The sequence below is a fragment of the Mesorhizobium sp. P3_A10 genome, from assembly GCF_056403175.1.
Map to the genome: position 1 here is coordinate 162,592 of NZ_JBFUFZ010000004.1, position 110,814 is coordinate 273,405.

Consider the following 110,814-nt stretch of genomic DNA (forward strand, 5'->3'; position numbering starts at 1 on the left):
CGGTCGTGGTCGGCATTGGCGAAGAGTCCATCGGGCAGCCGATCGATGGCATGGGCAAGGCGCTGGCCGAAAAACTCGGCACCGAGCGGGTCGCTTTCCCCGGCGACCATATGGGCTTTGCGCCCTATCCCGACCGGTTTGCCGAGACCTTGCACCGGGCACTCAGCGGCGCGTGAGGTTCTTCCCGGTCGCAATTTGAGAGAGCGAGAGCGTCCGGGCGCCGTTCCTTCTCAGGCAACCGCAGCGGCCGCCGCCCTACCAGCGCTGCGGCCCGAAAAAATACAGCCGCCAAGGAACGTGCCTTCCAACGCGGCATAGCCATGCACGCCGCCGCCGCCGAAGCCGGCGACTTCGCCGACGGCATAGAGCCCCTCGACCGGTTGGCCGTCGGCGCCCAGCACGCGGCTGTCGAGATCGGTCTGCAGGCCACCCAGCGTCTTGCGGGTGAGGATGTTGAGCCTGACCGCTACCAGCGGGCCATTCGCGGGGTCGAGCATCTTGTGCGGCTTGGCCGTGCGGATCAGCCGGTCGCCGAGATAGGCACGCGCGCCGCGCAGCGCGGTGATTTGCATGTCCTTGGAGAACGGGTTGTCGAGCTGGCGGTCGCGGGCGCGAATCTCACGCTCGACCTGTGCGAGATCGAGCAGCGGTTCACCGCCGGCCAGCGCATTCATGCGCGAGACCAGCGCCGGCAGCTCGGCCTCGACGATGAAGTCTTCGCCCTTCTCCATGAACGCCTTCACCGGGCCGGGAATGCCCGACGTGGCGCGGCCGATCACCTGGCGCCAGCTCTTGCCCGTCAAATCGGGGTTCTGTTCGGAGCCCGACAGCGCGAACTCCTTCTGGATGATTTTTTTGGTCAGGATGAACCAGGAATAGTCAAAGCCAGTAGCCATGATGTGGCTCAGCGTGCCCAGCGTGTCGAAGCCGGGATAGAGCGGCACCGGCAGGCGCTTGCCGCGCGCATCGAGCCATAATGACGACGGGCCGGGCAGGATGCGGATCGCATGGTCGGTCCAGATCGGCGCCCAGTTTTTTATCCCCTCGACATAGTGCCACATGCGGTCGCGGTTGATGATCGAACCGCCCGCCGCCTCTGATATCGCCAGCATGCGGCCGTCGACATGGTCGGGAACGCCGGTGATCATGCGCTTCGGCGGCGTTCCCAGCCGCTGCGGCCAGTTCTTGCGCACCAGCTCGTGATTGGCGCCGATGCCGCCGGAGGCGACGATGACCGCTTGCGCCTTCAGTTCAAAATCGCCGGTGACCTCGCGCGAACTTTTTTGGCCGCGCTCGATAGAGCTGGGTTGCAAGATGTCGCCGCGCACGCCGGTGACGACGGCGCCCGTCCGGATCAGTTCGTTGACCCGGTGGCGGAACCTGAAGCTTATCAACCCCTGCTTTTCCGCCTCGCGCACCCGCAGAACAAACGGTTCGAGCACACCGGGACCGGTGCCCCACGTCACGTGAAAGCGCGGCACCGAATTGCCGTGTCCCACGGCATTGCCGCCGCCGCGCTCGGCCCAGCCTACCACCGGAAAGAACTTCAGGCCGCGCTGCACCAGCCACGAGCGCTTTTCGCCGGCGGCAAAGCCGACATAGGCCTCGGCCCAGCGGCGTGGCCAAAAATCCTCTGGCCGGTCAAAAGCAGCGGTGCCCAGCCAGTCCTCGAGCGCCAGATCATACGAATCGCGAATGCGCATGCGCCGCTGTTCGGGCGAATCGACGAGGAAAATGCCGCCGAACGACCAGAAGGCCTGGCCGCCGAGCGACTGTTCCGACTCCTGGTCGACGATGATGATTTTCTTGCCGGCCCCGGTCAGCTCGGCAGCGGCAACCAGCCCGGCGAGGCCGGCGCCGACAATGATCACATCCGCGTCGTCAGCCATCGTTTGCTCCCCCGGGCTTTGATAAAGTCGTCAGACCGCTTCCCAGCCGTCCTTACCGCCGGCGCGGAAGATGGCGTCGATGACCTTCTGGTTCAGCACCGATTCTTCCAGCGTGAAGACGCGCTCCTTGCCGCCCTGTGCCGCCCGCGCAAAAGTCTCGACCTCCAGCCGGTATTGCTGGGTGCCAGGGAAGCGGAACACTTGCGCCTCGGTGTGGTTCTGGTTGTGCAGCTCGACCCGGTGATGGTCGTAGAGCCCGGCATTGAAGGGCGAGAACACCTCGATGAAACCCTTCTCGCCGTGGAACACCATCACCTGCCGCGCCGCCATCTGCGTCGACAGATAGAAGGACAGTTCGAAGTCGCCGAAATCGGCGCGGATCGAGGAATAGATGTCGGTGCCGAATTTTTTGTCGCGCTCGATCGTCGCCTGCACACGGCTAGGCTCCTTGCCGGTGGAAAAGCGTGTCGACACCGTCGGGTAGACGCCGATGTCGGGCAGCGCGCCGCCGCCGAGGTCGAGCTGGTTGCGCATGTTGTTGGGGTCGACATTGTAGTACGAGAACGCGCCCTGCACATGGCGCAGCCGGCCAATGGCGCCGCTGGCGATGAGGTCGCGCACCTTGATCCATTGCGGATGGTAGATGACCATGAAGGCTTCGCAGACCAGCACTTTCTTGGCGTCGCGCAGCTTGATCAGCGGTAAAATATCCTTGGCGTCGAGCGCCAGAGGCTTCTCGACCAGCACATGTTTTCCCGCTTCGATGGCCTTGGCCGTCCATTCGACATGCTGCGAGGTCGGCAGCGGGATGTAGACGCCGTCGACGTCCTTGGAAGCAAGCAATTCCTCATAGGAACCGAAGGCATGGCGGGCGCCGAAACGGTCGCCCAGCGCTTTGGCCTTCGACAGGTCGCGGCTGGCGATCGCCGACAGCACGCCGTTCTCCGCATCGACGATTGCGGGCAGAAGCTGCTCGCGCCCGATCTTGGCCGTCGACAAAACACCCCATCGGAACATCACGCTTCTCCATCTCGATTACAGGCGACGAGGTTTGCCCGAAATCGACGGAAAAGCCAATTGGCGACCGGCGCTAGTTTCCTCGCCCCACGAAGTGGGGAGAGGTGGCCCGGCGAAGCCGGGACGGAGAGGGGCCTTCGTAGAGTGCCAGGGCTTGCCAATAAGGCGGCCGTCGCATGTACACGTGGCTCCCGAAAGGCTCTGCCGTCGCGACCGTTGTCCCCCGCTCCGTCCCAGCTTCGCCGCGCCACCTTGCCGGGGCGAGCCACGGGTCTCGCCCGTCCTTCGGACCCCCCGCTCCGCGGGGGCGAGGAACCCAAGCGAGGCTCAGCCCTTCTTCCCCGTCAGCGTCATGTCGAAATCGACGACATTCGAATAGATCGGCGTACCGACATCCATGCCGTAGCGCGAGCGCAGCACCTTGCCGGTGACATGGAATTTGATCGTGCCGGCCTTGAGGCCGCCGAGTTCGGCGGTGAACTTTTCCGCAAACGTCTTGCCGCGCGCCGTCAGCCGGCCGGTGACCAGGGCTGACGTGTCGCTGGTGCGTGTGACGCTGGTCGAGCGGAACTGGATTTCCGGATTATTAGCGGCGTCGAACACGGCGTCGGAGCGCAGGAAGGCGTCGATGCGGCCCTGGCCGGTGCCGACGCTTTCGGGAAAGATGGTGAAATTGACCTGCGAGCGTCCGACATCGCTGTTGTCGATGCGGATCGAGCCTCTGAAGCGGCCGAAGGCGCCGTTGAGCCCGCCGCCACCGACCTTGCCGATGGTGAAGCGGATGCTGGAACTGGTCGGGTTGATCGTGTAGCTGCCGGCGGCGTTTCCGAGGTCCACCGCGGCGAAGACAGGCATGGCAAGGCAAGCGGCAACAGCCGCGAATCCGAGGATGCGCGCATACATGGGACTATTCCTTTTTTGGAGGCAACGCTTTCGCGTCCTCACCCAACAAACGAATGAGCCGTCCGCTCTATTCCGGATCTGACGAAGGTGTGATCATGCGCGTCAGCACCGCATCCTTCAGCCAGAAATGATGGCGCAGCGCAGCTCCGAGATGCAGGACGACAAGTCCGATACCGGCATAGGCGAGATACCAGTGCACTGCCGTCCAGAACCTTTCGCTGGCATCCGATTCTGCCAGCGGCAGGTTCGGCATCACGAACAGGTTGAACGGCATGCTGGGGATCTCCAGCATCGACACCGAGACAAGCGCCCAGCCGGACAAGGGCAAGGCAAGCTGAAACGCGTAAAGAGCAAAATGCGCGAGCGGCGCTGTCCGGCGCTCCAGGGCGCCGACCGAGCGCGGCAGCACCGGCGTGGCATTGCTTAGACGCCAGGCGATGCGCAGGATGACCAGGCCGAGCAGCACAAAGCCGAAGGATTTGTGCAGCTGGATCAGCTCGAAGGCGGTGCGCTGGCTGGTCAGCCGCACCATGACGAAGCCAAGCCCGAACTGGCCGATGAAGATTATTGCGATCAGCCAGTGAACGAGGATCATCGCCCAGCCATAGCGGGTGGTGCTGTTGGTGATGGACTGCATGGGGGAAGAACGAATGGCAGGGCGAGTTTCTTCCACCCTCCCCCTTGTGGGGAGGGTCGGCGCGAAGCGACGGGGTGGGGGTAGCACCCTACGAGGACCCCCACCCCGATCCGCCGCGCGGATCGACCCTCCCCACAAGGGGGAGGGTGAGCTACCCACCCACCTTGAAGAAATCGACAAAGGCGCGCAGCGCCGGCCGCATCTGGCGGTGACTGGGATAGTAGACGAAGAAACCGTCGAAAGTCGGGCACCAGTCCTCCAGCACGCGGATCAGCCTGCCGTCGGCGAGCGGCGCCCGCACATAATCCTCGAACACGAAGGCCAGCCCAGCACCGTCGACCGCCGCCTGCGCGATCAGATGATCCTCGTCGAGGATCAGCGGGCCGTGCGCGGCAAACTCGATCTCCTCGCCGTCCTTCTCGAATTCCCAGCGGTAGAGAATGCCGCTGGAAAAGCGGAAGCGGATGCAGCGGTGATCGGCGAGATCATGCGGATGCGATGGCCTGGGCATGGTCGCGAAATAGGACGGCGCGCCGACCACGGCGCCGCGCAGATTAGGCCCGATGCGCACGGCGATCATGTCGCGTTGCAGGCTCTCGCCAAGCCGCACGCCGGCATCGAAACCGCCTTCGACCACATCGGTGAAGCGATCCTCGATGACGATCTCCAGGACTATGTCGGGATAGGCGGATGCAAAGGCGCCGAACCGTGGGGTCAGCGTCAGGTGGGCTGCGGTACGCGGCACGGTCAGCCGCAGATTGCCGGCTGGCCGGTCGCGCGCCTCGATCGCTGTTTCCAGTGCCAGATCGATCTCCGACAGCGCCGGCCGCAGCCGCTCCAGCAACTGCGCGCCCGCCTCGGTCGGCGCGACGCTGCGTGTGCTGCGGGCCAGCAGCCGCACGCCAAGCTGTGCCTCCAGGCTGGACACCGCATGGCTGACCGCCGAGGGCGCGATGGCCAGTTCCCTGGCTGCGCCGCGGAAGCTGCCGCACTGGGCGACTGTCGCCAATACAGCCAATTGGGAGAGATGAGTTCGATTCATTGATCTATTTTCTAGAACAGGCCGTGCAAATGGGAACCGATTATCGAACATAAGGCAAGGCACTATCTCTGCTGCATCACAACGAGGAGATGCGTGATGCAAACCCGCAAGCTAGGAACTGAGTTGAACGTCTACCCCGTCGGCCTCGGCTGCATGGGCATGAGCTTTGTCTATGGCGGCCAGCCGGAAGCCGACGCCATCGCCACCTTGCACCGCGCCGTCGAGATCGGCGTCAACTTCTTCGACACGGCCGAAGTCTATGGCCCCTACGAAAACGAGATTCTGCTCGGCAAGGCGCTGAAGCCGGTGCGCGACAAGGTGACGATCGCCACCAAGTTCGGCTTCAAGATTTTGGAGGAGGGCACCGGCATCGAACGCATGGCCGGCGTCGACAGCCGTCCCGAGCACGTCAAGGCGGTGGCCGAGGCCTCGCTGAAGCGGTTGAACACCGATGTGATCGACCTCTACTACCAGCATCGCGTCGACCCCAACGTGCCGATCGAGGACACGGTCGGCGCCATGGCCGAGCTGGTGCGAGAGGGCAAGGTGCGGGCACTTGGCCTGTCGGAGGCCAGTGCCGCGACCATCCGCCGGGCGCATGCCGTGCATCCGATATCGGCCGTGCAGAGCGAATACTCGCTGTGGAGCCGCGATCCCGAAGACGAGGTGTTCGCCGTCTGCCGCGAACTCGGCATAGGCTTTGTCCCCTACAGTCCGCTCGGCCGCGGTCTTTTGACCGGCACCATCGCCAAGCCCGAGGCCTTGAGTGACGACGACTGGCGCCGCGGCCTGCCGCGCTTCCAGGCCGACGCCATGGCCGCCAACGCCGCTGTCATCGCTACGCTGGAAAAGCTGGCGGCGCAAAAGGGCGTGACCTCCGCGCAGCTGGCGCTGGCCTGGGTGTTGCACCAGGGCGATTTCATCGTGCCGATCCCGGGTGCGCGAAAGGTACGCCATCTCGAGCAGAACACGGCAGCCGCCGGGATCGAGCTGAGCGCGACTGAGGTCGCTGCGATCGGCGATGCGCTGTCGCCTGACAAGGTCACCGGCAAGCGCTACACCGAGGAGTTGCTGGCGCTGGTCAATGGGTGAGCGATGATCAACAGAGGAAGGGGCGCTTCGGCGCCCCTTTTTTGTATCTCATGCTGGGAAGAAGGAGACGAAACGTTGGCGCGAGACACCCCCCTCTGTCCTGCCGGACATCTCCCCCTCAAGGGGGGAGATTGGATGTCGCCTCGGCTTTCGCTAATCGCCAACGTTGAAAGAGAGGTAGGACGGCGAAGCTGTTAATCTCCCCCCTTGAGGGGGAGATGCCCGGCAGGGTAGAGGGGGGCGCTGTCCCGCCGACATTTCCTACCAAGGCACCACCGTAGTCTCGGGCCAAGTCTCTCTCGCCCGAGCCCCCTTCGCCTCATGCGTCTGCTGGTTGTCCATCACCCGGTTCGGCGTGATGCGAAACGAAAAGATATCGTCGAGACCGAACGGCGCCACCAGCTCAAGCTGCCCATCCGCGCCGTAGCGAACGCCAACTGCGTGGGTCCTCGAGGCGAAAAAGCCGAGCGAGTGGCTGGAGCTCGTATAACGGGGGCAGGGTCGTCCGAATTTTTGCGGATACCACAAATGCACCCGCGCCTGGTTACGCACCTCGACCGGCAGCCGCAGGCCGGCAAAGACCGCAGCGGCGCGGGCAATCACACCGTCCTCGGCTTCGTAGGACAGGTCACTTTCATCGAAATAGAACAGGTCGACATCCTTGATGCCGTAACCCGACGGCTTTTCCGTCAGCTGGTTCCAGATGCTGTTGTAGAGCGCGCCGGAAACGATCAGCCAGTCGGTCAAGGCAAGGCTTCTTGCCCGAGCCAGCGCCTCACCGATCAGCGCGTCTCTCGACACGATGTCGAGAAACGCCGCACGTTGGGTTTCGAAAGGCAGGCCGGAATAGCGCAGATGGTCCATCGCCCTTTGGAGGGCGATTCGCCATCTGCTCGCAAGTCTTTAGCCGCGCAGCGCGCCACCCGTCTGCTTGCCGACATTCTCGACGATGCGCTTGGCCAGCGCCTCGAAATCCTCGTCGGTAAGCGTCTTTTCGACCGGCTGGATCGACACTTCGATGGCGATCGATTTTTTGCCTTCGCCCAGTGACGCACCTTCGAAGATGTCGAACACTGAAACCGCAGTGATCAGCTTCTTGTCGGCGGCGAGCGCAGCGCGCACCAGCGTGCCGGCCTCGACCGCTTTGTCGACGACGAAAGCAAAGTCGCGCTTGACCGCCTGGAAGGCGGACAGCTCCAGCTTCGGCTTTGTCTTCGTCGGCTTGGCCTTCGGCTCGGGCACGGCATCGACGAACACTTCGAAGCCGCAGAGCGGTCCGGAAACATCGAGCCCTTCCAGCGTCTTCGGATGGAATTCACCAAACGTGCCGAGCACGGTCTTCGGCCCGAGCTTGATCGTGCCGGAGCGGCCGGGGTGATACCAGGCTGGCCCGCCGACCTCGATCTGCAGCCGCTCGACCGGCGCGCCGCAGGCTTCGAGCGCTGCGATCGCGTCGGCCTTGGCGTCGAACACGCCGACATTCTGGGAATTGCCGGCCCAATTGCGGCCGGAGCCGTCGAGCTTGGCGGTGCCGCGCCGCACGCCGGCGGCCACCCGCCGCTGCTGGTCGGCGCCGTCGCCCTCATAGGTGCCCGACACTTCGAACAGCGCCACATCGCCGATGCCCTTGTCGGCATTGCGCTGCGCGGCAGCCATCAGCCCCGGCAGCAGCGATGGCCGCATGTCGGACATGTCGGCGGCGATCGGGTTGGCGAGCTTCAGCGCCGCCTGCCCGCCGCCGAACAGTTCGGCATGCTTGGCCGGAATGAACGACCAGGTGACGGCTTCCATCATGCCGCGCACGGCAAGCGCGCGCTTGGCCGTGCGGGTGCGAACCTGCAGCGTGGTCAGAATCTTGGAATTGACCGCGTCATGCGCACCGAGCGGCTGCGGCACGATGTTGTCGACGCCGTGGATGCGCATCACCTCTTCGACCAGGTCGGCCTTCCCATCGACATCCGGCCGCCAGGATGGCACGGCGACTTTCACGACATCGCCCGATCCCTTGGGCTTGAAGCCAAGGCGCGACAGGATGTCGAGGCTCTCATCCCTAGGCACCTCGATGCCGGTCAGCCGCTTCACTTCCGACAGCGGGAAGGAGACGATCTTGGGTTTGTGGCCGGCATAGCCCGCGACTTCGATCTCCGTCGGCGTGCCGCCGCAGAAATCAAGCACCAGCCTGGTCGCCAGTTCGACGCCCGGAACCATGAATTCAGGGTCGACGCCACGCTCGAACCGATAGCGCGCATCGGTGATGATCCCGAGCGAGCGTCCGGTACGCGCCGTGGTGATCGGGTCCCAAAGGGCGGATTCGATCAGCACGTCGGTGGTGTTCTCGTCACAGCCGGAATGTTCGCCGCCCATGATGCCGGCAATCGATTCGACGCCATTGTCATCGGCTATGACGCACATTTCCGGCGTCAGCGTGTATTCGCGACCGTCGAGCGCCTGCACCTTCTCACCGTCCCGCGCACGGCGCACGACGAGATTGCCGGCGACCTTTTTCGCGTCGAACACATGCAGCGGACGGCCACGATCGAAGGTGACGTAGTTGGTGATGTCGACCAGCGCGCTGATTGGCCTCAAGCCAATCGCGATCAGCCGCTGCTGCAGCCATTTCGGCGACGGGCCGTTCTTGACGCCTTTGACCAGATTGAGCGCGAAGCCGGGGCAGAGCTCCGGCGCCTCGATCGTCACCTTGACCGGGCACATGCCGCTGCCGACATGGGGCATGATGGCGCCACCGACGAGGCGGCCAAGCCCGCTCGCCGCCAGGTCGCGAGCGATGCCGTAGACGCTGGTCGCGTCCGGCCGGTTCGGGGTCAGGTTGATCTCGATCAGCGGATCATCAAGATGCGCATAGGCGGCAAAGCTGGTACCGACCGGCGCATCCTCGGGCAGGTCGATGATGCCGTTATGCTCGTCGGACAGTTCCAGCTCGCGCTCGGAGCACATCATGCCATGGCTTTCGACACCACGGATCTTGCCGACCGTCAGCGTCACGTCGATGCCGGGCACGTAGGTACCGGGCGCGGCAAAGGCGCCGATCAGTCCGGCGCGGGCGTTCGGCGCCCCGCAGACCACCTGCACAGGCGCCTTGCCGTCGCCGGTGTCGACGGTCAGAACGCGCAGCCGGTCGGCGTCGGGATGCTGCACCGCCGTCAGCACCTTGGCGATGACGAAGGGTTTCAGGCTCGCTTTGTCGTCGACATGTTCGACTTCGAGGCCGATCGAGGTCAACCGCTCGACGATCTCGTTGAGCGTGGCGTCGGTCTCGAGATGATCCTTGAGCCAGGAGAGGGTGAATTTCATGGTTCTGTTCCGTGTGGTCTGGGCACGCTTGTTTTCAAATGGCGCGGCAAGTCGTCCGGCATGTGCAGGAAGGGCAGCTGTTCGCTGACATGGGCATGGTGCGTCGGCGGGAAATCGGCCGGCATGTCCATGGCGCCGAGGGTGAAATAAATATGGTCTTCCAGCCGCTCGTCGACATAGGCGATCGGCGAGCCGCAAATGCCGCAGAACGAGCGCGTTACCGGCCCGTTCTCGAACATCTTCAGCGCCTTGCCGGTGAAGGCGACCTGCTCGGTCAGGAAGCCGACAAAGGCCGACACCGGCGCGCCGCTGGCCCGCCGGCAATCGCCGCAATGGCAATAGCTGACATGGTGCGGTTCGGCCAAAACCTCGAACTGCACGGCGCCGCAACGACAGCCGCCGGTATGGGGCGCTGTCATGCGGAGAGGCCTCCGAACAGCGTCGGCATGTCGAGCGGACGGAAACCATAATGCGACAGCCAGCGCACATCGGCGTCGAAGAAGGCGCGCAGATCCGGCATACCGTATTTCAGCATGGCGATGCGGTCGATGCCCATGCCCCAGGCAAAGCCCTGATACTCGTCGGGATCGAGGCCGCCGGCGCGCAGCACGTTGGGATGCACCATGCCGCAGCCGAGGATTTCCATCCAGTCGGAGCCTTCGCCGAAGCGCACTTCGCCCGGCCGCGAACGGTCGCACTGGATGTCGACCTCGAGGCTTGGCTCGGTGAACGGGAAGAAGGACGGCCGGAAGCGCATCTTCACCTGCGGCACCTCGAAGAACGCCTTGCAGAATTCTTCCAGCACCCACTTCATGTTGGCGACGTTCGCCGTCTTGTCGATCACCAGCCCCTCGACCTGATGGAACATCGGCGAGTGGGTGGCGTCCGAATCCTGCCGGTAGGTTTTGCCGGGGATGACGATGCGGATCGGCGGCTTCTGCGTCTCCATGGTGCGGATCTGCACCGGCGAGGTGTGGGTGCGCAAAAGCTTGCGCTCGCCCTTCTCGTCCGGCTGGAAGAAGAAGGTGTCGTGCATCTCGCGCGCCGGATGTCCCTCGGGGAAATTCAGCGCGGTGAAATTGTAATAGTCGGTCTCGACATCCGGCCCTTCGGCAATGGCAAAACCGAGATCGCCGAAGATCGCCGCGATCTCGTCGATGACCTGGCTGATCGGGTGGATGCGGCCGCGCTCGGCCGGCGATTGCCGCACCGGCAGCGTCACGTCGACCTTTTCCGCGGCCAGGCGGGCGGTGATCGCCACGTCCTTCAATTCGGCTCGGCGCAAGGTGAGCGCGTCGGTGACGCGGTTCTTGAGGCCGTTGATCGCCGGCCCCTTCAACTGGCGCTCTTCGGCGCTCATCGCACCGAGCGTCTTCAGCATCTCGGAGACGGAGCCCTTCTTGCCAAGGGCCGAAACCCGCACGGCTTCGATAGCGGCCTCGTCCGCGGCCGACGCTATGTCGGCAAGCAGCGAAGCTTCCAGGGCTTCAAGATTTCCAGCGGTGGCGTTCACGGCGAAGCTCTCTCGATCGGGCGACCGACACCATTTTGGTTCGTCGTCACCATTTTGGTTACATCAGGCATAAGAAAAACCCGCGCCAGCCGTGCCAGCGCGGGTTCCCCAAATCAGAATTTCGAATGCTTGGGAAGCGCTGGTCTTAAGCGACAGCGCTTTCAAAAGCGTTCGGCGTGGTGTTCTTCAGATATTCGAGCGCGACCTTGGCCTTGGCAACCAGGGCTGCGAAAGCCTGTGGCTCGTGGATGGCCATGTCCGACAGGATCTTGCGATCGATCTCGATGCCCGACTTGTTGAGGCCGTCGATGAAGCGGCCATAGGTCAGGCCATGCTCGTGCGTCGCGGCGTTAATGCGCTGAATCCACAGCGCGCGGAACGAGCGCTTGCGGTTCTTGCGGTCGCGATACGCGTACTGCAGCGACTTTTCCACCGCCTGCTTGGCGATGCGGATGGTGTTCTTGCGGCGGCCGTAGAAGCCTTTCGCGGCTTTCAGGACCTTCTTGTGCTTGGCGTGCGAGGTGACGCCTCTCTTTACGCGTGCCATGTCATGATCTCCTTAAAAGCAATTCCAGGTGCCTGGCGGCTTTCCGTTCGGAATTGCGTAAAACAAATGCGTGTCCGGACCGAATGCCTCAGAGGCCGTTCGGCAGAAAATTCTTGATGACCTTCTTGCCATCCGGTTCAGCCAGAACCATCGTGCCGCGGGCATTTCGAATGAACTTGTTGGAACGCTTGATCATGCCGTGACGCTTGCCGGCCGCAGCCGACAGGACTTTACCCGTACCTGTGATCTTGAACCGCTTCTTGGCGGCCGACTTGGTCTTCATCTTGGGCATTTTGCTACTCCGTTTATGTGCGCACGATCGCGCTTTTTGTTCGCTTCAGGCGACCAAAGCCCGAAAAGCAAATGAAACCGCCACGGCATGCCCTGCCGGGCGGTTTTCTTGGAACGGCGGTCCTATACGTCAAAGCAGGCTGGTGCGCAACACCTCAAGGGATGCGACGCTCTGTCCGGGGCTATAAGTCGCGCCGGTTGCCCAGGGTCTGGTGAGATTCAGGTCAGGCCGGCATCACCTGAATATCGACAGGCCCTAAGGGATTCGGAACAGCACCGGCAGAATCCCCGACTGCTGGGCGCCGTCGATGGTTTCGAAGACCGGCAGCGCCACCAGGAACACCAGGCCGTCGAGCAGCGTGGTCAGCAGCAGGCGCGGCTTGAAGCTGCCGGTATCGCCTTCCTCGTAAAGCGACAGCTTCGGGAAGAAGCGCGGCACTTTCGCCAGATAGGCCTTGTATGGCGCGCCAAGTGCCTCCTTGAGGACTTTCTCCTCGTGCCGGATGACGATGTGAAAGGCGCCGGCGCAGAGTAGCCCGAAGCCGATCGTGCCGGTGATCGAGCCGATCTGCGCGCCGACGCCGGCGGCAGCGATGCTCGAGAAGACATAGAGCGGGTTGCGGGTGATCGAATAGGGTCCACCGGTCACCACCTCGGAGGATTTGCGCCCACCGATATAGAGCGTCGACCACAAGCGTCCGACGACGCCGAGGAAGATCAAAAGCACGCCGAACATCTCGATGGTTTCGTGCACCGGTGTATCCGGGGGAAACGTCGACTGCCCGAACAGCAGCGCCGCGAACAGCACGACGACGAGCACGGCCAGCACCATCCTGCGCGTGTGCTGATAGTCGCCCGTCTCGTATTTGACCTCATTGACCATGTCGGAATCCGATCGTCGAAAAGCTTTGCCGGCGATCGCAGCATCTGGACAAGAAACAGGCGTCCCGCCGATCGCCGGGACGCCGTGGAATATCATCAAGGCGGATTTAGAGCGCCATCACCACGCTGAACTTATCGTGATCTAGCGGGGAGCCAGCACCATCATCATCTGGCGGCCTTCGAGCTTCGGTTCCGCTTCGACCTTGGCGATGGTCGCCACCTCCTCGCGGACCTTGTTCAGAAGCTGCATGCCGAGTTCCATATGCGCCATCTCGCGGCCACGGAAGCGCAGGGTCAGCTTGACCTTGTCGCCTTCCTCGAAGAAGCGCCGAACGGCCTTCATCTTGGTCTCGTAGTCGTGGCTGTCGATATTCGGGCGCATCTTGATCTCTTTGATCTCGATGACCTTCTGGTTCTTGCGCGCCTCGGCCGCCTTCTTCTGGTTGGCGTATTTCAGCTTGCCGAGATCGAGGATTTTTACGACGGGCGGCACCGCATTGGGCGATATCTCGACCAGATCGAGCCCGGCCTCTTCGGCGAGCAGCAATGCGTCGTTGATGGAGACATCGCCTCGGTTCTGGCCTTCGGCGTCGATGAGCTGGACCCGGGGAACCCGGATATCACGGTTGGAGCGCGGGCCATCCTTGGTGGGCGCCGCTGCTTTGAAAGGTCTGCGAATGGTCGTGGTCTCCTTGAGCCGTTTCGTTCAGGGTTCTTCAGTGCAAATCGGTGAACGCGCCAATGTGGTGAGCGCGCGGGCGGAGTCAATAGCACAGCGCTGACAGGAAATCACCCTGCGTCCGCCACCTTCGGCTGCGCCAAGCGAAGAAACGCGCCAAGCACTTTTCGTTGAGCCCCCGGCTGTGCCAAAAGACCGGCGTGCCACGAGACCGGCGCGAAGGAACAAGCCATGATAGTCAGTCCCCCGGTTTTTCTGGACGTTGAGGGAACAGCCATCGCCGTTAGGCAGATGGCAGGTGCCGAGCCCGGCATCGTTTGGCTCGGCGGCTACAAATCCGACATGTTGGGCACCAAGGCGCAGACGCTGTCGGACTGGGCAGACCGGGAAGGCCGCGCCTTCCTGCGCCATGATTATTCCGGCCATGGCGAATCGGGTGGTGCCTTCGCCGACGGCACCATCTCGAAATGGCTGGCGCAAAGCCTCGCGGTCTTGCGCCATTTCACGCAAGGCAAGCAGATCCTGGTTGGCTCCTCTATGGGTGCCTGGATCGCGCTGCGCATGGTGCAGGAATTGCGCAAGGCAGGCGAGGAGCGCATTGCCGGCCTGGTGCTGCTGGCGCCGGCGCCGGATTTCACCGCCGAACTGGTCGAGCCGTCTCTGACCGAGGCGCAGAAGCACGACCTTGCGGAAAGGGGCTTCTTCGAGGAGCCGTCGGACTATTCCGCCGAGCCTTACATCTACACACATGCGCTGATCCAAGATGGCCGCAACAACCTGACAATGACAGGGCCGATCGACACCCACTGTCCCGTCCACATCCTGCAGGGTCTGGCCGACGCGGATGTACCGGCGAGCCATGCGCTGAAGCTGGTCGGCCTGCTGCCGGCCGACGACGTGACGCTATCGCTCATCCCCGAGGGCGACCACCGCCTGTCCAGACCACAGGATCTCGACATGCTGGTTCGTGCCGTGGGCGCCATGGTCCAGCAGGCAGGGTAGAAAATGCGCATTTCCATTCCCGTATCCGCCTTCGTCGCGGCGATTGTCGGTTTCGGCGGCACGCTGGCCATTGTCATTGCCGCAGCCAAGGCGGTCGGCGCGACGCAGACAGAGACGGCGAGCTGGGTGACCACCATCTGCCTGGCGATGGCCATCGAGAGCCTGTGGCTGTCATGGCGCACGAAAATGCCTGTTATCACCGCCTGGTCGACGCCGGGCCTGGCGCTGATTGCGGCATCGAGCGGCTTTTCGATGGGTGAGGCCGTCGCCGCCTTTATCGTCACCGGCATCCTTTTGATCGCCACCGGCCTGTTTCGGCCGCTGACGCAGCTGATTTCAAGGATACCGCCCTCCGTTGCCTCAGGCATGCTGGCCGGCATTGTCGTCACCTTCGCGCTGAATGCGGTCAAGACCGTTCCCGTCGATCCATGGCTGATCCTGCCGCTGATCGCGGCCTTCTTCGTCATCCGCCTGTTCAATCCGGCGCTGTCGGTGCTGGCAGTGCTGATCGGCGGCGGTTTTGCCGCTTTCCTCACCGGCCGCGTTGGCGGCTTGCCGACGCCGGAACTGTCGACATTGACGCTGATTATGCCGCACTTCACCTTGCCTGCGATCATCGGCCTGGCGCTGCCGCTCTACCTCGTCACCATGGCCTCGCAGAACCTGTCCGGTCTCGCTGTGCTGCGCGCCGCCGGCTATCATCCCGAACCCGGCCCGCTGATCGGCGTCACCGGCCTGTTCTCGCTGCTATCGGCGCCGTTTGGCGGCTCGACCACCAATCTGGCGGCGATCTCGGCGGCGATCTGCACCGGGCCGGACGTCGATCCGGACCCGGCCGAGCGCTGGAAGACCGGCCCGTTCTATGCGCTTGCCTACCTCGTCTTCGCGATGTTCGGCGCTTCGCTGGTGGCGATCTTCGCCGTGCTGCCGCAGAGCCTGATCGTGCTCGTCGCCGGCCTGGCGCTGATGGCGTCGCTCGCCAACGCGCTGTCGATCGCGCTGAAGGAAGAGGGCGAGCGCATGGCTGCCACCGTCACCTTTGTCGTCACCGCGTCGGGGTTGACGCTGTTCGGCGTCGGCGCCGCCTTCTGGGGCCTGATCGCCGGACTGGTCGTGCTTTTCCTGGAAATGCTCAAAAAGCGATAATCATTTCAGGACCTTGTCCGGTTTTAGCGGACATTGTCTTGAATCGCCGTTTTTCCCATCCCATTTCGAATCCACGCAGCCCGATCTTGGCTGTCTCCAACTGAAGGATTGGGAGAAAATGAACACATCTGCATTGATCCGTCCGGCGTGGACGCCGGCGACCATCGCGTTGATGGTGGTTGGTTTTATGGTGTTCTGGCCGCTCGGCTTCGCCATGCTCGCCTACATCATCTGGGGCGACCGGCTCGACGGCTTCAAGCGCGACGTCAACCGCGCCACCGACGGCATCTTCGCCGGCTGCCGCCGCGGTTCCGACAAGGCCGCCCGCTGGGGCCATGGTTCGGCTCGCACCGGCAACGTCGCTTTCGACGACTGGCGCGAAAAGGAACTCGAGCGTCTCAATGAAGAGCGCAACAAGCTCGACGAGATGCTGACCCAGTTCGACGAGTACGCCCGCGAATTGCGCCGCGCCAAGGACCAGGACGAGTTCGACCGCTTCATGGCCAACCGCAACAAGGCGACGGCTCCGACGACGACGACCGAGCCGAGCAAGCCGGCCAAGCGCGGCAAGGGTTCGAACCTTCTCGACGACTGAGCCCCAGCGACAGGGCTCGGCATGCAAAAACGGCGTCGCGCAAGCGGCGCCGTTTCTTTTTTGTTCTGGTCGTTTTCCTCGAATCGCGTATCGTTCCGCCATGTCCTTCGGCTTCTTCCGCAACCTGACGAAACCCACGCCTTCCCCTGTTGAAGAGCGTGAGCATGTTGTTGCCGGCCGCTCATTGCCGCTCAAGATCGTCGAGAGCGACCGGGCGCGGCGGCTGACGCTGCGCATCGATTCCGGTGGCCGTGGGCTGCGCATCACCGTGCCGCCGGGCCTGCGCCGCGGCGAGGTGGAAAAGTTCCTGCATCGCCATCAGGATTGGCTGGAGCAGCGTCTGGCCAAGGTGCCCAACCGGCCGCAGGTGCGGCCCGGCATCAAGATACCGCTGCGCGGCGTGCCGCATCGCATCGTCCATGAACCCGCCAAACGCGGCAACGTCTCCCTGTCGCGCGACGAGCGTGGCCCGCTCCTCATCGTGCATGGCGACCGGATACATCTGCCGCGCCGCATCGCCGATTTCTTGAAGCGCGAGGCCAAGAAGGAAATCGAAAAGCTGGTGATCAAACACACCGAGGCGCTCGGCAAGCGCGCCAAGGCGATCCGTTACAAGGACACGTCCAGCCGCTGGGGGTCATGCACGTCCGAAGGCAATCTGTCCTTTTCCTGGCGCATCATGATGGCGCCGCAGCCGGTCATAAACTACCTCGTGGCGCATGAGGTGGCGCATCTCAAGGAGATGAACCACGGCCCGAAATTCTGGAAATTGTGTGAAAAACTCTGCCCCGACACCGACCGTTGCAAGGACTGGCTGAAGCGCAATGGCGGCGCGCTGCAGGCGATCGTGTTCGAGTAGAGCCGGTCGGCTCAGTTGTGGCTGGGCCCTATCAGTCATCATTCGCCGCGTTGAGATCCTCAGGCCGCAGCCCTTCATCGCCATGGCGCGGCCACGGTAAAAAGTTCTTCTCGAACGCGTCGCCGCCGAAATAGTCGAGCGCCCGGTGCGCCTCGGCGCCGTTGAAGGCCGCCTTGTCCATCAGATGCGCGATCACCTCGCGGGCCTGCGCAATCTTTTGTTTGAGTTCCGCAGCGGTTTCGTCTGCCATGGCCATATGCTCCCGCCTGTTGTCTGAACGAAGGTAGCGCTTTCCGCCCCGGCGGCAAACAGGATGCTTTTTCTCGACTCTTTTGCCGTTTCGTGCCAATCCCCGCGCCATGGCGCTCGACATCAAGATATGCGGGTTGAAGACCGACGGGGCACTGGCTGCGGCATTGGCCGGCGGCGCCAGCCATGTCGGCTTTATTTTCTTTGACAAGAGCCCGCGCTATGTCGAGCCTGTTGAAGCCGGCCGCTTGCGCCAGGCGGCGCAGGGCAAGGCCATAGCGGTCGCCGTCACCGTCGACGCCAGCGATGCGTTTCTGGATGAGATCGTCGACAAGATGCATCCCGACATGCTTCAGCTACACGGCTCGGAAACGCCTGCGCGGGTGGCCGAGGTCAAAGCGCGCTATGGCTTGCCGGTGATGAAGGCGCTGTCGGTCAGCGAGGCTGCCGATCTGGAGCGGATAAAACCCTTCATCGGCATTGCCGACCGCTTCCTGTTCGATGCCAAGCCGCCGAAAGGTTCGCAACTGCCGGGCGGCAACGGCGTCGCCTTTGACTGGCATATTCTGGCCGGCCTTGACGCAAGCGTCGATTACATGCTTTCCGGTGGGCTCAACGCCGCCAACATCGGCGACGCCCTTCGGCTTGCCAATCCGCCCGGAATAGACATTTCCTCAGGCGTGGAAAGCGCGCCGGGCGTCAAGGATCCGGCGCTGATCGAACAGTTTTTCCGGGCCGTCAGGGCAGCACGCGACAACCGCGCCGCCTGAACAATTTTTTCGAACCAGGAGATCGGCGATGGACCAGCCGGCGACACCCAATTCCTTCCGCACCGGACCCGACGAACAGGGCATGTTCGGCATCTTTGGCGGCCGTTTCGTCGCCGAGACGCTGATGCCGCTGATCCTCGACCTGGAACGGCATTGGAACGAGGTCAAGAACGATCCGGAGTTCAAGGCCGAGCTGCAGAACCTGTCGACCCACTATGCCGGGCGGCCGTCAAAACTGTATTTCGCCGAAGGCCTGACCAAACATCTCGGCGGCGCCAAGGTCTATTTCAAGCGCGAGGATCTGAACCACACCGGCTCGCACAAGATCAACAACTGTCTCGGCCAGATCCTGCTGGCCAAGCGCATGGGCAAGAAGCGCATCATCGCCGAGACCGGCGCCGGCCAGCATGGCGTGGCATCGGCCACGGTTGCGGCGCGCTTCGGCTTTCCCTGCGTCGTCTATATGGGCGCCACTGACGTCGCCCGCCAAAGCCCCAACGTCTTCCGCATGAAGTTGCTGGGCGCCGAAGTGCGCCCGGTGACTGCCGGCCACGGCACGTTGAAGGACGCCATGAACGAGGCGCTGCGTGACTGGGTGACCAATGTCGAGGATACCTATTACCTGATCGGCACCGCCGCTGGCCCGCATCCCTATCCGGAACTGGTGCGCGACTTCCAGTCGGTCATTGGTTCGGAAGCCCGCGCGCAGATCATCGAGCAGGAAGGCCGGCTGCCGGACACCATCATCGCCTGTGTCGGCGGCGGCTCGAACGCCATCGGCATGTTCCATCCCTTCCTTGACGACAAGGAGGTCCGCATCATCGGCATCGAAGCCGGCGGCCGCGGCCTTGACGGCATCGAGCATTGCGCCTCGATGAGTGCCGGCGCGCCCGGCGTGCTGCACGGCAATCGCACCTATCTCTTGCAGAATGCCGACGGCCAGATCATGGACGGCCATTCGATCTCGGCAGGGCTCGACTATCCCGGCGTCGGTCCGGAGCACTCTTGGCTGCGCGACTCGGGCCGTGTCGAGTATGTGCCGATTCTCGATGACGAGGCGCTGGAGGCGTTCAAGCTGACGACGCGGGTCGAAGGCATCATACCGGCGCTGGAATCCGCGCACGCCATCGCCCATGCGGTGAAAATCGTGCCTGCCATGGACAAGGACCAGATCGTCATCGTCAACCTGTCCGGCCGCGGCGACAAGGACGTGCACACGGTGGCCTCGATGCTGGGCATGGAGATCTGATCATGACCACCCGCATCGACCGCCGCATGGCAAAACTGAAGATCGAAGGCCGCCCGGCGCTCGTCACCTATTTCATGGGCGGCGACCCGGACTACGACACTTCGCTGTCGATCATGAAGGCGTTGCCCGGCGCCGGCAGCGACATCATCGAGCTCGGCATGCCGTTTTCCGATCCGATGGCCGATGGCCCGGCGATCCAGGCGGCCGGTTTGCGCGCGCTGAAAGGCGGCCAGACGCTGGTCAAGACGCTGAAGATGGCGGCGGACTTCCGCGCCGGTGACAATGAAACGCCGATCGTGCTGATGGGCTACTACAACCCGATCTACATCTACGGTGTCGACCGCTTCCTCAGGGACGCGATTGCCAGCGGCATCGACGGGCTCATCGTCGTCGACCTGCCGCCGGAGATGGATGAGGAACTCTGCATTCCGGCACTGAAGGCCGGCATCAACTTCATCCGGCTGGCGACGCCGACCACCGACGACAAGCGCCTGCCCAAGGTGCTGCAGAACACGTCGGGCTTCGTCTACTACGTCTCGATGACCGGCATCACCGGCTCGGCACTGGCCGACACCGGCAAGGTGGCTTCCGCCGTCAAGCGCATCAAGGGCCACACCGACCTGCCGGTCTGCGTCGGCTTCGGCGTCAAGACCGCCGAGCAGGCGCGCGTCATCGGCGCCAATGCCGACGGCGTCGTCGTCGGCACCGCGATCGTCAACGCGGTGGCCAACGTGCTGGGGCCGAAGGGCGAAAAGACCGCCGATCCGGCCGAAGCCGTCGCCACTTTGGTCAGCGGCCTTGCGCAAGGCGTGCGCTCGGCCCGCCTTGCTGCCGCCGAATAATCTTCCTACGTCTTCGTCAGGACAGGAGCCGAAGCGATGAACTGGATCACCAACTACGTTCGCCCGAAGATCAATTCGATGCTCGGCCGGCGCACCGACATGCCCGAAAATCTCTGGATCAAGGATCCGGAGACAGGCGAGATGGTGTTCCACAAGGATCTGGAACAGAACCAGTTCGTCATCCCGTCTTCCGGCCATCACATGAAGATCTCGGCCAAGGAGCGGCTGAAATTCTTCCTCGACGACGGCAAATACGAGCAGCTTGAGAACCCCAAGGTCATGCAGGACCCGCTCAAGTTCCGCGACGAAAAGCGCTACACCGACCGGCTGAAGGACGCCAAGGCCAAGACCGGCCTGGAAGACGCCATCGTCAACGCGGTTGGGTCAGTCGAAGGCCTGCCGGTGGTGGTGACGGTGCAGGACTTTGCCTTCATGGGCGGTTCGCTCGGCATGGCCGCCGGTGACGCCATCGTGCATGGCTTCGAGGTCGCCTTGCAGCGCAAGCGGCCGCTGATCCTGTTCGCGGCCTCCGGCGGCGCCCGCATGCAGGAAGGCATCCTGTCGCTGATGCAATTGCCGCGCACCACCGTCGGCGTCGACCGGCTGAAGGAAGCCGGTCTGCCCTACATCGTCGTGCTGACCAACCCGACCACCGGCGGCGTCACCGCCTCCTACGCCATGCTGGGCGACGTCCACATTGCCGAACCCGGCGCGTTGATCGGCTTTGCCGGCCCGCGCGTCATCGAGCAGACCATCCGCGAAAAGCTTCCCGACGGCTTCCAGCGCTCCGAATATCTGATGGAGCACGGCATGGTCGACATGGTGGTGTCGCGGCTTGAGCTGCGCGGGACAATTTCCAGGCTCTTGAAAATGCTGCTCAAGCTGCCGGAAGAACAAAAGCCGCTGGAGCCGGAAATCCTGCCGCCGGCGCTGATCCCGCCGGAAGCCCGGCCACAGGCCTGACGCGACATCGTTAGCCGCGAACCGCGATTGCGCGCGCTTTGCGACGCGCTTAGCTTCTTGATTGCGCATGATCCTTTCCGAAAATCGATTCCGATTTTCGGGGTCATGCGCTAGGATTCGTCCATGACCACGCTTGCCGCCGACCGCGAAATCGAAAGCCTGATGGCGCTTCACCCGAAGGGCTTCGACCTTTCGCTTGGCCGCATATCGCGGCTGCTGGAGCGGCTGGGCAATCCGCAGGACCAATTGCCGCCGGTCATCCATATCGCCGGCACCAACGGCAAGGGCTCCTGCGCCGCCTTTTCGCGCGCGCTGCTCGAAGCCTCGGGCTACCGCGTCCATGTCCACACCTCGCCACATCTGGTGAACTGGCATGAGCGCTACCGGCTGGCCGCCGATGGCGGCGGCAAGCTGGTTGACGACAAGGTCTTCGCCGATGCCATCGCCCGCGTCGCCAAGGCCAATGGCGGCGAAAAAATCACCGTTTTCGAGATTTTGACCGCGGTCACGTTCCTGCTGTTTTCCGAACATCCGGCCGATGTGGCGATCATCGAGGTCGGCCTCGGTGGCCGACTTGACGCCACCAATGTCATCAGCGAGCCGGCCGTCTCGGTGATCATGCCGGTCTCGCTCGACCATCAGGCCTATCTCGGCGATCGGGTTGAGCTGATCGCGGTCGAAAAGGCCGGCATCATCAAGCGCGGCTGTCCGGTGGTCATCGGCGCCCAGGAAAGCGAGCCGGCGCTGCAGGCCATCATCGAAACCGCCGAGCGGCTTGACTGTCCGTCCTTTGTCTATGGCCAGGACTTCCTCGCCTATGAGGAAAACGGCCGCATGGTCTATCAGGACGAAGACGGTCTGATGGACCTGCCGCCGCCGCGCCTGCCGGGGCGCCACCAGTTCGCCAATGCGGCGGCGGCGATCGCCGCGGTCAAGGCGGCGGGTTTCGAGATCAGCCACCGCGCCGCCGAAAAGGCGATGACGAGCGTTGTCTGGCCGGGCCGGATGCAGAAATTGTCGCAGGGCAGGCTGGTGGATCTGGCGCCCAAAGGCGCCGACATCTGGCTCGACGGCGGCCACAATCCAGGCGCCGGCATCGTCGTTGCCGAAGCGCTGGCCGAGCAGGAGGAAAAGCACCCGCGGCCGCTGTTCCTGATCGCCGGCATGATCAACACCAAGGACCAGAGCGGCTATTTCAGTGCCTTCAAGGGGCTGGTCCGGCATGTCTACACCGTGCCGGTGAGCATGAGTGAAGCCGGCGTGGCGAATGACGAACTGGCGATCCGCGCCACGGAGGCCGGGCTGACAGCCGAACCGGTGAGTTCCGTCGCCAGCGCGCTGATGCTGCTGCGCGACACCTGGGACGGACCGCCGCCGCGCGTCCTGATCGGCGGATCGCTTTATTTCGTCGGCGCGGTGCTGGCCGAAAACGGCACGCCGCCGACATGATCAAGGTCAAGCAGCTCGCCCATGCCTGCATCTTCGCGCATGATCTGGAAGCGACGCGAAGCTTCTACCGGGACGTGCTGGGCATGGACATAAAATTCAATTTCCTGCGCGACGGCACGGTTTTCGGCTTCTACCTCGATTGCGGCGGACGCAGCCATGTCGAGGTGTTCCAGAAGGACGGCACGAGCTTCAGCGAGCTCAACCAGATCAACCATTTCTGCCTTGAGGTGGAAGATATCGACGCGGCGATCGCCCATATCAGCTCGAAGGGCATCGACGTGACAGCCAAGAAGCATGCCTGCGACGACACCTTCCAGGCCTGGATCCGCGATCCCAACGGGGTGAAGATCGAGCTGTTCGAATATACCGTAAAAAGCGCGCAATTCACCGGCGGCGACCGCATCGCCGACTGGTAGTCGCACCCGATGCGGCCTTGGTGGATTATTTCAGCTCGATCTCGATGAAGGCGTACTCGCCCTCATTGGCGCTGATGACGTCGTGCTCGACGCCCTCCTTGCGGAAGTACGGCGCACCCTTCTTCATCTCGGCGAAGGATTCGCCGTCCTTGGTCAGCAGCTTCACCTTGCCGTCCATCAGCGGCACGACGACATAGTCGTGGCCATGTCGGTGCCAGCCGGTGTTGTCGCCCGGGGCGAAGCGATATTCGGTGACGATGACACGCTCATTGTCGATGAAGACGGTGGCCTTGGCAGATCCGGTCATGTCGCTTCTCCTGTTTTGTCAAAACAGAAGACATGGCGTGCGCCGACGCGAGGGCCAGAGCGGCTCAGCGATGACGCCAACAAAAAGCCCGGCACGATGGCCGGGCTTTTGCCGGGAATGTCGGTCCGCTCAGGCGAGGTTTCCATTGATCCAGTGCGACAGTGCGGTCTTCGGCGCCGCGCCGACCTTCATGTCGGCCATTTCGCCGCCCTTGAAGATCATCAGCGTCGGGATCGAGCGCACGCCGAACTGCGCGGCAAGCTCGGGATTCTCGTCGATGTTGAGCTTGGCGATCTTCACCTTGGCGCCCAGCTCGGTGGCGATGTCCTCGAGCGCCGGCGCGATCATCTTGCACGGGCCGCACCATTCCGCCCAGAAATCGACGACGACCGGTACGTTGGCGTCGAGCACGTCGGTCTGGAAGTTGCTCTTGTCGACCTTGACGGTGGCCATATGGAAAATTCCTTTCGAAAGTTTTTGTCCCACCAAATGTGGTGGTGATCGAGCCCTTCTTCAAGCAGGTGTTGTGTCACGCTCCCGTGAGTCGGGCAAGGGCGGCATCCATGGCCGCCGCCGGCAGCTCGATCAGCCGCGGCGCTTCGGTAAACAGCAGAGCGGCCTGGACCTCGCGGCCGGGATAAAGCGGCTGCAGCAGCGCGCGATAGAGCGCAAGCTGCAGGACATAGGCCGGCGGAACATCGGCAAGGTTGGCGGGCGCCGGCCGGTTGGTCTTGTAGTCGACGATCGACACGCGGTCGGGCGTCACCGCCAGCCGGTCGATCTTGCCGGAGATCGAGCGTTTCTTGCCCTTCACCTCCAGGCTGCCCATGATCGCCACCTCGGCCCGCGAGGACGGCCCAAACAGCTGATCGAAGCGGCTGTTGGCGAGGATTGCCGCCACCGAGGCCAGCGCCTTGTCGCGCTCGGCAGCAGGCCATTCCGCGCCCGCGCGGATCAGATAGCGCTCCGCAGCCGCCCGGCGTTCGCCTTCGGCAAGGCCGGGCAGCATCTGCAGCAGCTTGTGCAGCGCCAGCCCGCGCATCACCGCAAAGCCGGGCTCCGCCTCGCTGTCCAGCACCGGCGAGCGTGTATCGACCACCGCTTCCTTGGCCTCGTCGATCAGCGCCGAAGCGCCGGACGGTGACAGCGGCCGCGGCAAGTCCTCATAAGGCGGCAGTGGCCGGAACAAGGTCGCCGGCAGTGGCCTGAAGATCTCCTTTTGCCGGGCGTCCTCGCCGGAAACCAGCGCGACGGGCGACAGCTTGGTTATGCGAAAGCGATGCACGGGCTCGTCTATGGCGGGGTGCCGGCGCTCAGTACTTTCAGGCGCGCCGATCAGCGCGCGGCTGACGATCGAATGCCAGGTGCCGGTACTGGGCGCGCGCTTGCCATGATAGCCGCAGACGATCAGCCGGTCCTCGGCCCGCGTCATGCCGACATAAAGCAGCCGGCGGTACTCATCGTCGGCCAACTCCCGCGCCCGCGCCGCGGCGGCGCGCGAAAAACCGTTGGCGACGTCGCTGGCGGCGCGCCACAGATAACCCTTGCCATTCCAGTTGTTGCCCGAGCCGTCGAACGGCATCAGCCGCGGCAGATGCTGGTCGCTGAACGGCGCCGATCCGCCATCGACCAGGAACACCACCGGCGCTTCCAGGCCCTTGGCCGCGTGCACGGTCATGACGCGCACCTCGTCGCGGGTCTGGTCCATCTCGCGCTTGATCTCGGGGCCGGTGTTTTCCAGCGTCGACAGGAAGGCTTCCAGCCCTGGCAGGCCGGTCCGCTCCTCGGCCAGGCAGAAGCTGAGGAATTCGTCCAATATGTCGCCGGCTTCCGGCCCCAGCCGCGCGATCATCTTCTTGCGCACGCGATCGCGCGCCAGCACGCCGGCATAGAATTCGAACACCGGCTTGAACGCCGCTTCATTAGCCCAGCCGTCGAGGCGGCTGACGACATTAGCCAGCGCAGTATTTTCGCCGGCGTGCTGCCTGAGCGAGGCGATCAGCGACAATCCTAGAGGCCGCTCCGCTGCGAGCGCGAACAGCGTCTCCTCCGACACGTCGAAGATCGGGCTGCGCAGCACGGCGGCCAGCGACAGATCGTCCTGCGGCTGGATCAGGAAATGGCCGAGCGCGATCAGGTCCTTCACCGCGATATGTCCGGGCAGGCTCAGCCGGTCGGCGCCGGCGACAGGGATATCGCGGCGCTTCAGCGCCCGCGTCAGCGCATGGACGAAGCGGTCGCGCTTGCGCACCAGCACCAGCACATCGCCGGGCCGCAGTTTCTGGCCGCGGCCTTCGATGATCTCGCGGCTGCCGATCCAGCCGGCAATGGTCGCGGCGACGTTTTCGGCAACCCGCACCGCTGGTGCATGGGCATGGTCGATTGCTTGCGTCCAATCGTCGGGCTCGTCGACGGCATCGGTGCCGATCGATGGCCACACTTCGACATAGCCCGGCGCATCGGTACGGATCGCCTTGTGGTCGAGCGGATCGGGATCATGGCTGATGCCGCGCCGCACGCCCGGCTCGGCAAAGACGCGGTCGACGGCGGCGAGCACGTCGTCGGTGGAGCGAAACGACCAGGTCAGCTTGAGATCGGCGAACGCGGCTTCGGCATCGCGCACGCGATCGGCAAACAAAAGCCGGCTGTCGGCAAAGGAGTCCGGTGCTGCTCCTTGGAAGGAATAGATCGACTGTTTTTCGTCGCCGACGGCAAACACCGTGCGATGGGTCGTGTCGCGCGCGCCCTGCCCGGCAAAGAACTCCTCCGTCAGCCGCTTCACCACTTCCCACTGGTCGGGACTGGTGTCTTGCGCCTCGTCGAGCAGGATGTGGTCGATGCCCTGGTCGAGCTTGTATTGCACCCAGGGGCCGGCATCGGGCCGCGCCAGGAGATTGACCGTACGGGTGATGAGATCGTTGAAATCGAGAAAGCCGCGGCCGCGCTTCAGCGTCTCGTAGCGGGCGATCAGCCAGTCGGCGATGGTCAGCGCAGCACGCGTGCCTTCCAGCATTCGAAACAGCGCCAGCCGGTCGGAGATCTCGAGAATAGCACTGACCGCCGAGAGGTAGCGTTCCGGCAGATCGGGCAGCCGGTCGAGCAACGCCTTCTTGAACGCCTTTGCCGGATCGTAGGGGTCGCCATCCGCCTTCAGCAAGGCCTTGGCCAGCAGTTGCAGCCGGCGGATGGGATCGGCCTCGGCGAAGGCAGAACGGGCATAGGGCAGGATGTTGTTCAACACGATGCGGGCGTCGGCGTCCTCGGCGGCGCGGGCGAAGCCGGCGAAATAATCCGGCAAAAAGCCCGGCAGCAGCCAGACGGACGCCGCTATGGTCTCAGCGGTCTGGCCGGCGCTGAACTGGAATTCGTCGAACAGCGCCTGGAAGCGGTCGCGGCCGGCAGCATCGATGAAGGCGCGCAGGCCGTCGCGCTTGCGCACGATCTCGCCCAGCAGCGCGTCGAGCCCAGCCTCGCCGCTGCGTTCCAGCACGGCGGCGAAGGCCTCGGCCAATTCCATGTCGCCGGCGGTGGTGCCCGAAATCATGTCGCGGCGGGCTGTGGCAAACAGCGACGCCTCCATCTGCGGATCGAGCATTTCGAAATGGGCCGGAATGTTGGCTTCCAGCGGGAACTGATGCAGCACCGATTCGCAAAAGGCGTGGATGGTCTGGATCTTCAAGCCGCCCGGCGTCTCCAGTGCCTCGGCGAACAGGCGCCGCGCCCGGCGCATGGTTTCGCGATCCGGCCGACGGCCGTCCAGCGCTTCAATCCTTGCCGCCAAGTCGGGGTCGCCCAGTGCCGTCCATTCCGACAGTGTCGAAAACACCCGGTTCGACATGTTGGCGGCGGCGGCGCGGGTGTAGGTCAGGCACAGGATTTTTGACGGATCGGTGCCGCGCAACAGAAGCCGGATGACGCGCTGGGCCAGCACATGGGTCTTGCCCGATCCGGCATTGGCCGACACCCAGGCGGAATTTTGCGGATCGGATGCGCGCGCCTGACTGGACGCGGTGTCGCTCGGAATGGGGTAGTTTTTCTTCATGCCTCCCCGCCCTCGTCGTCGGTGTCGCCGCCGGCGGACCATTCGAGCACGCGGGCGAGATGGTCGTAGTCACCGTCGGTCTCGCCCTCGCGAAACGGCAGCGCCCGCGACAGGTAGCCGGCCGCCGGGTCGGCATAGTGGATCAGCAGCTTTTCCAGCCGCGCCCAGGCCTCTTCGGCGAGATCGGTGGCGGTGCGCGGCTTGCGGTTGTATTCGAGGATGGATTCCTCGAACACCTCGCCATTCGGCTTCAGTCTGACGAAGGCCAGCTGCGATGGTTCGCGCGCGCCCAGCCCCTTGAAGGCGCCGCGCCTGAGCAGCGCGCCCTCCAGCGCCAGTTGCGGCGCCAGCAGCGTGTGCGCCTGCGCCTTGGATGGCGAGGAGCCGGTCTTGTAATCCAGAATGTCGGCCATGCCGCCGGCCAACAGGTCGACGCGATCGGCATAACCGGACAGCGTCACCCCGGATTGGCCGACGACGATCTTTTCGGCGCGCTCCTCGGCGTGCCGCCGTGCCACGGCAGCGGCGCGGCCGCGTTCCCACTCGATGATGCTGCTGGCCAGTTTTTCGAAGCGCGGCCACCAGACCGCCTCGACATCGGCGGGAAGTGCTGCCTCGGCAAAGCAGGCCCGGCCGGCGGCGATGAGACCCTCCAATGCCTCCGGCGCGCGCGGGTCGGCGACGCGCGCCGAGAACAGATGCAGGATGGCGTGGAAAAGCGTGCCGCGCTCGGCCGCACCCGGATCGCGGATCACCGGATCGAGCGGCATCAGGGCAAGAATCCGTTTGGCGTAGACGGCGTAGGGGTCGCGGCGCAGCGTCTCGATCTCGGTGACCGAGAAATGCTGCGGCCTGATATCGAGCGGCGGCTTCGGCTGCGGCCGTGGCGCGAAATTTTCCTTCTCACCGGCATCGAGCGTGCGCGCCCAGGCCAGCAATTCATCGCCACGCCGGCGCAGCACCGCCGCGTGGTCCTTGCCGACGAACGTAAGAATACGCTGCAGCCAGCGCGACGGCACCGCCGGCGCGTCGCCGGAACGGGCAGAGCGCGCCAGCACCACCTTTCTTGCCCCCATCGCCATCTGGAAATCATGCGCGGCAAGGCCGATGCGCCTTTCCGGCGGTTCGAGGTCGATGCCGGTCTTCATCAGCCGCGACATGAAGCGATCGCTTTCCGGCTTGCGCGGCCACACGCCTTCATTGAGGCCGCCGATGACCAGCGTGTCGACGCTCTGCAGCCGGGCTTCCAGTGCGCCCCAGATGGCGATGTTGCGGTCTGTGCCTTGCCCCGGCTTGACCGTTTCGGGCGCGATCAATGCATCCATCACGTCGGGCCATTCCTGACCCGCGAAAGTGAACGACGCCGAGGCGGCGACCAGCCCGCGCAAAAGCTCGGCGAGCTTTTCGCCAGCGTCGCTTGCATAGAGTTCGCTCAGATTGCCATCCGCCGCCCGGCCGAGGCTTTCCAGCGCGGCAATGCTGGTTCGGGTCAGTTCGGCCAGATCGGCATCGTCCTGCCCGCGATAGGCGGTGAGTGGCGCCAACGCGTCGGTTAGACGGGTCAGCAGATCGCGCGCGCCTTCGATGCCGCTAACGGTCAGCCGGGAAAACCAGAAGGGCTGGCGCTTGTCGCTGCTGAGCCCGGCAAGACGGGCCTCGAACAATTGCGGTAGCGATACGACATCGGGACGACCGGTACCGCCGCGCAGCGCCACCAGTTCGATGAGCTCGGCCGCATGGCGCACGCTTGCTCGCTCCAGGCCGAGACCAAGCAGCGGGTGCTTGAGCAGCGACAAAAGGCCAACCGGATCGCCGGGCCGGAACGCCGCCTGGAGCGCCAGTCTGAGCAAGCTGGCCGCCGGCGTGTTGGCGAGCGGCGTGCCGCCGGAATCGTCGGCGACAACCCCAAAACGCAACAGCTCGGCCGAGACCCGCCGCGCCAGGGCGCGGTCGCCGGTGACCAAAGCTGCCCGCTGGCCCGGCTGTTCGACGGCGGTCTTCAGCGCCACGGCAATCGCCACCGCCTCGTCGCGCTCGCTGGCCGCTTCCACCAGCGTCACCTCGGCAAAGGCCTCGGCGATATCGGCGGCGTCGAACCGCGCGCGGGTTTCGGCCCAAAGCTCGGTGGTTTCGGCCGGCCGCAGCGCTTCGCCGACAAGAGCCGCGCGGATGGCAAGCGGCGTCTCGGCGGCAACGACCTCATCGATATCGGCCCGCAGCACGACGATCTTGCCGATCAGTTTGGCCAGGCCGTATTGCGGATGGCCAAGCAAGGCCGGCCGCGCGCCCGGTGCTGCAATCGCAGCAAAGGATGCCTCGTCGAGCATGCGGTCGAGGCCCGGCAACACGACGGCGCCATTGGGCAGGCTGGCGACCACGGCCAGCAATTCGGCGGTGGCCGGGATCGACCCGGTCGAGCCGGCGGCGATCACCGGCCCGGCGGGTGGATTGCGCTTCAGCCGTGCCGCTTCGAGCCGGATCAGCGCATTGCGGTGCGCGGCCGGGTTGGAGCGGTGGCGCTCTGCCAGGAAGTTCGGCCAGGCGTCGGTGACGATGCCGAGGAAACTCAGCGTCACCTGCCACCAGCCGGCGAGGTTCCCGGTCACCAGATCGGCCAGCCGGGTCCAGTCCGAATCCTCGGTCTCGATCTCGTCCATCAGCCGGGCAAGGTCGCGCGCCAGCCAGATGGCGTCGGCGGCTGACGCCGGCACCACGATCTCCTCGTCGAACATGGCAGCGACATGCGCCGGCAAATTGCGTTTCCAGGCGCGCACCAGCGGCGCCAGCAGCAAAAGCCGCTCGATTGCCGAGATCGGCGGCGCCAGGTCGATTGCGGCGGACGCTTCGGCCTCGAAAGCCGCCTCGTCCTCGTCAAATTCGCCGAGCGGGCGGATGACCGGCAGGATCGCCGAGCGGCCACCCAGACTGTCGACGAAAGCGCCGCGCAGCGCGCGGGCGGCGCGGCGTGTCGGCACATAGATGGTGACGTCGGCCAGCGCCAGCGGGTCGCCGTCGAAACGGAAACCGGGAACCAGCCTGCCGGCAAGCAGCGCATCGGCCAGCGTCGGCAGAAACGGCGCTCCGGGCGGGATGGAGAAAGCGCGGCGGGAGCCGCTCATTGCGACTCGGTGAGCGCGCCGGCAACCGCTGCTTCCGCCAGCGCAATGGCGTCGGGCGTGCCGACGGTGATCCAGTGGCCGTGCATCGGCATGCCGAACAGGCGCCCGGCGGCGATTGCCGTATCGAAATAGGCATTGAGCGAGTGCGGCCCGGCCGGCGCATTTTTGAACAGGCGCGGATGGACGATGGCAGCCCCGGCATAGATCAGCCCGGCCGGATCGCCCTTTGAACGCCGCAAGCCTCCATCCGGCGCCACCAGGAAATCGGTGCTGCCGCAATGTCCGGTTGCCTGATTGAGATCAGCCAGCATCAGCAGAATATCCATTTTCGTCGCGTCCCATGCAAGGGCGAGGCGATCTAGGTTGAGCGGAGCGTGGTCAATCCAGAAGGTGTCGGCGTTGAGGATGTAGAAGGGCTGCTCACCCAGCTCCGGCAAGGCCTTGACGATACCACCGGCGGAATCGAGCAGCTGTGCACTTTCGTCTGAAATCACGATGTGCGGCGTGCGGCGTGCGGCGACGTGGGCGACGATCTGTTCGGGAAAATAATGAACGTTGACCACGGCCTTGCCGACACCGGCGGCGGCCAGGCTGTCGAGGCCCCAGTCGAGCAGTGTCTTGCCGGCTATCTTGACCAGCGGCTTGGGGATGGTGTCGGTGATCGGCCGCATGCGCTTGCCAAGCCCGGCGGCGAGCACGATCGCGGTCCTGGGCTTTGCCGTCACGATGTCCGTTCCTCCAGCAGGCCATTGGCGACATAGAAGTCGCGCAGCCCGCTCAAGGCCGGGTGCGCCAGCGCCCGCCGCAGATAGTCGCGAATGCGCGGCAGGTGTTTTAGATAATAGGGCTTGCCGTCGCGCTTTTCGAGCCGGACGAAGATGCCGAGGATCTTCGAATTGCGTTGCGCAGCCATGATCGCATAAGCCTCCCGGAAGGATGCTTCGTCGAAGGCGCCTGCCGCATGGCGCGCCGCGATGTAGGCCTTGAGCGTCTGTGCCTCGATGTCAGGCGATACGGTGACGCGGGCATCCATGGCGAGCGACCCCACATCATAGGCTGAAGGGCCGATCAGCGCGTCCTGGACATCGACGATACCGAGGCGGTCGTGGCCGGAACGGTCGCCACGCCAGATGATGTTGGGCGAATGATAGTCTCGCAGCATCAGCGTGTATTCACTGGCCGCCAGCCGGTCGAGCACGGCGTTCCATTCCTTGTGGTAGCCGGCCCGCAAGGCGTCGGTTGGCGGACTGCCCGTGACCATCGGCACATACCAGTCGACCAGCAAATCGGCTTCGATCATCATAGCGTCGCGGTCGAAGGGCGGCACGTCATGAAAGACGCCGGGCGCTGCCTCCATGCGGGCAGGCCATGTCTTGCCGTGCATCATCGCCAGCAATTCGGCCGCCGCCGCGTAGCGTTCGGCCACCGGCTCGCCGTACCCGTCAAGGAAACCCTCCGCGCCGAGATGTTCGATCAGCAGGAAACCCTGATCGAGATCCTGCGCGTGGATCTCCGGGACACTGACGCCACCGGCCAGCAAGGCGCGGTCGATGGCGACAAAGGCGGAAACGGATTGGGCAGTGTGGGCAATCAAGGCATAGGGCTTGCCGTCGCGGACCGGCGGCCCGAGCACCAGCCGCGGCGAGTTCATCAGCACGCGCGGCGCATGGCCGGCAAGCGAGACGATTTCGTAGGAGCGGGCGGAGGCATCGCCGACGAAATGCCGCCTTTGCGCATCACCCCAACCGGCCTGGTCGAGAAAGTCGCGCATGGCCAGCGATCGCTCGGCGCGTTCGAAGGCCGCACCTTGCCCGGATAGCCTGGCAAGACGGCCGTCGCCATCATGGACGAGTTCGATCAGGACAGAAGTCTTCGGCAGATAGGCTTCTGCCCGTTCCGGCCATTCGACCAGGGCAGCACCTTGCAGCAGCGCGTCGTCGAAACCGAGTTCGTCGATTTCGCCGGCTGAGGACAGGCGGTAGAGATCGAAATGATGCACGGGAATGCGCGTGTCGTAGCTCTGTACCAGGGTGAAGGTCGGGCTCGGCACGTCGAGCCCGGCATCGTCGGCCAGGGCCCGGATCAGCGCCCGCGCCAGGGTCGACTTGCCGGCGCCGAGATCGCCTTTGAGGGCCAGCACGTCACCGGCCCGCAGCGCCATGGCGAGATCCTCGCCGAGCCTTGCCGTCGCAGCTTCGTCAGCGAGAAAACGCTCCAGCACCACGCCTGCCATGGTGGGCGCTACTCAGCCGCGGCGCGAATGCCCGACGGGGCGTCGGGAAAGGTGCAGATTACGGTGGTGCCCTTGTCCTTGCCGGTCTCGATGCGGACGCTGCCGCCATGCAGTTCGACAAAGCTCTTGACGATCGACAGGCCGAGTCCGGCACCACGCCGGCGGCCGCCATTGGTCTTTGGCTCGAAGCGGCGGAACACCGAATCGAGCAGGTCCGGCGGCATGCCGGGGCCGTCATCATGGACGGAGAACTCGACGCCTTGCGCCAGCGGGCGACAGGCGAGCGTGATGGTGCTCGCCTCCGGCGCATAGTTGGCGGCATTGCTGAGCAGATTGTAGAGGATCTGGCGGATGCGGATCTCGTCGCCGTGGAAGCTTTTGGGCGCCGCAGCCGCATCGATGCTGAGCTTGATCGAATGCTCCTCCAGCCGGTCGGCGACCAGGTCGGCCGCAGCCGCGATGGTCCGGTCGATGCTCACTTCAGAGATGTCGAGCTGCATGATGCCGGCGTCGACTGTCGCCAGGTCGAGTATGTCGTTGACGATGGTCAGCAGCACCGACGAGGACGACCCGACATGCTCGACATATTCGCGCTGTTTCGGGCTGAGCGGCCCGGTTGTCGGCAGCGACAGAAGCTCGGTGAAGCCGATGATGTTGGTCAGCGGCGAGCGCAACTCGTAGGACACGTGCTGCACGAACTCGTTCTTCAGCTGGTCGGATTTCTCCAGCGCCTCGTTCTTGTCTTTCAGAGCCCGTTCGACATTGACGCTGTCGGTGACGTCGACAAAGGTCATCATCACTTGCCCGTTGGGCAGATGGATGACGGCATAGCGCAGCACATTGCCATTGTTGAGTTCGGTCTGGCCGTGGCGGTCGCGGCGCTCGTCATCGAAACCGGTGATGGCGGCAACAAACCCGCCCCACGGGCTGCCGGCGGCGCGTTGGTCGCATAGATCGCGGATCGCCGAGACATGGACGTTGGGTTTGACGATATCGGCGCCCAGCCCCCACAGCGCGACAAAGGCCGGGTTGGACAGGCGCAGCCGTCCATCCGGACCGAACACCGCCACGCCTTCGGCAAGATTGTCGAGCGTTTCGCCCTGGACCCGCACCGCGGTCTGGTAGCGGCTTTCGAGGTCCATCTTCTCGGTCAGGTTCTCGAACACCCAGGTCACGCCGCCCTTCGGCTGCGGGTTGGCGACCACGCGAATTGTCTTGCCGTCGGGCAGATGCCACCAATGCTCCTGCGATTCGACGGCGCGGTAGGCGCCGAGCAGGCTTTCCTTCCAGCGCCGCCATTCGGGCTGCTCGGCGATCTTGCCTTCGCTGCGCAGCCGGTCGAGCAGCAGGGCGTTGTCGGGGGCGCTGTGCAGGAAGCCGCTGTCGAGGCTCCACAGTTTCTGAAAGGCCTGGTTGAAGAAGCGCAGCTTCTCGTCGGTATCGAAAATCGCAACGGCGGTGTTCAGCTGATCAAGTGTGTCGGCGTGGCTTCTCACCGTGCGCTCATACTCGCCGCGAATGGTTTCGATGGCGCTGGTGTCGCTGGCGATGCCGGCGGAACCATCGGTGCCGGCGAAGTCGGTCACCGCAAACATGCGACGGTCGCCCTCGATCACCGTCGACAGCGTCTGTTCGAACACCGGCCGCGATTTGTGCTGCTCGGTAATCGCATCGCGTGCCTGGCCGCCGAGGAATTCCTTGGCGTCGCGAACGGCGGCCTCGGCATCCTTCGCTTCGACCGCCTCGGCATAGGCGCGGTTGACCCATTTCAGCCGTCCGTCGGCGGCGCGCAGCCATGTCGGCATTTTGAGCGCATCGAGCAGCCCGATCATCGTGTCATAGTCGGCGGCCAGCCGCTGGTTGTCGATCTTCAGCCTGGCCTGGCTCCGCTGCGTTTCCGAAAGCGAGACGAAACGCACGATCACATGGGCAGCACTCTTGCGGCCGTGCACTTCGAGCGGCGCGCCGGCCTGCGATTCGATGACCAGATCGAAGGACTTCGCCTTTTCGCGCAATCCCGCCACCGCATTCTCGAGCGCTGCCGCCGAACGCGGCATCAGCCAACGGCCGAAAGCCAGGAAAGCAGCGCGGTCGTCCGGGGCGCCGCTTTCCAGCGGCAGCGTTCCAATCAGCTCGGGCTTCTTGTTTTCCGACGTCCAGACGATCACGCGCTGGTCGCGCAAATTGAGCATCGCTTCGGAGCGCTGCAGCGCAGCGTTGACGTCGGCGATGCGGGCCCTGAGTTCGACATTCTGCGCCGAAGTGCGCGCCCGTTCGCGGATCAGGAAGATCGCCGAGACAAGTGCTGCGCCCATGACGCCGGCAAACATCGCCAGCTGCATGACCTCGACCGTGCTGACTGACAGTCCGGCTTTCTGGGCAATGCCGGGCTCGGCATGCGCCGCAAAGCCAAGCAGCGGGCCGGCCAGTGCGGAGGTGGCAAGGAATAAGCCGACGCGTGCGCCAAGGCGCCATGGAAGGCTGCCGCCCGTGACGGCGGTACCGGTGACACCCGAATCGTCGCGGCCGCCGGAAACGGCCTGTCCCGCGCGAGGCGGGTTTTCCCCCGGCATGTCTTGGTCCTTTTCGCCGCCTGAATGCAAGACCGCCCAAATGCGTTCGTCGGTCCTCGTCCCCGGACCGCGAATCAGCACCATAGCGCTTGCGCGAATCGGCGTGAAGAATCAATCAGCGCAAAAATAAAGCCGGGCGAAAAGTCAATCGCCCGGCTACAATATCTAGTGGTAATTTCCGCTTTGCTTAATAGCGGTAGTGTTCCGGCTTGAACGGCCCCTGCGGGGTCACGCCGATATAGGCGGCCTGTTCGCCCGACAGTTCGGTCAGGCGGGCGCCCAGCTTGTCGAGATGCAGGCGCGCGACCTTTTCGTCGAGATGCTTGGGCAGCACATAGACCTGGTTCTCGTAATGGCCGGGCTTGCTGTAGAGCTCGATCTGCGCCAGCACCTGGTTGGTGAACGACGCCGACATGACGAAGCTCGGGTGGCCGGTGGCGTTGCCGAGATTGAGCAGGCGTCCCTCAGACAGCAGGATCATCCGCTTGCCATCCGGGAAGGTGATCAGGTCGACCTGCGGCTTGACGTTGGTCCATTTCAGATTGCGCAGCGCAGCCACCTGGATTTCGTTGTCGAAGTGGCCGATGTTGCCGACGATCACCATGTCCTTCATCGAGCGCATGTGGTCGAGGGTGACGACATCCTTGTTGCCGGTGGTGGTGATGATGATGTCGGCCGTGGGCGCAGCATCTTCCAGCGTGACGACTTCAAAACCGTCCATCGCCGCCTGCAGCGCGCAGATCGGATCGACTTCGGTGACCTTGACGCGGGCGCCGGCGCCCTTCAGCGAGGCCGACGAACCCTTGCCGACGTCGCCATAGCCGCAGACGACCGCGACCTTGCCGGCCATCATCGTGTCGGTGCCGCGCCTGATACCGTCGACCAGCGATTCCTTGCAGCCATATTTGTTGTCGAACTTCGACTTGGTCACCGAATCGTTGACGTTGATCGCGGGGAAGGGCAGCAGGCCCTTCTTCTGCAGCTGATAGAGCCGGTTGACGCCGGTCGTCGTCTCTTCGGTAACGCCGCGGATCGCCGCCTTCTGCTTGGTGAAGAAGCCGGGCGAGGCCTTCAGGCGCTTCTTGACCTGGGCGTAGAAGTACTCTTCTTCCTCGCTCTGCGGGTTGGACAGCACGTCTTCACCGGCTTCGGCGCGGGCGCCGATCAGGATGTACATGGTGGCGTCGCCGCCGTCGTCGAGGATCATGTTGGAGGTGCCGCCATCGGTCCACTGGAAGATGCGGTCGGTGTAGTCCCAGTAGTCCTCGAGCGACTCGCCCTTGATGGCGAACACCGGGATGCCGGCCTCGGCGATCGCGGCGGCGGCGTGGTCCTGGGTCGAGAAGATGTTGCAGGAGGCCCAGCGGATGTCGGCACCGAGCACCTTCAGCGTTTCGATCAGCACCGCCGTCTGGATGGTCATGTGCAGCGAACCGGTGATGCGCGCGCCCTTCAGCGGCTTCTTGTCGCCGAATTCCTCGCGGCAGGCCATCAGGCCCGGCATTTCGGTTTCGGCGATCTCGATTTCCTTGCGGCCCCAGTCGGCAAGCGAAATGTCGGCGACCACATAGTCCTTGCTACCCGTCATGGCAGTGCTCCGATGTGAAAAATCTCAGGGATGCGCCCACGCCGGAAGGCGCGTCGAAGGGCGCGGATTGCCGGCCTGACTAGCAGATCACCGGCCGTACGACAATGGGATATAAAGAAATCTTTATTCGTGCATGTCTTTGGAGGTGCCCATCATGACTCCTCGCCGAAGCGCGAAGCGACCAGCTGCTCCAGCGCGTCGATGACTTCCAGGGCCTCAGGCCCGCTGGCAGTGACGCGGATGGAATAGCCTGGGCTTGCCGCCAGCATCATCAGGCCCATGATCGAGGTGCCGCCGACCTTGACGCCGTCTTTCTCGACATGGACCGCGGCGTCGAAGCCGCTGGCGAGCTGGACGAACTTGGCCGAAGCGCGCGCGTGCAGGCCGCGCTGGTTGACGATCGGAAAATCGCGGACGATGTGGTCCTTTTCCGGCGACAGCGCGTTCATTTGCTGCTCAGCAGCTGGCTGGCGACGTTGATGTATTTGCGCCCGGCGGCCTGCGCCTCGTCGAGCGCGGCGCTCATATTGTCGCCCTTGCGAATGCTCGACAGCTTGATCAGCATCGGCAGGTTCATGCCGGCAATGACCTCGGTACGGCCGGATTCCATCACCGAGATGGCGAGGTTGGACGGCGTGCCGCCAAACATATCGGTCAAAACGATGACGCCCGACCCGGTGTCGACGCGCGCCACGGCTTCGACGATGTCGCTGCGGCGCTGCTCCATATCGTCATCGGCGCCGATCGCCACGGTTTCGAAATTGTCTTGTGGCCCCACGACATGTTCCACGGCATGGCGGAACTCGGTGGCCAGTTGACCGTGCGTTACAAGCACGAGTCCGATCATTCTTTGGTGGCTCCCGTCATCGCCGCTTCACAGGCGCATTTTATGCTCGCCGGCCATTCCAGGCGGCGGGAGCGCTATCTTGTCGACGCGAGGCGCGTTGACAAGCCCAAAATTGCGCCGACCTACGCCATTTTGACGCATTGCAACAAAAAATCGAAACCGGATCATGCGAAAGCCGCGATCGAGAGCCGCGCCATTACGGCCGGCAGGGCCGTCGCAACGTTGCGCTCGATGAGATCGATCCGCGGCACCGGACAGCCCGCGATCGGCTCGCTGAGATCTTCCTGAAAGCGGTCCCTCTCATGCCTAGGGACCAACCGGATATGGAGGTCGATCACCCCGCCTGGCTCGAACGACAGCGGCCGTGGCATGAATCCTGGCACTTCCGCGAGGCCTGCAATGGTGGCGGGTACGCGGCAGACCAGCCGCCCGGCGCACGTGGCCGCAAGCAGCCTGTCGTCCCCGATCAGCCGTGAAAACAGTCCGCGCGCCCGGCAATGGTCGATAAGCACCAGCGCCAGCGTCGTCTTGCCGGCGCCGGACGGTCCGGTGATGAGAACACCGCGTTCGCCGATCAGGAGCGCCGTCCCGTGAATGTTTTCAGCTTTCACGGATCAGCCTTCGGCCGGCAGCGTCACCACGAAGCGCGCGCCTTTGATCTCACCGGGCTTGGTACCCGGGATGTTCTCGGCGGTCAGCGTGCCGCCATGGGCTTCGACGATCTGCCGCGATATCGACAGGCCAAGACCCGAATTCTGGCCGAACGCCTCGCCGGCCGGGCGGTCGGTGTAGAAGCGCTCGAAGATACGGTCGATGTTGTCGGCCCTGATGCCGGGGCCGTTGTCGTCAATGGTGACGATGTTGAACTTGCCCGCGCGTGCAAGGGAAATCGCGATATGGCCGTGTTCTTCGGGAACGAAGGAACGGGCATTCTCGATCAGATTGGTGACGACCTGGCCGATCCTGAGATCATGGCCGACGACGAAGTAGCCTTTGACGCCTTGCGGCAGCTTGGCGACCTTGAACTCGATCTCGACCGCCTTCTTGTTGCGCGTCGCCTCACGTGAAACGGCGACGAGGTCGGTGATGAATTTCTTCAGATCCACCGTTCCGGCATCTTCACGCGCCAGCTCGGCGTCAAGGCGCGACGCGTCGGAGATGTCGGTGATGAGCCGGTCCAGCCGCCGGACATCGTGCTGGATGATCTCCATCAGACGCGCGCGGGAATTATCGTTCTTCGCCAAGGGGAGCGTTTCCACCGCGCTGCGCAGCGACGTCAGCGGGTTCTTCAATTCGTGCGACACGTCGGCGGCAAAGCTCTCGATCGCCTCGATGCGGGCGTAGAGCGCATTGGTCATGTCGCGGATGGCGATCGACAGATTGCCGATCTCGTCCTGCCGGTCGGAAAAGTCGGGGATTTCCTCGCGGTTCTTGACGCCGCGCCGCACCCGCACCGCCGCCGCCGACAGCCGGCGCAGCGGGTTGGCGATGGTCGAGGCCAGCAGCATCGACAGGATGGCGGTGACCAGGGCGGCGATGCCGAAGACGCGCAGGATCGCCTTGCGCTCGGCAGCGACGATCTTGTCGATGTCACCGCCTTCCGTCGACAGCATCAGCACACCGAGCACGGCACGGAAGCGCTGGATCGGCACGGCCACCGAAACAATCTGCTCGCCCTGCTCCGAGACCCGCACGATGGTCGACGGGCTGCCGGTCAACGCCTTGACCACCTCCGGGAACGCGGCGCCATTGCCGCCCGGCTGTTCGTGATAGACCGGCAGTTCGGTGTTGCGGAAGAAATCGAAGACGAATTTCTGCACGCGCTCGACAAGGTCTGGCTCTTCTTCCTCGACCGGCGGCAGGTCGTAGCGAAGGATCTGGCCGCGCGAATAGAGGTGACGTGAATCGAGCAGCAGATTTGCGTCACGATCGTAGATGCGGGCACGGGTGCGCGTCGGCGAAATCAGCCTTCTCAGCACCGGCGCGACCCGCTCCGGATTGATCGGGAAATCCAGATTGTCGAGCTGGTCGGAGCCGGGGCCGAGGCTTTCGCCGGCCTGCAGCTCAAGCAGCTTCTCCGGGTCGATGCTGATCGAATCGGTCTCGACCGTCGCCGACGCCGCAATCGCGCCGGCGATGATCTCGCCCTGCGTCATCAGGCTCTCGACGCGGGCATCGATCAGCCCGTCGCGAAACGTGTTGAGATAGAGGATGCCGGTGACCAGGACGGCAAGGCCAGCCAGGTTGAGGAAGAGGATGCGCCGGGTCAGGCTGGAAAAGATGTGGTGGCCGAGGAAACGGCGCATCGGCACCGTCAGCCTCGACAGAAATGCGGGCAGAATCCGCGACCGCCTGACAGCGCCGGTTCGTCTGCTCCGCTCTACATCAACTGCCATCGAATAGCAGCTCCCGCCTAGTCTTTGGTTTAATGCATGTCGTTGTCCCAAAACCGGGACCACTTTTGGGCGACATGCACTACCTTAAGCTTCGCGGAACCGGTATCCGACTCCGTAAAGGGTTTCGATCATCTCGAAGTCATCATCGACGGCCTTGAACTTCTTGCGCAGCCGCTTGATGTGGCTGTCGATGGTGCGGTCGTCGACATAGACCTGCTCATCATAGGCTGAATCCATCAGCGCATCACGGCTTTTTACCACACCGGGACGCTGCGCCAGCGAGTGCAGGATCAGGAACTCGGTCACCGTCAGCGTCACCGGCTCGCCCTTCCAGGTGCAGGTGTGGCGCTCCTGGTCCATGACAAGCTGGCCGCGCTCGAGCGAGCGGGCCTGCTGGCTGGGTGTCTTGGCTGCTGCCTCGCGGGCACTGGCCCGGCGCAGCACGGCGCGGACCCGTTCGACCAGAAGACGCTGCGAAAAGGGTTTGCGGATAAAATCGTCGGCGCCCATCTTGAGGCCGAAGAGCTCGTCGATCTCGTCGTCCTTCGAGGTCAGGAAGATCACCGGCAGGTCGGACTTCTGGCGCATGCGGCGCAGCAACTCCATACCGTCCATGCGCGGCATCTTGATGTCGAGGATGGCGAGGTTCGGCGGGCGCGCCGCCAGGCCTTCCAGCGCTGACGCCCCATCCGTGTAGGTTTCGACGCGGTAGCCCTCGGATTCGAGGGCAATCGACACCGAAGTCAGAATGTTGCGGTCGTCATCGACAAGCGCGATCGTTGCCATTTCAAGCGGCTCCCTCATGAGCTGTCCCTTCTTTCGTAGAGAAGGGGCTTTTGCAGGACAAATTAGGTACAAAATGTGGCATAGGCTCAGACCGCTGTCACGAGCGGCATGCCGGCGGCCACAATCACACCACTACACGGATTGGACGAACAAAAACTGCCAATCCTTTGGGCAACCACCCGACTTTTTGCACATATAAACGATTTAAACAACTTTTAAAATTTTTAAATCGATTAATGATTTGATATCATTCGGGTTTTCTGGTTCTGACCCTTTAAGCCCCGGCAAGGGGCGCTCCGGAAATTCGCCTGCAAGACGCGGCAAATCGAAGAAGGGACACCCATGTTGGAAGCCGGCAAACGCAATCCCGCATGCGCGATCGATCGGATCGGCCTCCTGACAACAGGCGTGGTGCGCTACAATTTCGGCGCGGCTCACCTCTACGAGCAGGCAATCGGCCGCGGCGAGGCCCGGCTGACCGCACATGGCGCGCTTGTCGCCGAGACCGGCCAGCACACCGGCCGCTCGCCCAAGGACAAATTCGTCGTGCGCGACGAGGCGACCGCGCCGCATGTCTGGTGGGACAACAACAAGGCGATCTCGCCGGCCCAGTTCGAGGCGCTGCTTGCCGATTTTCGTGCCCATGCGGCGGACAAGGACCTTTATGTGCAGGATCTGGTCGGCGGCGCCGACGACGGATTGAAGCTGACGACCAGGGTCGTCACCGAACTGGCCTGGCACTCGCTGTTCATCCGCAATCTGCTGATCCGTCCTGAAGCCGCCGCGCTCGAGCATTTCGTACCCGAGATGACGATCATCGACCTGCCGTCGTTCCGCGCCGATCCGGCCCGCCACGGCACCCGCACCGAAACGGTGATCGCGGTCGATCTGACGCGCAAGATCGTGCTGATCGGCGGCACCTCCTATGCCGGCGAGATGAAGAAGTCGGTGTTCACCATGCTCAACTATCTGTTGCCGGAAAAGGGCGTCATGCCGATGCATTGCTCGGCCAATGAAGGCCCGGCTGGTGACGCGGCGGTTTTCTTCGGCCTGTCGGGCACCGGCAAGACGACGCTGTCGGCGGATCCGTCGCGGACATTGGTCGGCGACGACGAACACGGCTGGGGCCCGCACGGCATCTTCAATTTCGAAGGCGGCTGCTACGCCAAGACGATCAAGCTGTCGGCCGAAGCCGAGCCGGAAATCTTCGCCACCACGCGGCGCTTCGGCACGGTGCTGGAGAATGTGATCCTCGACGCCAACCGCGTGCCGGATTTCGACGACGGAAGGCTGACCGAAAACACACGCTGCGCCTATCCGCTCGATTTCATCCCCAATGCGTCGAAGAGCGGCCGCGCCGGCCACCCGAAGAACATCATCATGCTGACCGCCGACGCCTTCGGCGTCATGCCGCCGATCGCGCGGCTGACCCCGGCGCAGGCGATGTATCATTTCCTCTCCGGCTACACGGCCAAGGTGGCGGGAACCGAAAAGGGCGTCACCGAGCCCGAAGCGACGTTTTCGACCTGCTTCGGCGCGCCGTTCATGCCGCGCCACCCCAAGGAATACGGCAATCTGCTGCGCGAGCTGATCGCCCGCCACGACGTCGACTGCTGGCTGGTCAACACCGGCTGGACCGGCGGCGCCTACGGCACGGGCAAAAGGATGCCGATCAAGGCGACGCGGGCACTGCTTGCCGCCGCACTCGACGGCTCGCTGAAGGCGGCTGATTTCCGCACCGACGCCAATTTCGGTTTCGACGTGCCGGTGGCGGTTGCCGGCGTCGACAGTGCCATTCTCGATCCGCGCTCGACCTGGGCCGACAAGGCTGCCTACGACCGACAGGCGGCAAGGCTGGTCGGCATGTTCGCCGTCAACTTCGAGAAATTCGAGCCGCATGTCGACGCCAACGTTCTGGGCGCGGCGCCGCGCCTGCAGGAAGCAGCGGAATAGTCGTCCCATCCTTGAAAGGCCCGGTCTCGATCGGGCCTTTTCTTTTGTCCGCCGCCGCGCCATGACTGCGGCATGCCGATAGACGACATCATCATTGCCGACGAAGCCGTGATCCACCCGGGCGACCTGCACGAGGATTTCATCCGCTCGTCCGGGCCGGGCGGCCAGAACGTCAACAAGGTGGCAACGGCCGTGCAGTTGCGCTTCGATGCCGCCAACGCCTCAGGCCTGTCTGAGCGCGTGCGCGAGCGGACCATCAAGCTTGCCGGCCAGCGCGCCACCAAGGACGGCGTCATCGTCATCGAGGCCGGGCGCTTCCGCACGCAGGAGCAGAACCGGGCGGATGCGCGCGCACGGCTGACGGCGCTGGTCGCCAAGGCGGCCGAGCCGCCACCGCCGCCGCGCAAGAAGACGAGGCCGTCGAAAGGCGCGGTCGAGCGGCGGCTGAAGACCAAGGCCGGGCGCGGGACAATCAAGAAATTGCGCGGCCGGGTCGGCGACGACTGAGTGCGGCTCGTCTTTCCCCTCTGGTCGGAGCGGCGGAATTGAAGAACGGCAGCTTTCGGGTCGCCGTTTTTGCCTGGCGATGGCATTGTTGCCGGATGAAGCGAATGAAGCGGCCAATCTGATGCTCGTCCTGCCCAAAGGCGTTCGCCACATGCCCGGCTATCTGTCGCGCGCCATGCAGGAGGCGCTGGTCGAGGATGTGAGAAGCGTGGTGCAGGCAGCCCCTTTGTTCGTGCCCGCCATGCCGCGCACCGGCAAGGAGATGAGCGTGCGCATGACCAATTGCGGCGCGCTTGGCTGGGTCACCGACAAGGAGCACGGCTATCGCTACCAGCCGACCCATCCGGTGACTGGAACGCCGTGGCCGCCGATCCCCGAGGTGCTCCTGCAATTGTGGCGCGAGGTCTCGGCCTATCCGCAGCCGCCAGAGGCCTGCCTGGTCAATTTCTATGGGCAGGACGCCAAAATGGGCCTGCACCAGGACCGCGACGAGGTCGATTTCTCGGCGCCCGTGGTCTCCGTCTCGCTCGGCGACGATTGCCTGTTTCGGGTCGGCCAGACTACGCGCGACGGGGCGACCAAGTCATTCAGGTTGAAAAGCGGCGATGTCGTCGTGCTTGGCGGCGAGGGCCGCCTCTGCTTCCACGGCGTCGACCGCATCTATCCCTCGACCTCGGCGCTGCTGAAGAACGGCGGACGCATCAACCTGACGCTGCGGCGGGTAACGCGGGCGGTACACTAACCAATTCTACAGGTTTTTCTCATAAACGTGCCTGGGCATTGCAACGTCGGCACGGGGGCTATGACAGACAGCAGTGTAATCCTGCGTCAACTGTGGACTGTCACCAACGGAGCAATCCCGCTGGTTCGCCGGGATTCCGGCCTCTATCTGTTCATCGTCGGCTACACATTGGCCGGACTGGTTTTTCTGCATGCGATCGGCGCGGCCGACCGCAGCGCGTATTCGGTATATTTCGGGCGCTGGACCTTGCTGAACTGCGTGATGCCGTCGGCCTTCGCCATTCTTGTCGATGTGAGCCTGCTCATGCACCGCTTCGATGGCAGGCGCCGTCTGGCGGCGAAACATGTGTTTTCGACATCGCGGCTGGCATACTCGCTCTCGGGTCTATGCCTCATGATGGCGCTCATGATCTTTCAGGGCACGTTCACCTCCGTGAAAAACGGCATGCCGGTCTGGCAGGATGGCTTTTCATTCGACGTGACACATGCCGACATCGACGCCTTCCTGCATTTCGGCGCCGATCCGTGGCGCTGGCTCTACATGGTCGCTGAAAACGATTTCGTGCGGATAGCCGTCGAGTGGAATTACAACGTTTTGTGGTTCGCCCTCAATTTCGGTGCCTTGTTCTTCATCGTGACATCGCCCCGGACGGCGTCGGTTCGAACACGCTATGTCGCCTGCTTCATGGTGGTCTGGGTTGTCGTCGGCAACATCCTGGCTGGGCTGTTCCTGTCAGCCGGTCCGGCATTCTACGGTGCGGTCACGGGCGACACGGCACGATTTGGCGAACAGATGGCATTCCTGGCCCACGGCGCCGGATTCCCCAACTCCGCCGTTTCCTATCAGCAATATTTGTGGACGCTGCATGAGGCCAGGCAGACGGGTTTCGGCTCAGGCATTTCGGCCTTTCCCAGCGTGCATGTCGGCCTGGCGATGCTCAACGCCCTTTTCGTACGGGAGTACAGTCGTCGTCTCGGCGCGGTAGCGTTCGTCTATGTGGCCTTTGTCGCCGTCAGTTCGGTCTATCTGGCCTGGCACTATGCGATCGACGGCTATGCCGCCGCCGCTGTCGCGATCGTGGTCTATGCCGTGGCGCGTAAACTCGTCCCCGCGGATCGGCCCTATTTGCGGCTACCGACGCAGGACGGCCCGTCGACCGGTATCTTGAACCGCCCCGAGGCCGCGGTCACAGCTTCCTGAGCGCCACTTCCTCGATCAGGTGATTGGCGCCCTTGCGCAGGATGAGATCGGCCCGCGCTCGCGTCGGCACGATGTTCTCGCGCAGATTCTTCAGATTGATGTTGGCCCACAACCCTTCGGCAATGGCGCGTGCCGCGCTTTCCGAAAGCTGCGAATAGCGGTGGAAGAAGGAATCCGGATTGCGGAAAGCGGTCTCGCGCAGCCGCATGAAGCGGGCGATGTACCAGTGGTGGATCAGCTTCTCGTCGGCGTCGATATAGATGGCGAAGTCGAAGAAGTCCGACAGGAACGGTACGATCTTGCCGTCCTTCGGCAATTTGCCCGGCTGCAGCACGTTGATGCCTTCGAAGATCAATATGTCCGGCCGGTCGATGGTGACGAACTCGCCGGGGATGACGTCATAGGTCAAATGCGAATAGACCGGCGCGCGGACATTGCGCTGCGCCGATTTGATGCCCGACAGGAAACGCAGCAGCGCACCGACATCGTAGCTGTCGGGAAAGCCCTTGCGCTCCATCAGGTTTTCGCGGCGCAGAACCTCGTTGGGCAACAGGAAACCGTCTGTGGTGATGAGGTCGACCTTGGGGCTCGACGGCCAGCGCGCGAGCAGCTCTTTCAGCACGCGCGCCGTGGTCGACTTGCCGACGGCGACCGAACCGGCAATGCCGATGATGAACGGCGTCTTGACCACGTCCAGCGCGTTGAAGAAGACCTGACGCTGCCGGAACAAAAGCTGGCTCGACTCGACATGCGCCGACAACAGCCGCGACAGCGAAAGGTAGATGCGCTTGACCTCTTCGAGATCGACCGGGTCATTCAGCGAACGCAGCCGGTTGATTTCATCCTCGCCGAGCGTCAGCGGCGTGTCGGCGCGGAACTGCGACCATTGTTCGGCCGAGAAGAAACGAAAGGGTGAATATTTCTCGGTGGGAGCGAGCTGGTCCATCGAGTTTCCTGCCCTCCTCACCGGTCAGCGTCTCAGGACCGAGACGCCTTTTCTGCGATGCCCGAGCGCCCGGTGCGGGTTTCGAGCTCCTTGAACACGTCGCTCAGCGGAATCTCGGCGATGCCGAGAACGACGAGCCAATGATACAGAAGATCGGCACTTTCCGAAACGAGAGCTTTCTTGTCGCCCTTGACGGCGGCGATGACGGCCTCGACTGCCTCTTCGCCGAGTTTCTGCGCCGCCTTGTCCATGCCGCGCGCGAACAGCTTTGCCGTCCACGAGTCCGGATCGCCGGACTGCGCGCGTTCGCGGATGGTTTTCTCCAGGTCGGACAGCGAAAACTCAGCCATGACGCAGCCTACAGCCTTTGTGGTTTGGAATGAAACGGCGAGTCCAGGCGCATCGGCAGCCCGGCAAGCGCCATATGCGCCTTGGCTTGCGCGATCGTATAGGTACCGAAATGGAAGATCGATGCTGCCAGCACTGCCCCGGCATGGCCGTCGCGAATGCCTTCGACCATGTGGTCGAGCGTACCGACGCCGCCCGACGCGATGACCGGCGCGCGTACCGCGTCGGCGATGGTGCGGGTCAGCGCGATGTCGTAGCCGGCCTTGGTGCCGTCGCGGTCCATCGACGTCAGCAGGATCTCGCCGGCGCCGAGATCGACCATCTGCCGCGCAAACTCGACCGCGTCGATGCCGGTCTTTTCGCGGCCGCCATGGGTAAATATCTCCCAGCGGTCGGCCTCACTGGGCGCCGACACCTTCTTGGCGTCGATGGCGACGACGATGCACTGGTTGCCGAACTTGTCGGCCGCTTCGGCGACGAAATCCGGGTTTTTCACCGCCGCCGTGTTGATCGACACCTTGTCGGCGCCGGCCAGAAGCAGCTTTCTTATGTCGGCGACCTGGCGCACGCCGCCGCCAACGGTCAGCGGCATGAAGCATTGCTCGGCGGTGCGGGCGATGACGTCGAAGATGGTCTCGCGGTTGTCGGACGAAGCGGTGATGTCGAGAAAACAGAGTTCGTCGGCGCCGGCCGCGTCATAGGCCTTGGCCGCCTCCACCGGATCGCCGGCGTCGATCAGGTCGACGAAATTGACGCCCTTGACGACGCGGCCGTTCTTGACGTCGAGACAAGGGATGACGCGGGCTTTCAGCATCAGCTCTTCTCCACCGTAGCCAGCAGATCGGTCAGCAATTGGCCGACCAGCGGCGGAACATCGCCTTGCGCGTCGAACGCCGGATCATAGGCAGAGATGGTGATGCCGACGATCGGCAGCAAGCCGGCCATGCCGCAGACCGCCTGGCGCAACTGGGCCGGTCGCGGCCCGCCCGAATGCGTATAACGATTGGCCTGCAATTCGTTGGGGTCATGGACATCCAGGTCGAGATGCATATGCGTCCGCTTGACACCGGTGGCCTTCAGTCTTCCGGCCGCCTTTGCCCCGTCCGGGCATTCCGTTCGAATGACCGGCAATGTCTCCAGCAGCAGCTTTTCCGCCGGATCGAGGTCGCGGGCGTTGACCAGCACGCAGCGGGACGGATCGATCGCATGAAAGCCGGGAATGGCTTTTGCCATCGGCCGCCAGCAGAGCCCCAGAACCGTCGCCAACGCCATGCCGTCGAGGAAGCCGTAAACGGATGTCTCGGGCGTGTTGAGGTCGCCATGCTGGTCGGCCCAGATGATCGAATCGGCGTCGCCGCCGGCTACCGCGCCGGCTGATGTCAGGCAATTGCCGGCGAGCACAATGGGGAACCGGCCGCGGTCGCGAGCGATGCGCACCTCGCCGGAGACGGCGTTGCAGACGGCAAAGCCTGTTGCGATCTCGCGTTCCTGCTCATCTCCGACCTTGCCGATGTCCTCGACGGCAACGTCGTGGCCGGCCAGCGTCAGGGCTTCGACCAGCCCGCCGGATATCAGCGCGTCCGGTCCCTGGCCCATGCCGCCGTGGTAGTGACCGCTGTCATAGGAGGCCAGGATGATCGAGACTTTCACGGTCTCGCCTCCGCCATCGGCTTGCCGCGCAGGATCGTCAGGGCCTCGGCCGGATCGATGCGCCCGTCATAGAGCGCGCGGCCGGAGATCGCACCTTCGAGCTTTTGTGCATCGGGCATGGTCATGCGCACGATGTCGGCGATCGAGGCCAGGCCGCCCGAGGCGATGACCGGGATCGACACCGCTTCGGCGAGGCTGATCGTGGCATCCCAGTTGATGCCGGTCAGCACGCCGTCGCGGTCGATGTCGGTGTAGATGATAGCAGCGACACCGGCGCCCTCGAATTTCTTTGCCAGTTCGATGACGCCGAGGCTGGAGGCCTCGGCCCAACCCTCGACCGCGACTTTGCCGCCCTTGGCGTCGATGCCGACGGCGATCTTACCCGGAAACGCCTTGCAGGCCTGCCTGACCAGGTCGGGATCGCGCACCGCCACGGTGCCGAGGATGACACGAGCGAGCCCGCGGTCGAGCCAGTCCTCGATCTGCTCCAGGGTGCGGATGCCGCCGCCAAGCTGGACCGGGTTCTTCGTCGCCTTGAGGATGGCGCCGACCGCCGCGCTGTTGACGCTCTGGCCCTTGAAGGCGCCGTTGAGGTCGACGACATGCAGCCACTCGAATCCCTGGCTTTCGAAGGCTCTGGCCTGGGCTGCCGGATCGTCATTATAGATCGTCGCGGTCGCCATATCGCCGTGCTTCAGCCGCACGCACTGGCCGTCCTTGAGGTCTATGGCCGGAAAAAGGATCACGGTTCACGCCCCTTCCACAATGGCGAAATGCGACGTCGAATAAAGCCGCCGGAGTTTCAGCGCCGCCTGGTATTCGGGGGAATGGAAGCAGGCGAGTGCGACCGCGTAGCTCTCGAACTCGATGATGATGTGGCGACTGCCGGACGGCCCTTCCGGGCTCGACGACTGGCCGCCACGGGTCAGGAATTTTGCGCCGTACTTGTCGAAAGCCGCTTTGTTGGCGGCGATGTACAGCGGATAGTTTTCCGGATCGGTCACCTCGATCATCGCCATCCAGTAGCCCTTCTTGCTCATGGCTTCCACCGCAGGAAATTGGTGATGAGGGCAAGACCCAGCGCCTGGCTCTTTTCGGGATGGAACTGCGTGCCGACCAGGTTGTCGCGGGCGACGGTTGCCGTCACCGGGCCGCCATAGTCGGCGACAGCCAGCACTTCGGCCGGTTTCGTTGCATCGAGGTGGTAGGAATGCACGAAATAGGCGTGCAGCCCCTTGGGTCCGGTAAGAATGCCGGAAAATAGCGGATGCTTGCGCTCCAGGTCGATCGTGTTCCAGCCGATCTGCGGAATCTTCAGCGCCGCGTCAGTCGGCGTGATCTCCTTGACGTCGCCGGCGATCCAGCCAAAGCCTTTGGTAATGGTCTTTTCCAGGCCGCGTTCCGACATCAGCTGCATACCGACGCAGATGCCGAGGAACGGCCGCCCCTTGGCGATGGCGACCTCCTCCACCGCTTCCCACATGCCGGCGACGGCACGCAAGCCCGCCGCGCAATCGGCATAGGCGCCGACGCCGGGCAACACGATGCGATCGGCGGTGCGTACTCGTTCGGCATCGGCGGTCAGCTCGATCGCCGCGGCGATGCCGGCTTCATGCGCGGCGCGCTCGAAGGCCTTGGTGGCCGAGCGCAGATTGCCCGAACCGTAGTCGATGATGGCAACACGCATCTCAGGTCTTTCCCGGAATGTGGGTCAGCCCCAGCACCATGCCCATCTGCGCCGGGCGCGCCTGGGCGGCGTCCGGAACGATGCGATGCACCGGCGCGCCTTCATCTGACGGTGCCTCGGTTTCCAGCGCATAGCGGGTGTCGGCATCGTCGATCCCATCGGCCTCGACGACGCCCCATTGCTGCCAGCCGCGGCGGCGAAGTGCTGCAATCCGCAAACCCTGCCCCTCCAGCCCGACATAGAGCGAGACCAGCAGCGAGAGCGCCGAGCCGGCCCATTCGAGACCCAGTTTCTCGCCAAGCATCGACAGCGCGGCCATGGCGACAAAGGCCAGCGCCGCCTCGACCCACAGCCGGTGCCAGGCGAGCCATAGCGGCGTCACCAGGAAGCCGAGCCAGGAAAAGCCGTCGCGGACAAAGGTCGTATCTGCCTTTTCGCTGCGGCCCGGCGGCTCCATCACGACATAGATGGCCATGGTGCTATCCCTTCAGCGATCCCTTGGTGGAGGGCACCGCGTCCGGCTGGCGCGGGTCGGGTTCAAGGGCAGCGCGCAGCGCCCGTGCCACCGCCTTGAAGCAGGTCTCGGCGATATGGTGGTTGTTGGCGCCATAGTGATTGGTCACATGCAATGTGATGCCGGCATTCTGCGCCAGCGCCTGGAAGAATTCGCGCACCAGTTCGGTGTCGAAGGTGCCGATCTTCGGCGACGAGAAGGCAACATTCCACACCAGGAAAGGGCGGCCGGAGACATCGATCGCCGCCCGCGTCAGCGTCTCGTCCATGGCCAGATCGATCGAGGCATAGCGCATGATGCCGCGTCGTTCGCCCAGCGCCTTGCTGAGCGCCTGACCAAGCGCGATGCCGGTGTCCTCGACCGTGTGGTGGTCGTCTATGTGCAGGTCGCCCTTGGCCTTGACCGTCATGTCGATCAGCGAATGGCGCGACAGCTGGTCCAGCATATGGTCGAAGAAGCCGACGCCAGTCGCAATGTCTGACTTGCCCGAGCCGTCGACATGGACCGATACCGAGATATCGGTTTCCTTGGTCGTGCGGCTTGCTTGCGCGGAACGGGTCGGCATGACCTTGTCCTTGTCTCAGGGTTTACAGGCTTTCCAAGCCCTAAGATGCTTGAAAACGAGAGCCTTCTAGCAGCATGATCCAGCGATTGCCAGTTGCCATCCCAAGCGGTATCGAGCCCGGCGTCGAGGCCGGTTTGCAATCGCTCGACCTATGCATACATATGGCCGATCAAGTCACTCGTAACGCGCCAATCGCCTTTTGGGATGGTGCTGCTCGGAGCCCAGGAAATGTCGAATGAACTGACCATGCACGCCACGACCATCGTGACGGTGCGCAAGGGCAACAAGGTGGTGATCGCCGGCGACGGCCAGGTCAGCCTTGGCCAGACCATCATGAAAGGCAATGCACGCAAGGTGCGCCGCATCGGCAAGGGCGGCAATGTCATTGCCGGTTTCGCCGGCGCCACCGCCGACGCCTTCACTCTGCTGGAACGACTGGAAGCCAAGCTCGAACAATATCCCGACCAGCTGACGCGCGCTTGTGTCGAGCTCGCCAAGGATTGGCGCACCGACCGCTATCTGCGCCGTCTCGAAGCCATGATGCTGGTGGCCGACAAGTCGGTTTCGCTGGCGCTGACCGGCAATGGCGACGTGCTCGAGCCCGAACATGGCGTCATGGCCATCGGCTCCGGCGGCAATTATGCGCTGGCCGCGGCGCGCGCGCTGATGGACACCGACAAGGATGCCGAGGAGATCGCCCGCAAGGCGATGCAGATCGCATCCGACATCTGCGTCTACACCAACAACAATTTCGTCATCGAAACGCTCGATGCCGGTTGAGGCAGTCGTGCTCTACGATTTTCGGCCGGTAACCGAGAAGGACCTGCCGATGATTGCGGCATGGCTCGCAGAGCCGCATGTCGCGCAGTGGTGGGACGATCCCGAAACGGAAATCGCTGAGATTCGTGAGCATATCGACTCGATTTCCGTCGAACCGCTGATCGTCGAGCTCAACGGCAAGCCGATCGGCTATCTGCAGAGCTATGACCCGCATCTGGAGGACGGCCATCCCTATGCCGACCAGCCATTCGGCACGCTCGGCATCGATCTGTCGATCGGCGTGCCGGAGCTTGTCGGGGCCGGCCATGGCTCGGCCATTGTCCGCCAGTTCGTCGAGCAGCTGTTCGAGGAAGGCGCGCCGCGCGTCATCATAGACCCGCATCCCGACAATGGCCGCGCCATCCGCGCCTATGAGAAGGCCGGTTTCAGAGCCATCGATCGCAGACACTCAGAATATGGGGACGTCGTTCTGATGGCCGTCGATGCCGAAGAGGGCGACGCGGAAGAGGGGGAATGATCTGATGACGACACCGGTCAAGGACAACAACTATTCGGCCTATGATAGCTGGCGGATGGGGCTGCTGCTCGTCCTCGCTTTGATCATCTTCCAGGCCGGGGCGCTGTACGGCATGGGCCGAACGCCGATCTGCACCTGCGGCTATGTCAAACTCTGGCATGGTGTCGTGCAGAGTTCGGAGAATTCCCAGCATATTTCCGACTGGTACACCTTCTCGCACATCATCCATGGCTTCCTGTTCTATGCGCTGGCAAGGTTCCTGTTCCCGCGCTCGCCGATCGGGCTCAGGCTGGCCTTCGCCGTCCTCATCGAGGGCGGCTGGGAACTGCTCGAGAACAGCCCGTTCATCATCGACCGCTACCGCGCCGGCACCATCTCGCTGGATTACTACGGCGACTCGATCATCAATTCCGTGTCCGACACACTGGCCATGGTGCTGGGATTTGTGATGGCGCGAAGGCTACCTATATGGGTGATCGTCAGCCTCGCCATCATCTTCGAATTGGGTACCGGCTATCTCATCCGGGACAATCTGACACTCAACGTGATCATGCTGCTGCATCCGTTCGAGGCCATCAAGCAGTGGCAAAGTGGAATATAGTGACATGACGACATTTTCTCCCCGCGAAATCGTTTCGGAGCTCGATCGCTTCATCATCGGCCAGAAGGACGCCAAGCGCGCCGTGGCCATCGCCTTGCGCAACCGCTGGCGCCGCCATCAGCTTGAAGGTCAGATGCGTGAAGAGGTGATGCCGAAGAACATCCTGATGATCGGACCGACCGGCGTCGGCAAGACCGAGATTTCGCGCCGCCTGGCACGCCTGGCCGGAGCACCCTTCGTCAAGGTCGAGGCGACCAAGTTCACCGAGGTCGGCTATGTCGGCCGCGATGTCGAGCAGATCATCCGCGACCTCGTCGAGATCGCTATCGGCCTGGTGCGCGAGAAGATGCGCGAGGACGTCAAGGCGCGCGCCCACATCAATGCCGAGGAACGGGTGCTGGAAGCCCTCGTCGGCAAGACGGCGAGCCCGGCCACCCGCGACAGCTTCCGCAAGAAGTTGCGTGACGGCGAGCTGGACGACAAGGAGATCGAGGTCGAAGTGGCCGACACCGGCACTGGCGGTATGCCCGGCTTCGAGATCCCCGGCATGCCGGGCGCCAATATCGGCGTGCTCAACATCAACGACATGCTGTCGAAGGCGATGGGTGGCAAGAAGACCAAGACCCGCAAGACGACGGTCAAGGAATCCTACGCGCTGCTGGTCAACGACGAGTCCGACAAGCTGCTCGACCAGGACGAGGTGGTGCGTCGGGCGCTCGATGCGACGGAAAATGACGGCATCGTCTTCCTCGACGAGATCGACAAGATCGCCTCGCGCGAAGGCGGCATGGGCGCCGGCGTTTCGCGCGAAGGCGTGCAGCGCGACCTGCTGCCTCTGATCGAAGGCACGACGGTGGCGACCAAGTATGGACCGCTGAAGACCGACCATATCCTGTTCATCGCCTCCGGCGCCTTCCATGTCTCGAAGCCGTCCGACCTGCTGCCGGAACTGCAGGGCCGCCTGCCGATCCGCGTCGAGTTGCGGGCGCTGGAAAAGGACGATTTCGTCCGCATCCTGACCGAGACCGAGGCCAGCCTTATCAAGCAGTATATCGCGCTGATGAAGACCGAGGGCGTCGACCTGACCTTCACCGACGATGCCATCGATTCGCTTGCCGGTATTGCCGTCGACCTCAACGCCAGCGTCGAGAATATTGGCGCCAGGCGGCTGCAGACGGTGATGGAGCGGGTGCTGGACGAGATTTCCTATGATGCGCCAGACCGCAACGGCACCAGCGTCACCATCGACGCCGCCTATGTGGAAAAGCATGTCGGCGACCTCTCCAGAAACACAGATTTGTCGCGATTCATCCTTTAAAGGGCAATTCATCTTGTGAAGGGTGGGCCGGGTCGATCCCGGCGCGGGCGGCGGCACACATTGCCGGCAGGATTTGCGAAGGTGTGGCCAAATGGAAGCATCTGGCCAGCTTTCGACCTGCCGGGCCAAGGGGTCTATCGACTCCCCTTGGAGCATTACCTAGTTTGCCCCCCGACTATTTAGGCGGCGGTGCATGAAAAAACTGATCTTCGTCATTCTCGGCTTGGCGCTGGCGACAACCATGTTCGCCGCCCAGGCGGCAACCATGGTGCCGCCGGGAAACCGCAACGTCGAGCAGCCCGACATACCGGGCGCTTCCAGCCGGCGCACCCAGGCCACCAACACCACTTTCCAGGCGAAATACCGCAAGGTCTACGCGCTGCTGCAGAGCGACGCCGAATTGCGCGGCAAGATCAAGCAGGCGGCTTCCGCCTATGGCATCGACCCGATGCACATCGTCGGCGCCATCGTCGGCGAGCATACCTACAATGTCGACGCCTATGACCGGCTGCAGACCTATTACGTCAAGGCGATCTCCTATCTCTCCAGCAAGCTCTCCTTCGCCTATGACGGCGAGGACATCACCGATTTCGTGCAGCGGCCGGAATTCGCCAAATGCGCGGCCAAGTCGGACAGCTACGATCTGTGGGAATGCCGCGAGCAGGTCTGGAACCATGCCTTCCGCGGCAAGAGCGTCGGCGGCGAGAGCTTCCCCAATGACCGCTTCGGCGCCACCTTCTTCCAGCCCTATTATGCCGGCCAGACCTTTGGCCTCGGCCAGCTCAATCCGCTGACCGCGCTGCAGATGAGCGATCTCGTGCACAAGGTGTCCGGCCTGCCGAAGCTCGACGTCAGCGATCCGAACGCCGTTTACAAGACCATCATGGATCCGGACCTGACGCTGCCCTATGTCGCGGCGACGATCAAAAAATCGATCGACGCCTACAAGGGCATTGCCGGCTTCGACATCTCAGGCAATCCCGGCGTCACCTCGACGCTCTACAACATCGGCAATCCCGAGCAGCACGCCTATGAGCTGAAGCTCGAGAACGACAGGCGCCGCGCCGCCGGCGAGCCGGTGAAGCTGCCCGAGGAGAATTATTACGGCTGGCTGGTCAACGACAAACTGTCCGAGCTCAAGGCGCTGTTCTAAGCCCTTACGCCGCCAGCAGCGACTTCAGCTTGACGGCCTGCGAGCCGAGCGCCTCCGGCGCCGGCTTTGCCCGCTTGCCGATCAGCATCTCGGCCAGCCTGATGTCACGGGCAACCGCATTGCCGGGACCGATGCCGCTCGCCGCTACCAGCCTGCCATCCCCGGCCAAATGAAACAGGATGAAGGCGCCGTCGTCGAGATCGCGGCGCACGACACTGCGGCCCTCGTCCGACAGGCCGGCGATCTGCAGGCTGAGGCCATATTGATCCGACCAGAACCATGGCACCGCCGCATGCGCCTCACCGGTATCAAGCATGTTCTTCGCCGCCAGGTCACCTTGCTCCTGCGCATTGCGCCAGGCTTCCAGCCGCACCCGCCTTCCGTCATAGACGGCAAGCGGAAACGAACAGCAATCGCCGGCGGCAAAGATGTCCGGATCGCTGCTGCGCAGCTCGCCATCGACCGCGATGCCATTGTCGATCGTCAGTCCCGCCTCCGCGGCAAGTGCGGTCACCGGCACGGCGCCAATGCCGATCACCGCGAGGTCGGCGACGATGGCGCGTCCGCCGGCCAGCGTGATGCGCACCTGCGCACCGTCGTCGGCAATCGCCGCGATGCCGTCACCGCAAAGGATGGTCACGCCTTCGGCCTCATGCGCCGCGTGGATCACCTGCGCGATTTCGGCCGGCACGCCACGCATCAGGATGCGCGGGAGCGCCTCGATGACGGTGACATCGGCGCGCAGTCTGCGCGCTGCTGCGGCGAGCTCGAGGCCGATGAAGCCGCCGCCGACAATCGCGATGCGGTTGCCGGCCCGCAGATGGGCGCGAATGGCCAGCGCGTCGGCAAAAGTCCTGAGATAGACGCAGCGCGACCCAAGGCCTGGCATCGGCAGCTTGCGTGGCGTCGAGCCCGTTGCCAGCAGTAGCTTGTCGTAAGCCAGCACCGAACCGTCCGACAGACGCACGCTGTGCGCGGCGCGGTCGATCGCCACTGCCTGGACCGAATGGATATGCCGGATCGATTTTTCGGCCAGCAACGCCTCGCTGGCGATCGCCTTGATCTCGGGCGCATCGCTGACCATTGCGTCTTTCGACAGCGGCGGCCGCTCATAGGGCAAATGCGGCTCGTCTCCGACCAGCGTCACCGGCCCGACATAGCCGAGTTGGCGCAGCGTCAGCGCCGCGCGCCCGCCGCATTCGCCGGCGCCGATGATGACCATGCCCTTTGTCATTGCCATCACCCGATCTGGATCAGCACTTTGCCGGCGTCGACCTTGACCGGATAGGTCTTCAGATTGACGCAGACCGGTGCGCCCCTGGCGTCCCCCGTCTTGTAGTTGAAGCGGCCATTGTGCTTGGGGCATTCGATGATGTCGTCCATCACCAGCCCGTCGGCCAGATGCACCTTCTCATGCGTGCACAGCCCATCCGTGGCAAAATAGTCGTCGTCGGGGCTGCGATAGATGGCAAAGGTGCGGCCGCCATGGTCGAACCGCATCACATCCTCTTCGTCGATGTCTCCGGCCGCGCAGGCCTCGACCCAGTCGCTCATTGATCTCTCCCGGTAGAATTTTGGCCCGTCAGCTGCCCCGTTGCGGGCTGCTGTCACTCCGCTGCTTTCGCAGCAGCATGGTCGCTGTGGAATTCGTCACGATAGGGCCTGGCCGTCGGCGGCAGCTCGCGCTTGACGAAATAATCCTCATTGCGCAACTGGCGCAGGAAGGCCGGTATCATCTCGCGGTAGCCGGCCAGGATCGACGGCGTCGGCGCCGGCAGATCGTGCTTGATCAGCTCATGCAGCTTCGGCAGCGCGTGGTAGGGCACCATCGGGAACATGTGGTGCTCCACATGGTAGTTCATGTTCCAGTAGATGAAGCGGCTGATCGGGTTCATCAGCACGGTGCGGCTGTTCAGCCGATGGTCGATGACATTGTCGGCGAGGCCGCCATGCTGCAGCAGGCCGGTCATCACATGGTGCCAGGCACCGTAGAGCCTTGGCAGTCCGACCAGCATCAAAGGCAGGAACGAGCCCGAATAAAGCGCCAGCGCGATGGTTGCGGCGTAGATCGCCGTCCAAATGCGGGCAGCGCGGATCGCCTTCGGCTGCTCCTGCTCGGGGATGAAGGTCTTTTCCGCCGGGCTGATGATGCCGGCGGCGTTGCGTACCATGTCGCTCATTGCATGCCAGGCGTCGAGCACGCCGACGAACGCCAGCATGACGCGCAGCAGGTCCGGCGGCCGCATGACCGATATCTCCGGGTCGCGGCCGACGATTATGGTGTCGGTGTGGTGCCGTGTATGACTCCAGCGCCAGGTCACCGGATTGCGCATAATCATGAAGCAGGCGATCTGATAGATCGCATCATTCATCCACTGCGTCCGGAATGCGGTGCCGTGGCCGCATTCGTGCCAGCGTGAATCGGTCGACGAGCCGTAAAGCGTGCCGTAGACGAAGAAAAACGGCACGCACCACCATGTGCCCCAGAACCAGGCGCCGCCTGCCGCGCTGAGGATCAGGGCCGCCAGCCAGATGATGGTGTCGCGGATCGCCGGCTGGTCGGAGCGCTGCATCAGCTCCTTCATCTGCTTGCGCGGAATATCGGTGTGATACCACTCGGCTGCCGACAGCCCGGTCTCGACGGCGAGCTTGGCGTCGCGGCCGATCAGACTGTAGTCGCGCCGGGACGGTGCTGCGTCCATCACTGCCGTCATCGAGGTTCCTCCATCCGCGCCTTGCGATCAGCCCATAACGGAAGCTCGGGCGCAATGGCTGGCGTCGGATTTCAAAATAGCGCCAAGCCATGATAGTCTCAATATCACAAAGATAGTTTCTATCATTTCATATCAGAATGAGGTAATCTCAGCCCGCATCTAGTGGAGGATCCATGGCAAAGCGGCCCACCATCACCGATCTGGCGCGCATCTCCGGCGTCAGCGTCGCCACCGTCGACCGGGTGCTGAACAACCGGCTGCCGGTGCGCGAGGAAACGGCGCGCCGCGTCTATGAGGCCGCGACCGGCATCGGCTATCACGCCGCCGGGCTGATCAAGCAGCGGATGCGCCAGGAATTGCCGGAATACCGCCTCGGCTTTCTGCTGCTGCGCGGCAATGATGTCTTCTACGGCGATTTCGCGCGGGAGCTGGAAGTGGCGGTCGCGCAGTCGCAGCGCTTCCGCGGCGTCGCCACCATCGACTTCGCCAGTTCGCTCGCCGCCGACGAGATCGCCGTCCAGATGCGCAGACTGGCGGCGAAATCCAGGGCCATCGCCGTTGTCGGCCCGGACCATCCGACGCTGACGGCGGCCGTCGAGGCACTGAAGGCGAGGGGGCAGCCGGTCTTCTCCCTGCTGTCCGACTTTGCCGCCGGCATCCGCGAGGGCTATGTCGGCCTCGACAACCGCAAGGTCGGTCGCACCGCGGCCTGGATGATCGCCAAGGCGGCGCCGAAGCCCGGCAAGGTCGCGCTGTTCGTCGGCAGCCATCGCTTCCACGGCCATGAACTGCGCGAGATCGGCTTTCGCTCCTTCTTCCGCGAACATGCGCCTGAGTTCACGGTGATGGAAACGCTGGTCAATCTGGAAGCCAATCAGGTGACCCACGATGCGATGATCGATCTCCTGGCGCGCTATCCGGATCTTGCCGGCTGCTACGTCGCCGGCGGCGGCATGGAAGGTGCGGTCTCGGCGCTGCGGGCAGCAAAGCCCGAACACATGCCGGTGGTCGTCTGCAACGAGATCAACGCCGAATCGCGCGCAGCACTCGCCGACAACATCCTGACCATGGTGATCTCGACGCCGCTAGCCGCTCTGTGCCGCGAGCTTGTCGGGCTGATGGCGCATGCCATCGAGGCCGGCGCCGCCAACGCGCCGGGCCAGACCTTTCTGCCTTTCGACATCTATCTCCCGGAAAACATTTGACCCTCGCCGGCGAGAGTCGGCCCCGGAAATGATAGAATCTATCAGAGTGAGCCGAAAATCCGCCATCCGACCGCGGAATCACCCTTGACGTCGCAGCGGAAAATGGAATAAAAATTTCACCAACTGGGTATTTTGGTTCTTTCGTTCCGGAACATCTGTTTCAAACTGAACGCCTGGCGTTCCAATTGCAGGGAAAACGCCATCCGGAGCTGAACCAGCAATCGGGAGAGATTCCCTGGGAGATCGGGGATTCCGGGTAAATCGGTGCAGCCGGACACCAATGTGTGGAGGAGAACGAAAATGAAGAAACTGCTTTTGGGCGTCGCCTTTGCGGCGCTGATGAGTTCGTCGGCACTCGCTGCCAAGGTCGGCGTGTCGATGGCCAAATTCGACGACAACTTCCTGACCGTCCTGCGCAACGGCATGATCGAGCAGGCCAAGGGCATGAGCGGCGTCGAGCTGCAGGTGGAGGACGCGCAGAACGACGTCGCCAAGCAGCTTGACCAGATCAAGAACTTCGCCGCCTCGGGCGTCGACGCGATCATCGTCAACCCGGTCGACACCTCGGCCACGCAGGCGATGTCCGACGCAGCCGCCGCCGCCAAGATCCCGCTGGTCTACGTCAACCGCGAGCCGGTCAATGTCGACACGCTGCCGGACAACCAGGCTTTCGTCGCTTCGAACGAGGCTGATTCCGGCACGCTTGAGACCAAGGAAGTCTGCCGCCTGTTCACGGAAGCCGGCAAGAAGGAAGCCAATGTCTATGTGATCATGGGCGAGCTGTCGAACCAGGCCGCCGTGCAGCGCACCAAGGACATCGAAGAGGTGATCGCCACGCCGGAATGCAGCTTCATCAAGATCATCGACAAGCAGACGTCGAACTGGGACCGTGACCAGGCCCAGAACCTGATGACCAACTGGCTGTCGACCAACAAGCCATTCGATGGCGTCATTGCCAACAATGACGAAAGCGCCATCGGCGCCATCCAGGCAATGAAGGCCGCCAACATCGACATGAAGACGGTTGTCGTCGGTGGCGTCGATGCCACCCAGGACGCGCTTGCCGCAATGCAGGCGGGCGACCTTGACGCGACGGTATTCCAGGATGCCGCCGGCCAGGGTGCCGGTGCTCTCGACGCTGCGCTCAAGCTGGCCAAGGGCGAGAAGGTCGAACACAAGGTCTACGTCCCCTTCCAGCTGGTGACGCCGGCAAACATCGACAAGTTCCTGAAGAAGAACTGAGTTTCGGACCGATTTGGAGCGGCGTGAGACAGCGCCGCTCCTCCTTTCCCGATTTGCCCGAGCGGGTGGCGGGAGCGCGAACGCGGCCGACGGAGGACAGAAGACGTGGCACAGACATCTCATGGCGTCGGAGGGCTCACCTACGATGCGAAGAAACGCGCATGGCCGGCCGAGTTCAACGTTTTCCTGGCGCTCGTCATCCTCGTCGGCGCCTTCGAACTGATCGGCCGGGTCTTCCTCGGCGACAGTTTCCTGTTCAACACCCGCGACAATGTCGACGCAATCTTCAATCAGCAGCGGCTCGAGATCATCATCCTGCAAGTGTCGATCGTCGGCATCATCGCCATCGGCGTGACGCAGGTGATCATTTGCGGCGGCATCGACCTGTCCTCAGGCTCGATCGTCGGTGCCACTGCGATGATCTCCATGAGCTTCGCCCAGGTGGCGATGGTCAACGGCAACCCCAACCCCAAGGCGATGTTCCTCGCGCAGGGCTGGACCGACCTGCCGGTGATCGTACCGGTGCTGGTCGCGATCGGCTGCGGCCTGCTGGCTGGCCTGGTCAACGGCTTTCTGATCGCATACACGCGCATCCCACCCTTCATCGCCACGCTCGGCATGATGGTGACGGCGCGCGGCATCGCCAAATGGTGGTCCAAGGGCCAGCCGATCTCGTTTCCGACAGACGGTTTCGCGGCAATTGGCAAGGGCCTGATGCCGGTCGTCATCTTCATTTCGCTGGCGATACTGTTCCAGCTGATCCTGACCTACACCAAATACGGCAAGCACTGTTATGCCATCGGCTCCAATGAGGATGCCGCGCGCATGTCGGGCATCAAGATCGCCAACCACAAGATCCTCGTCTATGCCATCGCCAGCATCCTCGCCGCGCTCGCCGCCGTGGTGCTGTGCTCCAAGAACCTGACCGCCCAATCCGGCATGGGCGTCATGTACGAACTCGACGCTATCGCCATGGCGGTCATCGGCGGCGTCTCGCTGTCGGGCGGCCGCGGCTCGATCATCGGCACCGTCATCGGCTCGCTGATCTTCGGCGTCATCATCTCCGGCTTCACCTTCCTGCGCCTCGATGCCTACTACCAGGAGATGGTCAAGGGCGTGATCATCGTCGGCGCGGTGGTTCTCGACCAATGGCGCCAGCGTCGCCGCGCGATAGGAGGTTGATCATGTCGGACATCGTTCTGAAGACCGAAAACCTGACCAAGCGCTATGGCGGCGTGCATGCGCTCGAAGGTGCCAATTTCGAACTGCGCAAGGGCGAGCATGTCGCCATCATGGGTGACAACGGCGCCGGCAAGTCGACCTTCGTGCGCCAGATCACCGGCGTCGAGCAGCGCACCGACGGCAAGGTCTGGTTCGACGGCAAGGAAGTGAACTTTTCCGGCCCGATCGAGGCGCGCGAGGCCGGCATCGAGACCGTGTTCCAGAATCTGGCGCTGGCCGACGATCTCGACGTGCCCTCCAACCTGTTTCTCGGCCGCGAGAAGGTGCTGTTCAATCTCGGGCCGTTCTCGATCCTCGACCGCAAGTTCATGCGCAAGGCGACCGAGGCGGCTCTTGTCCGCACGGCGGTCAAGATCCCCAATCTGTCCAGCACCATCCGCCACATGTCGGGCGGTCAGCGCCAGTGCGTGGCGATCGCCAGAACCGCAACCTTTGCCTCCAAGCTCATCATCATGGATGAGCCGACGGCAGCGCTTGGCGTGCAGGAGACGGCGCAGGTCGAAAACATCATCCGCACGCTGAAGGAAAATGGCGAGCCGCTGATCCTGATCAGCCACAACATGCGCCAGGTCTTCGACCTGGTCGACCGCATCGTCGTCTTCCGCCGCGGCAAGATCGTCGCCAATCTGCGCAAGCAGGACACCGATGGAAACGATATCGTCTCCTACATCACCGGCGCCAAGACCGGGGAGGCGGAACTCGCGGCCTAGGCCTGGCGCGGGTCACCCGGTTCCGGGACGATCTGCCGCGCCAAGAAAATCACCTTGCCGTCTTTTCCTGACGGGAAGGTACGGACACAACTCTCTCGAACCATCCCTTAGAGGAAATATCCATGACTCTCCGCTTCGCCCTTCTTGGTGCCGGCCGCATCGGCAAGGTCCACGCCCGCGCCGTCGGCTCCAATCCGCAGGCCAAACTGGTTGCCGTCGCCGACGCCTTCGAGAAAGCGGCGACCGAACTGGCGACGGCCTATGGCGCCGAAGTGCGCACCATTGACGCCATCGAAAAATCCAAGGACATCGACGCCGTCGTCATCTGCACGCCGACCGACACCCATGCTGATCTGATCGAGCGCTTCGCCAAGGCCGGCAAGGCGATCTTCTGCGAGAAGCCGATCGACCTCAACGTCAAGCGCGTCGAGAAGTGCCTGGCCGTGGTCGAAAAGGCCAAGGCGACGCTGATGGTCGGCTTCAACCGCCGTTTTGATCCGCACTTCGCCGCCGTGCGCAAGGCGATCGACGACGGCGCCATAGGCACCGTCGAGATGGTCACCATCACCTCGCGCGACCCGGGCGCCCCGCCCATCGACTACATCAAGCGTTCGGGCGGCATTTTCCGCGACATGACCATCCATGATTTCGACATGGCGCGCTTCCTGCTCGGGGAAGAGGTGGTCGCGGTCAGCGCCCATGCTTCGGTGCTGGTCGACAAGAAGATCGGCGAGGCCGGCGATTTCGACTCGGTCAGCGTCATCCTCGAAACCGCTTCCGGCAAGCAGGCCGTCATCTCCAACTCGCGCCGCGCCACCTATGGCTACGACCAGCGCATCGAGGTGCACGGTTCGAAGGGCATGGTCGCTGCCGAGAACCAGCGCCCGGTGTCGATCGAACTGGCCAACGAAAAGGGTTATACCCGCCCGCCGCTGCACGACTTCTTCATGACCCGCTACCTCGACGCCTATGCCATCGAGATCGCCGCTTTCATCACCGCGGCAACCACCGGCAAGAAGGCGGCGCCGAGCGGGGCCGACGGCCTCGTGGCGTTGAAACTGGCGGACGCGGCGCTGAAGTCGGCGACCACAGGCAAGACCGTCCGTCTCGACTAGGTGTGTTGATATTCAGGTGAGGCCGGCCTGGCGGCTTCCTGCGCTTCCGGTGCTCACGTACCTAAGAGTACGCTCCGCTCCGGTTCTCGAAAACCGTCATTTTCGACTCGGCCTGGCCTGAATCTGAAACACACCTTAATTTTGGTATCCAACCCAGGAGCAAAGCGATGAGTGCATCAGCCGGTCGCAATTCAGAAACGCGTGCCATCGTTACCGGCGGCGCGCAAGGCATCGGCTTTGCCGTTGCCGAGGCGCTGGCGGACGAGGGTTGCCGGGCATTGGCGCTCATTGGCCGCTCGCAGGAGAAGGGCGACAAGGCCGTTGCCCATTTCAAGACATTGGGCGTCGACGCCATTTTCATCAGCGCCGACGTCTCAAAGGTGGCCGACTGCAAGCGCGCGGTCGAAACCGCGGTCGCGCATTTCGGCACCATCAACGCGTTGGTCAATGCCGCCGCCACGTCGGCCCGCGGTTCGCTGGTCGAAACCAGCGAAGAGCTTTTCGACACCATCTTCGCCACCAATGTGCGCGGACCGTTTTTCCTGATGCAAGGCGTGGTGGCGCATCTGCTGGCGCACAAGGCGCCGGGCTCGATCGTCAATGTGCTGTCGATGTCGGCGCATGCCGGCCAGTCCTTCCTCACCCCCTATTCGACCAGCAAGGGCGCGCTGATGACGCTGACCAAGAATGTCGCCAACGCCTATCGCGGCAATCGCATCCGCTGCAACGCCGTGCTGCCCGGCTGGATGGACACCGAGGGCGAGGCGATCGTGCAGAAGAAATGGCACGATGCGCCGGACGACTGGCTGGCAAAGGCCGAGGCCGCGCAGCCGATGGGCCAGCTGGTCAAGCCGGCGCAGCTTGCCCGGCTGATCAGCTACATGGTCAGCCCGCAGTCCGGCGTCATGACCGGATCGCTGGTCGACTACGACCAGAACATTGCCGGGGTGATCGGCGAGTAGTGACAAACGCTCGGGCTTCGACTATATGAGCCTCATGATCAACCTGACCGCCACGTATTGGTACTTTAGCAGCTCGCTGGCGGCGGGAGGATTGCGCTCGATCTGAAGATTGCAGCAACAAGTCCGAACAGCCGCCAGACTTGGCGGCTTTTTTGTTTCAGCCGGCAGGTCTCCCAAACAGGAGCAGAAAGCCGTGTTGACCACCACAGACGACCTTCGGGTCACCGAAATCAGAGCATTGAGCGCGCCGGAAGAGGTGATGCGCGAGATACCGCGCACGCTGACGGCGACGCGCACCGTCGCCACTGCGCGCAACGCGATCCATTCCATCCTTACGGGGGCCGACGATCGACTGCTTGTCATCGTTGGCCCTTGTTCGATCCACGATCCGGTCGCGGCCGTTGACTATGCCAGCCGTCTGGCGGCGCTGCGCGAGACCCTGTCCGACCGGCTCGAGATCGTCATGCGGGTCTATTTCGAGAAGCCACGTACCACGGTCGGCTGGAAAGGCTTGATCAACGACCCCGACCTGGACGGCAGCTTCAACATCGAGAAAGGGTTGCGCATGGCGCGCAACGTCTTGTCGGCCGTCAACAATCTCGGGCTGCCGGCAGCGACCGAGTTCCTCGACATGACCATTCCGCAATACATCGCCGACCTCGTCGCCTGGGGCGCCATCGGCGCGCGCACCACCGAGAGCCAGATCCACCGCGAGCTTGCTTCCGGCCTGTCCTGCCCGGTCGGCTTCAAGAACGGCACCGACGGCAATCTGCGGATCGCCGCCGAGGCGGTGAAATCCGCAGCCCAGCCGCATCATTTCATGGCGGTGACAAAGGGCGGGCGCAGCGGCATTGCCACCACCACCGGCAATGAGGACTGCCACGTAATCCTGCGCGGCGGCGTTCAGCCCAATTATGACGCAGCAAGCGTCGCGGCGGCCTCGGCGGAACTCGCCCGCATCGGCGTTGCGCCCCGTCTGATGATCGATGTCAGCCACGCCAACTCGGCCAAGAAGCCCGAAAACCAGCCCAAGGTGGCCGCGGACGTGGCCGGCCAGGTCGCGGCCGGTGACGAGCACATCATCGGCGTCATGATCGAGAGCAATCTCGTCGCCGGCCGCCAGGACGTCGTGCCTGGCAAGCCGCTCGTCTATGGCCAGAGCATCACCGATGGCTGCATCGACTGGGCGACCACCGAAACCGTGCTGCACGGCCTTGCCGGCGCCGTCGAATGGCGCCGCTCGGCGCGCCGCACCTTGATGGAGAGCCGGCCGGGAGCGGCTTGACGCGGAAGCCACTCAAGGGCGGGCGGGCGGTGCTTGCAGCGATCATGCCGCCCTCAGCCCCTCCCAGGCGGTAAACACCGCAACCGCGAAGAGCAGCAATCCAGCCGCGCGGCCGGCAAAAGCGGTCGCGCGCGGGTTGGCGACCAGAACCGTGCGGCTGCGGCCGGCCGAGATTGCTAGCCCGCCATAGATCGCGGCCTGCGTCAGCACCGTCAGCAGCCCCATGACCGTCGCCTGCATCCAGATCGGGCCGTAGGCCGGCTTGAGGAACTGCGGATAGACGGCAAGCACGAACAGATACGCCTTCGGATTGATCAGGCAGGTCACAAAACCCTGGCGAAAGGCCTTCCAGGCGGAGCGGCTGCCGGCCGGCCCATCCTGACCGACCGTGATGGAGCTGCGCATCAGCGTGATGCCGATGAAGGCCATATAGGCGGCGCCGGCGATCAGCAGCGGCTTGAACAGGATCGGCACGAAATGCATGAGCAGGCCGACGCCGATGGCGCCGTTCAGCGTGTGCACGATGCCACCGACCATGATGCCGCCGGTGGCGGCGAGCCCCCGGTCGCGCCCGCCGGTCAGCGCATTAGCGAGCACGAACAGCATGTCCATGCCCGGCACGACGATGATGCCGAACAACAGGAGAAAAAACAGCCAGAGATTTTCCGCGTAGCTCATGTCAGTTACCTATCGCCTTCTGCCGGCGTGTTGCCGAGGTATCTGTTGATTTTCAATCCGATAGGCAGCCCTATAAGTCACCCCAACTGACGGGGATGTGTCAGTAGCGTTCGGGCGGGTGAGGAAATGCGCAAGGCGTCGCGCCTGTTCGAGATCATCCAGATTCTGCGGCTGGCACGACAGCCGGTGACGGCAGCAATGATTGCCGGACAGCTGGAAGTGACGGGGCGCTCGATCTATCGCGACATCGCCGCGCTGCAGGCGATGCGGGTTCCGATCGAAGGCGGGCGCGGCATCGGTTACATATTGCGCCCCGGTTTCGACCTGCCGCCATTGATGTTTTCGATCGAGGAGATGGAGGCGATCGTGCTGTCGCTGGCGCTGCTGGAGCGCACGGGCGACAGCGAGCTCAAGCAGGCGGCCAAGCGCGTCAGCGCCAAGGTTGCGGGTGCAGTGCCGCCGCCCTTGCGTCAGGCGTTCGACGCCAATGCGTTGCATGTCTGGGGTTTTGCCGCGCCATCGATCGGTGCTGTCGATCTGGCGCTGGTGCGCCGCGCCATCCGCGACGAGGAGAAGCTCGACCTCTCCTATCGCGACGAAATGGGCCGTGCCTCCGAACGCCTGATCCGCCCGATCGCGCTCATCTACTACGCCGAGACAGCCAACATCGTCGCCTGGTGCGAACTGCGCCAGGCGATCCGCAATTTCCGCAGCGACCGGATCGAGGATTGCCAGCCGACCGGGCTGCGCTTCAAGGGCGAAGGCGACCGCTTGCGGCAGATATGGGTGGACGGTTGGGAGACCCCGGCAGCCAGCGGCTGAGACGAGCGGATATTACCGCACATCCACCCAGCGCTTCTCCTCGAACGAGCGCGCCATCGCATGCACGGCGCGCTCGATCTCGAGGCCTTGGTCGAAGTCGATGATGCGCGCCGGCTTGCCGGCGAGGCGCGTCAACAGTTCGCGGCATTCGATGATCTTGAGATCGTTGAAGCCCAGGCCATGGCCTGGCGCCGGCAGGAAGCTGTCATAGGGCTTGTGGTGCGGCGCCACCAGGATGGTGCGATAACCTTGCTCGGTCGGCCGGTCGGCGGTGAGATAGAGCTGGAACTCGTTCATCCGCTCCTGGTCGTAGAGGATCGAGCCTTTTGAGCCAAAGATCTGGATGGCGATGCGGCCCTTGCGGCCCCAGGCCGAACGGTTGACCAGCAGCGTGCCGGCCACACCGTTTTCCAGATGCATCAGCACGCTGGCAATATCGTAGGTCTCGACCGCGCGCCGGCCGCCGGTCGCGACCTTGCGGTCGGCATAGGGTTTGGCCATGTCGCACATGACGCGGCCGACTCGGCCGAACAGCACCGAAATCAGCGACAGCGGGTGCACGGCAAAATCGTCGAGCGCGCCATAGCCGGACGATGCCTCATGCTTCCAGAAGAACAGCGCCTCCGGGTCGGCCATGAAGTCCTCGTCCATCTCGATGCGCACAAGGTTGACCTCGCCGATGATCTTTTCGTCGAGCAGCGCGCCGATGTGACGGATGGCCGGGTTCTGGATGTAGTTGTAGCCAAGTGCGGCCACCTTGCCCGACTTCTTCGCCGCTGCCGCCATCGCCTCGGCCTCGGCAAAGCTCGGTGCCATCGGCTTTTCGCACCACAGATGCTTGCCGGCCGCGAGGATGGCGATGGCCATTTCCGGATGGAACTGGTTCGGCGTGGTCAGCGAGACGATATCCACCTCGGGATCATTGACGACGGCGCGCCAGTCGCCGGACGCCTTGGCAAAGCCGAACTCGTCCGCCTTGCGCCGGGCCAGCTCCTCATTGACCTCGCCGAGATGGACGAGTCGTGGCTTGGCCACATCAGGAAAGACGGCGCCGACGGCACTCCATGCAATGGCATGGCACTTGCCCATGAAGCCCGTACCGATAAGACCGACTCCGACCATTTCCCTTGTCTCCGCTGACTGAAAAGTCTTGGCGGATGAATTAGTCCATTTTTCTCAGGAATGGAACGCCTGCCTCATTTTTTATGGTGTTCTTGCGCAGGCTCGCTATGATGAGGCAGAGAGGGTGCCGACCAATGAGCCTGGGCAAAGCGACGATGGACGAACGGGTACCTCGCGATTTTGAAACGCTGCGGGCAACGATCCTGGAGCGGCGCGAAAGCCTGCCCAAGCGCATCGCCCAGATCGCTGCCTACGCACTCGACAATCCCGACGATATCGCTTTCGGCACCGCCGCCAGCATCGCTGCCTCGGCCGGCGTCCAGCCTTCAACCTTGATCCGTTTTGCCCAGCAGCTCGGCTTCGATGGGTTCACCAGCCTGCAGTCGGTGTTTCGCGAACGCCTGCGCGAGCGCAATTCGTCCTATGATGAAAGGCTGCTGGCATTGCGCGCCAAAGCCGAGGAGGGCGCCGGCCACCGTGCGATCTTCGACGGTTTTGTCGCCGCCTCCAGCACCTCGCTCAACGACATTTCACGCACGCTCAACGAACCGCATTTCGAAGAGGCAATTGGCCTGCTGGCGAAGGCCGAAACCATCTATGTGCTGGCCAAGCGCCGCTCCTATCCGGTCGCGTCTTACATCGCTTATGCCTTGGGCAAGCTGAAGATCCGCAACCAGCTGATCGAATCCGCCGCTGGCCTCAATGCCGAGATGATCGGTTTTGCCACGCCCCGGGACGCCGTCATCGCCATCAGCTTCTCGCCGTATGCGCCGGCGACAATCGAGGAAGCGAAGACCATTTCGGAACATGGCGTTCCGATCGTGGCGATCACCGACAGCGCCTTTTCGCCGCTGGCCAAGTTCGCCAAGGTCTGGTTCGAAGTCGCCGAGGCCGATTTTGCCGGCTTCCGCTCGCTGTCGGCGACGATGGCGCTGGCCATGGCGCTGACCGTTGCCGTGGGCGAGAAGCGGCGCGACACAGGCAAGAAGCGCAAGGCCTAGATGGCCTCTACGGCCGCTTCGCCTCCCGCCACAAGCCGCGCTGCGTCGCGTGCGGGCGGTGACCCGAACTGACGCGCATATTCGCGGCTGAACTGGGAAGCACTCTCATAGCCGACGGCAAAGGCGACCTGTGCCACGTTGCCTGGCTGGGCAACCAGCAGATGGCGGGCTTCCAGCAACCGGATCTGCTTTTGGTATTGGATCGGGCTCATGGCCGTCGCCGCCTTGAAGTGGCGGTAGAACGCAGCGTTGCTCATATGCGCGATGTCGGCCAGGTCCTCGACCCGGATCTGCTCATGGCAATGCATCCGGATCCAGGCGATCGCCTGCCGTATCCTGGACAAATGGCCATCGGTGCGCGCCAGTTGGCGCAGCTTCCCGCCCTGCGGGCCTTGCAGCAGCCGAAACAGCATCTCGCGTTCGAGCATGGCCGCCAGCACGGGAATCTCGGCTGGCCGGTCAAGCAGCCGCATCATTCGACGCAATGCATCGAGCAGCTCGTCATCGACCGGAGAGGTGGAGAAACCGTCGCCGCTAAGGGCCGGCTCGTGTTCGACGAGCAGCGCGGCGACAGCCTGCAGGTCAAGGGTGAAGCCGATGGCCAGGTAGGGACGGGCAGCACTCGCTTCGACCAACTGGCTGATGGTCGGCGTGTCGACAGTGTAGATGAAATAGCTGGCGGGATCGTAACGAAGAGCCCGGTCGCCGATCAGAACCGTCTTCGCGCCCTGCAGCACGAACAGAATCCCCGAACCCCACACGCCCGCCACCGGTGCCGTGGTGACTTCGCTGCGGCCGATCGAAACGCGGGGGATAGCCGTTGCTGTTCGTCGCCCGCGCGCATGGCGGCCGGCGATATCGATCAGCTCTCGTAGGGCCTCGCTCATGGCGCGAACATCGCGCATCCCCACGCGCCACGCAACCATCGTGAGAGGATTAGGCAAGAGCGGGAGAGGTTTCGGCGCGCGGAATTCCCCGTGCTGTCCCAAATGGATGTCTTCCGCACCAACCCAGGAGACACAGACATGACGGCAACGAGAAGCGCTGTGGTGACCGGCGCCAACAAGGGCATCGGCCGCGAAATCGCCCGGCGGCTGGCGACGATGGGCTTCAAGGTCTGGCTCGGCGCCAGGGACGCCGAACGCGGCATGGCGGCGGCGCAAGCCTTGCGTGTCGAAGGCCTGGACGTCCACTGGCTCGAGCTCGACGTCACACAGGATGACAGTGTTGCGGCCGCGGTCGCAACCGTCAGCGCGGACAGCTCCTGCCTCGACGTGCTGGTGAACAACGCCGGCGTCGCCATCAACTACGATCCGCCGCCAAGCCAGCAGCGTGTTGCCGATATCCAGGCCACCTATGACGTCAACGTCTTCGGTCCCATCCGCGTGACCCAGGCGTTCCTGCCGCTGCTGCTTGCAGCGCCGACCGCCCGCATCGTCATGGTGAGCAGCTCCACCGGCTCCATCGGACGCGCGCTCGACCCCGCCACGGCCAATTCTGCCGTCAACCTGATGGGCTATGGCAGCTCCAAGACTGCCCTGAACGCCATAACCGTGGCCTTCGCCAGGGAGCTCGCGCCGCAAGGCATCAAGATCAACGCTGCGGCGCCCGGCTACACCGCCACCGATCTCAACGGGTTCAAAGGCCACCGCACGGTGCAGCAGGCGGCTGAGATTGTCATCCGCCTTGCCACCCTCGACGCCGATGGTCCGACCGCCGGGTATTTCAGCGACGACGGCGCGCTTGCCTGGTGAATTTGTGAATTTGGCGGCACTTTTCAGCCAAGGAATGCTCATTCCATATTGACTATGGATTGGAATTATTATTTCATATTGGGGGCGCCACGCTGCCGCTCGCGCGTGCTATCAAAGACAACAAGGCCGATGGGAGGTTCCAATGAGCGAAGCCGTGGACGCGAAACAGGCGCCGCTCGACGTCATCACCATCGGCCGTGCCTCCGTTGACCTCTATGGCCAGCAGATCGGCTCACGCCTGGAAGACATCACCTCCTTTGCCAAGTCCGTCGGCGGCTGTCCAGCCAACATCTCCGTCGGCACCGCCAGGCTCGGCCTGCGCTCGGCGCTGCTCACCCGCGTCGGCAACGAACAGATGGGACGTTTCATCCGTGAACAGCTGAAGCGCGAGGGCGTTTGCGTCGACGGCCTGAAGACCGATCCGGACCGGCTGACGGCGCTGGTGCTGCTGTCGGTCGAGGAAGAGGGCGTCTCGCCGATGATCTTCTACCGCTCGGACTGCGCCGACATGGCGCTTTCGGAGGAGGACATCGACGAGGCGTTTATCGCCTCGGCCCGCGCAATCGTCGTTACCGGCACGCATTTTTCGCGGCCCAACAGCGATGCCGCGCAGCGCAAGGCCATCCGCATCATCAAGGCCAAGGGCGGCAAGGTGGTGTTCGACATCGACTACCGCCCCAATCTCTGGGGCCTCGCCGGCCATGCCGAAGGTTTCGAGCGCTATGTCAAATCCGACCGGGTCTCAGCCCAGTTGAAGACGGTGCTGCCCGACTGCGACCTCATCGTCGGCACCGAAGAAGAGATCATGATCGCGTCGGGCGCCGATGATTGCCTGAGCGCGCTGAAGACGATCCGCTCGCTGTCTTCGGCCACCATCGTGCTCAAGCGCGGCGCCATGGGCTGCATCGTCTATGACGGACCGATCAGCGACGATCTCGAGGACGGCATCGTCGGCAGTGGCTTTCCGATCGAGGTCTACAACGTGCTCGGCGCCGGCGACGCCTTCATGTCCGGCTTCCTGCGCGGTTGGCTGGGTGGCGAAGACCATGCAACGGCGGCGACCTGGGCCAATGCCTGCGGCGCCTTCGCCGTGTCGCGCCTGCTCTGCGCGCCGGAATACCCGACCTTCGAGGAATTGCAGTTCTTCCTCAAGAACGGCAGCAAGCATCTGGCGCTACGCAAGGACGAGGCGATCAACCACATCCATTGGGCGACGACGCGCCGGCGCGACATTCCCTCGCTGATGGCGCTGGCCTGCGACCACCGCATCCAGCTCGACGATGTCGCCGCCAAGGCCGGCGCCGATCCGTCGCGCATCCAGGATTTCAAGGTGCTTACGGTCAAGGCCGCGGCCAAGGTCGCGGCCGGCCGCGCCGGCTACGGCATGCTGCTCGACGAGAAATACGGCCGCGACGCCATGTTCGAATACGCCCGCCATTCCTTCGCCTGGCTTGGCCGGCCGGTCGAACTGCCGGGCTCGCGACCGCTGCGCTTCGAATTCTCGCAGGACATCGGCTCGCAGCTGGTCGAATGGCCGGTCGACCACTGCATCAAATGCCTGTGCTTCTATCATCCGGACGATCCGGCGGCGCTGAAGGAAGAGCAGCAGCAGAAGCTGCGCGCTCTGTTCGAGGCCGCGCGCAAGGTCGGCCGTGAATTGCTGATCGAGATCATCGCCGGCAAGCACGGCAAGCTCGACGACACGACGATCCCGCGCGCGCTGGAAGAACTCTATGCGCTCGGCATCAAGCCCGACTGGTGGAAGCTCGAGCCGCAGGCTTCGGCCGGCGCCTGGGCCAAGATCGAGGCCGTGATCCTGAAGCACGATCCGTGGTGCCGCGGCGTCGTGCTGCTCGGCCTGGAAGCGCCGCAGGACGAACTGGAAGCCGCCTTTGCTGCCACCGCCAAGGCGCCCATCGTCAAGGGCTTTGCCGTCGGTCGCACCATCTTCATCAACGCCGCCGAACAATGGCTGGCGGGCAAGATGACGGACGACGAGGCGGTGGCCGACATGGCGTCTCGCTTCGAGAAGTTGACCGAGGCGTGGCTTGCCGCGCGTGGGCGTAAAGCAGCATAAAGACGCGGGCATAGGACTGCGGAGGAAAACAAAATGACCAAGACAATCCGCCTGACGATGGCGCAGGCGCTGACCCGCTTTCTCGGCCGGCAGATGACCGAGATCGACGGCACGAAAGTGCCGATCTTCGGCGGTGTCTGGGCGATCTTCGGCCATGGCAATGTCGCCGGCATCGGCGAGGCGCTCTATCAGGTGCGCGACGAGTTGCCGACCTTCCGCGCCCACAACGAACAGGCGATGGCGCATGCGGCAATCGCCTATGGCAAGGCCAATTTCCGCCGCCGCTTCATGGCGGCGACCTCTTCGATCGGTCCCGGCGCGCTCAACATGGTGACGGCCGCGGCGCTCGCTCACGTAAACCGGTTGCCCGTCCTGTTTTTGCCCGGCGATGTCTTTGCCAACCGCATCCCCGATCCGGTGCTGCAGCAGGCCGAGGATTTCTCCGACGGCACGGCGACGGTCAACGACTGTTTCCGTCCGGTGTCGCGCTATTTCGACCGCATCACCCGGCCGGAGCAGATCATCCCGGCGCTGGCGCGGACCATGCAGGTGCTGACCGATCCCGCCGATTGCGGGCCGGTGACCTTGTCGCTTTGCCAGGACGTTCAGGCCGAGGCCTATGATTATCCCGAAAGCTTCTTTGCCGAACGCGTCTGGCACCAGCGCCGTGTGCGCCCGGACCGCCATGAGTTGGCTGTCGCAGTGGCAGCGCTCAAAGCGGCAAAGAAGCCGCTGGTGATCGCCGGCGGCGGCGTGCTGTATTCGCAGGCCTCCGGTGAACTGGCCAAATTCGTGCAAGGCGCCGGCATTCCGGTCTGCGAGACACAAGGCGGCAAATCCTCGCTGCCGGACGATCATCCGCTCAACATGGCGGCGGTCGGTGTCACCGGCACTTCGGCCGCCAATCGGCTGGCCGAGGAAGCCGATGTCGTGCTGGCGGTCGGCACCAGGCTGCAGGATTTCACCACCGGTTCGTGGTCGCTGTTCAAGAATTCCGGCAAGACCATCATCGGCCTCAACGTCCAGCCTTTCGACGCCGGCAAGCACCGGGCGCTGCCGCTGGTCGCCGACGCGGCCGAAGGGCTGGCCGAACTGGGTGCCGCGCTGAAGGGCTGGAAGGCGCCTGCCAGCTGGACCGACAATGCGGCCAAGGGCAAGAAGGACTGGCAGGCCGATGCCGGCAAGGTGACGGCCTCGACCAATGCCGCTTATCCCTCGGATGCGCAGGTGATCGGCGCCGTGCAGCGCGCCATGGGCTCGGGCGTGACGCTGCTGCATGCCGCCGGCGGCCTGCCGGGCGAGTTGCACAAGCTTTGGCAAGCGGGCGCGCCTGGCTCGTATCATGCGGAGTACGGCTTCTCGACCATGGGCTACGAGATCGCCGGCGGGCTCGGCGTCAAGATGGCCAAGCCCGACGAGGACGTCGTCGTCATGATCGGTGACGGCTCCTACCTCATGCTCAATTCCGAGATCGCGACCTCGGTGATGCTTGGCCTCAAGCTCACCATCGTGCTGCTCGATAACAGGGGCTATGGCTGCATCAACCGGCTGCAGATGGCGACCGGCGGCGCCAACTTCAACAATCTCTTGAAGGACTCGCGCCACGAGGTTCTCCCCGATATCGACTTCGCGGCGCATGCGGCGAGCCTTGGCGCCATTGCCGAGAAAGTGCCGTCGATCGCAGGCCTGGAAAATGCGCTGCAAAAGGCAAAGAAGAACACCCGCACCACGGTGCTGGTCATCGACACCGACCCGCTGGTTTCAACCGATGCCGGCGGCACATGGTGGGATGTCGCCGTACCCGAGGTCAGCGCGCGCAGCCAGGTGAAGGCGGCGCGCAAGGCCTATGATGAAAAGCGGCAGATGCAGACCATCGGCGATTGATGCTAAGTCAGCGCTGCCCCCTGCCTCCCCCTTTGTGGGGAGGTCGGACCGAAGGTCCGGGTGGGGGTCTGGCGCTGCACCCCCACCCCGCTGCTTCGCAGCGACTTGCCGGGGCGAGCCATGGGTCTCGCCCGTCCTTCGGACCCCCACAAGGGGAAGGTAGATACGAACTAAAACTGGAGTGACGACTTGAAAGCCAAACTGGGCATGTCCCCGATTGCATGGTGGAACGACGATCTTGCGGAACTCAGCGATGACGTGTCGCTGGAAGAGTGTTTGCGCCAGTCGCGTTCAGCCGGGTTCACCGGCATGGAAATGGGCCGCCGTTTCCCCAACGATCCAAAAGTCATGCTGCCGATCCTGAGAGAGGCCGACGTCACGCTGTGCGGCGGCTGGTTCTCCGGCACGCTGGTCGACGAGGAGATGGGAAAGAACAAGGATCGCATCCAGCCGATGATCGACCTGTTCAAGGCGGTCAACGCGCCTTGCATCGTCTATGGCGAGGTCGGCCGTTCCATCCAGGGCGACCGCTCGAAGCCGCTCGCCACCAAGCCGAAACTTTCGGGCGACGAGATGAAGGCCTATGGCCGGCGTCTGACCGAATTCGGCGAATGGTGCGCCGAACAAGGCATGCCGCTGTCCTATCACCACCATATGGCGGCCGTGGTCGAGACCGAGCCGGAGCTCGATGCCTTCATGCGCCATTCCGGCGAAGGCATCCCGCTGCTGCTCGACGCCGGTCACCTCGCCTTTGCCGGCGGCGACGTGCTGCGCGCCATCGACAACCACCACAAGCGCATCAGCCATGTCCATGTGAAGGATGTGCGCAGGGGCGTGATCGACAAGCTCGACCGCACCAAACAATCCTTCCTCGATGCCGTCGCGCTTGGCGCTTTCACCGTGCCGGGCGACGGCTCGCTCGACTTTGGCGCCATCGTGCAAAAGCTGGCGGACCATGGCTATGAAGGCTGGTTCGTGGTCGAGGCCGAGCAGGATCCGAAGAAGAATCCGCCGCTGAAGATGGCGCAGGTTGGTTACAAGGAACTGATGCGGGTGATGACCGCCGCTGGCTACACGGTTGAAACGCAAGGTTTCCCAAACGCATGAATGCTGGATTCCCGGCGGCGGGCAGCTTATCTGATGCCCAGTTGGTGAAACCCGGATTGGCCCGATGAAAGACTATGAGCACCCGTTCTTCCGGCCCTTGTGGCGGCGCGTTGCCATTGTCGTGGTCTGCCTCGCCTGGTCGGTGATCGAATTTGCCACCGGCACGCCATTCTGGGGCGTGCTCGCGCTTGGTTTCGCCGGCTACGCCGTCTGGCAGTTCTTCTACCTCTACAAGCCGGTCGATGAGGACAAGGCATCGACCGACGCCGAACCGAAGGAATAGACCAGATGTCGAAACTGCTCGTCAAAGCCAACAAGGGTCATGGCCGCGTCGCCCATGTCACGCCGAAAAGCGCCGGCTGGACCTATGTCGGCTTCGACCTGCATCGGCTGAAGCCCGGCGAGAGCGCCTCCGGGCAAACGGGCGACCGGGAAATCTGCCTGGTGTTCGTCACCGGCAAGGGCAAAGCCAGCGCCGGCGGCAAGGAGCTCGGCCTGCTTGGCGAGCGCATGTCGCCTTTCGAAGGCAAGCCGTGGTCGGTTTATGTGCCCGCGGGCTCCGACTGGTCGGTGACCGCAGACACCGAACTCGAACTCGCCGTCTGCTCTGCGCCCGGCCTCGGCGGCGGCCTGCCTGTCCGTGTCATCGCGCCCGACGATCTCGGCCAGGAAGTGCGCGGCAAGGGTACCAACACGCGCTATGTCACCAACATCCTGCCGGAGGGCAAGCCGGCCGATTCGCTGCTGGTGGTCGAGGTCATCACGCCGGGCGGCCACACATCGAGCTACCCGCCGCACAAGCACGACCAGGACAATCTGCCTGCCGAATCCTACCTCGAGGAAACCTACTATCACCGCCTCAACCCGCCGCAGGGTTTTGCCTTCCAGCGCGTCTACACCGATGCCGACAAGAATGGCGCGCGGGCGCTGGACGAGGCGATGGCGATCGAGGACGGCGATGTCGTGCTGGTGCCCGAGGGCTACCACCCCTGTGCCGCCTGCCACGGCTATGATCTCTACTATCTCAACGTCATGGCCGGACCGAAGCGGACGTGGAAATTCCACAACGCGCCCGAGCACGAATGGCTGATGAAGGCCTGATCGGCTGAAGCCATTGGTCCAGCAAGGAAAAATCGTCGGCTAACGACCTTCTGGGTCGATTTGCCATCGAAAACCCTTCAAAGCTTCGTCAATCCGTCATGGAAATCACCTATGGCAGCGGGCTGACGAGGTTTTTCTCATGCGCTACGCCATCTATTTCACCCCAAGGCAGGACGAGCCGCTGGCGCGGATCGCCGCCAACTGGCTCGGCCGCGATCCGTTCGGTGCCGCCACCCGCCCGGTTGAGGCCGTTGCCGACCTTTCTGCGGCGGAAGTCGCCTTCCACACCGCGTCGGCCCGCCGCTACGGTTTTCATGCGACGCTGAAGGCACCCTTCCGGCTGACCCCCAACGAGACGGAAGCCTCGCTTCGCGCGGCACTTGACGCTTTTGCCGAAGCGACCCAGGTGGTGACCATCCCCCGCCTGGTCGTCAGCCAGATCGACAGTTTCTTCGCGCTGGTGCCAGAAGGACCGCTGCCGGCGCTCAACCGCTTCGCCGACGATGTCGTGCTCGGCTTCGACCGTTTTCGCGCGCCGCTGACCGAAGCGGAAATCGAACGCCGCAGCCCCGATTCGCTGAAGCCGGCCGAGTTCCGCAATCTCTGCCAGTGGGGCTACCCCTACGTCTTCGAGACCTTTCGCTTCCACATGACGCTGTCCGGCCGCGCCGGGTCACAGGAAAGCCCCCGTTTGCGCGCAGCAATCGACAGCCTGTTTGCGCAGGTGCTGCAACAGCCGGTGCCGGTCGACGCGCTGACGCTGTTTGTCGAAACCGAACCCGGCGCCCCGTTCATGGTGCTTTCCCATCACGCGCTCGGGCGCCGCGCCGCCAGAAAAACTGCCTGACGCTGAACTAGCAAGGACTGCCTGCAATGACCGCCGAGACCGTTCTGAACAATGCCCGCATCGTCCTTGCCGACGAGATCGTCGAAGGCTCGATCGTGCTGCGCGACGGTTTCATCGCCGGCATCGAGGCCGGCGCTGGGCGAACCGGCGAGGATATGGGCGGCGACTATATCATCCCCGGCCTGGTCGAACTCCATACCGACCACCTCGAAGGCCACTATGCGCCGCGGCCCAAGGTGCGCTGGAATCCGATCGCTGCGGTGCTCGCTCACGACGCGCAGGTGGCCACCGCCGGCATCACCACCGTGCTCGATGCCTTGCGCGTCGGCATGGACGAAGATGCCGACCTGACATCCCTGGACATCCGCAAGCTGGCCGACGCTATCGAGGACAGCGTCCAGCAGGACCGGCTGCGGGCCGACCATTTCATCCATCTGCGCTGCGAGGTTTCCGCGCCCGATTGCCTCGCCGCCTTCGCCCATTTCGACGGCGACGAACGGGTCAAGCTGGCGTCGCTGATGGACCATGCGCCCGGCCAGCGCCAGTTCGTCAATCTTGAGACCTACGCCTATTACTACCAGCGCAAGCTGAAGCTGACGGACCGCGACTTCAAGCTGTTCTGCGACAAGCGGATGGCGGAATCGGCGCGGAATTCGGCCCCCAACCGGGCGGTGATCGCCGCCGCCTGCCATGAGCGCGGCATCGTTCTGGCCAGCCATGACGACGCCACGGCAGGCCATGTCGACGAGGCGATCGAGCAAGGTGTGCGCGTCGCCGAATTCCCGACCACCGAGGAAGCCGCAAGGGCCTCGAAGGACGCCGGCCTCGGCGTGCTGATGGGCGCGCCCAACGTCATGCGCGGCTCCTCGCATTCGGGCAATGTCTCGGCCCGCACGCTTGCCGGTGAAGGCCTGCTTGATATCCTGTCGTCCGACTACATTCCGTTCAGCCTGATCCAGTCCGCCTTCTTCCTCGGCGACGTGGTCGAGGGCATTTCCTTGCCGCAGGCGGTGGCCATGGTCTCCAAGAATCCGGCCGATGCGGTTGGTCTCACCGACCGCGGCGTCATCGAACTGGGGCGGCGCGCCGATCTGGTTCGCGTGCGTGTCGACGACCACGTGCCGGTCGTCCGCACGGTCTGGCGGCAGGGACGCCGGGTCGCATGATGGTGTCGGCATTGATCGAGCGTGAATTGTCCGCCGAGACGTTTCCGATCCGCGACGGCGTCTTCGTCGCTGTTGTCGGCCCAAGCGGTGCCGGCAAGGACACGGTGATCGGCTACGCCCGCACCTGCTTCACCGAGGAGACGCGGCTGGAATTCGTGCGGCGGGTCATCACCCGGCCGAGCGACATCACCAGCGAAGACCACGACACGCTGGCCGACGCCGCCTTTGTCGAGGCCGAAGCCGACGGCGCCTTCGCCGTCTCTTGGGAAGCGCATGGCCTGCGCTATGGCATCCCGGTCGATGTCGACTGGTCCGTCGCCAATGGACGTGTTGCGATCGCGAATGTCTCCCGCGCCATCATCCCGGTGCTGCGCGAGCGCTACGCCAATCTGGCCATCGTCGAGATCACCGCCTCGCCGGAGGTGCTGGCCGAGCGGCTGGCAATGCGCGGCCGCGAATCGCGCGGCGAAGTGCTGGCGCGACTGGCGCGCAGTGCCAATGTGACGTTGTCTGGGCCTGGCGTGACCTCGATCGACAACAGCGGTCCGCGCGAGGCGGCCGGCGAACGTTTCGCCGACGTGCTGCGCAAGGCGATGGCCTTTTCCGATATGTCGGGGATGATTTAGCCCGCTGCGAGCAGCTACTCCGCCGCCGCGCCCGCCACGCTCTTGCGGGTGGCGTCCATCATCAGCCGCCGCGCCCGGAACACGCCCCATTGCTGGTCGACCAGCACGCCGATCAGGATGACGCCGCCCATCACCGCGAAGTTGAGCGAGGAGGGGATGCCGAGCAGGTTGACCAGGTTCTGCAATTCCTGCAGCAGCACCGTGCCGAGGATCACGCCGATCAGCGAGCCTTCGCCGCCGCGCAGCGAAAAGCCGCCGAGCACCGCCGCGGCAATGGCATAGAGCTCGTAGAACTGGCCGTGGCTCGCCGGCGAGATCGAGCGTGTGTACATGGCGAAGTAGATCGCCGACAGCGCCGTCAGCACGCCGCAGATGACGTAAGCCGCCATGACGACGCGCCCCGTCCTAATGCCGGAATATTTGGCTGCTTCCTCGTTCTTGCCGATGGCGTAGAGATAGCGGCCGAAAACCGAGCGGTGCAGCACCACCCACATGACGATGGCGATGACGATCAGCGCGATGAAGCTGTTCGGCACGCCCCAGGATCGGCCCGCCGTCAGGAATTCGAGCTCCGGAAAATTCTGCCCGAAGCCGAAGCCCGCCGTGCCGTCGGCAGTGTAGAAGCGCGCCACGCCGCGATAGATCAGCAGGCCGCAGAGCGTCACCACGAAGGGCTGCAATTTCAGCCGCGTGATCAGCCAGCCATGCACCAGGCCGATGATGGCGCCGAGCACCAGGATCAGCGGCAGCGCAATCGGCCATCCCAAACCGCGCACGGCGATGAAGTCGATGAACAGTGTGCCGAGCAGCGCAACCACCGATCCCACAGACAATTCAATGCCGCCGGTGATGATGACGAACGCTTGGCCGATCGACAGGATGCCGAACAGCCCGATCAGGTTAGAGGTGTTGGCAAGGTTGATCGGCAACAGGAAGCGCGGGTTGATGATCGCCACCACCGTTCCCACCACCAGGATCAGGATCAGCAGGCCGAGATCTTTCTTGCTCATCGTCTTCTCCCCAGTACCCGCTAATTCGGCTTCTTGCCGACCGCGAGCAGCAGCACGTTTTCCTGGCTGAAATCGTCCTTGTCGAGAATGCCCGAGATCTGGCCCTCATGCATGACGGCGATGCGGTCCGAAACGCCGATCACCTCTTCCATGTCGCTGGAGATCATCAGCACCGCGACGCCGGCATCGGCCAGTGCCCGCATCAGCCCGTAGATCTCCGCCTTGGCGCCGATATCGATGCCGCGCGTCGGCTCATCGAGGATCATCACCTTGGGGTCCATCGCCAGCCATTTGCCCAGCACCACCTTCTGCTGGTTGCCGCCCGACAGCGTGCCCGTGCGCGTCTGCACGGACGGTGCCTTGATGCCGAGATTGGTTTTCTGCTTCTCGGCGGTGGCGGCCTCAGTGCTGGCGGAAACCAGGGAACGTTTGGCATGCGCTGGCAGGTTAGGCAGCGAAATGTTCTGTGCAATCGACAGGTCGAGCAGGATGCCGGTCAGCTTGCGATCTTCCGGCACCAGGAAGATACCTTGCGCGACAGCTTCCGCTGCGGAGCCGAGGACAAGTGGCTTGCCATCGAGCTCCAGTGTGCCGCCAAGGCGGCTGTCAATGCCGAAAAATACTCGTGCCAATTCGGTGCGGCCGGAGCCGACCAGCCCGGCAAGGCCAAGGATTTCGCCGCGCCTAACATCGAGATCGACCGGCCGGCTGGGATAGGCTGGAGTGCGGATGGCCTTGGCCGACAGGGCAACGGCACCGGGCGCGCGCGCCGCCTCGGAGGCTTTTTCGCGCTCCTTCAGCATGCGGCCGATCATCAGCTTGACCATCTGGTCGTGATTGATCGAGTTCTTCGGCAAGGTGCCGGCAAGCATGCCGTCCCGCAGCACGACGACGCGATCGGCGACCCGCTCGACCTCGTGCAGACGGTGCGAGATGAAGATGACGCTGATGCCGTCGGCCTTGAGTGCTGCAATGACATCGAGCAATTTGTCGGTTTCGGCGAGCGGCAGGCTCGATGTCGGCTCATCGAGGATCACCAGCCGCGCCTTGATCGACAGCGCCTTGGCGATTTCGACCATTTGCTGCTGCGCCAGCGACAGTGACGAAACCGGCGTGTCGGCCGAAAAATTGGCGCCCACCCGCTTCAGCAACGGCGCCACCATGGAGCGCAGTTTTGCCCGGTCGACCAGCCTGAGCGGGCCGCCGCGCAGCGGTTCGCGGCCGAAAAAGATATTGGCGGCGACGTCGAGGTTTTCGAACAGGTTGAGTTCCTGGTGGACGAAGGCGATGCCCGAACCGAGGCTGGCTTCGACGGTCAGTCCGTGATGCGCCACGCCGTCGACGGTGATCGTGCCGGTGTCCGGCGTCGTCACGCCGCCGAGGATTTTCATCAGCGTCGATTTGCCGGCGCCGTTTTCACCAACGAGGCCGATCACTTCGCCCGGCCTGACCTCCATCGAAAACCCGTCCAGCGCGACAACGCCGGGATAGGTCTTGCGCACGCCCTCGAGGCTGAGGAACGGGGTGGATGCAACGATGGATGTGTCGGAGTAATTCATCATGCCTGACAGCAGCCGGTGGGCCAAAATAGTCCCATCTGCAGACTGACGACCCTTGCCGGGTTCGTCAATGCGAACCGCCGGCCCGGGATGAGCCCCGAGCCGGCGCAATTCATTCGCTTAGTTTCCGGACATCGCCTTCAGATTGGCGGCGTAGGCGTCGACATCGTCCTTGCCGATGATCTTGGTCGGCACGATAATCAGGCCGCCTTCCGGAATGCCGGACTTGTCGCCCTTGAGATAGGCCGCCATCAGCTTCATGCCCTGATAGGCCCATTCGAACGGCTGCTGCACGACAGTCGCCGCGACGGTGCCTTCCTTGACGCCGCCCAGCGTGATCGGATCGTCATCGAAGCCGACGACTGTGATCGAGCCGAGCTTGCCGGCGTCGCGCAGCGCTTCATAGATGCGCGGCGTGTTGTAGGAGTAGAAGCCGACCATGCAGGTGATGTCGGGGCTGGCGACCAGCGCGTCCTCGACATTCTTCTTGGCGCGCGCCTGGTCGATATCGTCGCCGCGCACGTCGACCAACTCGATCTTGCTGCCGGCGAGCCCGTCCTTCATGCCCTGGATGCGTTCCTTGGCATTGTCGGCGCCGAGCAGGCCGACGAAGCCCAGGCACTTGCCGCCATCGGGCATCGCCTTCTTGGCAATCTCGGCCGCCTGCTTGCCGGCGTCGACATTGGACGACCCGATATAGGCGACGCGCTTGGTCTGTGGTGCGTCGCTGTCGGTGGTGAACAGCGCCGTTTCGGAAGCAATCTTGTTCAGGCCGTCGGTCGAGGTCTTGGGGTCGACGGCGGACACCATGATGCCCTTGACGCCGGCGGTCACCAGATCGTCCATCAGCCGCTGCTGAATGGCAACCGACGACTGCTCCGGATATTTGAGTTCGAGATTGTAGTCGGGCAATTCGCCCTGCGCCTTCTTCACGCCGGCTTCCGCCGCCTTCCAGAAGTCGGACGCGCCGTTGACGACGAAGGCCAGCGTCGGCTTGTCATCGGCACGCGCAATCGCCGTCGCCGACAATCCCAGCAGCAGGGCAGCCGCGGCTACGGATGCGTTTCGTATTGCAGATTTCATGTTCAACCTCCCATTTGGCTTAGACATTTTCGCTGATCAGAAAATTGTCGTTGTGGCTTGGACGCCCCCTCCTCGAGGCGCTTCTAGGGCAGCGAAAGAACGGCACCATTCCAGCCACGACGTCGACTTTAGAGACTCATTTGCTGTTCGTAAATAGTCCGATTTGTCTGACATTTCTGTGATCGTGTGGCATTGTCCTGCCGGCCGCAGCCTGCCCGATATCGTGCCATACGCCTGCTTCCAGTCATCGCCACTCGATCCCGAGCTGCGCATGACCATTTGACGTTAGAACGCTTACGGGTATTAGTAAATAGTATTAGTTTCCGGTTGGAAATTGCGAGGTCGGCTGTTGGAATGGTGGCGGTGAACGGGAGGTTTGGGGTCGAGGCGGGCAGCGATGGAGCGAAAAAGATGAGCCGTCGCAAGGCCTTGCCCTATCAAACGTTGCTCGATGCCTGGCTTGCCCATGCGTCGCGGTCGGCAGCGGAGCGACCGGAATGCTAATAATCATTGGCGCAAGGGTCAGTTTATAAATGCACGCCGCCATGCCATCTTGCTGTTGTGCCGGCCTCTGGTTAGACAGGCTGGGATGGGGGACGAGACTGCAATGAGCGAACCGACGGAATTGCGCGATCCCTCGCCCGAGGTCTCCCGGCGCCGCAAGCCAACGGGCAAAAATCCCAAGGGCCGTGTCACCATGACTGACATCGCCAGGGCCGCCGGCTGCTCGCAGGCGACGGTATCGTTCGTGCTCAACAACACGCCGGGCATAAGGCTGTCACAGCAGACCCGCGAGCGGGTGATCGAGGCGGCGCGCACGCTTGGCTATTCGCCGCCGGCCTTTTCCGCCTTGCAACGCCCTGTGCTCGCCTTCGACGGGCTGGACGGGGTGATCGGCTTCGCCGTCGACCAGTTGGCGACCAGCCCGGAAGCGGTGGTCGCCATCGAAGGCGCGCGCCAGGCCTCGTGGAATGCCGGCAATGTGCTTCTGGTGGCGCAGACGCTGGGTGATTCCGTCATGGAACCGCGCGCCATTGCAGCCCTCACCAAGCGCGGCATTTCGGCGCTGATCTACATGACCATCTTCACCCGCGAAATCGTCGCCCCCGACTATCTCTACGGTGTCGACATCCCGGTCATCCTGCTCAATTGCTACACCGCCGACTATGCCTTCCCCGCCGTGGTGCCGAGCGAGATCGCCGGCGGCCAGAGTTCCACCCGCCATCTGATCAGCCATGGCCATCGCCGCATCGCCACCATCACCGGCGAACCCTGGATGCAGGCGGCGCAGGATCGGCTGAAGGGCTACCGCCGCGCGCTGGCGACAGCCGACATCCCGTTCGATCCGGAACTGGTGGTCGAGGGCGACTGGTCGGCCAGCGCCGGCTACGCCGCCACCGTCAAGCTATTGGCGCTGAAGGATCGCCCGACCGCCATCTTCTGCCAGAACGACCGCACCGCCATCGGCTGCTACGAAGCGCTGAAGGAAGCCGGCCTGCACATTCCGCAGGATATTTCCGTGGTCGGCTATGACGACGAGGAAATCGCCCGCCATTTGTTCCCGCCGCTGACGACCTCGATCCTGCCGCATATGGCGATGGGCCAATGGGCGATCGAGCAGCTGGAAGTTCCAGCTCCGCCCGGCCGCGGCCGCTACCCCATCACCAAGCTCGAATGCCCGCTAGTGGAGCGGGAGTCGGTCAGCGCTGTCGCCGGGCCGATCACGAGTTCGCGCGAAACGTCAGCGGGTTAAGGCACCCGACGCCGGTCTATCCGCCAACCATCAGCTTGACGACTTCGTCATGGTTGGTTTCCGAGATTTTGCGCTCGCCGGCCTGGACGCCGCGCCTGAGCACGACGATGCGGTCGGAGACGGCAAAGATGTCCTGCAGATTGTGCGAGATGAAGATCACGCCGCGGCCTTGCGCCTTGAGCTGGTGGATGAGCGAAATCACCTTGCGTTGCTCCGGCACACCAAGTGCTGCCGTCGGTTCGTCCATGATCAGGATCTGCGCGTCCCAATAGACGGCCCGGCCGATGGCGACCGCCTGGCGTTGGCCGCCGGAGAAATTGCTGACCGGCGCTTCCAGCCGGCTGACATGGAAGTCCAGCCGGCCCATGGTCTGCTTGGCGGCGACGGCCATCGCCTTGCGGTCGAGCACCGGCAGGAAGCCGAACGCCTTGCGCATGGGCTCACGGCCAAGGAAGATGTTGGCACCGATCGACAGATTGTCGGCCAGCGCCAGGTCCTGGTAGATGGTCTCGATGCCCTTTTCGCGCGCCTCCTGCGGCGTCGCGAAAGTCACCGGCTGACCCCTGAGCAGGATCTCGCCGCCGGTCGGCTGAAACACCCCCGATATCGCCTTGATCAGCGTCGTCTTGCCGGCGCCGTTGTCGCCGGCCAGCGCCACCACTTCGCCCGGCCGCACGGCCATGGAGAAATCGTTGAGCGCCTGCACCGCGCCGAAATGCTTGGACAGGTGGCGGACTTCGAGAAGCGGGGTGGTTTGATCGGAATTATTCATCCTGGCGAGCTCCACTGAACCGGCGCTGCGCCTGGTCGATAAGGACGGAGATGATGATGACGACGCCGACGGCGATGAACTGCCAGAACGGCTCGACATTGACGAAGACCAGCCCGTACTGGATGACCGCGATCACCAGGGCGCCGGCGACCGTGCCGAAGATGGTGCCGGAGCCGCCGAACAGGCTGGCGCCGCCGATCACCACGGCAGCGACGCTGTCGAGCAGCAGCGGCTCGCCGGCCTGCGCGGCACCGGCGGTGAAGCGCGCCGCATAGAGCGCACCACCAAGGCCGGCGCACATCGCCGAAAGCATGTAGAGGCGCAGTATGTGGCCTCGGATGTCGATGCCGGCGCGCCGCGCCGCCTGCACGTTGGCGCCGATGGCGTAATTGTGCTGGCCGAAGCGGGTCTGGCTCAAGAGGTAGTGCATCACGATGACGAAGATGGCGGTGATCATGACGAGGTAGGGCACGCCGTAGAATTTGCCGTTGCCGAGCAGCGCGAACCAGGAATTCTGCACCGGCACCGTGGTGCCGCCGGCGAGCAGGAAGGCAGCACCGCGCGCCACGCCGAACATGCCGAGCGTGCCGATGAAGGGCGGGATTCTGAGCCGCGAGATCAGCAGGCCGTTGATGACGCCCGGCACGCCGGCGACAAGCACGGCGGCCAGGATGCCGGCCAGCATGGCCAGCGGCAGCGGAATCGCGGCGCCGGCGAGGTTGGTGGCGTGGGCGGCGATGACCGCCGCAAGACCCATGATGAAGCCCAGCGAAAGGTCGATGCCTCCCGAAATGATGACGAATGTCTGTCCGGTCGCCAGCAGCAGCGGCGCCACGGCAAAGATTGCAATCGACTGTACGTTGAACGGATTGAGCACGAAGGTGGCGCCGAAGGAGAGCCGCGACCAGACCTCGAAACAGATGATCAGGCCGGCGAGGAACAGCCAGGCGCGGCCTTCGGCGATGCGCCCGATCAAGGTCCTGGCGGGATCACCATGGTCCGCCTGAGGGGCGACATGGGTCTCGCCTTGGGTTGGGGATGTTGACGTCATAAAATGGTTTCCGATCCGCGGCGCGGCCTCGACTGGGGTCCGGTGCTGATCTCCTCCCGGCGAACCGGAAGGAGACCAAGGCCGTCTGGACTCATTCGGAGTAAAGATACTTCGAGATGTTCGGATCCGCGATGTTGGACTTGTCCATGATCGTGAAGCCGGTGCCGATCGCCACCGGGATCGAATGGCCGGTCAAATGGGCATAGGCTGAAACGACGCCGAAATAGCCGATCTCGGCCGGATGCTGGGCAATCGCGACGTCGACCAGGCCGGTGTTGATGTTGTCGACGATGCTGGTCGGTGCGTCGAACGCCACGACCTTGATGGTGCCGCTCTGTCCGGCCTGCTTGACGCCATTGGCGGCACCGAGCGCCGAGAACAGATTGGCGCCGAACACACCGACGAGATCGGGGTTGCGCGCGAACACCGCCTGCAGCTGCGAGGCCGCCTTGTTGGCGTCGTCTTCGTTGAACTGGGTCTCGAGCACGGTGATGCCGGTGTGCTTCGCCATCTCCTTCTTAAAACCTTCTTCACGCTGGTCGGTGGTCGAGATGCCGGGCTTGACGTTCGAGACGTAGACCTTGCCCTTGTCGCCAATGGCGGTGGCCAGTGCGCGCGCGGCGATCTCGCCGCCCAGCACATTGTCCGAAGCGATATAGGCGAGCGGGAAGTCGGCATCGCCGGCGCCGGTCTGGTAGACGCCGCTGCCGATGAAGGTGTCGACGGTGATCACCGGAATGCCGGCATCATTGGCCTTGCGCAGCGGCTCGACCAATTGAACCTTGTCGGTCGGCGCGATCAGGATGGCGTCCGGCTTCTTGGCGATGACCGCGTCAAGCACGGGAACCTGCGTGACCGGATTGAAATCCGGGGCGCCCTGGAAAACCAGGTTGACGCCCAGCGCATCGGCCGCCGCCTGCGCGCCCTTGCGCATGGTGATGTAGAAACCGTCGGTGGTCAGGCCCGGAACGAGCGCAATGGTGAACTTCTTGTCTTCAGCCTGAGCCGACCCGATCAGCGCCGTTGCGCTGATGGCGAGAGCCGCGAGCGCGGCAACAATCTTCTTCATGACATCCTCCTCATGGTGTTGGCAGATTTGCCGTTGCGATTGGAATCGGAATGGCCGTCGATCTGTTCAGGTGTGCTGACGGCCGGAAAACGGGTTTCGCCTGCTTGCTGTTACGGGCAGCTCCTCCCAGGCGCCCCCAAGTCGTTGGCTCAGCCGGTCGAAACCGACCGGCCTGATGTCGGCGGTCCCTTTTCCTCGCCTCCGCAAGGTCCAGAGAACCGCGCTGCCCGACACGCATGCGTGCCTGGCTGAAAGGTTGTAACACTTTGCTGAAAGAAATTGCAACCGGGTATTTCCCGGGCCGAAACGCTTTTCAAACCGGACGGCATCTGTCTGCTCCGCGGGAGCCCCCGCGGGAGACTAGAGCATGATCCCGAAAAGGGGAAACCGGTTTTCGGACGAGATCATGGTCCAGCAAAGTGGGTATGATCCGCAGTCGGCGTGTCCGACTTATCGCGGCAAGGCGTCGAGGATGGCCTGCGCCGTCTTGGTGTCGGTTATCAGCGCATTGATGAGTTTGGCCCGCACGGCGCCGATGATGGCGCTTGCCTTTTCCGGCGAAGCGGCGACGCCGATCACCAGCGGCACGGCGCGAAGCTGGGCCGGCGACATGGCGATCATCCGGCTCTCGCCTTCCCACGGGATAAGCGTGCCGTCGGCGTCGAAATAGTGGCGGATGACGTCGCCGGCGGCGTGAAACAGTGCCTGTTCGCTCAGCGTCGCCGCACTGGCCTCGGGCGGGTTGATGGCATGCGGCAGGCCGATGCCGACGATCGCGACATCGGTGCGGTCCCACAGCGCAACACTGTCGGCAATGGCCGCATCGCCAAGAAAAACCTCCCGCAATTCGGTCGACGGCAGATAGGGCGCATGGATGAAATGCGGCGTGCCGCCGAACTCCTCCGCCGCCAGCCGGACGAACTCGTTGATCTGGAAGTGCGCCGCCTGCTGCTGCATGCCGCCGGTGGCAGCGACGGTCAGGACACCTGGAATGCGCGGCAGGCCGGCGCGGATCACCTCGCGGATGGCGCGCCCCCAGCCGATGGCGACCACCGAGCCGGCCGAAAGTTCGGCTTGCCTAAGCAGGGCGCCGAGCGGTGCGGCGAGCGCCGCCAGCCCCCCGGCTGCCGGCGTCTCGACCACCGCGGCGGTGCGCAGCCCGAGCCCGTCGATCAGCTGCGTGGTGATAATTTCGGGCGTTGCCAGATCGAGAACCTCGATGCGCACGATGCCCTCTGCCCTGGCCCGCTGCAGCAGCCGCGATATGGTCGCGGTGGAGACGCCGAGCCGCCGCGCGATGTCGACCTGCGACATCTCCGCCTCGTAATGCATCTTGGCGACCGTATGCAGCATCGTCCGCGATGCGGCCGCATCGTTTGCTAAGGGGACAGACAGCTTGCAATTCCTTTCAGCAATGTGTTACAGGGTCGGCGACTGATCGAGTTATCGCGCAAATCGGGCAGACCTGCAACGTGAGTTCGTTCCCACGGCACCGTGTGGACCGGACGGCAAAACTGAACCTTCTTGCTCCACAAAATTGCGCCCTGGGCGCCAACATCGGACAAACACCATGACCAAGATGACGACTGCGGAGTTGCGCGGCTACCAGCAGATCTGCGGCAAGGACGGAGCGATGATGGCCATCGCCTGCGACCAGCGCGGCGGCATGCGCACGCTTCTGGCGTCGGACCCGGAGGAGCAGGCCAAGATCACCAATGACATGCTGGGCGACACCAAGGCCGACATCACCCGCTACCTCGCCAGCCAGGCCTCCTGCGTGCTGCTCGACCCGCTCTGTGCCGTGCCGCGCGTCGTCGACGAAGGCGTGCTGAACCGCGATACGGCGCTGCTCATCGGCCTCGACGCCTCCGGCTTCGATGTCTCACCTGAGGGTTACCGCCTGTCGCGCCTCGTTCCCGGCATCGATGCGCGCCGCGTGCGTGAACTCGGCGGCACCGGCGGCAAGATCATGGTCTATCTCAGGGCCGACAGGCCGGAGGCGAACGATCACAACATCGCCATCCTGCGCCAGTGCATCGCCGACTTCGGCAAGGAAGACCTGCTGCTCGTCGTCGAATTCCTGACCTATCAGCTCGAAGGCGAAAGCCTCGAGGACTATACGGCCAAGATCCCCTCGCTGGTCGAGGAAGGCACCCGCATCTCGTTGGACTGCGGCGCCAAGGTACTGAAGCTTCCCTATCCCGGCACGCCGGACTCCTGCGCCCGGATCACCAGCATGGCCGGCGACGTGCCGTGGGCGGTACTGTCGGCTGGCGTCAACCACGCGACCTTCCTTGGCCAGGTCGAGATCGCCATGAAGAACGGCGCCTCGGGCGTCATCGCCGGCCGCTCGCTGTGGAAGGACTGCATCTCGCTCGACCGTGATATTCAGCGTGAAAAGCTTAGGACGATCGCCGTGTCGAGATTGCGCGAGCTTCAGGCGGTTATCGGCAATTACCGCCGCAAAGCCGCTTAAGCTGTGTCGATATTCAGGTGATGCCGGCCTGCGAATGACCGATACCTGCGCTTCCGGTGCTCACGTACAATAGGTACGCTCCGCTCCGGTTCTCGGTATCAACCATTCTCGACCCGGCCTGACCTGAATCTCAACACACCTTGGAGCATCCCGCGGCGAAACGGCGCCAGACAAGTACGGAACGTCATGCCACAAAGATCGATGGCCATAGGGATCGATATCGGCGGCACCAATCTGCGTGCCGCCCGCATTGCCGCCACCGGCGAAATCCTCAAACGCCTGTCCGAGAAAAGCGCGCCCGACCCGGAGCTGGTGCTCGGCCGCATCGCCGACATGGTGCACCAGCTCGACACGCCCGACGTGGCGGCGATCGGCGTCGGCGTGCCCGGTCGCGTCGATGCGCGGCGCGGCGCGGTGTTGTCCGGCGGCTATGTCGATCTCTCTTCGGTTGCGCTGGCGCAGCGGCTGGAAAGCATGGCCGGCAAGCCCGTCATCATCGACAATGACTGCAACATGGCGCTGACAGCCGAAATGGCGCGCGGCGCCGGCAGGGGCCACGACAACATCGTCATGTTCACCATCGGCACCGGCATTGGCGGCGCCGTGGCTGAAGGTCGCCAGATTGTGCGCGGCAAGGCAACGGCCGGCCAGCTCGGCCACATCGCCGTCGACTTGAACGGCGAGCTCTGCATCTGCGGCCGCCGTGGCTGCGTCGAAACCACGAGCTCCGGCACAGCACTTGGCCGCCATATTGCGCGTGCCGGCCTCGGTCCCGACGTTTCGGTTGATCAGCTCTTTGCCCGCGATGCCGGCGGCGATGCCGTGGCGCGCGGCATACTGGAAGCATGGGCGAGGCCGCTGCGCGCCGCAATCGATACCGCGGTCGCCATGTTCGCGCCTGATCGGGTACTGCTCGGCGGCGGCCTTGGCGACGCGGCGCACAGGGCGCTCGCCTGCGCTCCCGCCCTGGCGCCCTGGTATCAATGCCCGGTGGAACCGGCGCAGCTCGGCGACGCCGCCGGCGTCATCGGCGCCGGCCTGCAAGCGCTGGCAGCGCAAGGGAAGGTCTCGCCAGCGACCTTGCCCCGGCTCAGGCCGGGCCGGCCTGGCTCGGGCCGGCCTGCCGTGCCCAACCGGCGCGCCGTGCTGGTCAACGGCATTCCCGCCTCAGGCAAGAGCACGGTCTCGCGCGGCATTGCCGAGCGCATGGGCTGGCCCTTGCTGGCGCTGGATACGATCAAGAACCCGTTCCTCGAAGCGCTCGGCGGCGGCGATCGTGAATTCAACCGCACGCTCGGCCGCGCCAGCTACCAGGCCATCTGGTCGGTCGTCGCGGAAGCGCCCGCCGGCAGCATCTTTGTCGTCGACGCCTGGTTCGGCTTCCAGCCGCGCGAAGTGCTCGAGGATCATTTGCAAAGGGCAGGAATCGTTGCAACCGCCGAAATCTGGTGCCACGCCCCCGGCGAAGTGCTGGCCGAGCGCTATCGCGCCCGGCTCGACCGGCGCCTGCCCGGCCATCCCGGCGCTGCCTACATCCCCGAACTGATCGAACTCGCCAAACGCGCCGAGCCGCTGCGGCGCGGTCCGCTGTTTGACGTCGACACCACCAAACCGATCGATTTCGATGCCATCACACAATGGCTGCAGGCGACGGTTCACGCATAGTCGCGTTCGCGGTGGGCGCGGGCCGGCTGCTCAAAGCAGAAAACACAACCCCATCCCGATGCCGTCGGGATGGAGCCGCCTCATGGCCGGTTCTACGCTGCGGCCGCTCAGCGGCGCGCCAGCAGCAGGCAGAGCTGTTTCAGGTCGCGATCGTAGGTGCCCTGGCCGCTGAGCACGCTGGCGCAGCGTTTCTTCATCCGGGCGATCTGGCCGGGCGACATGGCGGAAAGCGCAGCCACCGCGGCTGGCGTGGCTATCGCGGGTTGGTTGGGATCTCTCGGGCTGGTGACGGTTCCGCCAACGCCAACGCCGACACCGGCGCTGACACCACCGCCGACCGATGCCCCGGCACCCGCGGAAACGCCGCCCGCACCGCCAACTGTTGCGCCCGCGCCGGCATTGACGCCGCTGGCGCCGCCAACCGAAACACCGGCCCCGACGCCAATACCGCCGCCGCCAACCGAGGCGCCGGCCCCGGCATTCACCCCACCGCCGCCACCGAGGCCAAGGCCCAACCCGAGCCCGGCAGCGCTAGCGGGAAAGCACAAAGTGACGACAACCGCACCGCCAGCCAAGGTCTTGGTAAAATTCCGCAAGAAACCAGTCATGACGCTCCCCGTGTTGGTTACCCGGGTACAGGCTGAATGACATCGGTTACCAACATCACTACGCCAGTGCAGCGTTTTTAGTTTCTTGCCGAATTGACGTTACTGGAAATCGTTGTTGTTGTATTTCCGATTGTTTGACATAGATAGTTCACGATTGCTGCAAAGAATCGATAATTCCAAACGCCTGTCAGCCGAGCTAGCATAGTCAATGGCTATTGGCGGGATTGCCGTGCGGGAACTGGCTATCGAGCAACCAAGTAGGACATGAGTGATTGAAGTCAGTGGCGCACCCGACAGGATTCGAACCTGTGACCTCTGCCTTCGGAGGGCAGCGCTCTATCCAGCTGAGCTACGGGTGCCTTCAGGATCGGCGATCTTGAAAACGAACCAGCCGGTGAACCGGCCAGCCACGGCTTCTTAGCGGAAGCCGGCGCGGGCTTCAACGGGCAATTGGCGATTGGCCGCGCCCTGGCTTTAGCAGGCTCCCTGCCCTTTGGGCGTTCATCCCCTTCAAAAGGTTCACTGGACCTTTTGATCCGCCCAAAGGCGGCTTCACCGTTCGTCATTCGAACAGCCAGGGCTTTTCGTCCGCTGCGCGTCCTCACCCCGCCGCCTCACCCTTCACCACCCTCCGCCGAGCCCCCCGCGTCGCCCGCTTCGGCTTCTTCGCTCCCGTCAGCTCGTTCATCGCATCCAGCTGCATCTGCTGCATTTCGGCCAGCCGTGTCCATTGGCGCGAGATCAGGTAGTCGAGCTTTTCGTGCAGATGCCGCACTTCCAGCTCGGCCTTCAAATTCACCCGGTACTCGTTGAAGGAGCGCAGCCGGTCCTTGGTTTCCTGCCGCTTCTGGCTCATCATGATGATCGGCGCCTGGATGGCGGCAATGCAGGAGAGCAGCAGGTTGAGCAGGATGAAGGGGTAGGGGTCGAAAGCGCCCCCCATGCCTTCGAACAGGTTGATGCCGATCCACACCAGAAGCACGCTGGCGAACGAGATCAGGAACCACCAGCTGCCGCCGAAGGCCGCCATGTTGTCGGAGACGCGGTCGGGAAACGTCCGGTGCTCCTCGAACTCCTCTTCCGAGTTTTCCGAAATCGTGTCCTGCCTGGCGATCGATTCCACCACCTGGCGGTCGAGTTCGGAGAACTCGCCGTGCTCCTGCTGCAGCAGCTCCTCCATATAGCGCATGCGGTAGCGGCCGAGCTCGGCACGGCTGACGCGGGCGCCGGCCGGCAGGTCCGGATGATCCGACCGAATGCGGTCGGCGAGGCTCGGGCGCAGCGTGTCGATGCGCACCAGGTCGCGCTTGTGGAATTTCCGGCCTGATATCGCCGACGGCTTCTTCTTCGGCCTGACCCTGGATGAGCCGGGCAGCGCCGGTTCGGAGTCAGGCACCTCGGGGGATTCGAGATGCTCGTCCGCAGTCTCGTGCGCGTCGTCCGCCACGGTGTCCGCCTCGAGATACTCGCCGCCCGACTGGTTCTCCTTGTCTGCCGCCTTCTGCGCGGATGCCTTGGGGTCGCCGGCCATCGTCAGTGCTCCTGTCTCTCGGGCTCACCGATACGATACGCCAAGCCGGCGCGGCATATCCATCGTCACTGTGAAGCTGGTGTGACCGAACAAGTTCTTGTGATTGGCGGCGGGTGAGATCGGTCGTGATCCTTCGCGCCCCCCTCTGTCCTGCCGGACATCTCCCCCACTTGGGGGGAGATCGGATGTCGCGCCGGCTTTCGCCAATCGCCAACGTCGTGGGACTGAGCGAGGCGCCGGAGCTGCCAATCTCCCCCCTTGTTGTGGGGGAGATGTCCGGCAGGACAGAGGGGGGCGCTGTCCCGCCAGCGTCTCAAAGCTTCTATGGTTCCGGCAAACCAGGCGGCGGTGGCAAACCGGGTAGCGGCGAAGCGGTCGGCTGCTGCCCTGCGTACATCAGCCTGGTCTTCGCCCCATCCATCGTCGGCGACAGGCTGCGCTGGATCAGCGCCTCGACATGGTCGTTGCGCTGCCTGGCGCTGTCGGCGCCCATCACCACCACGATCAGCCGGCGGCCATCGGCGTCGTAGGAGGTGACGATGTTGAAGCCGGAGGCTTTGATGTAGCCGGTCTTGATGCCGTCGACGCCGCGCACCCGGCCGAGCATGTCGTTGTGGCCGCGCACCAGCCGTCCGCGGAACATGAAGTCGCTTTCGGAGAAATAGTGGAATTGCTGCGGGAAGCGGGCGCGCAGCGCCATGCCCAGCACCGCCATGTCGCGCGCGCTCGTGTGCTGGTCGTTGTCGGGCAGGCCCGATGCGTTGCGGAACACCGTGCTGGTCATGCCGATCTGGCGCGCCTTGGCGGTCATGGCGCCGGCAAACGCCTCTTCCGAGCCGCCGAGATATTCGGCGATGGCCACCGCCACGTCATTGGCCGATTTGACGATGATGGCGCGGATCGCCGAATCGACATCGATCGTTTCGCCGCGCTTAAAGCGCAATTTGGTCGGCGGCTGCCTGGCGGCATTGTCCGAAACCGGGATCTGCGTCTCCTTGGTGACGCGGCCGGAATCCAGCGCCTCGAACAGCAGATAGAGCGTCATCATCTTGGTCAGCGAGGCCGGATAGCGCTGCGCCGCCGAATTGACCTCGAACAGCTGCTTGCCGCTGCTGGCGTCGATGACGATGGCCGCATATTTCTGCGGCGGCGCCGGCACCGCCAGCACCGAGTCTGGCGGCGCCGTGGTGCAGCCGGCAACAAACAGCAGCATGAGGGCCGCGACTAATCTCTGGACGAGTGGGGGGTAGCGGAAAGCGGGCAAGTCGGTTCCGAAGCAGGCTGTTGCTGAGAGGGCCGGAACCTAGCCTAACCCGATTGCTTCGTCCATTTGGTTAACGGGGGCCGCAGGATTAGCCGCGGGTTCGCTGCCCATTGCTCGCTCAAAGAGGCCCCCTCACCCGGATTGCCAACCGAATTGCAAAGGGCAATTCGGGGCAATCCGACCTCTCCCCGAGGGGAGAGGAGGGAGCCGGCGCTGAGGCGCATCTCTTCTCCCCTCGGGGAGAAGGTGGCCGCGAAGCGGCCGGATGAGGGGGTCTTCCGTCTTCCACTGGCGTGTCCGCCGCCGCCCCGAAATCGCCTGTTTCCTGTTCTGTTTTGCCTTCGGGGTCGCGCTGCTGTTAATTGTGGTCGACATTTGGCTTGGGGGTTGAATATGAGCATGGAACTCGGCGCGCAGGCGCCGTCGCTGATCAGGGCATCTCTCAGCCGCACCGGCAAATGGGCCGGCAGCGTCGCCTTTATCGGCGGCGCGGCGTCCGACATTCTCAACCCGCTGGCGCCGTTCGCCGCCTATATCGCGCTGGTCGCCTCGGTCGCGGCAGTCATCATCGCCATCGCCATTGTGCTCAGGCTGGTGCTGGCGGCCAAGGCGCTGCCGGCGCTGATCTTTGCCACCAGTGCCGCCGCGGTTGCCGGTGGCGTCTACGGGTTGCAACAGCAGACCAATTCGCAAAACGGGGTGATCGCCGGCCTGGTGCCGGCCATCGCCGAGCTGCAGCAGAGCATGGGCATCGTCTCGGCCAAGGTGGCCAAGATCGAGAAAACGGTCACGCAAACGCAGCAGACGGTCGAGGCGGTCAAGCAGACCACCGATACGGTGGCCAAGAAGACCGAGGAGATCGCCTCGACCCAGCAGCAGCAGGCCGTGCAGGGCGCCGAGACGCAAAAGAGCGTCGAGGCGGTCAAGCAAACCACCGAGACGCTCGCCGCCGGCCAGAAGCAGCAGGCGGCGCAGGCCGAAAAGCTGCAGGCGACCACCGAGCAGATCGCGGTGTCGATCGATACCATCGCCAAGGGGTTTGCCGCGCTCGCCGCCCAGGGTGGGGCGATCGCCGACCCCAAGCGTCCCGACGAATACTATCACAATGCCCGCGTCTACGAGCTGTCGGGCGACATGCTCAATGCGCGGCGTTCGTATCTCGCTTTCGCCGGCTTCGATGTCGATGCCATCGATCCCTACACGCGCTTTGCCACGTTGCTGCGCGTGCAGGACGGCAAGGCCGGTTCGCGCGAAGTGTTCGGCGCGCTGGCCGACAAGGGCAAGGCGCTGTCGATCAAGCTCGTCCATCTCGAACAGTTCGACGATGCCCAGCGCCTGGAAAAACTCAACGCCTTCATATCAGCCAATCCCGATTTCGCGCCGGCCTATTATTTGTTGGCGCAGGAGTTTTCGGAAGATCGCCTCGGCAGCCAGTCGCTGTCCGACAAGCGCAGCGAGGCCCAGGCGCTGACCAAATTCGTCTCCTACGAAAAGGATGGCGGGCTGCTGAAATATTTCGTCGACCAAACGCAGCTCGCCGACTGGTTGGACCGTAGCCGCAGCCGGCTGGCCGCCCTTGGCGACGTGCTCGACCCCGCGCGTTTTGCACCGACCTTGACGCCGATGCGCTCGAACCAGGGCTGGTCGATGACCATCTCGTTGCCCGAGGTTGCCACGGCCATTTCCTGGCGTCTCGGCAACAGCGGCCCATTCACCGACACCGGCTTCCTGTCGACCAACGACCCGCGGACCGGCAAGCCGATGCCCAATCCGAGCTTCGAGCTGCCCGACAGCACCGCTGCCACCACCATCGCCATCAAATATCTCGATCTGAGGGGACGCGAGACCGGTCCGTTCGACATAAAATTCGATCCGGACGCCGCACTCCAACAAGGCTCGAAGCAGATCCTCGACCAGTTCTGGACCTCGTGGATTGCCTTTGACGCCAGCGGCAATCACGGCCTGGTCTATTTCAGCCAGATGCTGTCGTTCCGCTGCGCCATCAAGGAGGTGCATTACGGCCTCAACGGTGCGGCACTCGACAAGGAGATCAAGATGCCGCCTTGCGACAAGAAGGACCCCTACGCCATCCCCTACGACTACCAGCCCTATTTCAAGGTCGCCGACAGCGTGAAGTCGATGTCGGTGCAGGTCACCTACATGGACGGCACCCAGTCGCCAGTGCGGGAGTACAAGCGGCAGTAGGCCGGCGCCGACCCCCTCATCCGGCCGCTTCGCGGCCACCTTCTCCCCGCTGGGGAGAAGAGACTGACGCCGGCGCCGGTGATCTCCTCTCCCCTCGGGGAGAGGTCGGCCGAGCGAAGCGGAGGCCGGGTGAGGGGGCCTTTGCCCAAATGCTGACGCAAAATGCTGGCCGCTGCGCTTGCGCAACCGGGCCTGAGCGGCTTTTGCTGGCGCGGGCAGAATCAGCAGGTGCGCGCATGGATACGGTCACGATCAAGGCAAAAGGCATTTCGGTAACGGTCGATCTGGCCGTCGGCCATCTCGCCGACATGGTGGTCGACATCGATGGCCGCCGCCTGAAGCCGCTGCATCGCGCGCCCTGGGTCGATACGGGCGAAACGCTGCCGCAGAACCTGCCCGAAGGCACTGTTCGCCTTTCCGGCGATTTCCTCTGCGCGCCGTTCTCGCGCAGCGATGTCGAGGAAGCGCCACTGCATGGCTGGCCGGCCAACAGCGGCTGGGATGTCGTCGACAGCAGCGCGACATCGGATGGCTGGCGGGCCACCTTCCGGCTGCAGCACAAGGTGATGGGCGCAACGGTCGACAAGATCCTCACCTTGCGCGACGGCCATCCGTTTCTCTATCAGGAACATGTCTTTACCGGCGGCAACGGTGCCATTTCCGTCGCCCACCATCCGATGACGGCGATGCAGGACGGCGGCCGGCTGGCCTTCTCGCCCAAGCGTTTTGCCGCGACGCTGGACGAACCGCTGGAGACCGATCCGGCTCGCGGCCGTTTCCTGCTCGCCTATCCCGCGCGTTCCGCCGATCTCGAGCACTTTCCCACCGCCGCTGGCGGCACGACGGACCTTGCCGACTACCGCGACGATCAGCTGCGCGAGGATTTCCTCACCCTGGTCGAGGCCGATCACGGCGGACCGGGCTGGACCGCCCTGGCGCGCCGGGCGGAACAGGATCTCGTGCTGGTGCTGAAAAACCCGGCCGAATTGCCGGTCACCATGCTGTGGTTCAGCAATGGCGGCCGCGATTACGCGCCATGGAGCGGCCGCCATCGCGGCGTGCTCGGCATCGAGGACGGCCGCGCTGCGGTCGGCCATGCCGCGTCGATCGGCGACAACTGGCTGAAGCGCGAAGGCGTGGCGACCGCCTTTGCGCTCGGCGGTGAAGTCTCCTTCCGCCATGTCATCGGCGCGCTGCCGCAGGCCGGCGGCGAGCCGCCACGCGACATCGCGACGTCGGATGGCCGCATGCGCATCCTGGCCGCGGACGGCTCAGAGCGAGACATCGCCTTCGACAGCGATTTCCTGCGCATCGGCCAATCCGTTCCTGCCTGAGCACGCAGCGTCATTGCAGGTTTGAAATTTCCGCGAACTATCGCCAAGATGCGGCCGAATTCATCCTGCGGAAGCCGGAAAGGCTCTCATGTCCGAAATCGCCCATCTCGCCGCCACCATCTTCAAGCGTGCCGGCAAGGCGCGGCGCTTCATCGTCGCCATTGCCGGCCCTCCCGGCGCCGGCAAGTCGACGCTGTCGGCCAGCCTGCATGATCTTCTGCCGGAGGGTGCCGCGGAAGTCGTGCCGATGGATGGTTTCCACTATGACGACATCGTGCTCGAGCGGCGTGGCCTGCGCTCCAGAAAGGGCGCGCCGGAAACCTTCGACTTCTACGGCTTCGAGACGCTGCTGAAGCGCATCCGCGCCAGCGAGCCCGACATCGCCATTCCGGTGTTCGACCGCAGCATGGAATTGTCGCGCGCCGCCGCGGGAATCGTCGCCGCCGAGACCAAATTCATCCTGGTTGAGGGCAATTACCTGTTGCTGGACGAAGAGCCGTGGTCGCGCCTAGCGCCGCTGTTCGATTTTACGATCTATGTCGATGTGCCGCGCGCCGAGCTCGAGCGCCGCCTGCTGGAGCGCTGGCATGGCCATGGCCGTTCCGACGCCGATGCGCGCGCCTGGATCGCCTCCAACGACATGCCCAACATCGATCGCGTGCTGGCCCGCCGGCGCCCCGCCGACCTGGTAATTGGCGATCACGCATAATTCTCAGGATTTCCGAACGGGAACCTTAAGACTTTCTGGTCGTTATCGCCCAAACCGGCAATCGTGCCGCCATGAGGGAACCGTCCAATGGCAACCAAGGCAAGAAAACCCGTCAAGGGCAAGACAGCTCAACCCAAGGCAACCCAGGCAAAGGCAGGCGCTGGCCCGGCAATCGCGGCGCGCTCCAAGGACGCAAAGCCGGCTTTCGGCAAGGCAGCGCCCAGGAAGGTGGTGCCAGCCGTGGCCAAGACCGCGGCAAGAGCCGCCGCGCCAAAAGCCGCCAAGCCCAAGAAGGCGGCATCCAGCGGATCGATCGCCGGCAGCGCCATGCGCACGGTCAAGGCGACGGCCAATGTTGCCGCCGGCGCGGTTGTCGCCACGGCCAGAGGCGCCGCATCGCTCGCCGCTTCCGTTATCGGCAGGGGCGGCTCAAAAGCCAAAGCCAAGGCGAAATAGGCCGAGCCGCTTCTCGCGGCTCTGCCTCGCCTCGCGTCAGGCTCTGGCCGGGATGTTGAGGCCTCTTTGCACCGCCGGGCGCGTCAGGCCGCGCTCCAGCCACGCCGCCACGATAGGAAAATCGTCGAAGCCGACGAGTTCCCGCGCCTCATAGAAGCCGATCAGATTGCGCACCCAGCCGAGCATCGAGATGTCGGCGATGGTGTAGTCGTCGCCCATGATCCAGGTGCGGCCCTTCAGCCTCGTCTCGAGCACGCCGATAAGCCGCCGCGATTCGTCGCGATAGCGCTCCAGCGGCCGCTTGTCGGCGATCTCACGTCCCGCGAATTTGTTGAAAAAGCCGACCTGGCCGAAGATTGGCCCGATCGAGGCCATCTGGAAGAACACCCACTGGATGGTCTCGTAGCGCCGCGTCGGATCGGCGGGGATCAGCTTGCCGGTCTTGTCGGTGAGGTAGAGCAGGATGGCGCCGGATTCGAACAGGCCGATCGGCTTGCCGCCCGGGCCGTTGGGATCGATGATCGCCGGTATCTTCCCGTTGGGGTTCAGCGACAGGAATTCCGGCGTCCAGCTTTCATTCTTGCCGATGTTCACCGCATGCGGCTCGTAGGGCAGGCCGAGTTCTTCCAGCGCGATCGACACCTTCACCCCGTTCGGCGTCGGAAACGAATACAGCTGGAGGCGGTCGGGATAGCTGGCCGGCCAGCGCGTGGCGATCGGAAAAGCGGACAGATCGGTCATCGAAAACTCCTGGGCGGGGATTTTACGCGGGCATCGCGCGGAGGGGTCGCCAAGAGTTAGGCGGGCACGCCACCGCGATCAATACGGGGAAGAAAGTTTCGCGCTGCACACACAGTCTATGGCTTGCGGTCAGATCGCCCTGAACGCCACCACCGCATTGGTGCCGCCAAAGGCAAAACCGTTGCTGATCGCGGCGCGTACCTTGCGTTCGCGCGCGACATTGGGCGTGATGTCGAGATCGCAGTCCGGGTCGGCCTGCCGAAAATTGGCCGTCGGCGGCACGATGCCTTCGCGGATCGCCATCACGCAGGCGATCATCTCCAGCGCCCCCGATGCGCCCAGGCAGTGGGCATGCATCGACTTGGTCGAAGAGATGGAAAGCTTGTAGGCCTGATCGCCGAAGACACGCTTGATCGCCGCCGTCTCGATCTGGTCGTTGGCCTTGGTGCCGGTGCCATGCGCGTTGAGATAGTCGACATCTTCCGGATTGAGCTCGGCATCGGCGAGGCAGGCGCGCATCGCTGCGGTCGGTCCCTCGATGGTCGGGGCGACGATATCGGACGCATCGGCCGACAGGCCGGCGCCGGCAATCTCGGCCAGAATGTTGGCGCCGCGCGCCATGGCATGTTCGTAGGTTTCCAGCACCGCCATGGCAGCACCCTCGCCAAGCGACAGGCCCTGGCGATCGGCCGAGAACGGCCGGCAGGTGTCGGGTGCCAGCACCCGGAGCGCCTCCCAACCTTTCAGGATGCCCCAGACAAGCGGTGCGTCGGTGCCGCCGGCGACCATGACGTCGGCGCGGCCGAGCCTAATCTGGTCGACCGCCGAGGCAAAGGCGTGGTTCGACGACGAGCAGGCGGAGGTGACGCCGAACACCGGTCCGCGCAGGCCAAGCGCCATGCTGACATGGCCGGAAGCCGCACTCGGCATCACTTTCGGCACGGTGAAGATGCCAGCGCGATTCTTGCCCTCGAGCAGGATGGCGCGATAGGCCTCTTCGATCGCCTCCCAGCCGCAGACGCCGACGCCGACCACGGCGCCCATGCGGTAGGTGGTGGCCTCGTCCGAAGCCAGTCCGGCATGCTGCATCGCCTCGCGCGCGGCGATCGTCGCCAGCAGGCTGAAGCGGTCCATCGACACGGTCTGCTTGTGGCTGATGCCATGATCGGGCAGCGTCTTGATCTCGCAGCCGACCCTGACCCTCAGGTCATGCAATTCCGAATTGACGATCGGGCCGATGGCCGAGCGGCCGGCGCGCATTTCGCCCCAGATCGCGGGCGCACTGGTGCCGAGCCCGCATATGCCGCCGATGCCGGTAATGACGACCCGCTTGCGCATTCAGCTCAGGCTTTTTTCGCGATCAGCGCGCGAACCGCCTCGACCATGTCGCCGACATTCTTGAGGTTGCTCCAGGCATCGACCGTGTTCATCTCGATCTCGATGCCATAGTCTTCCTCGAGATCGAAGATGATCTCGGTCAGTTCCAGCGAATGGATGCCAAGCGCGGTCAATTCGGTACTGGTGGTGATTTCTTCGCCGCCCGGCTCAGCGTGAGCCTTGATCTTGGCGATGATGTCCGTTGCCAGCTGGTCAGCCATTCGGTTTCTTCCCCAACTCTGTCGTTTCCCGACGCCGACTGATCAGCGCCCCTCTGTCCCCGGATTCGAATCCTCGTCGCCTTTTACCCAGCAAGGCGCTGTATGACCGTTCCAAGGTGGCTCCCTCTATAGAAACGGAAACGTTGTCAAGCAACAAGCTATATATCGACAAAGCCGCCGGAGTGCTTAACGTTGGCGCCATGGACACGCTGGAACATGGTTTGACGACTGCGCTGCCGGCCCAGCGCGCCGCCGGAATGGCGCGGCTTGCCTGCGCCCTCTCTGGCGGCCGCACGCGCCTTCAACGCCTCTATCAGGACGGCTCCGCCAAGATCCGCATGCCGGCCGTGGCGGCTGATCCGCTCGAAGCCGTGTTGATCAACACCGCCGGGGGGCTGACGGGCGGCGACCGGCTCGGCTGGGAGATCGATGTCGGCGCCGGCGCTTCCGCCTCGATAACCACGCAGGCCTGCGAGAAGGTCTATCGCGCCGCTTCAGACCGCGCCGAGGTGCGGGTCAGGCTGACAGTTGGCGAAAACGGCCGCATCGCCTGGCTGCCGCAGGAAACCATTGTCTTTGACCGATCGGCCTTTGCGCGCACGCTCGATGTCGAGCTTGCCGGCGGTGCTGAGGCGCTGCTGCTTGAGGCCACCGTCTTCGGCCGCCTCGCCATGGGCGAAAGTACAACCCAAGGCCATTTCCACGACCGCTGGCGCGTCCATCAGGATGGCGCGCTCGCCTATGCCGAGGAGTTCCGCATCGGCCCCGGCATAGCGGCCGCCTTGAACCGTCCCGCGGTGGCCGGCGGTGCCATCGCGGTGGCGACGCTGCTGATGATCTCGCCGCGGGCGGAGGCCTTGCTCGATCCGGCCCGTGACATCATCGGCGGCCAGGGCGACGCCAGCGCCTGGAGCGTTCAGAAATCTGGCAAGCTTCTTGCGAGGCTGTTTGCCGAGGACGGCTACCAGCTCCGCAAGCGGTTGGTTCCGCTCGTCGAATTGCTCAATGGGCGGGCGGGTCTGCCCAAATTATGGTCACTCTGATTCTGCCACTCCGGGAAAACGCATGAACCTGACGCCAAGGGAAAAGGACAAGCTGCTCATCGCCATGGCGGCGATCGTGGCGCGCAAGCGGCTGGAGCGCGGCGTCAAGCTCAACCACCCCGAAGCGATCGCGCTGATCACCGATTTTGTCGTCGAGGGTGCCCGCGACGGCCGCCCGGTGGCCGAACTGATGGAGGCCGGCGCCCATGTCGTCACCCGTGCGCAGGTGATGCAAGGCATCGCCGAGATGATCCACGACGTGCAGGTCGAGGCGACATTTCCCGACGGCACCAAGCTGGTCACCGTGCACGAACCCATCAGGTGAGGAGACGAAGATGCTGGAGCTGCGCCCAAACTGCGAATGCTGCGACAAGGACCTGCCGCCTGAAGCGTCGGATGCGCTGATCTGCACCTTCGAATGCACCTTTTGCGCCGATTGCTCGGAAAACGTGCTGGGCGGCGTCTGCCCGAATTGCGGCGGCAATTTCTCCATGCGCCCCATCCGGCCGGCAGCCATGCTGAAGAAATATCCCGCCTCGACCAAACGCATTCTCAAGGCCGAGGGCTGCGGTCCCCGCAAGGCTGCTTGAACTGCAGACGATTTTCAAAACGGAAGGCACGTCGATGATATCAGCTCCGATGAAACGCACCGCCGTCTCGGCGATCCTGCTGCTGGTCGCGGCAATGCCCGCCTATGCCCATGTCGGCATCGGCACGACCTCGTCCTTCGCCGCTGGCTTCAGCCACCCGCTCTCCGGCCTCGACCATATGACGGTTATGCTCGCGGTCGGCCTGTGGGCAGCGCTCAAGGGCGGCAAGGCGATTTGGGCATGGCCGGCGGCCTTTGTCGGCGTCATGCTGGTCGGTGGTGCGCTTGGCATGCTGCAAGTGCCGTTGCCCTTCGTCGAGCCCGGCATCTTGGCTTCCGTTGTCGCGCTCGGCCTGCTGGTCGCGCTCGCCGTAGATCTTCCAGTCTCGGCCGGCGTCGCCATTATCGGCGTGTTCGCCCTGTTCCATGGCCACGCCCATGGCACCGAAGTGCCTGAAAACGCCGGCGGGCTCGAATATATGGCCGGCTTTGCCGTCGCCACCGCGGCTCTCCATGCCGTCGGCATCGCCGTCGCGCTCGGCCTCGGCATGCGTTTCCGTGGCTTTGCCCGCGCCGCCGGTGCCGCTTGTGCGGCCGTCGGTGTCGGCCTCGCCCTCGGCCTGTTGTGAGGTTGTCGATGATCCCGGGCGAAATCATCACCGCAGGCGGCGACATCGAACTGAATAAGGGCCTGCCGACTGTGTCGCTGAAAGTTGCCAACAGCGGCGACCGGCCGATCCAGGTCGGCAGCCACTACCACTTCTTCGAGACCAATGAGGGTCTGAAGTTCGATCGCGACAAGGCGCGGGGCATGCGCCTCGACATCGCCGCCGGCACCGCAATGCGCTTCGAGCCCGGACAGGAGCGCGACGTCACTCTGGTGCCGCTCGGGGGAAAACGCGAAGTCTATGGATTTCAACAGAAGGTGATGGGAAAACTCTGATGCCAGCAAGGATTTCCCGCGCCGCCTATGCGCAGATGTACGGCCCGACGGTTGGCGACAGAGTGCGGCTTGCCGACACCGAACTGTTCATCGAGGTCGAAAAGGACCTCACCATTCACGGTGAGGAGGTGAAATTCGGCGGCGGCAAGGTCATTCGCGACGGCATGGGCCAGAGCCAGGTTTCGCGCGCCGGGGGTGCGGTGGACACCGTCATCACCAACGCGCTGGTCGTCGATGCCAGCGCCGGCATCTTCAAGGCCGATATCGGCCTCAAGGACGGCCGCATCGCGGCGATCGGCAAGGCCGGCAATCCGGACACGCAGGACGGCGTTACCATCATCATCGGCCCCGGCACCGAGATCATCGCCGGCGAGGGCAAGATCCTCACCGCCGGCGGTTTCGACGCGCATATCCACTTCATCTGCCCGCAGCAGATCGAGGAAGCGCTGATGTCAGGCATCACCACCATGCTTGGCGGCGGCACCGGTCCGGCGCACGGCACGCTGGCGACGACCTGCACGCCGGGGCCGTGGCACATGGCGCGCATGATCCAGTCTTTTGACGCCTTCCCGATGAATATCGGCCTGTCCGGCAAGGGCAATGCCTCGCTGCCGGCCGCACTGGAAGAGATGGTGCTCGGCGGCGCCTGTTCGCTGAAGCTCCACGAGGACTGGGGCACGACGCCCGCGGCCATCGACTGCTGCTTGTCGGTCGCCGACGATTACGACGTGCAGGTGATGATCCACACCGACACGCTGAACGAGTCCGGCTTTGTGGAAAACACCGTCGCCGCCATCAAGGGCCGCACCATCCACGCCTTTCACACTGAAGGCGCTGGCGGCGGCCACGCCCCTGATATCATCAAGGTTTGCGGCCTGCCCAACGTCATCCCGTCCTCGACCAACCCGACAAGGCCCTACACCGTCAACACGCTGGCCGAGCATCTCGACATGCTGATGGTTTGCCATCATCTGTCGCCGTCGATCCCCGAAGACATCGCCTTCGCCGAAAGCCGCATCCGCAAGGAAACCATCGCGGCGGAAGATATTTTGCACGACATTGGCGCCTTCTCGATCATCTCGTCGGACAGCCAAGCCATGGGCCGCGTCGGCGAGGTGGCGATCCGCACCTGGCAGACCGCCGACAAGATGAAGCGCCAGCGCGGCTCGCTGCCGCAGGAAACCGGCAACAACGACAATTTCCGCGTCCGCCGCTACATCGCCAAATACACCATCAACCCGGCCATCGCGCATGGCCTGTCCAGGGACATAGGCTCGATCGCTGTGGGAAAACGCGCCGACCTGGTGCTGTGGAACCCGGCCTTCTTCGGCGTCAAGCCGGACATGGTATTGCTCGGCGGCATGATCGCGGCCGCACCGATGGGCGACCCCAACGCCTCGATCCCGACGCCGCAGCCTATGCACTACCGGCCGATGTTCGGCGCTTTTGGCAAGGCGCGGACCAACTCGTCGGTAACCTTTGTGTCGAAGGCGGCGCTCGAATCGGGCCTGCATGGCAGGCTTGGCGTCGACAAGCAGTTCGTCGCCGTCGAAAACACCCGAGGCGGCATCGGCAAGCATTCGATGGTGCTCAACGACGCCACCCCGCACGTCGAGGTCGACCCGGAAACCTACGAGGTTCGCGCCGATGGCGAGCTTTTGACCTGCGAGCCGGCGACTGTGCTGCCGATGGCACAAAGGTATTTTCTGTTCTGACGCGAAACTGGCGATCGCGCCGAGCGCTGCAAAATCCGTTGCGGCTGGTGGCTGGCCGCAGCAATATGCAGCCTGCCAAGAGCCGCATTGTGATCAGGTATGGCCACCGAAATAGCCTCCGCCCACGACATCTTCCCGCACATCCGCATCGTCATGGGCATGGTGATCGGCCTCGGCGTCACGCGCCTTTTGTCGGGGCTTGCCCGCATCGTCCAGCATCCCGGCCAGTACAAGCTCTATCCCGTGCACCTGGCCTGGGTTGCCTCCATGCTGTTGCTGCTGGTGCATTTCTGGTGGTGGGAGTTCGGCCTCTACGCCATCGAGACCTGGACCTTCGGCAAATATCTGTTCCTCATCTTCTATGCCATCACGCTGTTCCTGCTCTGCGCGCTGCTGTTTCCGGATTCCATGCTCGACTACACCAGCTATGAGGATTTCTTCTATTCGCGCCGCGCCTGGTTCTTCGGCCTGCTGGCGATGACCTATCTGCTCGACGTCGTCGACACGCTGCTCAAGGGGCCGGAGCATTTCGCCCATTACGGCAATGAATATCTGTTCCGCACCCCGGTGTTCGTGGCTCTGTGCATTGCCGCCATCCTGGTGCGCGACCGCCGCTTCCACATCGCCTTCGTCATGGGCACACTGATCTACCAGGTATCGTTCATCCTGCGGCTCTTCGACACCATCGTCTGAGCGAACGCGATGGTCTAAATTCCCGGGAAAGGCAGGTTTCAACCATGTACAAAGCCGTTGGATCACGCGGATCCCGGGTCAGCCGTGTTCTCTGGATGCTCGAGGAACTCGGGCAGCCCTATGAATTCGTCGAGGTCAAACTGCGCTCGCCGGAAGCCTATGCGCTCAACCCATCAGGCAAGGTGCCGATCCTGATCGATGGCGAGCTCAAGGTGACGGATTCGGCGGCGATCTGCGTCTATCTCGCCGACAAGCACGCGGACAAAGGCATGGGCGCCAATCCCGGTGTTGCCGGCCGCGCCGAGATGGATTCCTGGATGCATTTTGCCCAATCGGAGTTCGAGGCGCCGTTGTGGAACAAGGTGCGCCACCGCTTCCTGCTGCCGAAGGAAATACGGGTCGATGTCGGCCCCGCCGCGGCGCATGACTTCGCCACGGAGGTCAAGGCGCTCGACCGCCGGCTTGGCGAAAACCCCTTTGCGCTGGGGGATCGCTTTTCCGCCGTCGACGTGCTGCTTGGCGATATGGGCAGCTGGGCTCGCGCTGGAAAATTCCCGATCGAATCCGACCGGGTGAGCGCCTATTTCGACCGCCTGCTGGCGCGTCCCGCCCGGGCCCGCGCGCAGGCCAATGGTGGAGCCATGAGATGAAACTCAACATAAACACGGACTTCACCAAATTCCCGCGCGCCGTCTCGGCGCTATCGGCCAGCCATGCTGGAAGCATCACACCATACGGTCGTGCCGTGCTTGCCCATGACGAGCGGCATCTGCGCCGCCGGGCCATCGAACTGGCAAGTGGCGACAAGGTTCTGGTCGACCTGCCTGCGGCGGTGGCCCTGAACGATGGCGACCGGCTGGTGCTGGAGGATGGCCGCCATATCGAGATCGTTGCGGCGGAGGAGCCGCTCTACGACATCCGCGCCAGCAACCCCGTGCATTTGTCCGAACTCGCCTGGCATATCGGCAACCGCCATCTCGCCGCGAGCATCGAGACCGGGCGCATCCTCATCCTGCGCGATCATGTCATCAAGGCGATGCTGGAAGGGCTGGGCGCTACGGTCGACGATGTGTCGGAGCCGTTCAAGCCGGTGCGCGGCGCCTATTCCGGCCAAGGCGGGCATGGCCACGGCCATTCACATGCCGAGGCGCATGCGCACAGCCACGCCGAGGCGCATTCCCACGCGCATGGCGAGTCGCATTCCCATTCTCACAGCCATTCGCACGCCGGCCATCACCACGACCATGATTGACCAGCCTTCCAACATCGCCTTGTTGCGGCTGATGGCGTGGCTGTCGCCTTCCTTTCCGGTCGGCGGCTTTTCCTACAGCCACGGCCTCGAACGCGCCGTGCATGATGGGCTGGTTGCCGACGCTGAAAGCCTCGCCGCTTGGCTGGAGACGCTGGTCGAGATGGGCTCGGGCTGGAACGACGCTGTGCTGTTTGCCGAAAGCTGGCGGCGCGCCCGCGCAGGCGGCGACCTCGACGAGATTGCCGGGCTCGCCGAGGCGCTGGCCGGATCGCGCGAGCGCCACGCGGAGACCATGCTGCAGGGTGCCGCCTTCCTCAAGGCGGCTTCTGCCTGGCCAAATCCTGTGCTGCACCGCCTGCCCGAGGAATGCGCCTACTGCGTCGCCGTCGGCGGCGTTGCCGGCGGCAACGCCATTGCCTTGTCGGACGCGCTGTCGGCATTCCTGCAGACCTTCTTTTCCAACCTCGTCCAGGCGGCGATCAGGCTCGGTGTCGTCGGCCAGACCGGCGCGACCGCGCTGCTTGCCGGCTTCGAGCCGCTGGCATTGGCGACGGCCGATCATGCGGCGCGCTCGACGCTTGACGATCTCGGCGGCTGCGCCTTCATTTCGGACATCATGGCGATGAAGCACGAAACCCAATACTCCAGGCTGTTCCGTTCATGATCCTCCTCGCCTTTGCACTGTCCTTCGTCCTGCTGCTGATCACTGCGCTGCATGTCTATTGGGGCATCGGCGGCATCTGGCCGGGCAGGGACGCTGCCTCCTGCGCCCGCGCCGTGGTCGGCTTTCGCGGCGTCGACGAGATGCCGACGCCTTTCGCCTCGTTCGCCGTCGCCGCCTGTCTGGCCTTGGCCACGCTGTGGCCGCTAGCACTGGAAGGTGTGTTTGCCTCGCCCTTTCCCAAGGCCGGGCTCGCCGCCACGTCGCTGCTCATCGCCCTGGTTTTCCTCGGGCGCGGCATGGCCGGCTTCACGCCCTGGTGGCGCCGGCTGGCGCCGGAACAGCCTTTCGCGCGGCTCGACCTGCGCTATTATTCGCCGCTGTGCCTGTTGATCGGGTTCGGCTTCGCCATTCTTGCCATCACGGAGTTCCCCGCATGACACAAGCCAACGGCCCTCTGCGTATCGGCATTGGTGGCCCTGTCGGTTCCGGCAAGACGACGCTGACCGAGAAGCTCTGCAAGGCGCTGCGCGACGAGTTTTCCATCGCCGTCGTCACCAACGACATCTACACCAAGGAAGACGCCATGATGCTGGCGCGGCTGCAGGCGCTGCCCGAGGATCGCATCATGGGTGTCGAGACCGGCGGCTGCCCGCAC

General features: G+C 63.9%; 113 protein-coding genes and 1 tRNA gene (2 of these 114 cut by a window edge). 58 read left to right on the top strand and 56 right to left on the bottom strand.

What is annotated here, in order from left to right:
- Positions 1-176 carry the final stretch of an alpha/beta hydrolase gene (locus AC1DXU_RS17595; RefSeq protein ID WP_477370811.1) on the top strand. The gene continues 712 nt to the left of window position 1, outside the view, so 176 of the gene's 888 nt are visible here — the last part of the coding sequence; its start codon lies off the left edge, out of view; the stop codon is at positions 174-176.
- Positions 177-230: 54 nt separating this feature from the next.
- Here the strand turns inward: AC1DXU_RS17595 and AC1DXU_RS17600 are convergent, their stop codons facing one another.
- The 5 genes from AC1DXU_RS17600 to AC1DXU_RS17620 form a co-directional block, all read right to left on the bottom strand.
- The gene (locus AC1DXU_RS17600; protein ID WP_477370814.1) at positions 231-1,889 is read right to left on the bottom strand and encodes an FAD-binding dehydrogenase; all 1,659 of its coding nucleotides are present in this window, start codon (positions 1,887-1,889) and stop codon (positions 231-233) included.
- Between the two features lie 30 nt (positions 1,890-1,919).
- Positions 1,920-2,906 (bottom strand): Gfo/Idh/MocA family protein, encoded by a 987-nt coding sequence (locus AC1DXU_RS17605; RefSeq protein ID WP_477370817.1) that lies wholly within the window; start codon positions 2,904-2,906, stop codon positions 1,920-1,922.
- Between the two features lie 327 nt (positions 2,907-3,233).
- On the bottom strand, positions 3,234-3,809 hold the full coding sequence (locus tag AC1DXU_RS17610) for a YceI family protein (protein WP_477370820.1): 576 nt from the start codon (positions 3,807-3,809) through the stop codon (positions 3,234-3,236).
- Between the two features lie 67 nt (positions 3,810-3,876).
- The gene (locus AC1DXU_RS17615; RefSeq protein ID WP_477370823.1) at positions 3,877-4,446 is read right to left on the bottom strand and encodes a cytochrome b; all 570 of its coding nucleotides are present in this window, start codon (positions 4,444-4,446) and stop codon (positions 3,877-3,879) included.
- Between the two features lie 151 nt (positions 4,447-4,597).
- Entirely contained in the window at positions 4,598-5,488 is an 891-nt protein-coding gene (locus AC1DXU_RS17620) for a LysR family transcriptional regulator (protein WP_477370826.1), read from the bottom strand.
- Positions 5,489-5,584: 96 nt separating this feature from the next.
- On the opposite strand from AC1DXU_RS17620, the gene AC1DXU_RS17625 reads away from it, so the two are divergent.
- Positions 5,585-6,580 carry an aldo/keto reductase gene (locus AC1DXU_RS17625; RefSeq protein WP_477370829.1) on the top strand — a complete coding sequence of 332 codons (996 nt, stop codon included), beginning with the start codon at positions 5,585-5,587 and terminating at the stop codon, positions 6,578-6,580.
- 261 nt (positions 6,581-6,841) lie between these two features.
- On the opposite strand, the gene AC1DXU_RS17630 is transcribed toward AC1DXU_RS17625, so the two are convergent.
- The 8 genes from AC1DXU_RS17630 to infC all read right to left on the bottom strand — a co-directional run bounded on the left by AC1DXU_RS17630 (position 6,842) and on the right by infC (position 13,804).
- Positions 6,842-7,444 (bottom strand): nucleotidyltransferase family protein, encoded by a 603-nt coding sequence (locus AC1DXU_RS17630; RefSeq protein ID WP_477370832.1) that lies wholly within the window; start codon positions 7,442-7,444, stop codon positions 6,842-6,844.
- Positions 7,445-7,483: 39 nt separating this feature from the next.
- Positions 7,484-9,892: a phenylalanine--tRNA ligase subunit beta gene (gene pheT / locus AC1DXU_RS17635; RefSeq protein ID WP_477370835.1), complete on the bottom strand. Its 2,409-nt coding sequence runs from the start codon at positions 9,890-9,892 to the stop codon at positions 7,484-7,486.
- On the bottom strand, positions 9,889-10,311 hold the full coding sequence (locus AC1DXU_RS17640) for a GFA family protein (RefSeq protein WP_477370838.1): 423 nt from the start codon (positions 10,309-10,311) through the stop codon (positions 9,889-9,891). Before AC1DXU_RS17640 ends, pheT begins: the two co-directional genes overlap by 4 nt.
- Positions 10,308-11,405 carry a phenylalanine--tRNA ligase subunit alpha gene (gene pheS, locus AC1DXU_RS17645; protein WP_477370841.1) on the bottom strand — a complete coding sequence of 366 codons (1,098 nt, stop codon included), beginning with the start codon at positions 11,403-11,405 and terminating at the stop codon, positions 10,308-10,310. The genes AC1DXU_RS17640 and pheS overlap by 4 nt, the downstream gene beginning before the upstream one ends.
- A gap of 145 nt (positions 11,406-11,550) precedes the next feature.
- The gene (gene rplT, locus AC1DXU_RS17650) at positions 11,551-11,952 is read right to left on the bottom strand and encodes a 50S ribosomal protein L20 (protein WP_013528310.1); all 402 of its coding nucleotides are present in this window, start codon (positions 11,950-11,952) and stop codon (positions 11,551-11,553) included.
- Between the two features lie 88 nt (positions 11,953-12,040).
- Positions 12,041-12,244, bottom strand: a complete 204-nt coding sequence (gene rpmI, locus AC1DXU_RS17655) for a 50S ribosomal protein L35 (protein WP_006201248.1) — start codon at positions 12,242-12,244, stop codon at positions 12,041-12,043.
- A 255-nt stretch (positions 12,245-12,499) separates the two neighbouring features.
- Positions 12,500-13,126, bottom strand: a complete 627-nt coding sequence (locus AC1DXU_RS17660) for a methyltransferase family protein (protein WP_477370844.1) — start codon at positions 13,124-13,126, stop codon at positions 12,500-12,502.
- Positions 13,127-13,267: 141 nt separating this feature from the next.
- On the bottom strand, positions 13,268-13,804 hold the full coding sequence (infC, locus tag AC1DXU_RS17665) for a translation initiation factor IF-3 (protein WP_010912915.1): 537 nt from the start codon (positions 13,802-13,804) through the stop codon (positions 13,268-13,270).
- Positions 13,805-14,035: 231 nt separating this feature from the next.
- Between infC and AC1DXU_RS17670 the strand changes: the two genes are divergently transcribed.
- The 4 genes from AC1DXU_RS17670 (at position 14,036) to AC1DXU_RS17685 (ending at position 17,406) form a co-directional block, all read left to right on the top strand.
- Positions 14,036-14,806, top strand: coding sequence for an alpha/beta hydrolase (locus tag AC1DXU_RS17670; RefSeq protein ID WP_477370847.1), 771 nt, complete (start codon positions 14,036-14,038; stop codon positions 14,804-14,806).
- 3 nt (positions 14,807-14,809) lie between these two features.
- The gene (locus AC1DXU_RS17675; protein WP_477370850.1) at positions 14,810-15,952 is read left to right on the top strand and encodes a benzoate/H(+) symporter BenE family transporter; all 1,143 of its coding nucleotides are present in this window, start codon (positions 14,810-14,812) and stop codon (positions 15,950-15,952) included.
- 118 nt (positions 15,953-16,070) lie between these two features.
- Positions 16,071-16,547, top strand: a complete 477-nt coding sequence (locus tag AC1DXU_RS17680; RefSeq protein WP_477274207.1) for a DUF2852 domain-containing protein — start codon at positions 16,071-16,073, stop codon at positions 16,545-16,547.
- A gap of 100 nt (positions 16,548-16,647) precedes the next feature.
- Positions 16,648-17,406 (top strand): M48 family metallopeptidase, encoded by a 759-nt coding sequence (locus AC1DXU_RS17685; RefSeq protein ID WP_477370853.1) that lies wholly within the window; start codon positions 16,648-16,650, stop codon positions 17,404-17,406.
- A 31-nt stretch (positions 17,407-17,437) separates the two neighbouring features.
- Here the strand turns inward: AC1DXU_RS17685 and AC1DXU_RS17690 are convergent, their stop codons facing one another.
- Complete coding sequence (locus AC1DXU_RS17690; RefSeq protein ID WP_477370855.1) at positions 17,438-17,779, bottom strand: hypothetical protein; 342 nt, start codon at positions 17,777-17,779, stop codon at positions 17,438-17,440.
- On the opposite strand from AC1DXU_RS17690, the gene AC1DXU_RS17695 reads away from it, so the two are divergent.
- From AC1DXU_RS17695 to AC1DXU_RS17720, 6 genes are all read left to right on the top strand, one after another.
- On the top strand, positions 17,766-18,425 hold the full coding sequence (locus AC1DXU_RS17695) for a phosphoribosylanthranilate isomerase (RefSeq protein ID WP_477370858.1): 660 nt from the start codon (positions 17,766-17,768) through the stop codon (positions 18,423-18,425). The two genes, AC1DXU_RS17690 and AC1DXU_RS17695, sit on opposite strands and share 14 nt — an antisense overlap.
- Before the next feature lie 28 nt (positions 18,426-18,453).
- On the top strand, positions 18,454-19,674 hold the full coding sequence (trpB, locus tag AC1DXU_RS17700; RefSeq protein ID WP_477370861.1) for a tryptophan synthase subunit beta: 1,221 nt from the start codon (positions 18,454-18,456) through the stop codon (positions 19,672-19,674).
- Between the two features lie 2 nt (positions 19,675-19,676).
- A complete protein-coding gene (gene trpA / locus AC1DXU_RS17705; RefSeq protein ID WP_477370864.1) occupies positions 19,677-20,516 on the top strand; it encodes a tryptophan synthase subunit alpha in 840 nt (279 codons plus the stop codon).
- A 36-nt stretch (positions 20,517-20,552) separates the two neighbouring features.
- Entirely contained in the window at positions 20,553-21,479 is a 927-nt protein-coding gene (gene accD / locus AC1DXU_RS17710; protein WP_477259852.1) for an acetyl-CoA carboxylase, carboxyltransferase subunit beta, read from the top strand.
- A 123-nt stretch (positions 21,480-21,602) separates the two neighbouring features.
- Positions 21,603-22,928, top strand: a complete 1,326-nt coding sequence (locus tag AC1DXU_RS17715) for a bifunctional folylpolyglutamate synthase/dihydrofolate synthase (RefSeq protein WP_477370867.1) — start codon at positions 21,603-21,605, stop codon at positions 22,926-22,928.
- Entirely contained in the window at positions 22,925-23,344 is a 420-nt protein-coding gene (locus tag AC1DXU_RS17720) for a VOC family protein (RefSeq protein ID WP_477370870.1), read from the top strand. The genes AC1DXU_RS17715 and AC1DXU_RS17720 overlap by 4 nt, the downstream gene beginning before the upstream one ends.
- Positions 23,345-23,369: 25 nt before the next feature.
- Here the strand turns inward: AC1DXU_RS17720 and AC1DXU_RS17725 are convergent, their stop codons facing one another.
- The 13 genes from AC1DXU_RS17725 to AC1DXU_RS17785 all read right to left on the bottom strand — a co-directional run bounded on the left by AC1DXU_RS17725 (position 23,370) and on the right by AC1DXU_RS17785 (position 41,235).
- On the bottom strand, positions 23,370-23,651 hold the full coding sequence (locus AC1DXU_RS17725) for a cupin domain-containing protein (protein WP_227343825.1): 282 nt from the start codon (positions 23,649-23,651) through the stop codon (positions 23,370-23,372).
- Between the two features lie 129 nt (positions 23,652-23,780).
- Positions 23,781-24,104: a thioredoxin gene (gene trxA / locus AC1DXU_RS17730; protein ID WP_127380281.1), complete on the bottom strand. Its 324-nt coding sequence runs from the start codon at positions 24,102-24,104 to the stop codon at positions 23,781-23,783.
- A 76-nt stretch (positions 24,105-24,180) separates the two neighbouring features.
- Positions 24,181-27,693: a double-strand break repair helicase AddA gene (gene addA, locus AC1DXU_RS17735; RefSeq protein WP_477370873.1), complete on the bottom strand. Its 3,513-nt coding sequence runs from the start codon at positions 27,691-27,693 to the stop codon at positions 24,181-24,183.
- Positions 27,690-30,812: a double-strand break repair protein AddB gene (gene addB, locus AC1DXU_RS17740; RefSeq protein ID WP_477370876.1), complete on the bottom strand. Its 3,123-nt coding sequence runs from the start codon at positions 30,810-30,812 to the stop codon at positions 27,690-27,692. Before addB ends, addA begins: the two co-directional genes overlap by 4 nt.
- Entirely contained in the window at positions 30,809-31,537 is a 729-nt protein-coding gene (locus AC1DXU_RS17745; protein ID WP_477370879.1) for a nucleotidyltransferase family protein, read from the bottom strand. The genes addB and AC1DXU_RS17745 overlap by 4 nt, the downstream gene beginning before the upstream one ends.
- A complete protein-coding gene (gene tsaE, locus AC1DXU_RS17750) occupies positions 31,534-33,045 on the bottom strand; it encodes a tRNA (adenosine(37)-N6)-threonylcarbamoyltransferase complex ATPase subunit type 1 TsaE (RefSeq protein WP_477370882.1) in 1,512 nt (503 codons plus the stop codon). The genes AC1DXU_RS17745 and tsaE overlap by 4 nt, the downstream gene beginning before the upstream one ends.
- An 8-nt stretch (positions 33,046-33,053) precedes the next feature.
- Entirely contained in the window at positions 33,054-35,618 is a 2,565-nt protein-coding gene (locus AC1DXU_RS17755) for a sensor histidine kinase (protein ID WP_477370885.1), read from the bottom strand.
- Between the two features lie 187 nt (positions 35,619-35,805).
- A complete protein-coding gene (gene ahcY, locus AC1DXU_RS17760; protein WP_477370888.1) occupies positions 35,806-37,206 on the bottom strand; it encodes an adenosylhomocysteinase in 1,401 nt (466 codons plus the stop codon).
- A gap of 152 nt (positions 37,207-37,358) precedes the next feature.
- Positions 37,359-37,655 carry an HPr family phosphocarrier protein gene (locus tag AC1DXU_RS17765; RefSeq protein WP_477310773.1) on the bottom strand — a complete coding sequence of 99 codons (297 nt, stop codon included), beginning with the start codon at positions 37,653-37,655 and terminating at the stop codon, positions 37,359-37,361.
- Complete coding sequence (locus AC1DXU_RS17770; protein WP_477310775.1) at positions 37,652-38,053, bottom strand: PTS sugar transporter subunit IIA; 402 nt, start codon at positions 38,051-38,053, stop codon at positions 37,652-37,654. Before AC1DXU_RS17770 ends, AC1DXU_RS17765 begins: the two co-directional genes overlap by 4 nt.
- 164 nt (positions 38,054-38,217) lie before the next feature.
- Positions 38,218-38,664, bottom strand: coding sequence for an HPr kinase/phosphorylase (locus tag AC1DXU_RS17775; RefSeq protein WP_477370890.1), 447 nt, complete (start codon positions 38,662-38,664; stop codon positions 38,218-38,220).
- 3 nt (positions 38,665-38,667) lie between these two features.
- Positions 38,668-40,449 (bottom strand): stimulus-sensing domain-containing protein, encoded by a 1,782-nt coding sequence (locus tag AC1DXU_RS17780; protein ID WP_477310779.1) that lies wholly within the window; start codon positions 40,447-40,449, stop codon positions 38,668-38,670.
- Positions 40,450-40,533: 84 nt separating this feature from the next.
- Positions 40,534-41,235, bottom strand: a complete 702-nt coding sequence (locus tag AC1DXU_RS17785) for a response regulator transcription factor (protein ID WP_013528337.1) — start codon at positions 41,233-41,235, stop codon at positions 40,534-40,536.
- Positions 41,236-41,577: 342 nt separating this feature from the next.
- Here AC1DXU_RS17785 and AC1DXU_RS17790 point away from each other — a divergent pair, with 342 nt between their 5' ends.
- From AC1DXU_RS17790 to AC1DXU_RS17805, 4 genes are all read left to right on the top strand, one after another.
- Positions 41,578-43,188 carry a phosphoenolpyruvate carboxykinase gene (locus tag AC1DXU_RS17790; RefSeq protein ID WP_477370893.1) on the top strand — a complete coding sequence of 537 codons (1,611 nt, stop codon included), beginning with the start codon at positions 41,578-41,580 and terminating at the stop codon, positions 43,186-43,188.
- Between the two features lie 72 nt (positions 43,189-43,260).
- Entirely contained in the window at positions 43,261-43,695 is a 435-nt protein-coding gene (arfB, locus tag AC1DXU_RS17795; RefSeq protein WP_477370896.1) for an alternative ribosome rescue aminoacyl-tRNA hydrolase ArfB, read from the top strand.
- Positions 43,696-43,816: 121 nt separating this feature from the next.
- Positions 43,817-44,437 (top strand): alpha-ketoglutarate-dependent dioxygenase AlkB family protein, encoded by a 621-nt coding sequence (locus tag AC1DXU_RS17800; protein WP_477371589.1) that lies wholly within the window; start codon positions 43,817-43,819, stop codon positions 44,435-44,437.
- A 60-nt stretch (positions 44,438-44,497) separates the two neighbouring features.
- The gene (locus AC1DXU_RS17805; RefSeq protein WP_477370899.1) at positions 44,498-45,637 is read left to right on the top strand and encodes a phosphatase PAP2 family protein; all 1,140 of its coding nucleotides are present in this window, start codon (positions 44,498-44,500) and stop codon (positions 45,635-45,637) included.
- On the opposite strand, the gene coaA is transcribed toward AC1DXU_RS17805, so the two are convergent.
- Genes coaA through hisB form a run of 9 tightly spaced genes read right to left on the bottom strand, consistent with a single transcriptional unit; the run spans position 45,624 to position 51,347 of the window.
- Positions 45,624-46,583 carry a type I pantothenate kinase gene (gene coaA, locus AC1DXU_RS17810; protein WP_477310787.1) on the bottom strand — a complete coding sequence of 320 codons (960 nt, stop codon included), beginning with the start codon at positions 46,581-46,583 and terminating at the stop codon, positions 45,624-45,626. The two genes, AC1DXU_RS17805 and coaA, sit on opposite strands and share 14 nt — an antisense overlap.
- A 32-nt stretch (positions 46,584-46,615) precedes the next feature.
- Positions 46,616-46,933 carry a phosphoribosyl-ATP diphosphatase gene (locus tag AC1DXU_RS17815; protein WP_477370902.1) on the bottom strand — a complete coding sequence of 106 codons (318 nt, stop codon included), beginning with the start codon at positions 46,931-46,933 and terminating at the stop codon, positions 46,616-46,618.
- 8 nt (positions 46,934-46,941) lie between these two features.
- Positions 46,942-47,748, bottom strand: coding sequence for an imidazole glycerol phosphate synthase subunit HisF (hisF, locus tag AC1DXU_RS17820; protein ID WP_477371591.1), 807 nt, complete (start codon positions 47,746-47,748; stop codon positions 46,942-46,944).
- Positions 47,745-48,581, bottom strand: a complete 837-nt coding sequence (locus AC1DXU_RS17825; RefSeq protein WP_477310791.1) for an arginase family protein — start codon at positions 48,579-48,581, stop codon at positions 47,745-47,747. Before AC1DXU_RS17825 ends, hisF begins: the two co-directional genes overlap by 4 nt.
- Positions 48,578-49,327, bottom strand: coding sequence for a 1-(5-phosphoribosyl)-5-[(5-phosphoribosylamino)methylideneamino]imidazole-4-carboxamide isomerase (gene hisA, locus AC1DXU_RS17830; protein WP_477370905.1), 750 nt, complete (start codon positions 49,325-49,327; stop codon positions 48,578-48,580). The genes AC1DXU_RS17825 and hisA overlap by 4 nt, the downstream gene beginning before the upstream one ends.
- Positions 49,328-49,330: 3 nt before the next feature.
- Positions 49,331-49,621, bottom strand: coding sequence for a DUF1330 domain-containing protein (locus AC1DXU_RS17835; RefSeq protein ID WP_477310795.1), 291 nt, complete (start codon positions 49,619-49,621; stop codon positions 49,331-49,333).
- Positions 49,618-50,268 (bottom strand): imidazole glycerol phosphate synthase subunit HisH, encoded by a 651-nt coding sequence (hisH, locus tag AC1DXU_RS17840; RefSeq protein WP_477310797.1) that lies wholly within the window; start codon positions 50,266-50,268, stop codon positions 49,618-49,620. Before hisH ends, AC1DXU_RS17835 begins: the two co-directional genes overlap by 4 nt.
- A 1-nt stretch (position 50,269) precedes the next feature.
- A complete protein-coding gene (locus AC1DXU_RS17845) occupies positions 50,270-50,743 on the bottom strand; it encodes a DUF2628 domain-containing protein (protein ID WP_477310799.1) in 474 nt (157 codons plus the stop codon).
- 4 nt (positions 50,744-50,747) lie between these two features.
- A complete protein-coding gene (hisB, locus tag AC1DXU_RS17850) occupies positions 50,748-51,347 on the bottom strand; it encodes an imidazoleglycerol-phosphate dehydratase HisB (protein ID WP_477370908.1) in 600 nt (199 codons plus the stop codon).
- Between the two features lie 228 nt (positions 51,348-51,575).
- Between hisB and hslV the strand changes: the two genes are divergently transcribed.
- From hslV to AC1DXU_RS17875, 5 genes are all read left to right on the top strand, one after another.
- Complete coding sequence (gene hslV / locus AC1DXU_RS17855; protein ID WP_477370910.1) at positions 51,576-52,127, top strand: ATP-dependent protease subunit HslV; 552 nt, start codon at positions 51,576-51,578, stop codon at positions 52,125-52,127.
- Positions 52,117-52,644 carry a GNAT family N-acetyltransferase gene (locus tag AC1DXU_RS17860; RefSeq protein WP_477370913.1) on the top strand — a complete coding sequence of 176 codons (528 nt, stop codon included), beginning with the start codon at positions 52,117-52,119 and terminating at the stop codon, positions 52,642-52,644. Before hslV ends, AC1DXU_RS17860 begins: the two co-directional genes overlap by 11 nt.
- 4 nt (positions 52,645-52,648) lie before the next feature.
- Positions 52,649-53,245, top strand: coding sequence for a DUF2585 domain-containing protein (locus tag AC1DXU_RS17865; protein WP_477370916.1), 597 nt, complete (start codon positions 52,649-52,651; stop codon positions 53,243-53,245).
- Between the two features lie 4 nt (positions 53,246-53,249).
- On the top strand, positions 53,250-54,563 hold the full coding sequence (gene hslU, locus AC1DXU_RS17870) for an ATP-dependent protease ATPase subunit HslU (protein ID WP_477370919.1): 1,314 nt from the start codon (positions 53,250-53,252) through the stop codon (positions 54,561-54,563).
- Between the two features lie 193 nt (positions 54,564-54,756).
- The gene (locus AC1DXU_RS17875; RefSeq protein ID WP_477370922.1) at positions 54,757-55,716 is read left to right on the top strand and encodes a DUF1402 family protein; all 960 of its coding nucleotides are present in this window, start codon (positions 54,757-54,759) and stop codon (positions 55,714-55,716) included.
- Positions 55,717-55,720: 4 nt separating this feature from the next.
- Here AC1DXU_RS17875 and AC1DXU_RS17880 read toward each other — a convergent pair whose 3' ends face one another.
- From AC1DXU_RS17880 to AC1DXU_RS17890, 3 genes are read right to left on the bottom strand one after another with little or no spacing between them, the layout of a single operon-like run.
- Positions 55,721-56,956 (bottom strand): NAD(P)/FAD-dependent oxidoreductase, encoded by a 1,236-nt coding sequence (locus AC1DXU_RS17880; protein WP_477370925.1) that lies wholly within the window; start codon positions 56,954-56,956, stop codon positions 55,721-55,723.
- Entirely contained in the window at positions 56,956-57,270 is a 315-nt protein-coding gene (locus AC1DXU_RS17885; protein WP_477240629.1) for a MocE family 2Fe-2S type ferredoxin, read from the bottom strand. Before AC1DXU_RS17885 ends, AC1DXU_RS17880 begins: the two co-directional genes overlap by 1 nt.
- Before the next feature lie 53 nt (positions 57,271-57,323).
- Complete coding sequence (locus AC1DXU_RS17890) at positions 57,324-58,418, bottom strand: fatty acid desaturase family protein (RefSeq protein WP_477371593.1); 1,095 nt, start codon at positions 58,416-58,418, stop codon at positions 57,324-57,326.
- 185 nt (positions 58,419-58,603) lie between these two features.
- Between AC1DXU_RS17890 and AC1DXU_RS17895 the strand changes: the two genes are divergently transcribed.
- The 7 genes from AC1DXU_RS17895 to AC1DXU_RS17925 all read left to right on the top strand — a co-directional run bounded on the left by AC1DXU_RS17895 (position 58,604) and on the right by AC1DXU_RS17925 (position 66,191).
- Complete coding sequence (locus AC1DXU_RS17895; protein WP_477370927.1) at positions 58,604-59,635, top strand: LacI family DNA-binding transcriptional regulator; 1,032 nt, start codon at positions 58,604-58,606, stop codon at positions 59,633-59,635.
- Between the two features lie 300 nt (positions 59,636-59,935).
- The gene (locus AC1DXU_RS17900) at positions 59,936-60,877 is read left to right on the top strand and encodes a sugar ABC transporter substrate-binding protein (protein ID WP_477310818.1); all 942 of its coding nucleotides are present in this window, start codon (positions 59,936-59,938) and stop codon (positions 60,875-60,877) included.
- A gap of 105 nt (positions 60,878-60,982) precedes the next feature.
- Entirely contained in the window at positions 60,983-62,059 is a 1,077-nt protein-coding gene (locus AC1DXU_RS17905; protein ID WP_477310820.1) for an ABC transporter permease, read from the top strand.
- A 2-nt stretch (positions 62,060-62,061) separates the two neighbouring features.
- Positions 62,062-62,829 (top strand): ATP-binding cassette domain-containing protein, encoded by a 768-nt coding sequence (locus AC1DXU_RS17910; RefSeq protein WP_477240637.1) that lies wholly within the window; start codon positions 62,062-62,064, stop codon positions 62,827-62,829.
- A gap of 122 nt (positions 62,830-62,951) precedes the next feature.
- Positions 62,952-63,944 carry an inositol 2-dehydrogenase gene (gene iolG, locus AC1DXU_RS17915; protein WP_477370930.1) on the top strand — a complete coding sequence of 331 codons (993 nt, stop codon included), beginning with the start codon at positions 62,952-62,954 and terminating at the stop codon, positions 63,942-63,944.
- A 167-nt stretch (positions 63,945-64,111) separates the two neighbouring features.
- Positions 64,112-64,906: an SDR family oxidoreductase gene (locus AC1DXU_RS17920; protein ID WP_477370933.1), complete on the top strand. Its 795-nt coding sequence runs from the start codon at positions 64,112-64,114 to the stop codon at positions 64,904-64,906.
- A 193-nt stretch (positions 64,907-65,099) separates the two neighbouring features.
- Complete coding sequence (locus AC1DXU_RS17925; protein ID WP_477370936.1) at positions 65,100-66,191, top strand: 3-deoxy-7-phosphoheptulonate synthase; 1,092 nt, start codon at positions 65,100-65,102, stop codon at positions 66,189-66,191.
- Positions 66,192-66,233: 42 nt separating this feature from the next.
- On the opposite strand, the gene AC1DXU_RS17930 is transcribed toward AC1DXU_RS17925, so the two are convergent.
- The gene (locus AC1DXU_RS17930) at positions 66,234-66,869 is read right to left on the bottom strand and encodes a LysE family translocator (protein WP_477370939.1); all 636 of its coding nucleotides are present in this window, start codon (positions 66,867-66,869) and stop codon (positions 66,234-66,236) included.
- Between the two features lie 126 nt (positions 66,870-66,995).
- Here AC1DXU_RS17930 and AC1DXU_RS17935 point away from each other — a divergent pair, with 126 nt between their 5' ends.
- The gene (locus AC1DXU_RS17935) at positions 66,996-67,691 is read left to right on the top strand and encodes a helix-turn-helix transcriptional regulator (protein WP_477370942.1); all 696 of its coding nucleotides are present in this window, start codon (positions 66,996-66,998) and stop codon (positions 67,689-67,691) included.
- Positions 67,692-67,703: 12 nt separating this feature from the next.
- On the opposite strand, the gene AC1DXU_RS17940 is transcribed toward AC1DXU_RS17935, so the two are convergent.
- Entirely contained in the window at positions 67,704-68,813 is a 1,110-nt protein-coding gene (locus AC1DXU_RS17940) for a Gfo/Idh/MocA family protein (protein WP_477370945.1), read from the bottom strand.
- Between the two features lie 155 nt (positions 68,814-68,968).
- Between AC1DXU_RS17940 and AC1DXU_RS17945 the strand changes: the two genes are divergently transcribed.
- Positions 68,969-69,814: a MurR/RpiR family transcriptional regulator gene (locus tag AC1DXU_RS17945; protein ID WP_477371595.1), complete on the top strand. Its 846-nt coding sequence runs from the start codon at positions 68,969-68,971 to the stop codon at positions 69,812-69,814.
- Here the strand turns inward: AC1DXU_RS17945 and AC1DXU_RS17950 are convergent.
- Positions 69,811-70,701 (bottom strand): AraC family transcriptional regulator, encoded by an 891-nt coding sequence (locus tag AC1DXU_RS17950; RefSeq protein ID WP_477371597.1) that lies wholly within the window; start codon positions 70,699-70,701, stop codon positions 69,811-69,813. The genes AC1DXU_RS17945 and AC1DXU_RS17950 overlap by 4 nt on opposite strands.
- Before the next feature lie 138 nt (positions 70,702-70,839).
- Here AC1DXU_RS17950 and AC1DXU_RS17955 point away from each other — a divergent pair, with 138 nt between their 5' ends.
- The 9 genes from AC1DXU_RS17955 to phnN all read left to right on the top strand — a co-directional run bounded on the left by AC1DXU_RS17955 (position 70,840) and on the right by phnN (position 80,376).
- Entirely contained in the window at positions 70,840-71,568 is a 729-nt protein-coding gene (locus AC1DXU_RS17955) for an SDR family NAD(P)-dependent oxidoreductase (protein WP_477370948.1), read from the top strand.
- 142 nt (positions 71,569-71,710) lie between these two features.
- Positions 71,711-73,645: a bifunctional 5-dehydro-2-deoxygluconokinase/5-dehydro-2-deoxyphosphogluconate aldolase gene (locus AC1DXU_RS17960; RefSeq protein WP_477310838.1), complete on the top strand. Its 1,935-nt coding sequence runs from the start codon at positions 71,711-71,713 to the stop codon at positions 73,643-73,645.
- A 33-nt stretch (positions 73,646-73,678) separates the two neighbouring features.
- Complete coding sequence (gene iolD / locus AC1DXU_RS17965; protein ID WP_477370951.1) at positions 73,679-75,529, top strand: 3D-(3,5/4)-trihydroxycyclohexane-1,2-dione acylhydrolase (decyclizing); 1,851 nt, start codon at positions 73,679-73,681, stop codon at positions 75,527-75,529.
- A 189-nt stretch (positions 75,530-75,718) separates the two neighbouring features.
- Positions 75,719-76,636, top strand: coding sequence for a myo-inosose-2 dehydratase (iolE, locus tag AC1DXU_RS17970; protein ID WP_477370954.1), 918 nt, complete (start codon positions 75,719-75,721; stop codon positions 76,634-76,636).
- Positions 76,637-76,700: 64 nt separating this feature from the next.
- Positions 76,701-76,919 (top strand): DUF3329 domain-containing protein, encoded by a 219-nt coding sequence (locus AC1DXU_RS17975; protein WP_477310844.1) that lies wholly within the window; start codon positions 76,701-76,703, stop codon positions 76,917-76,919.
- A 5-nt stretch (positions 76,920-76,924) separates the two neighbouring features.
- The gene (gene iolB / locus AC1DXU_RS17980; protein ID WP_477310846.1) at positions 76,925-77,737 is read left to right on the top strand and encodes a 5-deoxy-glucuronate isomerase; all 813 of its coding nucleotides are present in this window, start codon (positions 76,925-76,927) and stop codon (positions 77,735-77,737) included.
- 139 nt (positions 77,738-77,876) lie between these two features.
- Entirely contained in the window at positions 77,877-78,584 is a 708-nt protein-coding gene (locus AC1DXU_RS17985) for a DUF1045 domain-containing protein (RefSeq protein ID WP_477370957.1), read from the top strand.
- 26 nt (positions 78,585-78,610) lie between these two features.
- Complete coding sequence (locus tag AC1DXU_RS17990) at positions 78,611-79,750, top strand: alpha-D-ribose 1-methylphosphonate 5-triphosphate diphosphatase (protein ID WP_477370960.1); 1,140 nt, start codon at positions 78,611-78,613, stop codon at positions 79,748-79,750.
- A complete protein-coding gene (phnN, locus tag AC1DXU_RS17995; RefSeq protein ID WP_477370963.1) occupies positions 79,747-80,376 on the top strand; it encodes a phosphonate metabolism protein/1,5-bisphosphokinase (PRPP-forming) PhnN in 630 nt (209 codons plus the stop codon). Before AC1DXU_RS17990 ends, phnN begins: the two co-directional genes overlap by 4 nt.
- 14 nt (positions 80,377-80,390) lie before the next feature.
- Here the strand turns inward: phnN and AC1DXU_RS18000 are convergent, their stop codons facing one another.
- The 3 genes from AC1DXU_RS18000 to AC1DXU_RS18010 form a co-directional block, all read right to left on the bottom strand.
- Complete coding sequence (locus AC1DXU_RS18000; RefSeq protein WP_477310854.1) at positions 80,391-81,386, bottom strand: ABC transporter permease; 996 nt, start codon at positions 81,384-81,386, stop codon at positions 80,391-80,393.
- 20 nt (positions 81,387-81,406) lie between these two features.
- Complete coding sequence (locus tag AC1DXU_RS18005) at positions 81,407-82,945, bottom strand: sugar ABC transporter ATP-binding protein (RefSeq protein ID WP_477371599.1); 1,539 nt, start codon at positions 82,943-82,945, stop codon at positions 81,407-81,409.
- A 120-nt stretch (positions 82,946-83,065) separates the two neighbouring features.
- The gene (locus tag AC1DXU_RS18010; RefSeq protein ID WP_477240667.1) at positions 83,066-84,028 is read right to left on the bottom strand and encodes a sugar-binding protein; all 963 of its coding nucleotides are present in this window, start codon (positions 84,026-84,028) and stop codon (positions 83,066-83,068) included.
- Positions 84,029-84,635: 607 nt separating this feature from the next.
- Here AC1DXU_RS18010 and AC1DXU_RS18015 point away from each other — a divergent pair.
- On the top strand, positions 84,636-85,781 hold the full coding sequence (locus AC1DXU_RS18015; RefSeq protein ID WP_477370966.1) for a LacI family DNA-binding transcriptional regulator: 1,146 nt from the start codon (positions 84,636-84,638) through the stop codon (positions 85,779-85,781).
- A gap of 16 nt (positions 85,782-85,797) precedes the next feature.
- On the opposite strand, the gene AC1DXU_RS18020 is transcribed toward AC1DXU_RS18015, so the two are convergent.
- From AC1DXU_RS18020 to AC1DXU_RS18035, 4 genes are all read right to left on the bottom strand, one after another.
- Positions 85,798-86,553: an ATP-binding cassette domain-containing protein gene (locus AC1DXU_RS18020; protein WP_477370968.1), complete on the bottom strand. Its 756-nt coding sequence runs from the start codon at positions 86,551-86,553 to the stop codon at positions 85,798-85,800.
- Positions 86,546-87,604, bottom strand: coding sequence for an ABC transporter permease subunit (locus AC1DXU_RS18025; protein WP_477370971.1), 1,059 nt, complete (start codon positions 87,602-87,604; stop codon positions 86,546-86,548). The genes AC1DXU_RS18020 and AC1DXU_RS18025 overlap by 8 nt, the downstream gene beginning before the upstream one ends.
- A gap of 91 nt (positions 87,605-87,695) precedes the next feature.
- The gene (locus tag AC1DXU_RS18030; protein ID WP_477370974.1) at positions 87,696-88,673 is read right to left on the bottom strand and encodes an ABC transporter substrate-binding protein; all 978 of its coding nucleotides are present in this window, start codon (positions 88,671-88,673) and stop codon (positions 87,696-87,698) included.
- Positions 88,674-89,123: 450 nt separating this feature from the next.
- The gene (locus AC1DXU_RS18035; protein ID WP_477370977.1) at positions 89,124-90,026 is read right to left on the bottom strand and encodes a sugar-binding transcriptional regulator; all 903 of its coding nucleotides are present in this window, start codon (positions 90,024-90,026) and stop codon (positions 89,124-89,126) included.
- A gap of 217 nt (positions 90,027-90,243) precedes the next feature.
- Between AC1DXU_RS18035 and AC1DXU_RS18040 the strand changes: the two genes are divergently transcribed.
- Positions 90,244-91,149, top strand: coding sequence for a tagatose-bisphosphate aldolase (locus AC1DXU_RS18040; RefSeq protein WP_477370980.1), 906 nt, complete (start codon positions 90,244-90,246; stop codon positions 91,147-91,149).
- A gap of 186 nt (positions 91,150-91,335) precedes the next feature.
- Complete coding sequence (locus tag AC1DXU_RS18045; RefSeq protein WP_477370983.1) at positions 91,336-92,814, top strand: ROK family protein; 1,479 nt, start codon at positions 91,336-91,338, stop codon at positions 92,812-92,814.
- A 107-nt stretch (positions 92,815-92,921) separates the two neighbouring features.
- On the opposite strand, the gene AC1DXU_RS18050 is transcribed toward AC1DXU_RS18045, so the two are convergent.
- From AC1DXU_RS18050 to AC1DXU_RS18065, 4 genes are all read right to left on the bottom strand, one after another.
- A complete protein-coding gene (locus tag AC1DXU_RS18050) occupies positions 92,922-93,422 on the bottom strand; it encodes a hypothetical protein (RefSeq protein WP_477370986.1) in 501 nt (166 codons plus the stop codon).
- 282 nt (positions 93,423-93,704) lie between these two features.
- Positions 93,705-93,781, bottom strand: a tRNA-Arg gene (locus AC1DXU_RS18055).
- 242 nt (positions 93,782-94,023) lie between these two features.
- Positions 94,024-94,953: a DUF1003 domain-containing protein gene (locus AC1DXU_RS18060; protein ID WP_477310872.1), complete on the bottom strand. Its 930-nt coding sequence runs from the start codon at positions 94,951-94,953 to the stop codon at positions 94,024-94,026.
- A 322-nt stretch (positions 94,954-95,275) separates the two neighbouring features.
- On the bottom strand, positions 95,276-96,166 hold the full coding sequence (locus tag AC1DXU_RS18065; RefSeq protein ID WP_477370989.1) for a D-alanyl-D-alanine carboxypeptidase family protein: 891 nt from the start codon (positions 96,164-96,166) through the stop codon (positions 95,276-95,278).
- A gap of 450 nt (positions 96,167-96,616) precedes the next feature.
- On the opposite strand from AC1DXU_RS18065, the gene AC1DXU_RS18070 reads away from it, so the two are divergent.
- The 4 genes from AC1DXU_RS18070 to AC1DXU_RS18085 all read left to right on the top strand — a co-directional run bounded on the left by AC1DXU_RS18070 (position 96,617) and on the right by AC1DXU_RS18085 (position 100,921).
- Positions 96,617-98,422, top strand: a complete 1,806-nt coding sequence (locus AC1DXU_RS18070) for a methyl-accepting chemotaxis protein (protein ID WP_477371601.1) — start codon at positions 96,617-96,619, stop codon at positions 98,420-98,422.
- 236 nt (positions 98,423-98,658) lie between these two features.
- The gene (locus AC1DXU_RS18075) at positions 98,659-99,756 is read left to right on the top strand and encodes a hypothetical protein (protein ID WP_477370992.1); all 1,098 of its coding nucleotides are present in this window, start codon (positions 98,659-98,661) and stop codon (positions 99,754-99,756) included.
- Positions 99,757-99,844: 88 nt separating this feature from the next.
- On the top strand, positions 99,845-100,465 hold the full coding sequence (locus tag AC1DXU_RS18080) for a nucleoside/nucleotide kinase family protein (RefSeq protein WP_477370995.1): 621 nt from the start codon (positions 99,845-99,847) through the stop codon (positions 100,463-100,465).
- Positions 100,466-100,552: 87 nt separating this feature from the next.
- Complete coding sequence (locus tag AC1DXU_RS18085; RefSeq protein WP_477370997.1) at positions 100,553-100,921, top strand: hypothetical protein; 369 nt, start codon at positions 100,553-100,555, stop codon at positions 100,919-100,921.
- Between the two features lie 36 nt (positions 100,922-100,957).
- On the opposite strand, the gene AC1DXU_RS18090 is transcribed toward AC1DXU_RS18085, so the two are convergent.
- The 3 genes from AC1DXU_RS18090 to AC1DXU_RS18100 form a co-directional block, all read right to left on the bottom strand.
- Positions 100,958-101,662 (bottom strand): glutathione S-transferase family protein, encoded by a 705-nt coding sequence (locus AC1DXU_RS18090; RefSeq protein ID WP_477371000.1) that lies wholly within the window; start codon positions 101,660-101,662, stop codon positions 100,958-100,960.
- 129 nt (positions 101,663-101,791) lie between these two features.
- Complete coding sequence (locus AC1DXU_RS18095) at positions 101,792-103,000, bottom strand: beta-ketoacyl-[acyl-carrier-protein] synthase family protein (protein ID WP_477371003.1); 1,209 nt, start codon at positions 102,998-103,000, stop codon at positions 101,792-101,794.
- A 5-nt stretch (positions 103,001-103,005) separates the two neighbouring features.
- On the bottom strand, positions 103,006-103,260 hold the full coding sequence (locus AC1DXU_RS18100; RefSeq protein ID WP_477240701.1) for an acyl carrier protein: 255 nt from the start codon (positions 103,258-103,260) through the stop codon (positions 103,006-103,008).
- Between the two features lie 200 nt (positions 103,261-103,460).
- On the opposite strand from AC1DXU_RS18100, the gene AC1DXU_RS18105 reads away from it, so the two are divergent.
- The 12 genes from AC1DXU_RS18105 to ureG form a co-directional block, all read left to right on the top strand.
- Positions 103,461-104,303, top strand: coding sequence for an urease accessory protein UreD (locus AC1DXU_RS18105; protein ID WP_477371006.1), 843 nt, complete (start codon positions 103,461-103,463; stop codon positions 104,301-104,303).
- Positions 104,304-104,325: 22 nt separating this feature from the next.
- Positions 104,326-104,628, top strand: coding sequence for an urease subunit gamma (locus AC1DXU_RS18110; protein ID WP_095203050.1), 303 nt, complete (start codon positions 104,326-104,328; stop codon positions 104,626-104,628).
- A 10-nt stretch (positions 104,629-104,638) separates the two neighbouring features.
- Complete coding sequence (locus AC1DXU_RS18115) at positions 104,639-104,893, top strand: DUF1272 domain-containing protein (RefSeq protein ID WP_477310887.1); 255 nt, start codon at positions 104,639-104,641, stop codon at positions 104,891-104,893.
- A gap of 34 nt (positions 104,894-104,927) precedes the next feature.
- Positions 104,928-105,521 (top strand): HupE/UreJ family protein, encoded by a 594-nt coding sequence (locus AC1DXU_RS18120; RefSeq protein ID WP_477371009.1) that lies wholly within the window; start codon positions 104,928-104,930, stop codon positions 105,519-105,521.
- 8 nt (positions 105,522-105,529) lie between these two features.
- On the top strand, positions 105,530-105,835 hold the full coding sequence (locus AC1DXU_RS18125; RefSeq protein WP_477310891.1) for an urease subunit beta: 306 nt from the start codon (positions 105,530-105,532) through the stop codon (positions 105,833-105,835).
- A complete protein-coding gene (ureC, locus tag AC1DXU_RS18130; RefSeq protein WP_477371011.1) occupies positions 105,835-107,550 on the top strand; it encodes an urease subunit alpha in 1,716 nt (571 codons plus the stop codon). Before AC1DXU_RS18125 ends, ureC begins: the two co-directional genes overlap by 1 nt.
- A gap of 99 nt (positions 107,551-107,649) precedes the next feature.
- Positions 107,650-108,243, top strand: coding sequence for a hypothetical protein (locus AC1DXU_RS18135; RefSeq protein ID WP_477371014.1), 594 nt, complete (start codon positions 107,650-107,652; stop codon positions 108,241-108,243).
- Between the two features lie 44 nt (positions 108,244-108,287).
- On the top strand, positions 108,288-108,893 hold the full coding sequence (locus AC1DXU_RS18140) for a glutathione S-transferase family protein (protein ID WP_477371017.1): 606 nt from the start codon (positions 108,288-108,290) through the stop codon (positions 108,891-108,893).
- Complete coding sequence (locus AC1DXU_RS18145) at positions 108,890-109,495, top strand: urease accessory protein UreE (protein ID WP_477371020.1); 606 nt, start codon at positions 108,890-108,892, stop codon at positions 109,493-109,495. Before AC1DXU_RS18140 ends, AC1DXU_RS18145 begins: the two co-directional genes overlap by 4 nt.
- Positions 109,488-110,159, top strand: a complete 672-nt coding sequence (locus AC1DXU_RS18150) for an urease accessory protein UreF (protein ID WP_477371602.1) — start codon at positions 109,488-109,490, stop codon at positions 110,157-110,159. The genes AC1DXU_RS18145 and AC1DXU_RS18150 overlap by 8 nt, the downstream gene beginning before the upstream one ends.
- Positions 110,156-110,596, top strand: coding sequence for a DUF3995 domain-containing protein (locus AC1DXU_RS18155; protein WP_477310901.1), 441 nt, complete (start codon positions 110,156-110,158; stop codon positions 110,594-110,596). Before AC1DXU_RS18150 ends, AC1DXU_RS18155 begins: the two co-directional genes overlap by 4 nt.
- Positions 110,593-110,814 carry the beginning of an urease accessory protein UreG gene (ureG, locus tag AC1DXU_RS18160; protein WP_477310903.1) on the top strand. The gene runs 411 nt beyond the window's last position, so only the first 222 of its 633 coding nucleotides appear in the window; the start codon lies at positions 110,593-110,595; its stop codon lies beyond the right edge, outside the window. The genes AC1DXU_RS18155 and ureG overlap by 4 nt, the downstream gene beginning before the upstream one ends.

Excerpts from the sequence above, each read along its gene's own strand:
- AC1DXU_RS17600 (WP_477370814.1), bottom strand. The coding sequence starts at position 1,889 with ATGGCTGACGACGCGGATGTGATCATTGTCGGCGCCGGCCTCGCCGGG.
- AC1DXU_RS17605 (WP_477370817.1), bottom strand. The coding sequence starts at position 2,906 with ATGTTCCGATGGGGTGTTTTGTCGACGGCCAAGATCGGGCGCGAGCAG.
- AC1DXU_RS17610 (WP_477370820.1), bottom strand. The coding sequence starts at position 3,809 with ATGTATGCGCGCATCCTCGGATTCGCGGCTGTTGCCGCTTGCCTTGCC.
- AC1DXU_RS17615 (WP_477370823.1), bottom strand. The coding sequence starts at position 4,446 with ATGCAGTCCATCACCAACAGCACCACCCGCTATGGCTGGGCGATGATC.
- AC1DXU_RS17620 (WP_477370826.1), bottom strand. The coding sequence starts at position 5,488 with ATGAATCGAACTCATCTCTCCCAATTGGCTGTATTGGCGACAGTCGCC.
- AC1DXU_RS17625 (WP_477370829.1), top strand. The coding sequence starts at position 5,585 with ATGCAAACCCGCAAGCTAGGAACTGAGTTGAACGTCTACCCCGTCGGC.
- AC1DXU_RS17630 (WP_477370832.1), bottom strand. The coding sequence starts at position 7,444 with ATGGACCATCTGCGCTATTCCGGCCTGCCTTTCGAAACCCAACGTGCG.
- pheT (WP_477370835.1), bottom strand. The coding sequence starts at position 9,892 with ATGAAATTCACCCTCTCCTGGCTCAAGGATCATCTCGAGACCGACGCC.
- AC1DXU_RS17640 (WP_477370838.1), bottom strand. The coding sequence starts at position 10,311 with ATGACAGCGCCCCATACCGGCGGCTGTCGTTGCGGCGCCGTGCAGTTC.
- rplT (WP_013528310.1), bottom strand. The coding sequence starts at position 11,952 with ATGGCACGCGTAAAGAGAGGCGTCACCTCGCACGCCAAGCACAAGAAG.
- rpmI (WP_006201248.1), bottom strand. The coding sequence starts at position 12,244 with ATGCCCAAGATGAAGACCAAGTCGGCCGCCAAGAAGCGGTTCAAGATC.
- AC1DXU_RS17660 (WP_477370844.1), bottom strand. The coding sequence starts at position 13,126 with ATGGTCAATGAGGTCAAATACGAGACGGGCGACTATCAGCACACGCGC.
- AC1DXU_RS17670 (WP_477370847.1), top strand. The coding sequence starts at position 14,036 with ATGATAGTCAGTCCCCCGGTTTTTCTGGACGTTGAGGGAACAGCCATC.
- AC1DXU_RS17675 (WP_477370850.1), top strand. The coding sequence starts at position 14,810 with ATGCGCATTTCCATTCCCGTATCCGCCTTCGTCGCGGCGATTGTCGGT.
- AC1DXU_RS17680 (WP_477274207.1), top strand. The coding sequence starts at position 16,071 with ATGAACACATCTGCATTGATCCGTCCGGCGTGGACGCCGGCGACCATC.
- AC1DXU_RS17685 (WP_477370853.1), top strand. The coding sequence starts at position 16,648 with ATGTCCTTCGGCTTCTTCCGCAACCTGACGAAACCCACGCCTTCCCCT.
- AC1DXU_RS17695 (WP_477370858.1), top strand. The coding sequence starts at position 17,766 with ATGGCGCTCGACATCAAGATATGCGGGTTGAAGACCGACGGGGCACTG.
- AC1DXU_RS17690 (WP_477370855.1), bottom strand. The coding sequence starts at position 17,779 with ATGTCGAGCGCCATGGCGCGGGGATTGGCACGAAACGGCAAAAGAGTC.
- trpB (WP_477370861.1), top strand. The coding sequence starts at position 18,454 with ATGGACCAGCCGGCGACACCCAATTCCTTCCGCACCGGACCCGACGAA.
- trpA (WP_477370864.1), top strand. The coding sequence starts at position 19,677 with ATGACCACCCGCATCGACCGCCGCATGGCAAAACTGAAGATCGAAGGC.
- accD (WP_477259852.1), top strand. The coding sequence starts at position 20,553 with ATGAACTGGATCACCAACTACGTTCGCCCGAAGATCAATTCGATGCTC.
- AC1DXU_RS17715 (WP_477370867.1), top strand. The coding sequence starts at position 21,603 with ATGACCACGCTTGCCGCCGACCGCGAAATCGAAAGCCTGATGGCGCTT.
- AC1DXU_RS17720 (WP_477370870.1), top strand. The coding sequence starts at position 22,925 with ATGATCAAGGTCAAGCAGCTCGCCCATGCCTGCATCTTCGCGCATGAT.
- AC1DXU_RS17725 (WP_227343825.1), bottom strand. The coding sequence starts at position 23,651 with ATGACCGGATCTGCCAAGGCCACCGTCTTCATCGACAATGAGCGTGTC.
- trxA (WP_127380281.1), bottom strand. The coding sequence starts at position 24,104 with ATGGCCACCGTCAAGGTCGACAAGAGCAACTTCCAGACCGACGTGCTC.
- addA (WP_477370873.1), bottom strand. The coding sequence starts at position 27,693 with ATGAAGAAAAACTACCCCATTCCGAGCGACACCGCGTCCAGTCAGGCG.
- addB (WP_477370876.1), bottom strand. The coding sequence starts at position 30,812 with ATGAGCGGCTCCCGCCGCGCTTTCTCCATCCCGCCCGGAGCGCCGTTT.
- tsaE (WP_477370882.1), bottom strand. The coding sequence starts at position 33,045 with ATGGCAGGCGTGGTGCTGGAGCGTTTTCTCGCTGACGAAGCTGCGACG.
- AC1DXU_RS17755 (WP_477370885.1), bottom strand. The coding sequence starts at position 35,618 with ATGCCGGGGGAAAACCCGCCTCGCGCGGGACAGGCCGTTTCCGGCGGC.
- ahcY (WP_477370888.1), bottom strand. The coding sequence starts at position 37,206 with ATGACGGGTAGCAAGGACTATGTGGTCGCCGACATTTCGCTTGCCGAC.
- AC1DXU_RS17765 (WP_477310773.1), bottom strand. The coding sequence starts at position 37,655 with ATGAACGCGCTGTCGCCGGAAAAGGACCACATCGTCCGCGATTTTCCG.
- AC1DXU_RS17770 (WP_477310775.1), bottom strand. The coding sequence starts at position 38,053 with ATGATCGGACTCGTGCTTGTAACGCACGGTCAACTGGCCACCGAGTTC.
- AC1DXU_RS17780 (WP_477310779.1), bottom strand. The coding sequence starts at position 40,449 with ATGGCAGTTGATGTAGAGCGGAGCAGACGAACCGGCGCTGTCAGGCGG.
- AC1DXU_RS17785 (WP_013528337.1), bottom strand. The coding sequence starts at position 41,235 with ATGGCAACGATCGCGCTTGTCGATGACGACCGCAACATTCTGACTTCG.
- AC1DXU_RS17790 (WP_477370893.1), top strand. The coding sequence starts at position 41,578 with ATGTTGGAAGCCGGCAAACGCAATCCCGCATGCGCGATCGATCGGATC.
- arfB (WP_477370896.1), top strand. The coding sequence starts at position 43,261 with ATGCCGATAGACGACATCATCATTGCCGACGAAGCCGTGATCCACCCG.
- AC1DXU_RS17800 (WP_477371589.1), top strand. The coding sequence starts at position 43,817 with ATGCTCGTCCTGCCCAAAGGCGTTCGCCACATGCCCGGCTATCTGTCG.
- AC1DXU_RS17805 (WP_477370899.1), top strand. The coding sequence starts at position 44,498 with ATGACAGACAGCAGTGTAATCCTGCGTCAACTGTGGACTGTCACCAAC.
- coaA (WP_477310787.1), bottom strand. The coding sequence starts at position 46,583 with ATGGACCAGCTCGCTCCCACCGAGAAATATTCACCCTTTCGTTTCTTC.
- AC1DXU_RS17815 (WP_477370902.1), bottom strand. The coding sequence starts at position 46,933 with ATGGCTGAGTTTTCGCTGTCCGACCTGGAGAAAACCATCCGCGAACGC.
- AC1DXU_RS17835 (WP_477310795.1), bottom strand. The coding sequence starts at position 49,621 with ATGAGCAAGAAGGGCTACTGGATGGCGATGATCGAGGTGACCGATCCG.
- hisH (WP_477310797.1), bottom strand. The coding sequence starts at position 50,268 with ATGCGTGTTGCCATCATCGACTACGGTTCGGGCAATCTGCGCTCGGCC.
- AC1DXU_RS17845 (WP_477310799.1), bottom strand. The coding sequence starts at position 50,743 with ATGGCCATCTATGTCGTGATGGAGCCGCCGGGCCGCAGCGAAAAGGCA.
- hisB (WP_477370908.1), bottom strand. The coding sequence starts at position 51,347 with ATGCCGACCCGTTCCGCGCAAGCAAGCCGCACGACCAAGGAAACCGAT.
- hslV (WP_477370910.1), top strand. The coding sequence starts at position 51,576 with ATGTCGAATGAACTGACCATGCACGCCACGACCATCGTGACGGTGCGC.
- AC1DXU_RS17860 (WP_477370913.1), top strand. The coding sequence starts at position 52,117 with ATGCCGGTTGAGGCAGTCGTGCTCTACGATTTTCGGCCGGTAACCGAG.
- AC1DXU_RS17865 (WP_477370916.1), top strand. The coding sequence starts at position 52,649 with ATGACGACACCGGTCAAGGACAACAACTATTCGGCCTATGATAGCTGG.
- hslU (WP_477370919.1), top strand. The coding sequence starts at position 53,250 with ATGACGACATTTTCTCCCCGCGAAATCGTTTCGGAGCTCGATCGCTTC.
- AC1DXU_RS17875 (WP_477370922.1), top strand. The coding sequence starts at position 54,757 with ATGAAAAAACTGATCTTCGTCATTCTCGGCTTGGCGCTGGCGACAACC.
- AC1DXU_RS17880 (WP_477370925.1), bottom strand. The coding sequence starts at position 56,956 with ATGGCAATGACAAAGGGCATGGTCATCATCGGCGCCGGCGAATGCGGC.
- AC1DXU_RS17885 (WP_477240629.1), bottom strand. The coding sequence starts at position 57,270 with ATGAGCGACTGGGTCGAGGCCTGCGCGGCCGGAGACATCGACGAAGAG.
- AC1DXU_RS17890 (WP_477371593.1), bottom strand. The coding sequence starts at position 58,418 with ATGGACGCAGCACCGTCCCGGCGCGACTACAGTCTGATCGGCCGCGAC.
- AC1DXU_RS17895 (WP_477370927.1), top strand. The coding sequence starts at position 58,604 with ATGGCAAAGCGGCCCACCATCACCGATCTGGCGCGCATCTCCGGCGTC.
- AC1DXU_RS17900 (WP_477310818.1), top strand. The coding sequence starts at position 59,936 with ATGAAGAAACTGCTTTTGGGCGTCGCCTTTGCGGCGCTGATGAGTTCG.
- AC1DXU_RS17910 (WP_477240637.1), top strand. The coding sequence starts at position 62,062 with ATGTCGGACATCGTTCTGAAGACCGAAAACCTGACCAAGCGCTATGGC.
- iolG (WP_477370930.1), top strand. The coding sequence starts at position 62,952 with ATGACTCTCCGCTTCGCCCTTCTTGGTGCCGGCCGCATCGGCAAGGTC.
- AC1DXU_RS17920 (WP_477370933.1), top strand. The coding sequence starts at position 64,112 with ATGAGTGCATCAGCCGGTCGCAATTCAGAAACGCGTGCCATCGTTACC.
- AC1DXU_RS17930 (WP_477370939.1), bottom strand. The coding sequence starts at position 66,869 with ATGAGCTACGCGGAAAATCTCTGGCTGTTTTTTCTCCTGTTGTTCGGC.
- AC1DXU_RS17935 (WP_477370942.1), top strand. The coding sequence starts at position 66,996 with ATGCGCAAGGCGTCGCGCCTGTTCGAGATCATCCAGATTCTGCGGCTG.
- AC1DXU_RS17940 (WP_477370945.1), bottom strand. The coding sequence starts at position 68,813 with ATGGTCGGAGTCGGTCTTATCGGTACGGGCTTCATGGGCAAGTGCCAT.
- AC1DXU_RS17945 (WP_477371595.1), top strand. The coding sequence starts at position 68,969 with ATGGACGAACGGGTACCTCGCGATTTTGAAACGCTGCGGGCAACGATC.
- AC1DXU_RS17950 (WP_477371597.1), bottom strand. The coding sequence starts at position 70,701 with ATGAGCGAGGCCCTACGAGAGCTGATCGATATCGCCGGCCGCCATGCG.
- AC1DXU_RS17955 (WP_477370948.1), top strand. The coding sequence starts at position 70,840 with ATGACGGCAACGAGAAGCGCTGTGGTGACCGGCGCCAACAAGGGCATC.
- AC1DXU_RS17960 (WP_477310838.1), top strand. The coding sequence starts at position 71,711 with ATGAGCGAAGCCGTGGACGCGAAACAGGCGCCGCTCGACGTCATCACC.
- iolD (WP_477370951.1), top strand. The coding sequence starts at position 73,679 with ATGACCAAGACAATCCGCCTGACGATGGCGCAGGCGCTGACCCGCTTT.
- AC1DXU_RS17975 (WP_477310844.1), top strand. The coding sequence starts at position 76,701 with ATGAAAGACTATGAGCACCCGTTCTTCCGGCCCTTGTGGCGGCGCGTT.
- iolB (WP_477310846.1), top strand. The coding sequence starts at position 76,925 with ATGTCGAAACTGCTCGTCAAAGCCAACAAGGGTCATGGCCGCGTCGCC.
- AC1DXU_RS17985 (WP_477370957.1), top strand. The coding sequence starts at position 77,877 with ATGCGCTACGCCATCTATTTCACCCCAAGGCAGGACGAGCCGCTGGCG.
- AC1DXU_RS17990 (WP_477370960.1), top strand. The coding sequence starts at position 78,611 with ATGACCGCCGAGACCGTTCTGAACAATGCCCGCATCGTCCTTGCCGAC.
- phnN (WP_477370963.1), top strand. The coding sequence starts at position 79,747 with ATGATGGTGTCGGCATTGATCGAGCGTGAATTGTCCGCCGAGACGTTT.
- AC1DXU_RS18000 (WP_477310854.1), bottom strand. The coding sequence starts at position 81,386 with ATGAGCAAGAAAGATCTCGGCCTGCTGATCCTGATCCTGGTGGTGGGA.
- AC1DXU_RS18005 (WP_477371599.1), bottom strand. The coding sequence starts at position 82,945 with ATGAATTACTCCGACACATCCATCGTTGCATCCACCCCGTTCCTCAGC.
- AC1DXU_RS18010 (WP_477240667.1), bottom strand. The coding sequence starts at position 84,028 with ATGAAATCTGCAATACGAAACGCATCCGTAGCCGCGGCTGCCCTGCTG.
- AC1DXU_RS18015 (WP_477370966.1), top strand. The coding sequence starts at position 84,636 with ATGAGCGAACCGACGGAATTGCGCGATCCCTCGCCCGAGGTCTCCCGG.
- AC1DXU_RS18020 (WP_477370968.1), bottom strand. The coding sequence starts at position 86,553 with ATGAATAATTCCGATCAAACCACCCCGCTTCTCGAAGTCCGCCACCTG.
- AC1DXU_RS18025 (WP_477370971.1), bottom strand. The coding sequence starts at position 87,604 with ATGACGTCAACATCCCCAACCCAAGGCGAGACCCATGTCGCCCCTCAG.
- AC1DXU_RS18030 (WP_477370974.1), bottom strand. The coding sequence starts at position 88,673 with ATGAAGAAGATTGTTGCCGCGCTCGCGGCTCTCGCCATCAGCGCAACG.
- AC1DXU_RS18035 (WP_477370977.1), bottom strand. The coding sequence starts at position 90,026 with ATGCTGCATACGGTCGCCAAGATGCATTACGAGGCGGAGATGTCGCAG.
- AC1DXU_RS18040 (WP_477370980.1), top strand. The coding sequence starts at position 90,244 with ATGACCAAGATGACGACTGCGGAGTTGCGCGGCTACCAGCAGATCTGC.
- AC1DXU_RS18045 (WP_477370983.1), top strand. The coding sequence starts at position 91,336 with ATGCCACAAAGATCGATGGCCATAGGGATCGATATCGGCGGCACCAAT.
- AC1DXU_RS18050 (WP_477370986.1), bottom strand. The coding sequence starts at position 93,422 with ATGACTGGTTTCTTGCGGAATTTTACCAAGACCTTGGCTGGCGGTGCG.
- AC1DXU_RS18060 (WP_477310872.1), bottom strand. The coding sequence starts at position 94,953 with ATGGCCGGCGACCCCAAGGCATCCGCGCAGAAGGCGGCAGACAAGGAG.
- AC1DXU_RS18065 (WP_477370989.1), bottom strand. The coding sequence starts at position 96,166 with ATGCTGCTGTTTGTTGCCGGCTGCACCACGGCGCCGCCAGACTCGGTG.
- AC1DXU_RS18070 (WP_477371601.1), top strand. The coding sequence starts at position 96,617 with ATGGAACTCGGCGCGCAGGCGCCGTCGCTGATCAGGGCATCTCTCAGC.
- AC1DXU_RS18075 (WP_477370992.1), top strand. The coding sequence starts at position 98,659 with ATGGATACGGTCACGATCAAGGCAAAAGGCATTTCGGTAACGGTCGAT.
- AC1DXU_RS18080 (WP_477370995.1), top strand. The coding sequence starts at position 99,845 with ATGTCCGAAATCGCCCATCTCGCCGCCACCATCTTCAAGCGTGCCGGC.
- AC1DXU_RS18085 (WP_477370997.1), top strand. The coding sequence starts at position 100,553 with ATGGCAACCAAGGCAAGAAAACCCGTCAAGGGCAAGACAGCTCAACCC.
- AC1DXU_RS18090 (WP_477371000.1), bottom strand. The coding sequence starts at position 101,662 with ATGACCGATCTGTCCGCTTTTCCGATCGCCACGCGCTGGCCGGCCAGC.
- AC1DXU_RS18095 (WP_477371003.1), bottom strand. The coding sequence starts at position 103,000 with ATGCGCAAGCGGGTCGTCATTACCGGCATCGGCGGCATATGCGGGCTC.
- AC1DXU_RS18100 (WP_477240701.1), bottom strand. The coding sequence starts at position 103,260 with ATGGCTGACCAGCTGGCAACGGACATCATCGCCAAGATCAAGGCTCAC.
- AC1DXU_RS18105 (WP_477371006.1), top strand. The coding sequence starts at position 103,461 with ATGGACACGCTGGAACATGGTTTGACGACTGCGCTGCCGGCCCAGCGC.
- AC1DXU_RS18110 (WP_095203050.1), top strand. The coding sequence starts at position 104,326 with ATGAACCTGACGCCAAGGGAAAAGGACAAGCTGCTCATCGCCATGGCG.
- AC1DXU_RS18115 (WP_477310887.1), top strand. The coding sequence starts at position 104,639 with ATGCTGGAGCTGCGCCCAAACTGCGAATGCTGCGACAAGGACCTGCCG.
- AC1DXU_RS18120 (WP_477371009.1), top strand. The coding sequence starts at position 104,928 with ATGATATCAGCTCCGATGAAACGCACCGCCGTCTCGGCGATCCTGCTG.
- AC1DXU_RS18125 (WP_477310891.1), top strand. The coding sequence starts at position 105,530 with ATGATCCCGGGCGAAATCATCACCGCAGGCGGCGACATCGAACTGAAT.
- ureC (WP_477371011.1), top strand. The coding sequence starts at position 105,835 with ATGCCAGCAAGGATTTCCCGCGCCGCCTATGCGCAGATGTACGGCCCG.
- AC1DXU_RS18135 (WP_477371014.1), top strand. The coding sequence starts at position 107,650 with ATGGCCACCGAAATAGCCTCCGCCCACGACATCTTCCCGCACATCCGC.
- AC1DXU_RS18140 (WP_477371017.1), top strand. The coding sequence starts at position 108,288 with ATGTACAAAGCCGTTGGATCACGCGGATCCCGGGTCAGCCGTGTTCTC.
- AC1DXU_RS18145 (WP_477371020.1), top strand. The coding sequence starts at position 108,890 with ATGAAACTCAACATAAACACGGACTTCACCAAATTCCCGCGCGCCGTC.
- AC1DXU_RS18150 (WP_477371602.1), top strand. The coding sequence starts at position 109,488 with ATGATTGACCAGCCTTCCAACATCGCCTTGTTGCGGCTGATGGCGTGG.
- AC1DXU_RS18155 (WP_477310901.1), top strand. The coding sequence starts at position 110,156 with ATGATCCTCCTCGCCTTTGCACTGTCCTTCGTCCTGCTGCTGATCACT.